Source organism: Bacillus sp. FSL R7-0166, from assembly GCF_038008935.1.
GTDB classification, from domain to species: domain Bacteria; phylum Bacillota; class Bacilli; order Bacillales; family Bacillaceae; genus Bacillus; species Bacillus altitudinis.
In genome coordinates this window covers 2,359,463-2,474,805 of the sequence record NZ_JBBPAC010000001.1, presented here as the reverse complement: position 1 = coordinate 2,474,805, position 115,343 = coordinate 2,359,463, and the positions used below count along the sequence as shown (strand labels likewise).

The following is a 115,343-nucleotide window of genomic DNA, read 5'->3' as shown; positions in this document are numbered from 1 at the left end:
ATTGCTAAGCAGCTTGAGCGCCTTGGGGTTAATATCATTGAAGCGGGTTTTCCCGCTTCATCCCGAGGGGATTTCTTAGGCGTACAAGAAATTGCAAGAACGATTAAGAACTGTTCAGTTGCAGGACTTGCACGATGTGTGAAAGGTGACATTGATGCTGCATGGGACGCATTAAAAGATGGAGCTCAACCAAGAATACACGTCTTTATTGCGACTTCTGACATTCACCTCAAGCATAAACTAAAGAAAACACGTGAAGAAGTGGTTGAACAAGCTGTTTCAATGGTGAAATACGCGAAAGAGCGCTTCCCAGTTGTTCAGTGGTCAGCAGAAGATGCATGCCGGACAGATCTTTCTTTCCTAGCAGAAATTGTAGAAAAAGTGATCGACGCAGGCGCAAGTGTCATTAACTTGCCTGACACTGTTGGATACCTAGCACCAAAAGAGTACGGAAATATCTTTAAATATATGAAGGAACACGTTCCAAATATCGATCAAGTCATCTTGTCAGCACACTGTCATGATGATTTAGGAATGGCTGTAGCGAACTCACTTGCTGCCATTGAAAACGGAGCAGATCAAATTGAAACAGCTGTCAACGGTATTGGAGAGCGCGCAGGAAATGCTGCTTTAGAAGAAATTGCAGTTGCCCTTCATATTCGCAAAGACTTTTACCAAGTCGAATCAACCATTCAGTTGAATGAAATTAAGCGCACAAGTGATGTAGTGAGCAAATACTCAGGTATGATTGTACCGCGTAATAAAGCAGTCGTTGGAAACAATGCATTTGCCCATGAATCAGGTATTCACCAAGATGGATTCCTCAAAGAAAAAACAACCTATGAAATTATCTCTCCAGAGCTTGTAGGCGTCACAACAGATGTGCTTGTCCTTGGTAAACACTCCGGAAGACACGCGTTTAAAGACCGCTTAAAAACACTCGGCTTTAAATTGACTGAAGAAGAAATCAATAAGTTCTTCGAGACATTTAAGAACTTAACAGAGAAGAAGAAAGAAATCACAGATGATGATTTGATCTCTATTATATTAGAAGAAAAAGTAGCAGACCGGAAAATCGGCTATGAATTTGAAAGTCTTCAAGTTCACTATGGGACAGAGCAAATGCCGACAGCAACAGTCTCTCTTAAAAATCAAGAAACGCAGGAAGTCATTCAAGAAGCAGCTACAGGTGCAGGCAGTGTAGAAGCTGTGTACAACACGCTTGAGCGCTGTATGGAGGAAAGAATTCATTTGCTAGATTATCGTATTCAATCCAATGGAAAAGGCAGAGACGCACTAGCGGAAGTATATGTCACTGTTTCAATAGAAGGAAAAGAAACAGCAGGACGCGGTGTAGCACAAGATGTGCTGGAAGCATCGGCTAAAGCTTACGTCAATGCAGTGAATAGACATTTAATCTTTAAATCAAACCTAATAGAAATTGAGAAACATCACGCCATCTCATAAGAAAGGAGGAAGGGACTCATGAAAAAGAAAATTGCACTTTTGCCCGGCGATGGAATCGGACCGGAAGTCGTCACATCAGCCGTCGCTGTTCTGAAAGAGACAGCGGATCAATTTCAACACGAATTTGAATTCGAAACAGCTCTCATTGGCGGTATAGCGATAGATGAAAAAAACAATCCGCTCCCTAAAGAAACAGTAGAAGTGTGCAAAAGCGCAGATGCGATTTTATTAGGAGCCGTTGGCGGACCAAAGTGGGATCAAAACCCGCCAGAACTTCGCCCAGAAAAAGGCTTGCTCTCCATTCGCAAGCAGCTGGACTTATTTGCGAACATCCGCCCTGTCAAAGTATTTGATAGCTTGAGTGAGGCTTCACCGTTAAAACAAGATCACATTAGCGGAGTAGATTTCGTCATCGTTCGTGAATTAACTGGAGGCCTCTACTTTGGCGAACCAAGTGAGCGCTACACGGATGATGAAGGAAAAGAAGCTGCGGTTGATACACTTCTTTATACAAAGGAAGAGATTGTTCGTGTATTAAAAGAAGCGTTCGACATGGCATTAACGAGACGGAAAAAAGTAACGTCTGTGGATAAAGCAAATGTTCTCGCTTCGAGTAAACTATGGCGGGATGCTGTAGAAGAAGTTGCATCACAATATCCAGATGTCGCATATGAGCACATGCTCGTCGATAATGCCGCGATGCAGCTGATTTATAAGCCCGCTCAATTTGATGTCATCGTGACAGAGAATATGTTTGGTGACATTTTAAGTGACGAAGCATCTATGATTACTGGCTCACTCGGCATGCTGCCATCTGCTAGTTTATCAAGCACCGGCCTTCATTTATATGAGCCGATTCATGGTTCAGCACCCGATATTGCGGGGCAAAATGTCGCAAACCCTCTGGCTACTATATTGTCAGCAGCCAGCTTGCTTAGAACATCCTTTGCTTTAGAAGAAGAAGCGGCTGCAATTGAAGCAGCTGTGGAAGCCGTTCTTGCCTCTGGCAAACGTACAAAGGACCTAGCATCAAAAGAGGGAACGTATGAAACGACTGATGATATCACGAAAGCCGTTGTAGATGCACTCAAACAACGTACGAAATCAATTGTATAAATAGAAATCTTGTTGAATTAGGTAGAGGGAGGAAAAAGGGTTATGCCTCGAACAATCATCGAAAAAATATGGGATCAGCATGTTGTCAAAAATGGCGAGGGAAAACCAGACCTTTTATATATTGATCTGCACTTGGTGCATGAGGTGACGTCACCTCAAGCATTTGAAGGATTAAGACAAAAAGGGCGCAAGGTGCGAAGACCACAAAACACATTTGCGACGATGGATCACAACATTCCGACAGTGAATCGATTTGTGATCAAAGATGAGATTGCGAAGAAGCAAGTCAGTGCTCTAGAGCGCAACTGTGCTGAATTCGGGGTCCGTCTAGCTGACCTTCACAGTGTAGACCAAGGAATCGTTCATGTCGTTGGACCAGAGCTTGGTTTAACACTTCCGGGGAAAACAATCGTGTGTGGAGATAGTCATACATCTACTCATGGCGCATTTGGTGCACTTGCCTTTGGGATTGGCACAAGTGAGGTTGAGCATGTACTTTCCACACAAACACTTTGGCAGCAGCGTCCGAAGACACTAGAAATTAGAGTAGACGGAACGCTTCAAAAAGGGGTAACAGCCAAAGATGTCATTTTGGCAGTCATTGGCGCACACGGCGTGAAGTTCGGTTCAGGTTATGTCATTGAATACACTGGGGAAGTATTCAGAAACATGTCAATGGATGAGCGGATGACCGTTTGTAATATGTCAATTGAAGCAGGCGCAAGAGCAGGATTGATCGCACCTGATGAAGTGACCTTTGAATATTGCCGCGGACGCAAATACGCACCGCAGGGTGAAGATTTTGAAGCAGCGATCAAAGAATGGAAAGAACTAAGAACAGATCCGGGTGCGACCTATGATAAAACTATTGTTTTAGATGGAAATCATATTTCACCAATGGTCACGTGGGGAATTAACCCAGGAATGGTGCTCCCTGTGGATGCAGCCATTCCAGGACCTGAAGATTTTGCACAAGAAGATGATCAAAAAGAAGCAAAACGTGCTTATGAATACATGGGGGTTCACCCGCATCAGCGTATTGAAGATATTACGATTGAGCATGTGTTTATTGGCTCATGTACGAACTCAAGAATGACTGATTTACGCCAAGCCGCTTCTATGATTGAAGGACAAAAAGTAGCTGATCATGTCAGAGCGATTGTGGTTCCTGGCTCACAAAGTGTCAAACTGCAAGCAGAAGAAGAAGGTCTTCATGAAATTTTCCTAGAAGCAGGATTTGAATGGAGAGAATCTGGCTGTAGTATGTGCCTCAGTATGAATAACGATGTGGTCCCAGAAGGTGAACGCTGTGCATCTACATCAAACCGTAACTTTGAGGGACGTCAAGGGAAGGGTGCAAGAACGCATCTAGTCAGCCCGGCAATGGCTGCAATGGCTGCCATACATGGCCGATTTGTCGATGTCAGGAAGTTTAATCAAGAGAAAACAGTCGTGTAAGGAGTTGTGTCATAGATGGAGCCTTTAGTCACTCATAAAGGAAAAGCCGCTGTGCTTAACCGTATTAATGTAGATACAGATCAAATCATTCCGAAACAGTTTTTGAAAAGAATCGAACGAACAGGATATGGCCGATTTGCCTTTTTTGACTGGCGATATTTAGCAGATGGCAGTCCGAATCCAGATTTTGAACTCAATCAGCCGATTTATGAAGGAGCCTCTATTTTGATCGCAGGCGAAAACTTTGGCTGCGGATCATCAAGGGAACATGCGCCTTGGGCACTTGATGATTATGGCTTCAAAATTGTCATTGCCCCATCTTTCGCCGATATTTTTCATCAAAACTGTTTTAAAAATGGGATGCTTCCAATCCGCCTTGATTATGATGTGTGGAAAACGTTTGCTGCATCATATGAAAACAAAGGATATGAAATGACAGTTGATCTGGAAAAACAACAGATTCAAGACCATGAAGGGAATGTTACTCCTTTCGATGTAGATCCACACTGGAGAGAAATGCTCCTGAATGGCTATGATGAGATTTCATTAACATTGTTACTAGAAGATGAGATTCAAGCATTTGAAGAGAAACGTAGCAGCTGGCTGCGTGCATAAACAACGAGAAGCCGTCCCCGTGGTGTGACGGCTTCTTTTTTGCATGAAAACCTCTCGTTACTTGTGTTTACTAACCTTCGTTGGTAAACTGATAAAAAATATGCGCCCGAAAGGAACGTAAGCATGAAACATGACAAGAAGAAAGATAATGTCATTTTGTTTCCTGGTCTGAAAGAAAGACTGATTGAAAAAGGAATGGCAGCATTAAAAGATAAACAGTATCAAGAGGCGCTTCACTTATTTTCAGAAGCGAAATCGTATGATGACGATGAAGAATCCGATATTCATCTCGGTATGGCGATTTGTTTTCTAGAGCTTGGTGAGCTGCAGGATGCAAAGCGAGTCTGTGAAAAGATGCTACATGAAGGATATGGACACTATTTCACTGTGCTTCAAGTATATATGACCATCTTAATTCAGCTGAAAGAGTACGAGGAAGTCAAACAAACAATTGAGGCTGTCCTTGAAGAAAATCACCTTCCAGCAGAAAGTGCGGAGCATTTTTATAAGCTGCTTGAATTTAGCAGAAAGATGATTGAATCACCAGAAGAGATTTTAGACGAAGAAGAGGAAGGCAGCGGAGAAATCAATATAGATGAAATGCTCGAGCGGCCAGAAGAGCAGGTGCAGTTCATCCATTCGCTGAAAGACCGAAACATCACGCCGCATATGGGTCTATTAAATACGATCCTACAAAAGCCTGATGGAAACCCTTTGGTCAAATCATTGATCCTGCAACTTCTGTCAGATCATGATGTGGCAAAGCCGGTTCATGTGACGAAGTTCGGTGATTCATTAACGCTTGTTCCTTCTGAGGCTGTCAAGCCAGAGCAAATGCCACTGCTTCAGCAAGTCCTTCGAAAGCTTGATGACACACTCGGCAATGAGAACCCAACCCTTTACCAAGGGGTTGAAGAGTTATGGCGCCGTCACTTATTTGTGCTATATCCATTTCTTCCTAAATATACGGATCCGAGTCTTTGGGCTGCGGCACTTCATAAAGTCGGCTATGAAATGCATGGAATCGAGATTGATCTCGAAGAATTGCATTTATTGTATGATTTTAACGAACGAGAGCTGAGAGAAGCTTGTACAATGCTGAAAGATATTGAAGAAATTTCTTATTTGTAATTTGTCGATTTAGTTGAAAGACGGACTTGTTATGTTATAATATAATGGTTGTATTTGTGCATATATCGTGCGGTTGTAAGATTCCAACGGTTGAAAGACGTTATGTATAATCAAGTCAAATGTTGTATACATAAGACCGCTTCTTTAGCGGAGTGCGTGGTTTTTGATTGGACGAAGTCTTTATGATGCTTTAGAATGTAACAACGCACAATCTGAATAGATTTTTGGAGGGAAACACACATGTCAGTAAAATGGGAAAAACAAGAAGGTAACGAAGGCGTCTTAACAGTAGAAGTTGACGCTGAAACATTTAACAAAGCACTTGATGATGCATTTAAGAAAGTAGTAAAGCAAGTATCAATCCCTGGATTCCGTAAAGGGAAAGTACCACGTGGTCTTTTTGAGCAGCGTTTTGGAGTAGAATCTCTTTATCAAGATGCACTAGATATTCTTCTTCCAGTTGAATATCCGAAAGCAATCGACGAAGCTGGTATCGAGCCGGTTGACCGCCCTGAAATCGATGTTGAGAAAATCGAAAAAGGCGAAAGCTTAATCTTCACTGCAAAAGTAACAGTGAAGCCAGAAGTAAAACTTGGTGACTACAAAGGTCTTAACGTAGAAAAAGACGACACATCTGTATCTGATGAAGATGTCCAAGAAGAGTTAAAAGCTATGCAAAACCGTCAAGCTGAGCTTGTTGTCAAAGAAGAAGGCGCAATCGAAAACGGCGATACAGTTGTTCTTGATTTCGAAGGATTCGTTGATGGAGAAGCATTCGAAGGCGGAAAAGCTGAGAACTACTCTCTTGAAGTAGGTTCTGGTTCATTCATCCCTGGTTTCGAAGAGCAATTGGTTGGTCTTGAAGCAGGTGCAGAAAAAGACGTTGAAGTGACATTCCCAGAAGAATATCATGCTGAAGACCTTGCAGGTAAACCAGCTGTATTCAAAGTGAAAATTCATGAAATCAAAGCAAAAGAACTTCCAGCACTTGACGATGAGTTCGCTAAAGATGTTGATGAAGAAGTAGAAACGATTGCTGAATTAACTGAAAAAACGAAGAAACGTCTTGAAGAAGCAAAAGAAAACGAAGCAGAAGGCAAACTTCGTGAAGAACTAGTAGCAAAAGCTTCTGAAAATGCGGAAGTTGACGTTCCTCAAGCGATGGTTGACACTGAGCTAGACCGCATGATGAAAGAATTCGAACAACGTCTTCAAATGCAAGGGATGAACCTTGAGCTTTACTTCCAGTTCTCTGGACAAGATGAAGATGCGCTAAAAGAGCAAATGAAAGAAGATGCTGCTAAACGCGTAAAATCTAATCTTACTCTTGAAGCAATTGCTGCTGCAGAAGACCTACAAGTGTCTGATGAAGAAGTGGAAGAAGAACTTTCAAAAATGGCTGAAGCATACAACATGCCAGTTGAAAATATCAAACAAGCGATCGGTTCTACTGAAGCAATGAAAGAAGATTTAAAAGTTCGTAAAGCAATTGATTTTCTTGTAGAAAACCGTTAATATGGTGCATAATAATAAAACAGGGCGCGAGTGACTCGTGCCTTGTTTTGTACAATTTTTGACTTATCATCGCTTCTTTTGGAAACGATAGTGTAAGTCGCATCTTTCTGTCATACATATCTCAATGTGCAGTGTTACAAACACATCATTACCGTCTTTTAGGAAAGTATGGTAAAATGCATACATACTGGACCCAGAAGGGTAGCTGACTGTTAGCTACAGGCAAGTGAAGAAGAATAAGGGGTGAAAGAATGTTTAAATTCAACGAGGAAAAAGGTCAATTAAAATGCTCGTTTTGCGGAAAAACGCAAGATCAAGTGCGTAAACTGGTCGCAGGACCTGGCGTATATATATGTGATGAATGTATCGAGCTTTGCACGGAAATAGTTGAAGAAGAGCTCGGTACTGAGGAAGAAGTTGAATTCAAGGATGTTCCGAAACCTCATGAAATCCGGGAAATTCTTGATGAATATGTCATCGGACAAGAGAATGCGAAGAAATCCTTAGCTGTAGCGGTTTATAACCATTACAAGCGGATTAATTCCAACAGTAAGATTGATGATGTTGAGCTTTCGAAAAGTAACATTTCTATGATTGGACCTACAGGAAGCGGTAAAACATTACTTGCTCAAACACTTGCACGTATTTTAAATGTTCCATTTGCGATTGCAGATGCGACGTCTTTAACAGAAGCAGGTTACGTTGGGGAAGACGTAGAGAATATTTTACTAAAGCTGATCCAAGCAGCAGATTATGATGTAGAAAAAGCTGAAAAAGGCATTATCTACATCGATGAGATCGATAAAGTAGCAAGAAAATCAGAAAACCCTTCTATCACTCGTGATGTATCTGGGGAAGGTGTACAGCAAGCCCTTTTGAAAATTCTTGAAGGAACAGTTGCTAGTGTACCGCCTCAAGGTGGACGTAAACATCCTCATCAAGAATTCATTCAAATTGATACAACAAATATCCTCTTCATTTGTGGTGGAGCCTTTGACGGCATTGAGCAAATCATCAAACGCCGCCTAGGTCAAAAAGTGATTGGATTCGGTGCGGAAAATAAAATTGAAGATCTTGAAAAAGAAGTCCTTCTATCAAAAGTTCTGCCAGAAGACTTACTTCGCTTCGGTTTAATCCCAGAATTCATCGGTCGTCTTCCGGTTATTGCAAGCCTAGAGCCGTTAGATGAAAAAGCACTTGTAGAAATCTTGACGAAGCCTAAAAATGCGCTCGTTAAGCAATATACAAAAATGCTTGAGCTTGATGATGTTGAGCTTGAGTTTGAAGAAGATGCTCTTAGCGAAATTGCGAAAAAAGCAATTGAGCGTAAAACAGGAGCTCGTGGTCTTCGCTCCATCATTGAAGGCATCATGCTTGATGTGATGTTTGATCTTCCATCTCGTGATGATATTGAGAAATGTGTCATTACTGGTGAAACGGTTGCTGATGGTGAGCCACCACGTCTTGTCTTAAAAGACGGTACAGTCGTGAATAAAGATACAAAAACATCAGCATAAGCCCATTTGAATGACTCCTGAATCGTTTGATTCAGGAGTTTTTTATTTATCGTGGAAGTTGTGTTTATTCCGTCCAGCTCTAGGAAATACTAGCAGACAGAAACCAATACATAACGATAGATGAAGGAGGGAGCACCGATTGAGCTGGACAGGAATCGTATTATTCATACAACTGTTCTTTGGTATCGTCATCGGGTTGTACTTTTGGAACTTACTGAAAAATCAGCGCACACAAAAGGTGACGATCGATAAAGAATCAAAAAAAGAAATGGAAGCACTCAGAAAGATGCGATCCATTAAACTGAGTGAACCTTTATCAGAGAGAGTCCGGCCAAAGGGGTTTCAAGATATTGTAGGGCAGGAAGACGGTATACGTGCACTTAAAGCAGCCCTGTGTGGACCGAACCCGCAACATGTCATCGTCTACGGGCCGCCTGGTGTTGGAAAAACAGCTGCTGCCCGTCTAGTGATGGAAGAGGCGAAGCGTCACGCTGATTCACCATTTAAAAAAGATGCAGTATTTGTTGAACTTGATGCTACAACGGCAAGATTTGATGAACGAGGCATCGCAGACCCCTTGATTGGTTCTGTACATGATCCCATTTATCAAGGAGCAGGGGCCATGGGACAGGCCGGCATTCCGCAGCCGAAACAAGGAGCCGTCACACATGCTCATGGGGGCGTTCTCTTTATCGATGAAATTGGAGAACTGCATCCGATTCAAATGAACAAAATGCTCAAAGTGCTAGAAGATCGAAAAGTGTTTTTAGATAGTGCTTATTACAGTGAAGAAAATACGCAAATCCCGAATCACATCCATGATATTTTTCAAAATGGGTTACCCGCTGATTTTCGACTGATTGGCGCCACGACAAGAACACCAGACGAAATTCCTCCGGCTATTCGATCAAGATGTTTGGAGATTTTCTTCAAGGATTTGGATCAGCATGAGCTGAAAATTGTTGCAGCTAAAGCAGTCGAGAAAATACAGAAGGAATTAAGTGACGAAGGACTGAACCTGTTAACATCCTATGTGAAAAATGGACGTGAAGCGGTCAACATGGTACAGATCGCCGCAGGTATGGCTGTCACTGAAAACCGAAAAGATATTACGATCGCCGATGTAGAATGGGTCATTCATTCAAGCCAGCTGACACCAAGATATGAACAAAAAGTACCGGAAAAGCCAAAGGTAGGAGTAGTAAATGGTCTTGCCGTGTATGGACCGAATAGCGGGGCTCTGCTTGAAATTGAAGTGAACATTTGTAAAGCGCTTGAAAAAGGCAGTATCAATATTACTGGTATTGCGGAAGAAGAAAGCATCGGCAATCAGTCGAAATCAATCAGACGTAAAAGTATGGCGAAGGGCTCAGTTGAAAATGTCTTAACCGTGCTTCGAAACTTAGGCATACGAACAAATGAATATGATATCCACATTAATTTTCCGGCTGGTGCCCCGATTGATGGGCCGTCTGCTGGAATTGCGATGGCCACAGCCATTTTCTCAGCCATTCATCAAATTCCGATTGATCATTTAACAGCGATGACCGGTGAGATTGGATTACAAGGTCAGGTGAAGCCGATCGGCGGTGTCATACCAAAAATCAAGGCAGCCAAACAAGCGGGTGTCAAAACAGTGATCATCCCTTATGACAATCAGCAGTCGATCTTAAAAGAGATTGAAGGGGTGACAATTGTGCCTGTGAAGCACTTCCAAGAAGTGCTAGATCAGTGCTTGGTCAATCCACCAGATGAGAAGAAAGATGGACTAGAAGAAGAAATGAAAAGGAAATCTGTTTAATCCCCATCTCATATGGGGATTTTTTAGTGAAATAGATCTTTTTTTCTTTTTCAAGATAAAAAGAAAGGGTATACTACGGTAAGATCATCATTTCTCAAGTCTTTTACATTGTACAAGACTGAAACAGGTATATTATAATGATTCATACTAGTGACGGAGGTGTCTATCAACATGGCAGATGAAATCAAAAAGAATGTTCCGCTCCTTCCACTGCGAGGCTTGCTTGTTTATCCAACAATGGTCTTGCATTTGGACGTTGGGCGCGAAAAGTCTGTTCAAGCATTAGAACAGGCCATGATGAACGATCATATGATTTTTCTAGCAACACAGCGGGAAATTTCAATAGATGAACCAGGTGAAGAGGAAATTTTCAAAGTCGGCACCTACACAAAAATTAAACAAATGCTGAAGCTGCCAAATGGAACGATCCGTGTGCTCGTCGAAGGCTTAAATCGAGCGCAGATCGAATCCTACATGGAGCTAGAAGACTATACGTCAGTCGATATTAAAGAGTTGACAGAAGAAGAATTAAAGGACGCAGAAGCAGAAGCACTCATGCGCACATTGTTAGATCACTTTGATCAATACATAAAAATTTCAAAAAAAATCTCAGCTGAAACATATGCAACGGTGACGGATATTGAAGAACCTGGACGAATGGCGGATATCGTCGCTTCCCACCTTCCTTTGAAATTAAAAGACAAGCAAGAAGTGCTGGAAACAGTCGATGTAAAAAAACGGTTGAACCGGGTCATCAGTCTCATTCACAATGAAAAAGAAGTGCTAGAGATTGAAAAGAAAATTGGTCAGCGTGTCAAACGTTCAATGGAGCGAACGCAAAAAGAATATTATTTGCGCGAACAAATGAAAGCTATTCAAAAAGAGCTTGGAGACAAAGAGGGGAAAACAGGCGAAGTCAGTACGCTTATGGCTAAAATTGAAGAGTCCGGCATGCCAGATTCCGTTCGTGAAACGGCTTTAAAAGAACTGAACCGTTATGAAAAAATCCCTTCAAGCTCTGCTGAGAGTTCTGTCATTCGCAATTATATTGATTGGCTGATCAATCTGCCGTGGGGCACTTATACAGAAGATCGTCTAGATTTAAAGCTTGCAAGCGAAATTTTAGATGACGAGCACCACGGGCTTGAAAAAGTAAAAGAGCGGGTACTCGAATATCTTGCTGTTCAGAAACTAACAAATTCATTAAAGGGACCGATTCTTTGCTTGGCAGGACCTCCTGGGGTAGGGAAGACGTCACTTGCAAAATCCATTGCTAAATCACTCGATCGAAAGTTTATCCGTATCTCTCTTGGCGGTGTACGTGATGAATCTGAGATCCGTGGTCATCGAAGAACCTATGTAGGTGCGATGCCGGGCCGTATCATTCGCGGGATGAGCAAGGCGGGCACGATGAATCCGGTCTTTCTTTTAGATGAAATTGATAAAATGTCTTCTGACTTTAGAGGAGATCCGTCTTCTGCGATGCTTGAAGTGTTAGATCCAGAGCAAAATCATAACTTTAGCGATCATTATATTGAAGAGACATTTGATTTGTCTCAAGTGTTATTTATCGCAACTGCCAACAATTTAGCAACCATTCCAGGTCCACTTCGTGATAGAATGGAGATTATCACGATTGCAGGGTATACGGAAGTTGAAAAAGCAGAAATTGTGAAAGATCACCTTCTGCCGAAGCAGCTAAAGGAGCACGGATTAAAGAAAGGGAACTTGCAGCTTCGTGAAGCAGCGATTTACGATATGATTCGCTATTACACAAGAGAAGCAGGAGTCCGCGGGTTAGAGCGTCAGCTTGCGGCGATTTGCCGAAAAGCGGCAAGAGCAATTGTGGCTGAAGACCGCAAACGCATCACAGTGACGGAAAAGAACTTATCTGAATTCCTCGGAAAAAGACTTTACCGTTATGGTCAGGCGGAAACGACAGATCAGGTCGGCGTTGTCACAGGCCTTGCATATACCACAGTTGGCGGAGACACCTTGTCCATCGAGGTCTCACTCTCGCCTGGTAAAGGCAAGCTTTTGCTAACAGGTAAGCTCGGTGATGTCATGAGAGAATCTGCGCAGGCGGCATTCAGTTATATTCGTTCAAAAGCAGATGAACTGAACATTGATCCTCAATTTAATGAAAAGCACGATATTCATATCCATGTTCCAGAGGGTGCGGTTCCAAAGGACGGGCCATCAGCTGGTATTACCATTGCGACGGCTCTTGTATCAGCACTCACAGGACGTCCTGTTTCAAAAGAGGTTGGTATGACAGGAGAAATTACGTTAAGAGGAAGAGTGCTTCCGATTGGCGGATTAAAAGAAAAAGCATTAGGCGCACATCGTGCAGGACTGAAAACGATTATTCTTCCAAAGGACAATGAGAAGGATATTGATGATATTCCTGAAAGTGTGAGAGAAGGATTAACTTTTATTCCGGTTTCACATTTAGATGAGGTGCTTGAGAAAGCGTTAGTAGGAGAGGGAAGATGAAAGTAACAAAATCAGATATCGTCATTAGTGCGGTGAAACCAGAGCAGTACCCGAGCGGGGGACTGCCTGAGATCGCACTTGCTGGACGATCAAATGTTGGGAAGTCCTCGTTCATTAACTCATTGATTAATCGGAAAAATTTAGCGCGTACGTCTTCTAAACCAGGAAAGACCCAGACGCTTAATTTTTACATTATTAATGATATGCTCCATTTTGTGGACGTCCCCGGTTATGGCTTTGCGAAAGTATCAAAAACAGAGCGCGAAGCATGGGGAAGAATGATCGAAACGTATATTACAATGCGTGAAGAGTTAAAAGCAGTCGTTCAAATTGTGGATCTGCGTCATAAGCCATCCGCAGATGATGTGAACATGTATGAATTCCTTAAATATTATGGAGTTCCTGTGATCATTATTGCGACAAAGGCCGATAAAATTCCAAAAGGCAAATGGGAAAAGCATGTGAAAGTCGTCAAACAGACACTCGACATTGACCCTTCAGATGAATTAATCCTTTTCTCTTCTGAAACAAAAAAGGGAAAAGATGAAGCTTGGAATGCGATCCTTGCGAAGATTAACAGCTAAGAAGATAATAAAAAGTTGTAAGAAAACATTTGTTTTCTTACAACTTTTTTTCATATGCTGAGAAAAACGTAGAACTTGAAGGAAAACGATTAAGTTTAAATTCGTTCTGTTTCTAGAAATTATTGAATGCCGAAAGTTTATTAAATAGATGCTAAATTATAATTAATTTCCATATTTACAAATAAAATCAATTACGGTAATATGATATTGAAAATATTTCAGATAGGAGTGGTAATAATGAAATTAAAAGCAAGAACTTGTTACAATTACTCACTAAATGAAATGAAGGAAAAACAATCAAAACTGAAAGCGAGAACATGCTATAATTACTCGCTAAATGAAATGAAAGAAATGCAAAAGGAATTAAAGAAAAAGTAAGAGAGTATGATGAGAAACAGAGGTTTTTTAGAATCTCTGTTTCTTAACACTTAAATAAGGAATAGTGTACATGAATATTAGTAGAGTGAGTACATTAGTTTATTTGGATACTATGATTGTTTTCATAGGGGCATTAGTTTGGACTGGATTGCCTCTTTATTTCTTTGAGATGACTGGTTCCTATTTTTATGCAGGCAGTATGTATCTGATTGGTGGCTTTTCGTTTATTTTAAGTAATATTGTGAGCAACTATTTATTTAAAGTTTTTTCTAGATACACAGCAAAATTTTTCGTCACCACATTGTCTATCCTAACCCTTGCTTCGTTTTTTGCTTTAAACAATCAATTATTTAATCTAATGTTTTTTTTAATGCTTGCTTTTCAATTTTTTATAAATGGCTTATCGTTTATTTTAGAATCGGGATTTAACATGTTTTTATCCAATCAACCCCATAAAGATATTGCATATCGTAATATGTTTTTACTCTCAGCTAAAACAATTGGTTTCTTTAGTGGACCAATTTTGTTTATATTCTTTGGATCAGAAATGTATCTTGTTTTTCTGCTCTTTTTTATTGGTTTGTTGGTTTATGAGTATTTGTATCCAATTGTTGCCCAGTTGAAAATCGAAAGTATATCTTTCGCGAATGTTGAAATATTTAAAAAAGTACCAAAGAGTTATTTGTGCATCATGTTTATTGATGGGATGTTTTTACCTGTAGTAATGAATTATTCGTTTATTATTCTGAAAGAAACGTTTTCGGCAAGTGATCTTACTGTATCATTATTTTGGCTAATTGGCGGAGTATCGGTTTTACTAGGAAATCTATTGATCCGAAGAATGGATATACAAAAAATACATTCGAAAGTCTATCTTATAACGATATATCTTATGTTTGGGTTAATTCTAATGATTTTAGCGCCCAATAGTTCACTGTTTTTAATTGGTTTTTTTATTTTGACACTCATTAACCCGTTGTTTATGAGCTTAATCAAAGCATCTTTTTTAGTTGTTTTTGATCCTCACTATAGAAGTATGGCACTTGCAGGTATGAATACATTGAATCAGCTAGGAACGATATTAATCATTACAGTGATTACATTTATGTTGGAAGGTTCTGAATTTTTCAATATTTCTTACATCATTCCGTTATGTCTTTGTATAGGAATCATTCGATTTTTGATTCTAAAAAATATTTTAAAAAGGGGAATTCAATGAATGGATAAAGTGAGTTATCCTGACTTTTCAGTGGACTTAGTAGAAGCATGTTTGAAGTTTGGTTACTATTTTGAAGGAATGGATAAAGAGAATGTCACTCGATTAGTAGATCAATACAAAAAATTTTGGTTCATGATCAAAAAATATCCCGATTGTTCTTTTGCCCCAAATACTGAAATTGATGAGGTTTGGCATTTACATATGCTGTTACCACAAAACTATTATTACGATTGTATGTCGTATTTCGGCGTTATTTTAGCTCATGATGCTGGATTTGGGAATCAAGCTGATGAAGTGGATATACTGAATGAAATGTTTGATAGCGGAAATGATTTATGGGAAAAAGAATTTGGATTTAGATTACCTGATGAAAACGAACTTGAGACGAAACCATAAAAATGATAATAATTGCTTGACAGTGACACTGATATCAATTTAATGATACTTGACATAAGGGGAGAAAAACAAAACCGCCTTACCTGCAAAATGTTGCTACACAAGCAACTGCAGATAAGGCGGTTATTGTCGTCTATATCAGTTAAACTGGATCTTCTTCTTCTCGTAAGATGTGTATTATAAAACATCCAATTGATGGCTTATCAAACAATTATATTGTATAAGTTATTTCCTTTTTAAAAATAATAAGAGGAGACTGACGGCAATCAATACATATGGCCAGTACAATTCAAAACCGGAAGTAGGGATCGAAAGTGTGCTAAGTTGCTTTGTAATTTGTTGAAAGAAATAAAGGAATAGACCGAGTGCAATGAGAACAACACTTTCTATTCGATATTCCTTTTTCTGTGATGATTTCATTAAAAGTGCGAGGCCGACGATGAACACAATCATCGTAAATGTATCTGGCCAGTGTTCTAATTTCGGCTGAAGGATAAAGTGTAGCGCAAGGCCTGTCATGAGCATACCGATAAACACATGAGAGGTTTCCTGTTCCTTCTTTCCTTGATATAAGAAAGCAAGGCCAAAAAGCAGTACAAGTGTATGCCATTTCTCCTGATCTTTCCAAATGTCAAATTGATCTCCTGAGAGAATGGCATATAGTGCTACAGCCAGCAAAGTGAGCGGCAGCAAAATAGATTTCTTCTTCAAAGATGTCACCTTCTTATAAGCAGATCATTTGTCCGCACGCGCCAAATCTGGTAAATTGCTTGAAGTGATGATATGGCATTCGATGTCGAACATTTTTCTACTATATCACAACATTTTTGAAATCTGTTCACAATTTTTATCCAGTTAAAAATGAATATATGTTATAATCATTATAAATAATAAATTCTATATTGTAATTATTATAAATTAGACAGGGCGTTGGGGGTGCAAGCTGAAGTTATGCATATTCTTGTTGTGGGTTTAGATTATAAAACAGCCCCTGTTGAGATACGGGAACAGCTGAGCTTTGAACCGAGCGAGCTCGGAACAGCGATGTCCAAGCTTAAAGAAGAAAAAAGCATTCTAGAGAATATCGTCATCTCAACATGTAATCGAACAGAGATCTACGCAGTTGTAGATCAGCTTCATACTGGTCGGTTTTATATAAAAAGATTTTTAGCAGATTGGTTCGGTTTAGAAAAAGAAGATGTCTCTCCATATTTGAAGTTTTATGAAAATGATGGAGCGGTTGAGCATTTATTCCGGGTTGCCTGTGGACTTGATTCTATGGTCATTGGTGAAACACAAATACTCGGTCAAGTGCGCTCAAGCTTTAAAGTCGCTCAAGAGGAGAAGACCATTGGTACCGTTTTCAATTATTTGTTTAAGCAGGCGGTAACAGTTGCGAAACGCTCTCATGCGGAAACAGATATTGCGTCTAATGCTGTATCTGTCAGCTATGCGGCAGTGGAACTTGCCAAAAAAATCTTTGGACGTCTTTCTGATAAACATGTCCTTATTCTTGGTGCGGGTAAAATGGGCGAGCTGGCGGCTCAAAACCTTCAAGGTCAAGGAATTGGCCAGGTAACAGTCATCAATCGAACGTTCGAAAAGGCCAAAGAACTGGCAGGCCGTTTTTCAGGAGAGCCTAAGAGCTTGAATCAATTAGAAAAAACTTTATCTGAAGCGGATATTTTAATTAGCTCTACTGGGGCTAAACAATTTGTGATCACAAAGGAAATGGTCGAAAAAGCGAACAAACAGAGAAAAGGCAGACCTCTATTCATGGTGGATATTGCAGTACCACGTGATTTAGATCCAGCTATTTCTGAAGTAGAAGGTGCTTTTTTGTATGACATTGATGATCTTGAGGGCATTGTTGCAGCTAACCTGAAAGAGCGACGTGCAGTAGCTGAAGAGGTGGAGCTTCTCATCGAAGCTGAAATTGTGGAATTTAAGCAATGGCTTAATACGCTCGGAGTGGTTCCTGTGATTTCTGCTTTAAGAGAAAAAGCACTTTCGATTCAAGCGGATACGATGCAAAGCATCGAACGAAAGCTTCCAAACCTCACAAATCGTGAAATGAAGCTGTTAAATAAACATACGAAAAGCATCATCAATCAAATGCTGAAAGATCCTATCTTAAAGGCCAAAGAAATTGCCGGGGAGCCGAATGCAGAGGAAAAACTTTTACTCTTTAAAGAAATCTTTGATTTACAGGTTGAAGATGAAGAGCAAAAGGCAGAGCCGATGCAGGTGGAGCAAGGGGCATTTCAGCTGTTTAAAACAAATATGGCACAAGGCCTTGCTACAGTTGCCAGTGAGTGATTAGGCGATGATGGAATCCATTGTAGCGAGACTAGGTGAAGCGACGATCTTGATCTATGCACTCAGTGTCTTGTTCTATTTCATAGATTTTCTTCAACACAACCGGAAGGCTGGAAAAATGGCTTTCTGGTTGCTTTCTATTGTCTGGCTGCTGCAAACAGTCTACATGTTTTATATTATGATGGAAACAGACCGATTCCCTGTGTTGAATGTAGCAGAGGGGTTATATTTTTATACGTGGGTGCTTGTGACATTGTCACTTGTTTTGACAAAAGTATTACGTGTTGAATTTATTGTCTTTTTTACAAATGTGATTGGTTTTTCCATGATGGCGATTCACACCTTTACACCATCCGATCTTCATTCTGCCGAACTGACGGGAAAGTTGACGAGTGAGTTGCTCATCATCCATATTACGATGGCCATTTTATCATATGGCGCTTTTTCACTTTCATTTGCTTTTTCACTCCTCTATCTATTTCAATATCGTTTGCTGAAAAAGAAAAAATGGGGAAAATGGCTTTTGAGAATTGAAGACTTATCAAAGCTTGATCACATGGCGTATGTCTTAAATATTATTGGCGTGCCGATGCTCTTGCTTAGTTTAATTCTTGGCATTATATGGGCATATATTTCGTATGATACGTTGTACTGGACAGATGCAAAGGTGCTCGGTTCGTTTATTATGCTGTTTTTATACGGCTTTTACTTATACATTAGACTGGTGAGAAATATGCAGGGCAAAATCGTGGCGCGATGGAATGTCGCTTCATTTCTTGTGCTGATGATCAATTATTTTCTGCTTGGTAGCTTATCAACCTTTCATTGGTTTCAATAATGATGAGTCTTAAGGGCATTGTCGGGAGGAAGACGTAATGCGTACAATTAAAGTAGGTTCTAGACGAAGCAAACTTGCGATTACACAAACAAAATGGGTCATTCAAAAGTTGTCTGAACTAAACCCTTCTTATTCTTTTGAAATTAAAGAGATTGTGACAAAGGGTGATCAAATTTTAGATGTGACCTTATCAAAGGTTGGCGGAAAAGGTCTGTTTGTTAAAGAGATTGAACAGGCAATGCTGAACCATGACATCGATATGGCGGTACACAGCATGAAAGATATGCCGGCTTCTCTTCCAGAAGGTTTAGTCATCGGCTGTATTCCTGAGCGTGAAGATGTGCGTGATGCATTGATTTCAAAGGATCATCTCCGTCTTCATGAACTACCAAAGGGAGCGGTTGTGGGAACGAGCAGCTTACGGCGCAGTGCTCAGCTTCTTCAGGAGAGACCAGATCTTGAGATTAAATGGATCCGTGGAAACATTGATACGAGACTCGAAAAACTGAAAAATGAAGAATATGATGCGATTATTCTAGCGGCTGCCGGATTGTCTAGAATGGGCTGGAGTCAAGAAGTCGTGTCGGAATTTTTATCTCCTGATACTTGCCTTCCTGCTGTGGGGCAGGGCGCATTGTCGATAGAATGCCGCGGAGATGACGAAGAGCTCTTGCAGCTGTTAGCTCAATTCACAAATGAGTATACAAAGAAAACGGTCCTTGCTGAAAGAGCCTTCCTTAAGCAAATGGATGGAAGCTGTCAAGTGCCGATCGCTGGTTACGCAACGATGAATGAGCGTGATGAAATTGAATTGACAGGTCTTGTGGCATCTGCGGATGGGCATACGATTATTCGAGAAACCGTAACAGGAACTGACCCTGAGGCAATTGGAACAGCATGTGCGAAGCAGATGGCTGATAAGGGAGCGAAGGATTTGATCGACAAGGTGAAAAAGGATCTGTCTTCCCAATGACGATAGCCAAATCGCTTTACGGACAGACGGTGCTTGTCACTCGAAATGAACGTCAAGCGGGTGCGTTTCAGCAGAAAATTGAAGCGCTGAACGGCCATGCTGTTTTAACCTCTCTTATCAGGTTTGAGCCAACGCTGACAAAAGAAAAAGCGAAGGCATTTTTAGAAGACTTAGAAGCAAGCCATTGGCTTGTGTTTACGAGTGTAAATGGTGCGTCTTTTTTTCTTAGTTATATAGAGAAGCATCAATTACATCAAAGCTTATCCCACTTGAAAGTGGCGGCTGTAGGTGAAAAAACATCTGCCTATCTGATGCAGCACGGCTTAAAAGTGGATGTGGTTCCAGAACGTTTTATAGCAGAAGAACTGGCAGATGCTTTAATTGAACATGTACATCCAGAAGAATGTGTCTTTGTAGCAAAAGGCCACCTGTCACGAGATGTTGTGAAGAATACCCTCGTTCCGCTTGGCATTGACGTAAAAGAGTGGATTATATATGAAACAGTGAAGGATGAGGACGGAATTATCGCACTCAAGTCGGCAATGATGGAGCAATCATTTGATTTTATTACATTTACAAGCTCCTCCACTGTTCATTCTTTTATGCACGCCATGGAGGCTGATATCGATAGATTAGCTGCATCAGATACATGTTTTGTGAGCATCGGTCCTCTTACACAAGAGGCGCTGCTTCAATACGGGATTTCTTCTGAAACCCCAGATACTTATACGATAGACGGGATGCTTGATTTGATGTGCCGTTTATCTGAAAGGAAGTTGAACCAATGATGAAATTTAACAGACACCGCAGATTGCGTACAAGCGCAGGAATGAGAGAATTGGTGAGAGAAACATTTTTAAGACCCTCTGATTTCATTTATCCCATCTTTTTTGTAGAGGGAGAGAATGTCCGGAAAGAAGTCCCTTCAATGCCGGGTGTCTATCACATTTCAGTTGATCTTGTGAAAGAAGAAGTCCAAGAGCTTGTTGACCTTGGGATTAAATCTATCATTGTTTTTGGGGTACCAGACCATAAAGACCATGTAGGCAGTGAAGCTTATCACGATCATGGGATTGTTCAAAGAGCAACGCTTGAAATCAAAAAGCATTTCCCTGAGCTTGTGGTCATTGCTGATACTTGCTTATGCCAATATACAGATCACGGACATTGTGGAATCGTTGAAGATGGAGAAATTTTAAATGATGAATCTCTTCAGCTCTTAGCGAAAACCGCTGTCAGTCAGGCTCGTGCAGGTGCAGATATCATTGCTCCATCAAACATGATGGATGGCTTTGTTATCGCAATTCGTGAGGCGCTTGATGAGGCCGGCTTTGTTCATGTGCCTGTCATGTCATATGCTGTGAAATATGCAAGTGCTTTTTACGGTCCGTTTCGTGATGCGGCGCATAGCACACCGCAGTTTGGAGATCGTAAAACGTATCAAATGGACCCTGCAAACCGCTTAGAAGCACTGAGAGAAGCGCAGTCTGATGTAGAAGAAGGCGCTGACTTCCTGATCGTGAAGCCGTCACTTTCATACTTAGATATCATGCGTGATGTGAAAAATGAATTTACACTTCCTGTTGTTGCGTACAATGTGAGCGGAGAGTATGCAATGGTGAAAGCAGCAGCTCAAAATGGGTGGATTTCTGAAAAAGAGCTTGTTCTTGAAATGCTGACTAGCATGAAACGTGCAGGCGCAGAATTAATCATTACGTATCATGCAAAAGATGCAGCAAAATGGCTCTCAGAATAAAGAACGGATAGACAGGAGGACGTTGAAATGGGACGTAGCTATGAAAAGTCAAAGCAAGCATTTAAAGAAGCGCAGCAGTTAATGCCGGGTGGTGTGAACAGCCCTGTGCGCGCATTTAAATCAGTCAATACAGACCCGATTTTTATGGAACGAGGAAAAGGCGCAAAAATATACGATATTGACGGAAATGAATATATTGATTATGTCTTATCGTGGGGACCGCTTATTTTAGGGCATACGAATGACCGTGTGGTTGAAAGCATTCAGCGAGTAGCTGAACATGGTACAAGCTTCGGTGCTTCTACTTTAGTTGAAAATGAATTAGCTAAGCTTGTATCAGAACGAGTTCCTTCTATTGAGGTCATTCGGATGGTCAGCTCTGGAACAGAGGCGACGATGAGTGCGCTTCGTCTAGCACGTGGTTTTACAGGCAGAAACAAAATTGTGAAATTTGAAGGCTGTTATCATGGCCACGGTGATTCTTTGCTCATTAAAGCTGGTTCGGGTGTGGCAACGCTTGGACTTCCGGATAGCCCTGGTGTCCCTGAAGGTACAGCAAGCAATACGATCACCGTTCCATACAATGATTTAGAAAGCATCAAAGTCGCTTTTGAAGAATTTGGAGACGACATTGCAGGTGTCATTGTAGAACCAGTTGCAGGAAATATGGGGGTTGTCCCTCCGCAAGAAGGTTTCTTGCAAGGATTGAGAGACATCACTGAGCAATATGGCTCTTTACTCATTTTTGATGAGGTCATGACAGGCTTCCGTGTGGATTATCATTGTGCCCAAGGCTATTTTGGCATTACGCCTGATCTGACATGTCTTGGTAAAGTCATCGGAGGCGGCCTGCCAGTTGGTGCTTATGGCGGTAGAGCGGACATTATGAGACAAATTGCGCCAAGCGGCCCGATTTATCAAGCAGGAACGTTATCCGGTAACCCGCTTGCGATGACAGCAGGTCTTGAAACATTAAAACAGCTGACACCTGAGTCTTATGAAGAGTTTAGACGCAAAGGAGATCGTTTGGAAGAAGGCATTTCAAAAGCGGCGAAAGCACATGGGATTCCATTAACATTTAACCGTGCAGGTTCCATGATTGGATTCTTCTTTACAAACGAACAAGTCGTCAATTACGATACAGCGAAAACAGCTGACCTTGCTTTATTCGCTGAATTCTACAAGGAAATGGCTGATCACGGCATCTTCCTTCCACCTTCACAATTCGAAGGGCTGTTCCTATCAACTGCTCATACGGATGAAGACATCGAGTATACAATTGAGACAGTTGAAAAGGTATTTCAAAAATTAGCTCAGTAACCAAAAGCCGATATGGAGACATATCGGCTTTTTGCTTTGCATAAAACCAATCATATTTTCACTGCCTCCTTCATACACCTGTATTGACATCTAATTTTATTTTGAAGGATTAGATGAAAGGAGGACACCGACTTGTCTCAAAACAATCGATTACAGTTTTCGGTAGAAGAGTCCATTTATTTCAAAAACGGACAGGAAGTCAGTGAGCTGCTGTCAATTTCTCTCGATCCTGACATTCTCGTTCAAGAAGTGAATGATTATGTTTCCATTAGAGGTTCACTCGAGCTAACAGGAGAATACAACATAAATCAAGAGGAGCTAATGGGTGAATCCAGTTCCTATGCATCATACAGGCAGGCTGATGAGGTGAAGGTAAGAGAGGACGGAACGGCTGAGCTGCTGCATCAATTTCCGGTGGATATCACGATCCCCAAGAACAAAATTAGTCATTTAAATGATGTATTTGTGTTTATTGATGCATTTGATTACCAGCTGACAGAAAGCCGTTTGCTCACGATTCAGGCTGATTTGGCCATTGAAGGTCTGTTAGATGAAGGAACGCCTGAACCGCTTGTAGAAGAGCCATATGAATTTGTCCATCGTGCTGAAGAGGAATATGGCGATGTCACTTATGAATATCAGGCGCAGTCTGAATATGAAGAGCAAGAAATGCTGCCACGTGAAGAGCATGAAGAAAATGCAGAACAGCAGGCCGTTTTGCAACATGAAGCGCGAACTGAACAAGAAGAGGATGAAATAGACATCGAGACGGTGATGGTGGAAGAAGCAGAAGAAGAGGAGGAATATGAGGAAGAAGAAGCCGTGGCGCTTGGGTATCGTTCCTTCCCAGAAGCTCAAGTACAAGAGCCGCCATTCTTTGACCCGCCTAAACTGTTAGAAGAAGAGGAGCGGGATGATACGTTCTTTGAGGTGGAAGTGAGGAAAGACCCTGAAGCAGAGAGCAAGGAAGAAGAAGAGCCGCCAGCTTATCCAGCCTTTGAATCACCTGCTTATCAGATGGAACAGACGCAGGAAGAGCGGGATGACAGCTATCAGTTCGAACGATTATATGAACGTGAAGCACCAAAGGTGTATGAATCAGCTCAAGAAGCTGAGGAGTTTGAACATGACCAGAGAGAAGCGTCTGGCAGTGAGAATTCTCTTTATTTAACGAAGCTGTTCGCTAAGCAGGAGGAGGAAGATTTTTCTCGCATGAAAATATGTATAGTTCAGCAAGAAGATACGGTCGATCGTATTTGTGAGCGATATCAGTTGAATGTGCAGCAGCTCCTTCGAACGAATTCATTGTCGGTGGATGCAGAGCTTGAAGAAGGGCAGATTCTTTATATTCCTGAATATCAAAAAAGCAATGCATAGTATGAGATGATGGACCGAGAAAATGTGGTGAGAGAACGTGGATGAAATCCAATCTGTCCTATACGAATATGGGCTTGAGGCTGAATATATCGAACCTGTCAGTCCAGCTGTCGTTAGAGTGTATACAAAGCAGGGCGTATTTGCACTAAAGCGAGTAAAACCCCATCGACAAATGCAATTTACAGAGCAAATGCTTGAACTAGAATCAAAAGGCTATCGCTCCTTTGTGCCGATTTATCGCACGAAGAGCGGTTCCTTTTTCTCAAATCAACGAGAAAGCCAGTACACGTATTACCTTATGCCATGGCTGACGAATGAAAAGAGAGAAGAGCAGGACGATAAACATGAATATTTATTTCAAGAGATTGCAAGACTTCATAAACGAACAGAAGTCATGATGGACATTACTGAGCAGGAAATAGAAGCTCACTACACCCAAATGAAAAGCAAATGGGAAACAGAGAAAGACATGTATGAACGATTTATCGAGCGGGCAGAACAAACATGGTATATGTCGCCATTTGAGCTGGCTGCTGCTATGTATTTTTCAGAAGCGATGTCTGCAAGTGAATTTGCACTTGAACGTTTAGAGGATTGGCATGAGGAAATGAAAGACCAAGAGACGACACGTATTGTGTTAAACCATGGACAATTGTCGATCCATCACTTTTTGTACAATGATGTAGGTACAGGACATTTCACCAATTTTGAGCGGTCCAAAAAGGCTGCCCCCATTTATGACCTTTTGACCTTTTACTATCGTACATTCAAAACCTACCCTACTCCTTGTCCTGAATGCACATCTTTGTTTTATACGTATCAAAAGGGAAATAAACTTCGTGAGGAAGAGATTCATTTGTTCTTGAGTTACCTCGCTTATCCGCAGGGTTTGTTTGATACGGTGAAAGCCTATGAAGCAGGCGGACAGGATGAGATGGAAAGTTGTCAGGAGCTGTTAAGGGCGTATTGGCAAATGAAAAATTCTGAGCCGACCGTCATGAAAATACACGAAATTGAGCAAGCTAGACGCCTTGAAGAAGAACAAAATGCCTCGTCATCAGAAGAGTGACGAGGTTGTTTGCTGTCAAATGTCTAATATGGGGTAATCGATACATAAGAGTGAGCCTGCAGCTTTCAGCTCTCTTAAAACCAATCAAGATGAAAGGCACAGGCGAGAAATATGAGAATTCCTAAGATGAGGACGTCAAATGTTGTGGGAAAAATGATCGTGCGAAAGCCTTGAAATATGGCAATCGGGAGAACGACTTGGGAGGCAACTGCCCGAATTTGTCTAAGCCATGGGGGGAGTGTGTAAGGATTGATCTTTTTCAAAATAAAACGCCCTCCTTCTTTATTTTGTTATTATCATATGGGCAAAGAGGCAAAGGGTGCCTGCCCAATTTGTATAAAGAAGAAGAAAAGCGGAAAAGATGATTGACGAAAACAAAAGGCATTTAGTAATATTAATAAAAGATGAGTATAAGCTGATGAACGTGATATATCGTAAGCGTGGATCAGGAAGAGTACGAGCAAGACCCTAAAGAGAGGGAAACCAATAGCTGAAAGGTTTTCTAGGATGCACTTGTTTGGAAGGTCGCCTGTGAGCTTAATTTCTTGAAACATGTAGTAGAGAAATTCGGGAGATCCCCGTTATCCTTTAGAGAGTACGGGACACGTCTAAGTGTTTCGTGAAAAAAGGTGGTACCGCGAAAAAGCTTTTTCGTCCTTTTATAAGGATGAGAAGGCTTTTTTTTATGTTTCATCAGCCGAAAAAATGTGGAGGTAACACAAATGGAAACAAATAATCAAGAAATGCCAACAAAGTACGATCCAAATGCGATTGAAAAAGACCGCTATACGTACTGGCTTGAAGGGAAATTCTTCGAAGCACAAAATGACAAAACGAAAGATCCATATACAGTCGTCATTCCTCCACCAAACGTGACAGGAAAATTACACTTAGGGCATGCTTGGGATTCAACCCTTCAAGACATCGTGACTCGTATGAAACGGATGCAGGGCTATGATGTTTTATGGCTGCCAGGAATGGACCATGCGGGTATTGCAACACAAGCAAAGGTAGAGGCAAAGCTTCGCGAAGAAGGCGTGAGCCGCTATGATCTCGGACGTGAAAAATTTGTAGAAGAAACGTGGAAGTGGAAAGAAGAGTATGCCGATTTTATTCGCAGCCAGTGGGCGAAAATGGGTCTAGGTCTAGACTATTCGCGTGAGCGTTTTACATTAGATGAAGGCTTGAATAAAGCAGTCCGCCAAGTGTTTGTTCAATTGTATGAAAAAGGATTGATCTATCGCGGAGAATACATCATTAACTGGGACCCAGCAACAAAAACGGCCCTTTCTGATATTGAAGTCATCTACAAGGATGTGCAAGGAGCGTTTTATCACTTGAGATATCCGCTTGCAGATGGATCCGGTTCGATTGAAATTGCGACAACAAGACCTGAAACGATGCTGGGAGATACGGCAGTCGCTGTACATCCTGAAGATGAACGCTATCAGCATTTGATTGGGAAAACAGTTGTTTTACCAATTACAGGCCGAGAGATTCCAATCGTCGGGGATGACTATGTCGATATGGAATTTGGATCAGGAGCTGTAAAAATTACGCCGGCTCATGACCCGAATGACTTCGAGCTTGGAAACCGTCATAACCTAGAGCGCATTCTTGTGATGAATGAAGATGGCACAATGAATGGAAACGCACTTCAATACAAAGGAATGGACCGCTTCGAATGTCGTAAACAGCTTGTGAAAGATCTTCAAGAAGAAGGCATTTTGTTCAAAATTGAGGACCACATGCATTCAGTTGGTCACAGTGAGCGCAGTGGCGCTGTAGTGGAGCCATATTTATCAACACAATGGTTTGTGAAAATGCAGCCGCTCGCAGATGAAGCCATCAATCTGCAAAAAGGTGATGAGCAAGTTCAATTTGTTCCAGACCGATTTGAAAAGACGTATTTACACTGGATGGAAAATATCCGTGACTGGTGTATTTCTCGTCAGCTATGGTGGGGACACCGCATTCCGGCTTGGTATCATAAAGAAACGAAGGAAGTATACGTGGGACTTGATGCGCCAGAAGATATTGAAAACTGGGAGCAAGATAACGATGTACTTGATACATGGTTTAGTTCAGCGCTTTGGCCTTTCTCTACAATGGGCTGGCCAGATGCAGAAAGTGAAGACTTCAAGCGCTACTACCCAACCAATCTGCTTGTAACAGGCTATGACATCATCTTCTTCTGGGTCTCTCGTATGATCTTCCAAGGTCTTGAATTCACAGGAGAAAAACCATTTAAAGATGTCCTCATTCATGGTCTTATTCGCGATGAACAAGGGCGTAAAATGAGTAAGTCACTTGGCAACGGAATTGATCCAATGGAGGTTATCCACAAGTACGGAGCGGATTCATTGAGATATTTCTTAGCGACTGGAAGCTCTCCAGGTCAAGATTTACGTTTTAGCTTTGAAAAGGTTGAATCCACTTGGAACTTTGCGAACAAAATTTGGAACGCATCCCGTTTTGCTCTCATGAATATGGATGGTTTAACGTACGATGAGCTTGATTTAACAGGAGAAAAATCAGTTGCTGATCAATGGATTTTAACACGCTTAAATGAAACAATTGAAAGTGTCACACAGCTTGCTGACAAGTATGAATTCGGTGAAGTGGGCAGACATTTATACAACTTCATTTGGGATGATTTCTGTGATTGGTATATTGAGATGGCGAAGCTTCCGCTTTATGGAGAAGATGAAGCAGCGAAGAAAACGACTCGTTCGATCCTTGCGTATGTATTAGATCAAACGATGAGACTTCTTCATCCATTTATGCCGTTCTTAACAGAAGAAATTTGGCAGCATCTGCCTCATGAAGGTGAGTCCATTACTGTAGCGGCATGGCCTGAAGTGAAGCCGGAGCTTTCCAACGAACAAGCTTCTGCTGATATGAAGCTGCTTGTTGAACTGATTCGTTCTGTTCGTAACATTCGCAGTGAAGTGAACACGCCAATGAGCAAACAAGTCGAGCTATATATCAAAGCATCCACACCTGATGTACAGGAACGTTTAGAGAAGAACCGTTCATATATTGAACGCTTTACGAATCCAAGTGTGCTTGAAATTGGCACGGATGTTCCTGCTAGTGATAAAGCGATGACGGCTGTTATTTCTGGAGCAGAACTCATTCTGCCGCTTGAAGGTTTAATCAATTTAGACGAAGAAATTGCCCGTCTGCAAAAAGAGCTTGATAAACTGACAAAAGAAGTGGAACGAGTTCAGAAAAAGCTTGGCAATGAAGGCTTTATGAAAAAAGCGCCTGAAAGTGTCGTAGAAGAAGAGCGTGCGAAAGAACGTGATTATGTCGCAAAACGCGAAGCTGTTCAAAAGCGTATTGAAGAGCTGAAAGCATAAGAGTGAAAAGACGGCTCCTAATGAATTGGAGTCGTCTTTTTTGAAAATTTCGTATGAAATGAGAGATGACATTGTTTACAACCTATCATGAAGCCATTGAATGGATTCATAGCAGACTCGCTTTCGGTGTCAAACCGGGACTTGAACGAATGAAATGGCTGATGGACAGACTAGACCATCCTGAACAAAAAATAAAAGCGGTGCATGTAGCTGGAACAAATGGAAAAGGATCAACGATTGCATTTACTCGATCCATTTTACAGTCAGCGGGCTATTCAGTTGGAACCTTCACCTCACCATTTATTTTAACGTTCAATGAACGAATTAGTGTTAATGGGGAGCCGATTTTGGACGAAGAGTGGCTGAGTTTGGTGAACGACATCAAGCCTTTAGTTGATGAATTAGATGATACAGAGCTTGGTGCAGCAACAGAGTTTGAGATCATTACAGCATGTGCGTTTGCTTATTTTGCCCATGTGCACCAAGTAGACTTTGTCCTCTTGGAAACAGGACTTGGCGGAAGACTTGATTCTACAAATGTGGCAGCGCCCATCTTAACAGCAATTACGTCGATTGGTCACGATCATATGGCCATTTTAGGCGACACACTTGATCAGATTGCCGCAGAAAAAGCTGGCATTATTAAAACTGGGATTCCGATGATCACGGCCGTTCATCAAGCGGAAGCTCTTACTGTGATACAACACAAAGCCGAAGAAAAGAATGCGCCGTTTATCTCGTTACATGATACTTGTACCTTTAAGGACCAGCAACCGACTGAAACAGGAGAACGTTTCACATTCACTACCCCAAAAAGGGAGTACTCGCAGCTGGAGACAGGGTTAATCGGAACGCATCAAATGCAGAACGCCTCCCTTGCCGTTCTACTGATCGAATGGCTGGAGCAAGAAGGATATATCCATGTGCTAAATGAGCAAGTGTATGAAGGAATTCGGCAGGCGGTGTGGGTTGGAAGATTTGAAAAGGTCCAAGATGAGCCTCTTGTTTATTTAGATGGTGCTCATAACGAAGAAGGAATGGACCGTTTAATTGAAACTGTACAAGCTCATTTTTCTAGTAAACAGGTTCATGTATGTTTTAGTGCGTTAAAAGATAAACCTTACAAACAAATGATCGAAAAGCTTGAAAGGATTAGTTCATCGATTCATTTTGTTTCCTTTGACTTTCCAAGAGCTGAATCAGCGGAAAAGCTTTATGCTTGCAGCCATTTAGAAGCAAAATCGTTTGATGAAGACCCTCGTGCAGTGCTTGACTTCATTCAGAAGAAAAGAGATGACCCTTCAGCAATGATTCTGGTGACAGGTTCCCTTTATTTTATCTCAGATGTACGAAGTCGTATTTTACAGTGAGGAAAAGACGCAAATTGCTTCTATGCAATGCGCGTCTTTTTTCTTTTGATATGTAGGAGAGGGGGGAAATCACTTTTTCGCAAGGTGATCAAAGGTGAATCGCTATGTTACAATCCGGTCTATTCTATTTCCGGAAGGAGTCACCTAATTTGATTGATTTTTTTATGTTTTTCACAGGCATGGTTATGGGGTCATTTTTTCATCTAGTTGGTGAGAGGCTTCCAATGAAGCGGTCCATTCTTTTTCCTCGTTCACACTGCGCAGCTTGTAAAGAGCCGCTTTCTTTTCACGACATGCTCCCGCTTGTTTCTTATATTGTATTGAAAGGGTCATGTAAGCATTGTGGAACCCGGCTCTCTTTGCTTTATCCACTGGTTGAGCTGTTGACAGGCGGCCTTTTTTTACTCGTTTATAGACATGCTGGTTTCTCTTTTGAGGGTCTTTTTCTTGTGAGTCTATGTAGTTTATTCGTGATTGCTGTCGTGAGCGATCTTTTTTATATGAGAGTACCCAACGAGCTCTTTCTCTTCTTTTTTCCTCTTTTCGTCATATACCGCATGCTAGAACCACTTTTTATTTGGTGGGAAGGAGCGGCATCCCTTCTTATTTGTCTTCTTTTGTTTTATAGTTTAGAACATTTTAAGCCAAATAGTATGGGGGGAGCGGATGTCAAACTATTTGGTGTGCTTGCATTTTGCTTCGGATTTAAGCCGTTTCTGATCATTCTTTTTCTTTCGTCTGTCACGGGAATGGTTTACGCTAAGGTGTTTTCTTACAAGGCAAATGAACCCTTTCCTTTTGTTCCTGCCATCGCTTGTTCTTTCTGGTTTTATCTTTTTTGTGGTGATCTGTTAAACCCAATTGGTGATTTTTTGGATGAGAAAATTGGCGAACACTTTTTGAACCTGCCGACAAAAGTCTTGTTCTTTTTTTTATTGGCTATGTTAAAGTGTGAAACAGAAAGAAGGACGGGTTACATTCGCGCTATTTCATTGGACAGAAAGGTCTTTCTTACAAACAATGTCAGAAAGCGGGGAATGACAGTGAAAAAAAGGCAGGCAAAAAAACAAGGGTTAAAGGTCAATATTAATGGCAAGGAAGAAATGCTGCATGGAGAAGAGCATCAACCTAAAAAACAGCAAGAGGATCAAGTGACGTTTTCGAACTGGGAGGAAAAGAGACAGTCGGAACAGGAGACAGCTGCTTCCGGGGAGGAACCGTCTAAACCGAAAGAAGAAGATTTTCAATGGGACGATGCGGCTGATCACATTTACCATTCGGATCCAAAGGTCGTCACACCTTATCAAAAGAAAAAAGGTTCTTTTGACCAGAAGTTCAGTAAAAACCGCGGTCCCTTCAAACGAGTGATGACAACGATTGTGTTTGCAGTCGTTCTAGGGACAGGCCTCGGTGTATTTGCATTAAGTTTAAGTAAAGATGGGTCTGCCAATCCATCAGGAGGCGATCATATCAGCGTCTCAGCATCTGGAAGCGGGCCTTCGGCGAAAGCTGGGGGAGATGCACCATCGGCTGATCTTGCAGATACGTCAAAGGACAATGAAGGTGAAAAAAGTGCATCAGGTCATTTTTCAACCTTTGTGGTGCAGGCTGGAAAGTTTTCTTCTGAAAAAGGAGCAGATGACTTAGTTGACAGTTTAAAAGAGGCAGGATATGCAGGTAAAAAGGTATCAATGGATGATGGATATTATGTGATTGCCGGACTTGCCACAGAACAAGGCATGACAAGTGCCGTTGGGAAAAAATTGATCGATCAGCATTTTGAAGCATGGGGAGGAAAAGAGCTCTCGTTTCAAGTGCCGGATGAGCTGACAGGTTTAATAGAGAAGGCATCTGTCTTATCCTCTAAGGTGATTGCAGGAGAAGATGTGGATCAAAAAGAAGTCACTCAGTTGATTTCTGAGCTTGAAAATGCCAAAACAACTGACGCACCAGCTAAAAGCAGTTTGCTGAAAGCTGTACAGCTTTTAAATGACCCATCTGCTGAAAATGGCTGGAAATCTCAGCAAGCGCTATTGGATCAACTAAATACGTAAAATCATGTTTTTAACAGCCAAACTAGTCAAAAAATGACTAGTTTTTTTCTTTTGCTTCCAACATAATGATGGAGGAACATGAAAATGGCATTTTCGTCAATTGTCGGTAAGATGTTCATTTGATAGGATGAATGGGTATCTTACTTCTTAGGCTAAACCCTGAAAGGATGAACAAACATGAACCAGTTAATACTCGCATCTCAATCACCTAGAAGAAAAGAATTGCTTGATTTAGCAGGGTTTTCTTATGACATTCAAGCAAGTGATTTAAAAGAAGAAATAAATCGAAACCTTTCTCCTGCTGAGAACGTCCAATGGTTGGCAGAACAAAAAGCAAATGATATTCAAAAAATACATCCCAAAGCTGTGATCATTGGTGCAGATACAATTGTTGCAATTGATGGCAAATGTCTTGGAAAGCCAAAAGACAAGGAAGATGCAGCCTCAATGCTTCAATTATTGTCAGGTAAGACACATCAAGTCTTGACTGGTGTCACGATTCAATCAGAGAATAGAAAAGAAACATTTTATGAACAGACAGACGTGACATTTTGGCCGCTTACACAAGATGAAATAGACCGCTATATTGAAACCGGTGAGCCTCTTGATAAAGCTGGAAGCTATGGCATTCAAGGAAAAGGTGCCCTGTTTGTACAAAAAATAGACGGTGATTATTTTTCCGTTGTAGGACTCCCTATTGCTAAAACAGTCAGAGTGCTTGAAACATTTGGTATCACCCCTTTTTGATGACGGGAAGGAATCAAAAAAGGAGTGTAGATCTTGAATCATTTCCCTATGCTGCTAAAGCATTTTCCTCATGATGAAAAGCCGCGCGAACGATTTGTCAAATATGGCCCAAGTAGCTTATCAAACCATGAACTTGTCGCGATTCTTTTGAGAACAGGCACAAAAAAGGAATCAGTTCTTCAAGTGTCCGCAAGACTTTTGCAAACATTTGGTGGTCTTCGTTCTGTGAAGGAAGCTTCGATTGAAGAATTGTCAAAGATTCGAGGAGTTGGAAAAGCGAAGGCGATCTCTCTTTTAGCTGCTTTAGAACTCGGCACTAGATTACACCATCAAACGACGGACAATCGTTATGTGATCCGCACGCCGGAAGATGGTGCGAATTTTGTGATGGAAGATATGAGATTTTTGACGCAGGAGAATTTCGTTTGTCTTTATCTCAATACCAAAAATCAAGTTCTTCATAAACATACTGTGTTTATCGGAAGTCTAAATTCGTCGATTGTTCACCCGCGCGAAATTTTTAAAGAGGCCTTTAAACGTTCGGCCGCTTCATTTATATGTGTGCACAACCATCCATCTGGAGATCCGACGCCCAGCAGGGAAGATATTGAAGTCACACAGCGACTTTTTGAATGTGGGAAGCTGATTGGAATACAGCTGCTTGATCATCTAGTGATCGGTGATCAAAAATTTGTGAGTTTGAAGGAAAAAGGGTATTTGTAACACTTTTTTTTTCAATGTTTTACGATATAATAGAGTTTATGAGTTTTTCCCTAAAGGGAATTTTGGTTTAAGAAAGGAAGATACATACATATGTTTGGAATTGGTACAAAAGACCTTGGAATAGATCTTGGAACAGCGAATACGCTTGTTTTTATTAAAGGAAAAGGCATTGTTGTGAGAGAACCTTCGGTCGTAGCTTTGGAAACTGATACGAAGTCTATAGTGGCGGTTGGAAATGACGCTAGAAACATGATCGGTCGTACACCTGGTAATGTTGTGGCACTGCGCCCAATGAAAGACGGAGTCATTGCGGACTACGAGACGACAGCAACAATGATGAAATATTACATTAATCAAGCATTAAAAGGTAAAGGGCTTTTTGCTCGTAAACCGTACGTGATGGTGTGTGTACCATCTGGTATTACAGCAGTAGAAGAGCGTGCAGTCATTGATGCAACAAGACAAGCTGGTGCTCGTGACGCATACCCTATTGAAGAGCCATTTGCTGCGGCAATCGGTGCTAACCTTCCTGTATGGGAGCCAACTGGAAGCATGGTTGTAGATATTGGCGGCGGTACAACAGAAGTAGCCATTATTTCACTTGGCGGTATTGTGACATCTCAATCGATCCGTGTTGCAGGAGACGAAATGGATGATGCGATCAGTAGCTACATTCGTAAAACGTATAATCTTATGATCGGTGATCGCACGTCAGAAGCGATTAAAATGGAAATCGGTTCTGCGCAGCCTGACGTACATGATGAGATGGACATTCGAGGCCGTGACCTTTTAACAGGTCTGCCAAAAACGATCTCTATTACGGCAGAAGAAATTGCAAAAGCGCTTCGCGATACAGTGGAAACAATTGTCGATGCGGTCAAAATGACACTTGAAAAAACGCCACCTGAGCTGGCAGCAGATATTATGGACCGTGGAATTGTGTTAACAGGCGGCGGTGCATTGCTGCGTAATCTTGACAAAGTCATTAGTGATGAAACAAAAATGCCGGTCATTATTGCTGAAGATCCGCTTGACTGTGTGGCGATCGGAACAGGGAAAGCACTAGAACATATTCACTTGTTCAAAGGAAAATCTAAAGATAATCGATAATTGGGCGTAAATAAAGAGGTGTAAGACATGCCGCAGTTTTTTATGAATAAAAGATTAATGTTGCTCCTTGTCTGTGTCATCGTACTGGTGGCCATGATTGGTTTTTCAGTGAAAAGCGGCAGAGGTGCTTCATGGCCGGAAAAATTAGTGGGGGATACGACAGGCTTTTTTCAAGGTGTCTTTCATAAACCATCACAATTTATTGCCGGTATTTATGGGAACGTACAAGATTTAAAGAACACATATGATGAAAACGAGCGTCTTCGAAAAAAACTTGATGGACAAACCCAATATGAGGCGAAACTTCAAGAACTAGAAGATGAGAACAAAAAGCTTCGCAAGCAGCTCGGATATGTGAACTCTATTCGCGACTACACGCCCATTCTTTCAACAGTCATTGCGAGAAACCCGTCCCTTTGGGATAGTTTTGTCATGATTGATAAAGGGAAAAAACAAGGCGTTGAAAAAGATATGGCGGTCACCAATGAGAGTGGTGCGTTAATCGGGAAAATTGAAAGTGATAAGCTCAACAATTTTACGTCGACTGTAAGGTTGCTAAGCTCTACAGATCAAAATAATAGAATTTCAACGAAAATTTTTGCGAAAAAGGGCAAAGAAGAACTCAATGGGATTATTAACGGTTATGACAGCAAGAAAAAAATGCTGACAATGAACATTTTAAAATCCGATGCTGATGGGGATGTCAAAAAAGGAGATCTTGTTGAAACATCTGGAGCAGGGGGCGTATTCCCGCAGGGCTTGACGATTGGAAAGGTAAGCGAAATTGAGCCGGACCATTACGGACTGACAAAAATTATTTATGTAGAACCAGCTGCTGAACTCAATAATTTAGACCGCGTGATTGTTGTGAATCGCAGCACAAGTACGGCAGATGCATCTCAATTAACGAAGGAGGAAGGCTCGTGAAACGTGTCCTTCTTGCTTTCGTCATGTTGTTTATTTTCGTATTTGACAGTATTTTTGTCGATTTAGTGAAGCTCCCATTTGTTTCAGATAATCAAATTTTAGCACCTCATTTCATCTTACTCGCACTTGTATTTATGACAGCTTTTGTGAATCAAAAATATGGTGTGATTTATGGATTTGTCTTTGGACTTTTATATGATATTTCGTATACAGGTATTCTTGGTGTTCATATGTTTGGCTTTGGTGCGCTCTGCTATTTGTTAGCAAAAGCCTTCAAAGTCCTCCAAACGAATATGTTAGTCGTTGTCTTTCTATCGATGATTGCTGTTGCAGTGATGGAGTTTTATGTGTACGGCGTTCAAGCGACGATTCAACCAGATATTATGCCTTTTAATACGTATGTCATCGAACGCTTTATTCCAACGATTCTTTTAAATACTGCTGCGTCTCTCATACTTGTTGTGCCGCTTAGGCTCTTTTTCATCAATGTGAAACAAGGACTGATCGACGAATAAAAGCAGGAGTTTGTCCAATTACGGCGAAATGAGTATGTTGTTGAGGTGAGCATCTTGAAAACTCAAAAACAGCAGTATGTGACAATAAAAGGTACAAAAAACGGATTAACATTACAGTTAAATGATGACTGTTCGTTTGAAGACCTTCTTTCTGGCTTGCGAGAGGTTCTATTACTTGAGCAATATACAGACGGAAGAGAAGGACATAAAGTCAATGTGCATATTAAACTTGGTTTTCGATATTTAACAGAGGATCAAGAGGCGCGTTTAACTGAAGCGGTGTCTGAAAATGAACATCTTGTCATTCACTCTATTGAAAGTGACGTCATGTCAACTGAAGAGGCGAGACGTTTAAAAGCAGAGGCTGAGATTACTTCTGTAGCAAAAATTGTACGCTCTGGACAGGTGCTTTATGTCGAAGGGGATCTCTTATTAATAGGAGATGTCAACCCTGGCGGAACCATTCGTGCAGGGGGGAATATTTTTGTGCTCGGTGCGTTAAAAGGTGTAGCGCATGCTGGATGTAATGGAAACAAGCAAGCTGTGATTGCAGCATCTCATATGATTCCAACCCAGCTTCGCATCGCACAGGTGTTTAACCGTGCACCGGATCAAAAAGAAGATGGAAATGAAATGGAATGTGCTTATTTAGATATAGATGGCAATATGATCATTGAACGCCTGCAGCAATTGGCTCATATAAGACCTAATCTGACAAGGCTTGAGGGAGGAATGTGAAATTGGGCGAGGCTATTGTGATTACCTCAGGAAAAGGCGGCGTTGGCAAAACAACAACATCTGCAAACTTAGGCACAGCACTAGCAATTCAAGGAAAAAAAGTGTGTCTAGTTGATACCGACATCGGCCTTCGGAATTTAGATGTCGTGATGGGGCTTGAGAACCGCATTATTTATGATCTAGTCGATGTAGTAGAAGGAAGATGCAAGATTCACCAAGCGCTTGTGAAGGATAAGCGGTTCGAGGATCTTTTGTATCTTTTACCTGCTGCTCAAACAAGCGATAAAACGGCGGTAGAGCCGGAGCAGATCAAAGAATTAATTCAATCATTGAAACAAGACTTTGATTATGTTGTCATTGATTGCCCTGCTGGAATTGAGCAAGGCTTTAAAAATGCTGTATCAGGTGCTGACAAAGCGATTGTGGTCACGACACCTGAAATCTCAGCTGTGAGAGATGCAGACCGAATTATCGGCTTGCTGGAACAAGAGGATATTGAACCGCCTCGTTTGATTGTGAACCGCATTCGTACACACATGGCGAAAAATGGCGATTCGATGGATGTGGATGAAGTTGTCCATCATTTATCAATTGATCTTCTCGGCATTGTAGCCGATGATGATGATGTCATTAAGGCTTCAAACAATGGTGAACCGATTGTCATGGATGCTAAAAATAAAGTTTCCATTGCGTATCGCAATATTGCTCGCCGCGTACTAGGTGAATCTGTTCCTCTTCAATCCTTTGAAGAAGAAAACAAAGGGATGTTTGCAAAGCTGAAAGCATTTTTCGGTGTAAGAGCATAATGATTTACTTGAGATGAGACCGATTCGATGAGAATCGGTCTTTTTGTTGCATATCATATGATGTCGCCACATAAAATGTACAAACTGTTTGTATGTAAAGGGTGATCTTATGAAAAGAGTGGACGAGTATCGAAAGAAAATAGCGCAGCGCCGTAAAATGAAGCAGCCAGCTGCTGCCCCTAAGAAGGCAGCTTTCAAGAAGAAAGATGATATTCCACCATGGGTCATGTTGACAGAAGAAGAAAAGCATTCTGGCTCGGCTTCCTACGAGTCAAATTCTCATCAGCCGAAAAAATTTCGCCATCCGTTATTTCATTCAAATACATTTGTGCTTAAATGTTTACTTTCTGCCTCTCTTGTACTGATTGCCGCTATTTCATTTAAAGGGCAGGCGGGGCCTTTTCAGCAGCTGAAGCCGATGATCAGTCAAACGTTTGAACAAGATTTCCAATTTGCCGCCGCCAACCGGTGGTTTGAGAAAACTGTCGGAAACCCACTTGCCTTTTTAACCGATAGAAAAGAAGGGCAAAAGGACGTACAAGCCAATCAAGAGCTGGCTGTCCCTGCCTCTGGAAAAGTGCAGGAATCCTTTACGCAAAATGGTGCCGGAGTGAAAGTTGAAACATCTGCTGAAGCCATCGATAGTATGAAAGAAGGCTATGTCGTAGAAGTGAAAAAGAAAAGTGATACAGGGCTCACCGTCGTGGTGCAGCATGCAGATAACAGCTACAGCTGGTACGGCCAACTAAAAGAAGCTGATGTGGCTTTATACGATTTTGTCGATAAAGGGGAAAAAATTGGTCAAATTGCGCTTGATGAACAAGGCAAGGGGACATATTACTTTGCCATTAAGCAAAATGAACAGTTTATTGATCCCATTCAGGTGATGACCTTTGAATAGATGGCTGCTCATGCTGACAAAGGTCCATGTTCACCCGCTCCTTTGGATAGTCATGGCATTTGCCATGCTATCAGGTCAAATTAAGCCGCTGCTTTGTCTGCTCATTATCGTCTGTGTCCATGAGCTTGGACATGCAGCGGCTGCTTGTTATTATCACTGGCGGATTCGGCGGATTTTTTTACTGCCATTTGGCGGGGCGGTAGAAGTAGAAGAGCACGGGAACCGTCCGCTAAAAGAAGAGCTGGCGGTCATTTTATGCGGACCGCTTCAGCATGTCCCGCTCCAGCTCGTCGCCTGGCTTCTCATGGAAGCCTCACTTATCTCATATGACGTCTTTACGATGTTTACTTTTTATAATGTAGCGATTTTTCTAGTGAACCTTTTGCCCATTTGGCCACTTGATGGCGGGAAATTATTCTTTTTGCTCTTATCTGTTTTTTACCCTTTTCAACAGGCACATGCCCTTGCAATAAAAGGCTCTCTCATTTTTTTCGGTCTTTTGACAGCAGGGTTGCTCTGTTTTGCTCCGCTGCAATTCAACGGCTGGATCCTGCTCACTTTTTTAGCCTACTCGCTTGTGATGGAACACCGGCAGCGGCATTATATCAGGGTACGTTTTTTACTAGAACGTTATTATGGTAAAAAAGAGCAAAAGGTAGAGAAACTCATTCCACTGAGAGCGGGTGCTGAGGAGAAAATATATGAAGTGATGGCGCGATTCCAAAGGGGCTGTAAGCATCCCATTATTATCGAACGGAATGGTGTGAAAATGAGCCAGCTCGATGAAAATGAATTGCTCCATGCTTATTTTTCAGATCGAAGAACCACCTCTTCCATGGAAGATCTTCTTTTACCGTACTAATGGTGAAAATACATTGACATTCAGCGTCTAATTTGATATATTTTTTAATGTTATGGATATGTAGCACCCGTGCTACAACCGCGCGGAGCAGGTGTAAAGTGCCTATTGGCCCCCTGTATTCGGCGAGTCTGAGTTTATTAGGAGGTGCAGAGATGTACGCAATTATCGAAACTGGTGGTAAACAAGTAAAAGTTGAAGAAGGTCAAACTGTTTATGTTGAAAAACTAGCTGCTGAAGCAGGTGAAACAGTTACTTTCGAAAACGTATTGTTTGTCGGCGGAGACACTGTCAAAGTGGGTAACCCTTCAGTTGCTGGAGCAACAGTAACGGCTAAAGTTGAAAAACAAGGTCGCGGTAAGAAAATTACTGTGTTCAAGTACAAACCGAAGAAAAACAACCACAAGAAACAAGGTCATCGTCAACCTTACACTAAAGTTGTTATCGAAAAAATCAACGCTTAAGGCGTGTGAGTGATATGATCAAAGCAACCATTACTCGGTCGCCAGCAGATGAAAGCATTACGTCTTTTCAAATGACTGGACATGCCGAGTTTGCTGAAAAAGGTCAGGATCTCGTTTGTGCAGGTGTATCTGCTGTTGTTTTCGGGTCAGTCAATTCAATTATTGCACTGACAGGAATGGATCCACTGCTTGATATTGGAGATGAAGGCGGGTATTTCTCTTTTGAACTGCCAGCTGATACAGATCCAGTCACCTTTGAAAAAGCCCAGTTGCTTTTAGAAGGCATGGTCGTTTCCTTAGAAACAATTGAACGAGATTATCACGATTATGTGAGAATATCTACAAAAAAATAGGAGGTGAACTTCATGCTTAGATTAGATCTTCAATTTTTCGCATCTAAAAAAGGGGTAGGTTCTACAAAGAACGGACGTGACTCTGAGTCTAAACGTTTAGGCGCTAAACGTGCTGATGGTCAATTCGTAACTGGTGGTTCTATCCTTTATCGTCAACGTGGAACGAAAATCTATCCAGGTGAAAACGTTGGACGCGGAGGCGACGACACTCTTTTCGCTAAAATCGACGGAACGGTTAAATTCGAACGTTTCGGTCGTGACCGTAAAAAAGTGAGCGTATATCCTGCGGCACAATAATTGCTAAAAACTCCGGTCATTGACTGGAGTTTTTTTCACTTTTACAAGCAGTACCGAAGATGATAAAAGAAGATGCACTCCATAAATATCAAAGAACGTTTGCTGACTTTGCCTCATTTTCTCCTATACGATCAGAAAAAACAACCTTTCCTCACATAACTAGTGTTTTTCTAAGCTGTCTTCTCTGTTATAATTCAGGGAGACATATTGATGATAAGACTCCTAAAAGAGAGACCAAACGATTGGGAGTGCGATAATGGAAGAGATACCAAGTAAACAAAACGAAAAATTAACTCACGTTGCATTAACGAATGAATTGATCCATCTGCTTAGTCGTTCAAGACACGACTGGATGAATAAATTGCAGTTAATCAAAGGCAACTTGACATTAGAAAAATATGACCGAGTGTTTGAAATAATAGAAGAAATGGTCATTGAAGCACAGCATGAATCCAAACTCTCAAATTTAAAAATTCCCCAATTGGCCTATTACTTTCTAACCTTTAATTGGGAGTCGCATTTTATCACCCTAGAATATGAAGTGCTTGGTGAAACCCGAGACTTATCAGCATATGAATCGCAGCTGCTAACGGTATCACGGGAGTTGTTTTCGATATTCGATCAATCAGTTTGCCAAAAAACTGAAAATCATTTAACGGTCACTTTCCAAACGGATCATGAAGAGAATGATGTGATCTTATATTTTGATTTCAAAGGAAAATTAACAAGTTTGGATGCGTTAAATGCGTTTCATGACGCAAACTATCCATGTATGAGTATAACGCAATTTCATGTGACGAATCATGAGTCCATGATTGAGCTTTGTTTGAGGCAAGAACGAGATATGTGATGCAGAGAAACGGAGGAAGTTATGTTTGTAGATCAGGTTAAAGTGTATGTTAAAGGCGGTGACGGCGGAAACGGTATGGTGGCGTTCCGTCGTGAAAAATATGTGCCAAAAGGCGGGCCAGCAGGCGGCGACGGCGGAAATGGTGCAGATGTAGTATTTGAAGTAGACGAAGGACTCAGAACGTTAATGGACTTTCGTTATAAGCGTCATTTCAAGGCGGACCGCGGTGAGCATGGAATGAGTAAAAACCAGCATGGTCGAAATGCGGAAGAAATGATTGTTAAAGTTCCGCCGGGTACAGTTGTGACAGATGCTGAGACGGAACAAGTACTAGCTGACTTGACAGAGCATGGACAGCGGGCTGTGATTGCCAAAGGTGGACGTGGAGGACGTGGAAATTCACGCTTCGCAACACCAGCAAACCCTGCACCACAGCTGTCTGAAAACGGTGAGCCAGGTAAAGAACGTGACGTCATCTTAGAATTAAAAGTACTTGCAGATGTTGGACTTGTTGGTTTCCCAAGTGTCGGGAAGTCAACGCTGCTTTCGATTGTCTCTTCTGCGAAACCAAAAATTGCGGATTATCATTTTACAACGCTTGTGCCAAACCTCGGAGTGGTTGAAACAGACGATAACCGAAGCTTTGTCATGGCGGATCTGCCAGGACTGATCGAAGGAGCGCACGAAGGTGTTGGCTTAGGTCATCAATTTTTACGCCACATTGAACGTACACGTGTCATTGTCCATGTCATTGATATGTCTGGACTTGAAGGGCGTGACCCATACGAAGATTACGTGACGATTAACGAAGAGCTTGAGCAATACAATATGAGATTGACAGAGCGTCCGCAAATCATTGTAGCGAACAAAATGGACATGCCGGATGCAGCTGACAATCTAGCAGCATTTAAAGAAAAATTAACAGATGACTATAAAGTGTTCCCAATTAGTGCGATCACAAGAGAAGGGCTTCGTGAGCTCTTATTTGAAATCGCCAATCAGCTTGAAACAACACCGGAATTCCCGCTCTACAATGAAGAAGAGCTCTCTGATAACCGTGTGATGTACAAGTTTGATGAAGGGGAAGCAGCATTTGAGATCTCAAGAGATCCTGATGGTACATTTGTCTTAACTGGTAAAGCACTTGAGCGACTGTTTAAGATGACAGATTTCTCAAGAGACGAGTCAGTGAAACGATTCTCTAGACAGCTGCGCGGAATGGGCGTTGATGATGCCCTGCGTGAACGTGGTGCAAAAGATGGAGACATCATTCGTCTGCTTGAATTTGAATTTGAATTTATCGATTGATCAAAAGGAGGGTCCAGTTCATGGGCTCTCCCGTTTTTAAAAGGGGAGAAAACAGGTGAAAGAAGAAACGTTCTATTTAGTAAGAGAGGATGTACTTCCGGATGCGATGCGAAAAACGCTTGAAGTCAAAAAGCTTCTCGATCGCAAAAAAGCGGATTCAGTTGCCGATGCTGTTCAAAAAGCGGATTTAAGCCGCAGTGCTTTTTATAAATATCGAGATGCTGTTTTTCCATTTTATACGATGGTCAAAGAGCAGATCATCACATTGTTTTTCCACCTGGAGGATCGGTCTGGGGCTCTGTCTAGGCTGCTGCAAATTGTGGCTGACTCTGGCTGTAATGTGTTATCCATTCACCAAACGATTCCGTTGCAAGGAAGAGCGAATGTTACCCTGTCGATCAGTACGGCCGGCATGGCAGATGATATTAATACAGTCATGAATCAATTAAGAAAACTTGAATTTGTCGAAAAAGTTGAAATTCTAGGTTCTGGGGCGTAAAAGGAGAGATCATAGCAGATGAAGCAATTAACGGTAGGTTACTTTGGACCAGAGGCCACATTTACTCATTTGGCTGTCTGTTCTTGTTTTCCAAAAGATGCAGAGCAGCGGGCTTATGCAACCATTCCGCAATGTATGGATGCCGTGTCAAAGGGAGAAGTAGATTTGGCGGTCGTTCCACTTGAAAATGCACTCGAAGGATCTGTGAACTTAACGATTGATTATTTAATTCATGAGGACGCTTTGTCCATTGTGGGCGAAATGACAGCACCGATTCGCCAGCACCTGCTCGTCCATCCATCGAGAGCGGAGAGCTGGGAGACATTAGATGTGATTCAGTCACATCCGCACGCCATTGCGCAGTGTCATCAATTTTTGAAGAGACAGTTCCCTGATATTCCGCATCGGCCAGTGGAATCAACAGGCTATGCAGCAAAATACATCAGTGAGCATCCAGATGAAGCTGTTGGTGCGATTGCGAATGAAATCGCCGCAAAAACGTACGGATTGACGATTGCGAAAAAAGACATTCATGATTATCCGCACAATCATACACGCTTTGTTATTTTACATAAAGAGGCGAAGGCATCATTCCCAATGAATTCTGGTTTTTCTTCAAAGCCAAAAACGACCATTGTTGTCAGCCTGCCAAAGGATGATCAGTCAGGTGCATTGCACCGCGTGTTATCAGCTTTTTCATGGCGGAATCTCAATTTGTCCAAAATTGAATCGCGTCCGACAAAAACAGGCCTTGGACACTATTTATTTATCATTGATATCGAAAAAGAGATGGATGATGTACTTGTCCCTGGCGCCATTCAAGAATTAGAAGCGATTGGCTGTGAAGTGAAACTACTCGGCAGCTATCAAACATATGAATTAACGAATGAAAAATAGTGTCCTCTTGGGGACACTATTTTTTTAGTCTTTAATGAGAAATCCAGCGTCATCAAGCGCTTGAATGGCTTGGTCAAGCTGCTTTTGGCTGTATGAAGTAAGGGTATGTAAGTGTACGCCGTCTGTCAGCTCTGATAAGTAGGAGGCGCCCGTATTAGAAATATGATGAACGAAGTCAGCCACTTGTTTGCGCGTACTCACTCGAATAGAGGCCGTCAGCTCCCCGTAGACAGGGTGCTCAATGATCACGTCTTTCACCGTTACACCGTAGTCTACAATCAGTGTCAGCTCCTCTTCTGTACGATGAGGATCGTGCTTGCAAGCGATAATCTGTTCAATTTCAGTTTCCGGTGTATGCTGCGCCATATACACATAGCCTTGGCTTGTGGCAATAATGGGTTCGTTTTTTGCTTTGAGTAATGAAATATCTTGTACAATGACTTGTCGTGAGACAGCGGCTTTTTTAGCTAAAAAACTTCCGGTGAGTGGTGTATCAGTCTCTTGTAGCCACTTTAAAATGGCGTTTCTTCTTTCTTCGCCAATGAGTTTTCTTTCTTGTTCCACGTTTTATGCTCCTTTCTTCTCCTTTTGCAAGCTCTCAAATGTATGCAAAAGCTGATCGATGTCATCCTTTGATGATCCTCGTCCAAATGATAGTCGAATAAATTGAAGGGCATCACGATCTGATACATGTAATGCCTTCACAGCAGGGGAAGGGTGGTGATAACCAGAAGCGCACGCACTTCCTGTGGATATACAAATCCCATGCCGGTTACAAGCTAACATTACATATTGTCCTTCAAACCCTTCAAAAAAACAACCAATAATATGAGGCAGCGTGCGGCGCTGGTCACTTTCTTGCAGCATACGGACAGACAGCTTCCGTTTTTTTAGCTGCTGAAGAAAATAATCACGAAGCTGAATATCTAGCTGCTGCTGATGCTCTATTTTCAGCATGATTTGCTCGCTCGCAGCTACAAAAGCACCGATGCATGGCACGTTCACTGTCCCTGGGCGTAGACCATTTTCCTGTACAGTATGTTGATATATAGGCTTCCAAGGGACATGTGCCCCCATATAGACAGCACCGGCGCCCTTAGGTGCATACACTTTATGACTCGAAATGGAGAGGGCATCAACTCCAAGTTCTTTAATCGACACACGCATTTTTCCGAATGTTTGCACTGCATCTGTATGAAAAAGAATGTCTCTTTCTTTTAAGAGCGTCGCTAACTCAGCTAATGGCTGAATAATCCCAGTTTCTGAGTTGGCATGCTGGATGGATACTAGTCCGGTTTCAGGCAATAGAGCCTGTTTGAGAATCTCCTTTGTGATAATTCCTTCTTGATTCGGTTCTATGACCGTCACCTTCACACCGAGACGCTGCAAGGCATTGACCGCATGATGAACGGAAGGGTGCTCTACTGATGTGGTAATGACATGCTGTTTATGTGGAGGTAGCCCATTTATGATCGATTGAATCGCAAGGATATTGGATTCAGTTCCGCCACTTGTAAAGTAAATACTATCAGGTTCGCCCCCTAGAACCGCTGCAAGTGATTGTCTGCTGTAAGCCAAGATTTCATTTGCTCTTCCTCCTGCATCATGCAGGCTGCTCGCATTTCCGTAACATTCTTTGCTCAACTGCTGAAATACATGCAGTGATTCCTCAGAAACAGGTGTAGAAGCTGCATAATCTAAATAAATCAAATCCATCCATCTCCTGTGTGAAAATTTTTTCTTGTATTTATTGTAGTGTTGTGTAATGATATGTGTCAAGACAGGTGTAAATGACAGGAGGGGCAATTGTGTCATCTATCAAAAAAGTCATTGTGGTGGGGTCGGGCATTGCGGCTCTTTCCTTTGTGAATACGATCTCAGAGAACTGCCAAGTCATCATGATGACAAAAAAACAATTTTCCTCTAGTAATTCCATGCTCGCACAAGGGGGAATCGCTGCAGCCTTTTCCGCACATGATTCTGTCGATCAGCATGTGCAAGACACTTTAGCTGCGGGGTGTGGTCACAATGATGACAAAACTGTACAGGAGATCGTCCGTCATGGAAAAGATCTTGTAAAGAAGCTCGTAGAAGAGGGCTGCCCATTTGATCGAGATGAAACGGGAATCCCGCAGTTAGGTAAAGAGGGAGCCCATACGACCCATCGTATTCTGCATGCAGGAGGAGATCAAACGGGAAAAACCCTCGTGCAGTTTTTGAAAGGGAAGCTCGGCTCACACATTCATGTATACGAAAATCATCATGTCATGGATCTGTTAGTTCATGATGGGGTATGTACAGGTGTTGTGTGGAAAGACGAAAAAGGTCATGTACATACAATGACCGCAGATGCAGTTATATTATCCACTGGCGGCTGTGGATCCTTATATGAAACAAACACAAATGATCCGTCTGTGACAGGAGATGGTCTGATGATGGCCTATCGCGCAGGGGCACAGCTAGTAGATCTCGAATTTGTGCAATTCCATCCGACCCTTTTGACCACTTCAGGTAAAGCGATCGGGCTCGTATCAGAGGCAGTCAGGGGAGAGGGCGCCTATTTAGAAGATGAATCAGGCAGGCGGATCATGAAAGGAATCCACCCACAGAGCGATTTAGCGCCTAGAGATGTGGTGGCAAGGACCATTTTCCATGAGCAGCAACTCGGTCATTCCATTTATCTGAACATCCGTGATATTCCGCATTTTTCTGCACGTTTTCCTGCGATTGCTTCGATGTGTCAGCGTGCGGGAGTTGATATGGCAAGCGGAAGGCTGCCAGTTTCACCCGGTATGCACTTTTTAATGGGTGGAATTAAGGTGAATGAACATGGAGAAACAACAGTTCCATCACTTTTTGCCATTGGTGAAGCAGCTTGTACAGGTTTACACGGCGCCAATCGACTGGCAAGTAATTCGCTCTTAGAAGGTCTCGTTTTAGGAAACAAGGCGGCACGGTATATTGAGCGGTTGCAAACCTGGCAAGATAAAAACCTTGCTCCTTCCATTCAAGAAGTATGGTCTGTCCCAACGGTGTCACTGGCTCAGCTCAGAAAATGGATGACGGCATATGCCGCAATTGTGAGAGATGAGAAAGGCTTACAGACTTTGCTCGATCATTTAGAACAAGTCTCTTTTCAGCAAATCAATGTGAAGAATATCACAAATGAACAGATCGAAATAACGAATCAATGGGCTTTAGCCATATGCCTTGTCAAATCTGCATTACTCCGAACAGAAAGCAGGGGCGGTCATTATCGCACAGATTATCCTAATCGGCATGATGCTTCGTGGCGAGCAAAACAGATTGTACATGAACAGGGCTATATTTATATCGTAAAAAATGAAAGGATTGGTGCCAAATGGAACGTTTACAGTTAAAGCAAATGCTCACTCATTTTTTAAAAGAAGATATTGGGTTTGGAGATGTATCCGCTGATGCCATCTTTGGAGACAAGAAAGGAACAGCTTACATCATGGCGAAACAATCAGGCGTATTGGCCGGGACGCAAGTCATTGATATGGGATACAAACTGCTGAATGAACAAGTTCAAACTGAGCTGTTTTTCCAGGAAGGTGATTGGATTCAGGAAGGGGCTGTACTGGCACAAATAACTGGCCCCGTCAACGACTTGCTGAAAGGGGAGCGGGTGGTGTTGAATATCCTGCAAAGAATGACAGGGATTGCTACACTAACGCATGAAGCAGTAGAGCGATTAGCTGATCCATCTATTACGATTTGTGATACGAGAAAGACGACACCCGGTTTGCGCATGCTGGAGAAGTACGCAGTAAAAGTCGGAGGTGGAAAGAATCATCGTTTCGGCTTATCCGATGGGGTGATGATTAAAGATAATCATATTGCGGCTTGTGGTTCTATCAGGGAAGCTGTGGAGAAAGCAAGAGCATACGCCGGTCATATGGTGAAAATTGAAGTGGAAATTGAATCAGAAGCACAGCTGATGGAAGCCATTGATGCCAAAGCAGATGTCATCATGTTTGACAACTGCTCTCCAGACGAAGTGAAGCGCTTTAAACAAATGACCCCTGAAACCATATTGACAGAGGCATCAGGCGGTATCACGTTGGAGAATGTGGCTAACTACCGGGGGACAGGTGTAGACCTTATTTCACTTGGATTCCTCACACATTCTGCTCCATCATTCGATTTTAGTATGAATATGGAATTCAGCCATAAAGGGGGAACGACTCATGTCCATGCTTGATGTGTTAGCAGCGCAGCATACAGCCATGATGCCAGATGAATATAAACAGCGCTCTTATGATGAAATGAAAGAGAGAGTATTAGAGATTAAACGCGCTTTTGGATCAAAGCTTTTTATACCGGGTCATCATTATCAAAAAGATGAAGTCATCCAATTTGCTGATGTGACAGGTGATTCATTGCAGCTTGCACAAATTGCTGCTGACAATCACGAAGCAGAATACATTGTATTTTGCGGGGTTCATTTTATGGCAGAAACGGCCGATATGTTATCAAAAAAGAATCAGCACGTCTTTTTGCCAGATATGAGAGCAGGTTGTTCAATGGCAGATATGGCGAATATGAAACAAACAGACAGGGCGTGGGATCAGCTCACTGAGCTGTTTGGAGATACGATCCTTCCGCTGACTTATGTAAACTCAACGGCTGATATTAAAGCATTTGTCGGCAAACATGGCGGATCGACTGTCACATCTTCAAACGCTAAAAAAGTATTGGAGTGGGCGCTGACCCAAAAAGAGCGAATTCTTTTTCTTCCTGATCAGCATTTAGGGCGTAACACGGCCTATGATTTAGGGATTCCGCTAGAGGAAATGGCTGTCTGGGATCAAATAGAAGAAAAGCTCATCACCGACCAACCGCTTCATCGAATCAAAATGATTTTATGGAAAGGTCATTGCTCTGTTCATGAGAAATTTACCATTGAGAATATTGAACAAACGAGAAAACGAGACCGTGACATACAGATTCTTGTTCATCCAGAGTGTACACATGAAGTTGTAAAGGCTTCTGATCTAGCTGGTTCAACGAAATTTATTATTGATACGATCAAGCAGGCACCAGCAGGAAGCAAGTGGGCCATTGGAACAGAAATGAATTTAGTGAAACGAATCATTGACCAGCACCCTGACAAACAAATCGAATCCCTCAATCCAGATATGTGTCCATGTTTGACAATGAACCGTATTGATCTGCCTCATCTACTATGGTCACTTGAAAGCATTGAAAAAGGGGAGCCAGTCGGTTTGATTCAAGTGAATGAAGAGACGACAAAAGAGGCATTGCTCGCTTTAAATAAGATGCTCACCATTAAATAATGAAGTGTCCCCTCCTATCAGAAAACAAGTTTTTATCATATCGGCTTGTAAATAGGCATAAATTTATGTTGAAACATATTGTACTTCTGACATAACCGCTACGTTCACGTTTTGCATAGGAGGGGAAAACGTTGAAAATTCATATTGTGCAAAAAGGAGACTCCCTTTGGAAAATTTCAAAGAAGTACGGAGTCGACTTTCAAGAATTGAAAAAATTAAATTCGCAGCTCAGTAATCCAGATTTGATCATGCCAGGAATGAAAATCAAAATTCCATCTAGTGGTGTTCCTGTCAAAACCGATCATCACAAAGCAAAAGAAATGCCAAAAGCAAAAGAACACCCGTATGTAAAAGAAAAGCCAAAGGATGTCGTGCAAGTTCAAGATACGAAGCCGAAGGAAAAACCGAATGAACCGGTACCTTATGTGCCACCAGTACCAAAGATTGAACAGCCAGTTTTTCCACAAGTTGATGTAAACTATTATCAGACGAATCTCTACCAGCCATTCACGCCTCCTCCCAAAAAAGAACATCATGAGAAAAAAGATCACGTTCATGAAAAGAAAGATCATGTTCATGAGAAAAAGGATCATAAAGATCACAAGGACCATTTTCATCATGAAAATAAGGATCATTTCAAAGATGAAGTGGCAAAGGGATATGATCCATTCATTCATATCCCACATCAAAAAGAGGAGGGAAAAGAAATGGAGCATAGTAATTACCCAAACCTTCCTAATTTCCCGCAAATGCCGAATGTTGGAGGGGCAGCAGTAGGGGGCATGGCTGAAAATAAAGAGCATCACCACCATCATCAAGAATCATATGATCCTTATTATGGTTATGGTCATTACATGCCAGCAATGTATCCATATCCGCAGCAAATGGTACCCGCTTCTCCTATTTTACCGGGATCAGGCCTTTGTTATCCGGTACAGCCGTATTATCACCATCACATGATGCCGTATCCTTACCCAGCGGCTCAGCCATATTATCCTGCGTATCAAGCACCGGCTTATTATGGTGAAAATCATGAGCATCATGCAAACGACGGGCATCACTGGCACCACCATATGCATCCAAATGCAGGCGCGAATGTAAATGCCAATGTCAATCAAGGCTTTTATCCAAACGCTCCAAATGAAGCATATGGCAAGGAAGACTGCGGATGCGATGATGGCATGAAGCATCATCAACCATGGCCTGGACATTATCCAAACCCTGTTCCATATGGTCAAATGGGTGCTTATCCAGCACAGCCTTATATGCAGCAGCCTTATCAAAACCCATCTGTCTTTGCAAGACCAGAAGAAGACGAAGAAGATTAATGACACAAGGGACGATCTCAATCGTTCCTTTTTTTGTTTATAACTGACAGCTTGTTTTTGTCCTCAACTGTACATGCTAAAACAGAGCCTGTTTTGCGCTCATGAGATTCAATTTGTACAGGGGGTTTTTCGTTTGAGACAAAAATGGCAAAAAACAATCGCCTTAGTGCTTCTACCTATTGGATTAACGGCATGTGGTACAAATAACAATGCGGGTGTAGATACACGTCATAATCAATCAGGTCAGCCAGTTGGATACCACTCCAATCAACAGGCAACAGACAACAATCAAGATCATCAAGGACCAGTTTCTGAGCTTATGGAGGGAATGAACGGAAGAAATACAACGAATGTTGATTATCGTTCACGCCCTACACAGGATCAAGTGAGGATGCCACTTACTGGGGGAGATGGACGCTACAGTCATGGAGATATGAACTATCATAACCAAATGTCGTTCTCTGGCTACGATAAACAAGAGAACATCCAGCGTTCAAGAAAAATCGCCAACCGAGTGAACAAAATGAACCATGTGACAGACTCACAAGTTATGGTGACGGATGAAAATGTGTATATTGCTCTTAAAACAGATGGGCGCTTGACATCAGAGGGTGTATCCCAAGTAGAAGAAGCAGCGACTCGTTATGCAGATGGTAGAGCTGTCCAAGTCATTAAAGACGAAGGCGCATTTACACGCTTCAGAGATATGAGAAAAACGCAATTTGAAACAGGTCAGACAGGCATGACCCGATAAGCTGGAATAAAAAAGGCTAAAGTTCATGACGAACTTTAGCCTTTCTTTAAAAATAAACTTTGATCCCGATATAAAATTCATAAAAGAAATAACAGCCAAATCCAAGTAATAAAATACCGGCAATAATGGATGTCCACTTAATCATGGTTCGGTTCATCACTTTTCTTGTTAGGGAAACAATCGTGAGAAGACCGATGTCATGAAGAAGAATCCCTGCCAAAATACCCGCAGCAGCCAATATAAATTCAGATGAATTTGTATTTTTATAAGCATCTGCCAGTACAGCACCAAACACAGATACCCAGAACACAAGGTTTCCAGGGGATACCGCGACGAGCAGCCCATTTCGGTATGTTTTAGCGAATGATTTATTCACTTTTTCTCCTGCTAAATGGATGTCTTGATCCGCATTTTTAATCGAATCGTAGGCAAGAATCATTAAAAAGATGGCACCGATCAGCCAGAGCGGAATTTGGATAAAGGGCAAAGATAAAAATTGAGCAAATCCAGCATATAAAGCCAAGATGAGCAATATATCGATGGTCATACCACCAGCGCCTACAGTTAATCCATGAAAGAATCCGTTTTTTAATCCCTGCTTTGTCATTTCAACCGTGATCGCTCCAACAGGTAGAGCAATTGAGAATCCAACGACGATAAATGTAAGAAATGTTTGCAATCGACTAGAACTTCCTTTGAATCATGTTTGTATAAAAATTCTCCGTTTAGATTAATTATACATATTAGGAGAAAAGGATCAATGATTATTTCTGATTTAATCGAAATGAGAGAGATAAATCGTGTATAGAAAGATGTATATCGTGAAGATCGTGTATTCATTGTAGGGGAAAGGAACTATTTTCCTGAAACTTCTTTTTTTCATTTCTCAGCTATGCTACACTGTTGTGGAAATCAATATAAGTGACTAGGGGTGCCCGGAAATGCGGGCTGAGAGAGAAGACAAGCTTCTTAACCCTTTGGACCTGATCTGGCTCGTACCAGCGTGGGGAAGTTGAAGATGATACATGTGCCATATGAATGGCATACATGTTTTTTTCTGACGACGAAACCAGGTTCTTTACATAGAATCTGGTTTTTTGCTGGTGCTGATTCCATCCTGTCCGGTGACACGAAAAGAAGGAGAGAACAGCAAATGAATGAAAAGACAAATGTTCCATCAACGCAATCTTTATTATCAAACTTTGAAGGCAGTCGAAAGGTATATGAACAAGGCTCAAGACCTGACATTTTGGTGCCAAAAAGAGAAATTGCGCTCACAAATACAGTGACACAAGCAGGTGATATCCAAAATGAACCGATTCGTGTGTACGATACAAGTGGACCGTATACAGATGAGGAGGCTCATATTGATGTCACAAAGGGATTAAAGCGCCTGAGATCAGCATGGATTAAAGAAAGAGAAGATACTGAAAGCTATGAAGGGCGTCAAGTAAAGCCAGAAAATAATGGATATCGCTTGAATGGGAAAGAATCCTTTCAAGCTGCCCATACAGATTTTCATCATGTGCCGCTCCGCGGGAAACAAGGTGCTTGTGTGACGCAAATGCATTATGCAAAAAAGGACATCATTACGCCTGAAATGGAGTTTATCGCTTTGAGAGAACAGCTAAGTCCTGAGTTTGTTAGAGAGGAAGTGGCTAGTGGGAGAGCGGTCATTCCAGCGAATATCAACCATTCAGAAAGTGAGCCGATGATCATCGGAAAGAATTTTCACGTGAAAATTAATGCGAATATTGGCAATTCAGCTGTGACGTCGTCCATTGAAGAAGAGGTGGAGAAGATGACATGGGCAATTAGATGGGGGGCAGATACGATGATGGACCTGTCTACAGGAAAGGACATTCATACAACGAGAGAATGGATTATCCGCAATTGCCCAGTCCCAGTAGGAACTGTCCCAATTTATCAGGCACTTGAAAAAGTGAATGGAATCGCAGAAAATTTGACGTGGGAAGTATACCGAGACACATTAATTGAACAGGCAGAGCAAGGGGTTGACTACTTCACCATTCATGCGGGCGTCCTGTTAAGGTATATTCCGCTCACAGTCGACCGTGTCACAGGAATTGTTTCAAGAGGCGGAGCCATTATGGCAAGATGGTGTCTCGCTCATCATCAAGAGAACTTTCTGTATACCCATTTTGAAGAAATTTGTGAAATCATGAAAACATATGACATTGCCTTTTCGCTTGGGGACGGGCTCAGACCTGGATCCATTGCGGACGCAAATGACGAAGCGCAGTTTGCAGAGCTGGAAACGTTAGGGGAATTGACAGAGATCGCTTGGAAACATGATGTACAGGTCATGATTGAAGGACCTGGTCATGTTCCAATGGATAAAATCAAAGAGAATGTCGATAAGCAGATGGAGATATGCAAAGAGGCACCTTTTTATACGTTAGGTCCTCTAACAACAGATATTGCACCGGGATATGATCATATTACATCCGCGATCGGTGCGGCGATGATTGGCTGGTACGGAACCGCCATGCTGTGCTATGTGACACCAAAAGAGCATTTAGGTCTGCCGAACAAAGAAGATGTAAGAGAAGGCGTCATCGCCTATAAAATTGCCGCACATGCAGCTGATGTAGCAAAAGGACATCCTGCTGCTCAAAAGCGTGATGATGCCTTATCGAAAGCGAGATTTGAATTCAGATGGCGGGATCAATTTCACCTGTCACTTGATCCAGAACGAGCGCTGGCATTCCATGATGAAACATTGCCTGCTGAAGGTGCTAAAACCGCTCATTTCTGTTCCATGTGTGGACCAAAGTTTTGCAGTATGAAAATATCCCATGACATCCGCAACCAATCAGAAGAAGTGAAAAGAGAGATGGAGAAGAAGGCAAAAGAGTTTATCAATCAAGGCAGCCAAATCTATCAATCCTAAAAAAAACCTCGCACTCCTCTAGTGCGGGGTTTTATAAAACGGCTGAAATGGCTTTTCTCACGAGGTGGAAAAATGCTTTTACTGCAATCGCCATCGTTTCAATACTTGGGATGAGGGCATCTGTTAAATGAAATAGAACTGTTTGTCTCTCTGGAGATGTTCGTTTTTTCTTTTGTTTCATAAAGACAGCCTCCTTTTCATTCAATATACTTCTTTTGAAGAGTATATAGATAGATATGTTGTGCGAATTTAAACAAAATTTAAACTTCTTGTGTTTAGAAGGAAAGAAGCAGGGGAAACGGATTGAATAGAGAATGAATGAAAAGAGCTGACCGATTCGGTTAGTGAACAAGACAGAGTGGAAGGTGATCTTATGATGAAAGTATTTAAGGTAACATTTCATATGAACAATGGGGAAGTGCTCGATTTCGAGCTGAAACGTCCAGCTACCTATGATGTGTATAAAAAAATTGAGGAAGCCAATCATTGGTTTAAGCTGAATAATGAAATCATTAACCTATTAAATGTGAATAGTATCCATGTAGAAACAGAATAAAACAGAAAGCCGCTCAAAGAGAGCGGCTTTCATTATGCAGTAAAATCATTTCGATTGTTCAGCTGACTTCGAGACAGCCAGTTTTTCTTATACAAATAGGCAATCACTTCAAGCCATAGACGCGGCGCTTTTTTAGGGAAAAAAGGTTTTTGATAATAGGTGTATGCAGCTTTTAAATCATCCCATTGATGACATGTTTTCGTTTGCGTGAAGCGGGCGACGTCAATGACCCTGACGCGGCCATCCTTTGTTAAAATTAAATTTCTCAGATGAATATCAGAAGGATTTAAACCTTTCGCGCGTGCTTCTTCCAATGCATCATCTACTTGTTCAATCATTTGTTTTTTGATCGGAATTCCTTTTGTCAGGCATTCATAGAAAGTATAACCTTTAATATATTCCATTAAAATATATTGATCCCCAGACTCGTAAATCTCAGGATAATAGGAGGAGCCGGAAAGTTTTTCATAAATTTCAGCCTCTTTGCGGGCGATATTTCGATAAGAAGGAAAAAAGACTTTTAACGCCATTTTCTTGCCGTCTTTTCTGTATGAAAATACATAGGCACTTCTTCCTTTGCCGCACAGCTCAAGCTCAGCCGGTTTAAAGACGAGCTTATTAAAACGCTTTTCTTCTTGATACTGAATCGATTCGGCTAATCTTTTGACATCTGACATTGACTTCACCTTCTTTGGTTTCAGTTTATGCGGCTGAAAAACGAATGATGAAAAAACCATGTGATTCGGTAGAGCAATGGATTGTATAAAACATAACATTTACGCACGGAGGATACAACGAAAGACGCTCAATATGTGTCAAGACACCGATTTGGTTAATGTTTAGGAAAATGGGTCAAACTACATATGTCATGCATCGATCTTATGTTCTAAAGAGGTGTAAATAGTGAAATTGAAAATAAAGTATTTCGTTACAGGGCTTATCATGACAAGTGTACTCTTTTTCGCTGTTGATATGGAAGCAGCAGAACACTTGCAAAAAGAGTCAAAAACCATCAACGTTCAGCTTGAAAAGGTCTATCTAGACGGCGATGTAAGTATTGAAAGACAGCGGGCATCATTAGAAGACAAAGACACATTTTGGGCCCAGTATAAGGGCTGGACATTGGTAGAACAGCGAGAGGATTTTGCCCTTTTTAGAAAGCAAATTGACGATATATCGCCTTTGAGTAAAGCAAATGGATATATCGGATTATCAGAAGTCGGCGTGATTTCTACGTTTCATGGAAGGCCTGACGGGTGGGCGGAGCCTATTCATCTCTTTTTTCAAATTGATACGTCCCGCTTGGAAAGTCATGTAGAGCAGCAGCTTGCACAAGGCATTCCGTTTCGAACAAAAGATGAATTTGAGCATGTGCTTGAAGTCATGAAACCTTACCGAAATGAACAATCATTTTAATCGTATGACAGCTTGCTGGTGTGAAGACCGCAAGCTCTTTTTCATGGGTTGACGATGAAAAAAGGCTGAGCGAACGTATGTTAACTTTTATTACGGTTTTCTCTTCGATTTATGTTACAATGGAGAACAGTCAAAGAGGTGAAAACGGTGATAGAGTTTGTAAAAGGGACCATTGATTATGTGTGCCCGCAATATGTTGTCATTGAAAACGGCGGAGTGGGATATCAAGTCTATACCCCAAATCCGTTTATCTATCGAGTAACAAAACAAGAAACGATTTATACGTATCATTACATAAAGGAAGACGCTTTTTCGTTATATGGATTTCAAACACGAGAAGAAAAAGCGTTGTTCACAAAACTGTTAAATGTCACAGGCATTGGACCGAAGGGTGCGCTTGCGATTCTTGCTTCCGGTGACCCTGGCGCTGTCATTTCAGCGATCGAACGAGAGGATGAAGCTTTCCTCATTAAATTCCCGGGTGTTGGCAAAAAAACAGCACGACAGATCATTCTAGATCTGAAAGGGAAGCTCGCAGATGTGGTGCCTGAAATGATAGGAAACTTATTTAACCACGAGGATCATATCCAGATTGAAACGCAGCAAAGCGCTTTAGATGAAGCGGTTGAAGCCTTAAGTGTCCTTGGGTATGGTGATCGTGAAATCAAAAAGGTTCTTCCTTTATTAAAAGAAGAGAAGAATCTTACAACCGATCAATATGTGAAAAAAGCTTTACAAAAAATGTTGAAATAGGGTGATGTCTCATGGATGAACGGCTCGTCTCAACTGAAGCAGACAACCATGAATCAGCCATTGAGCAAAGTCTGCGTCCACAAACGCTTAGTCAATATATTGGCCAGCAGAAAGTAAAGGATAATCTCAGCGTATTTATTGAAGCTGCCCGAATGAGGCAGGAAACACTGGATCACGTCCTTTTATATGGACCGCCGGGACTTGGGAAAACAACGCTTGCGTCGATCATTGCCAATGAAATGAATGTTCAGCTGCGTACAACGTCTGGACCAGCGATTGAACGCCCTGGTGACTTGGCGGCGATCTTAACATCTCTTGAACCTGGCGATGTTCTGTTTATTGATGAAATTCATCGCTTGCAGCGTTCTATAGAGGAAGTGCTATATCCAGCGATGGAGGACTTTTGTCTAGATATCGTGATTGGAAAAGGAGATACAGCACGCTCTGTGCGGCTTGATTTACCGCCATTTACGCTTGTAGGTGCTACAACCCGTGTTGGGCTTTTAACAGCGCCGCTTCGTGATAGGTTTGGGGTTCATGCAAGATTGGAATACTATGAGCAAAGAGATTTGGCTCACATTGTAGCAAGAACAGCCGAGCTGTTTGAGATTGGGATCGACATTCGTTCAGCTGAAGAGATTGCAAGAAGATCTAGAGGCACACCGAGGGTCGCCAATCGTCTGCTCAGAAGAGTGAGAGATTTTGCGCAGGTGCTTGGAAATCATTCGATCACACAAGACATTGCAGAAGATGCTCTTGAGCGTCTGCAAGTTGACAGACTCGGACTTGATCATATCGATCATAAGCTGCTTTTAAGTATGATTGAAAAATTTAGAGGCGGTCCTGTTGGACTTGATACGATCTCAGCGACAATTGGAGAAGAATCACATACGATTGAAGATGTGTACGAACCGTATTTACTGCAAATTGGTTTTCTGCAAAGAACACCAAGAGGGCGGGTCGTCACAAGAGAAGCGTATGAACATTTTCATATGGAGGTTCCGATTCGTGACTGAATTCCCTAAAATGTTGATGATTTTAGGTGGTGTCCTTTTTGCCGCAGGTTTAGTGTTTCAATTGGTTGGGAAACTTCCAGGCGATATTTTCGTGAAAAAAGGGAACGTAACGTTCTTTTTTCCTGTGATTACATGCATTGTCATTAGCATCGTCCTAACCATTTTACTCAATGTCTTCGGACGGATGAAATAACGTTAACTAGTTAACTACAGAATAGGTGAAGGAAATGAAGTTAGAACTATTTGATTTTGATTTACCAGAAAGATTGATTGCACAAGTGCCGCTTGAAAAACGAGATGCATCAAGACTGATGGTCTTAAATAAACAAACAGGTGACATCACACATGACACATTCTCGCAAATCACAGATTACTTTCAAAAGGGTGATTGTCTCGTTTTAAACAATACACGTGTATTACCTGCACGTCTGTTTGGAACGAAAGAGGATACGGGTGCTAAAGTGGAGCTGCTTCTTTTAAAACAAGAAGAAGGAGACAAATGGGAAACGCTTGTGAAACCAGCAAAACGTGTGAAAAACGGAACAGTCATTACATTTGGTGATGGACGATTAAAAGCGGTATGTACAGAAGAACTGGAACATGGCGGAAGAAAAGTTGAGTTTCAGTATACAGGCATTTTTTATGAAGTACTTGAATCCTTAGGTGAAATGCCGCTGCCTCCGTACATTAAGGAGCAGCTTGACGATCGTGAGCGTTATCAAACCGTCTATTCCAAAGAAGTTGGTTCTGCTGCTGCGCCTACTGCCGGTCTTCACTTTACAAATGAACTGCTGGATGCACTGAAAGCAAAAGGAGTGCATATTGCGTTTATTACGCTCCATGTAGGGCTTGGCACATTTCGACCGGTCAGTGCTGAACGCATTGAAGAACATGAAATGCACGCAGAGTTTTACGAAATGAATGAAGAAACGGCAGAAGAGCTTAATCGCGTGCGCAAAGAAGGCGGGCGGATTATTTCAGTCGGAACAACTTCGACAAGAACGCTTGAAACCATTGCAAGTGCTTATGATGGTGAATTCAAAGCGTCAAGCGGCTGGACGTCGATTTTTATTTATCCAGGCTATACATTTAAGGCAATTGATGGCATGATCACGAATTTCCACCTGCCAAAATCGTCTTTAATTATGCTTGTCAGTGCATTAGCTGGACGAGAACACGTCCTAAAAGCGTACAATGAGGCTGTAAAAGAGGAATACCGATTCTTCAGTTTTGGCGATGCCATGCTGATTCAATAACATCATACAACAAAGACAGGAGGGCTCATTTTTGTCGCAATTACCGATACGTTATGAGTTCATTAAATCATGCAAACAAACAGGTGCACGTCTTGGACGCGTTCATACACCGCACGGCTCCTTTGAAACACCTGTATTTATGCCAGTTGGTACACTGGCTACAGTGAAAACAATGGCGCCTGAAGAGTTAAAAGCAATGGAAGCAGGCATCATTTTAAGCAATACGTATCATTTATGGCTGCGCCCGGGGCATGACATTGTCAAAGAAGCAGGCGGCCTGCACAAATTTATGAACTGGGATCGAGCGATTCTAACAGATTCAGGCGGTTTCCAAGTGTTTTCTTTGAGTGAATTTAGAAAAATTGAAGAGGAAGGCGTTCACTTCCGTAATCACTTAAATGGAGATAAGTTGTTCCTTTCTCCTGAAAAAGCGATGGAGATTCAAAATGCGCTCGGCTCAGATATTATGATGGCATTTGACGAATGCCCTCCGTATCCAGCAGAGTACGATTATATGAAACGTTCTGTAGAGCGGACAAGCAGATGGGCAGAGCGCTGCTTAACAGCGCACCAGCGTCCAGAGGATCAAGGACTGTTTGGCATTGTACAGGGCGGAGAATACGAAGAGCTTCGTAAACAAAGTGCAAAAGATCTTGTTTCACTTGATTTCCCAGGCTATGCCATTGGAGGTTTATCTGTTGGTGAACCTAAAGATGTGATGAACCGTGTGCTGGAGTTCACAACGCCATTTTTACCGGATGACAAGCCAAGATACTTAATGGGTGTTGGCTCACCAGATTCATTAATTGACGGTGCGATCCGCGGTGTCGATATGTTTGACTGTGTACTGCCAACGCGAATTGCAAGAAATGGTACGCTCATGACAAGTGAAGGACGCCTTGTTGTGAAAAATGCTAAATATGAGCGTGATTTCAGACCAATCGATGAAAACTGTGACTGCTACACATGTAAAAATTACACACGCGCTTATATTAGACATTTGATCCGTACAAATGAGACGTTCGGAATTCGATTAACAACTTATCATAATCTTCATTTTCTGTTAAAATTAATGGAGCAAGTGAGAGAAGCTATCCGTGAGGATCGTTTAGGTGATTTTAGAGAAGAGTTTTTTGAGCGTTATGGCTTTAACAAACCGAATGCGAAAAACTTTTAACGCATAAACGAAAAGCTTTACAATGCTTTAGAAAGGGGTGAGATAGAATGGATGGTGGTATGGGTTCAATCATTATGATTGTTGTCATGTTTGCTGTGCTTTACTTCTTGTTAATCCGTCCACAGCAAAAGCAACAAAAAGCTGTGCGTCAGATGCAGCAATCTTTATCAAAAGGCGATAAAATCGTCACAATCGGTGGTTTACACGGTGAAATCGACTATATTGATGAATCAAAAGTGGTCATCAAAACAAGCGAAAACAACCGTTTAACTTTCGACCGACGTGCTATTAGAGAATTAGCTGACAAAGGTTAATCCTCCAATACATAGCGATAAAAAAAGAGCGATATCATTCGCTCTTTTTTTATTTGCCCCGAAGATTAACCCCAATCATTCCCCCTAGCATACAAATTCCCAAAAAGGCTGCATGATAGATGAATTGTTCTGGTGAAAAGGTTTCTCCAAACCCTAAATATTGAAATAAAAAAACAGTGAGTGAAAAGATAAAAGAGGTCATGGCGCCAATGAGCCAGCCCCGTTCCTTTGCTTTTCCTCCAGAAATCATTCCTCCTAGAAAAAGTGCCGCAAAGGACAAGATCATGATCATCCATTTAAACGATGATTCCTGCATACTTGTGAAGGTAAGCATCAGTGATACAAGTAAGCTTGTGACAATCATCACGACAAAAATAGCAATTAAGCCAGATAAAATGCCTTTTCCTATTTGTTTCGTTTCCTGCATGTAATTCGTCTCCTCTCCAATTGACCGAAGCTTGTCTTTTACTAAAATGTATTCACGGAGAAGAAAAAATAGACATGTTTCTCGTGATAAAAACCGAGGCTTTCTTTTCTACATAAATAAAGTGTTTTGACACAAGCTATGGTGGAGAAGGAGGGTTTACATCATATGCAGGACATCTTAATTATCTCCATGAGAACGATCATTTTATATTTTCTCATTTGGTTTATCTTTCGTTTAATGGGCAAAAGGGAGATTGGGGAACTGAGTATTTTAGATCTTGTTATTTTTATGATGATCGCTGAAATTGCGGTGCTCGCCATAGAAGAAGTAGAGGATCACATGTTACATACAGTATGGCCGATCCTGCTGTTAACCTTCATTCAAATCACCCTTGCCTATTTGTCATTAAAATTTCAAGGTGTCCGGCGTTTTCTCGACGGTAAGCCAGCCCTGCTCATCATCAACGGAAAAATAGATGAGGGTGCGATGAGAAAACAGCGATACAATTTTGATGATTTGCTGATTCAATTAAGAGAAAATAACATCGATAGTATCCAGGATGTCTCATATGCCATCTTAGAGCCTTCAGGAAAGCTCGCCGTTGTTGAAAAAGAAAACAAGCGCAAACATGCAGCGCTTGAGCTCCCTCTTATTGCAGACGGTGTGGTTCAGCATGATCATCTCAAGCAGATCAACCATGATGAACAGTGGCTGATAAAGGAGCTTGTCAAAAGAGGCTATCATGACATCGAGCAAATCTCCTACTGCAGCTTTAATCAGAAGGATTTTTATATTGATTTGAAAGATGAAGTGATCAAGAAAGAATGAGCTAAAGCAGCTTCCCAATAAACGGGATGCGGCGTAGCTCTTCTCGTTTCACTAGCCCAAGACAGATTAATAGAATGACATACAGCATGCACGTCAAAAAGATCATCATTACAAGCTCTAAAGGTGCGGAAAAGAGTCCGCTCGCTTGATGTTTCATCCATAAGCTGACCGCCCCAGTACCGATGATCACAAGGACGCAAAGTCCATATTCTTTTAATGGTAAATGAATAGGCAGCACTTTACCGACAGTTGCCGCATGGAGCAACGTGACAAGAACGATGCCTATGAGTATCGCAAGCGCTGCGCCCATAATGCCAAAGCTTGGCTGTGAAGCAAGAACAAAGATCATACCTGTTTTCACAACAGCACCTATCAAACTGTTGGTCATCGCTGCCCCCGCTAAATTTAATGCTTGAAGGACAGCCTGCAACGGCCCTTGAAAGTAATAGAGCAAAAAGAAGGGGGCCATGAATTTTACATAGACAGCGGCATGAGATGAACCATACATGAAGAGGGTTAAATTTTCTGCATACACGAAAAGGATAATACATGAAATACCCCCGCTTAATAAACAAAGGCGCATCGCCTGCTTGAGCCGGTATTCAACCGTTTTGCGTTTGTTCTGTTCCATCCCCTCACTAATCGCTGGAACTAGTGCGGTGGAGAGAGAATACGTGATAAAACTAGGAAGTGTCAAAAGGGTGAGCGCAAGTCCTGTCAATTCTCCGTACTGCCTTGTTGCTTCTACAGCTGCATAACCGGCAATCGCAAGGCTTTGCGCGACGACAATCGGTTCTAAAAACCAAGAGATATTGCCGATGAAACGGCTGCCTGTCGTTGGCAGGGCAATACTCATGAGCTGCTTAAACGTATCCTTCCCATCATGAATTGCCTTGAAAAAACGTTTTCGGATACGGATAGTCTTTTTATAACGAAAGGCAATCAGTAAGTAAGCAAGTGAAATCATTTCGCCAATGACAGATGAAATCATGGCGCCTGCTGCTGCGTATTCAATTCCATAAGGCAGGAACGCTGTTGTACATACTGCTACGAGTGAAATTCTTGCGACCTGTTCTAGTACTTGCGACATCGCAAGCGGGCTCATTTGCTGTCTTCCTTGGAAATAGCCCCTTAACACACTTGAGATCGCAATAACGGGTACGACTGGTGTAATGGCAAGCAGAGGATAGACCGTTCTAGGATCTGTCAGCATATTTTCCGCCATAATAGGGGCAAACCATAAAAAAAGCGGCGTGAAAATCAGGCTGAGTGTTCCTGTTATCGCAAGGGACATCACTAGAATGCGTTTTGTTTTCTGTTTGTCACCACGGGCTTCTGCTTCTGCGACTAGCTTACTAATCGCAACAGGAAGTCCGAATTGTGTCAGCGTCACGGCGAGAAAAAAGGTAGGCGCTGCCATCATATAAAGCCCTACGCCTTCTTCACCAATGAACCTTGCAATCACAATTCGATTGACAAAACCCAATATTCTTGTAATAAAACCTGCTAAAATTAAAATAATCGTCCCTTTTAAAAACGTTTGCTTCGTCAAATCACAGATCACCTGCCTTCTCAAACGACATAGAATCATATACAATAAGATATGCGTGTATATCGTCCAAGCATGACAAGTCTCTCGATAAAAAACTGAAAAGGGGGAGCCTCACATTGACACAACATCCGGCTGCTATATACAAAGACCATTTAAAGCCTTTTCTGTTCAGTAAGCTTGAAGAATTCATCGTTTTGGGCTATAAAGATGTAGATTTAGAGGAATTATGGTCATACTTAGAGAATAAGAAGTGGAAGAAAAAACAAGAGTATCCGATTCATGAAATGGTTGCAGATATTTTATCTGTGAAAATTGGCGAATTTATGAACTATGCAACCGTTCAGTCGTTTAAAACGTCTGCTTTTTTGGACAGTGAAGATGGCAAGAATATGCTGGACGAACTGTTGAAATAAGCCATCTAAATGGATTCAGGTGTTTAAGGAGGAAATACATAATGAAAAAAGGGCGCATACTTGCGTTTTTCTTAGTGGTTCTGTTAATCGGAACTGGTGTGGGCTTATTAACGAAGCCCGTTGCGAAAGATATGACGCTAGGGCTGGACTTACAGGGTGGATTTGAAGTTCTGTATGATGTACACCCAGTGAAAAAAGAAGACAAGATCACAAATGGTGTTCTCGTCAGTACAGTAGAGGCTTTAAACCGAAGAGCCAACGTGCTTGGGGTCAGTGAGCCGAACATTTCGATTGAAGGAAACAACCGTATCCGCGTACAGCTTGCGGGCGTAAAAGATCAAAACAGAGCACGGGAGATTCTATCGACTGAAGCACAGCTTTCCTTCAGAGATACGAATGACAAAGAGCTTCTAAACGGATCTGATCTTGTTGAAAATGGTGCAAAACAAACATTCAATCAAACGAATGAGCCGATCGTGACAGTCAAACTAAAGGATGCGAAAAAGTTTGGTGACGTGACAAAAAAAGTAGCGGCGATGGCACCAAACAATCAGCTTGTCATTTGGCTTGATTATCATAAGGGAGATTCCTTCAAAAAAGAAGTCTCTAAATCAAATCATAAGTATGTATCTGCGCCGAATGTAAACCAAGAAATTAACAGCAGTGACGTACAAATCGAAGGAAACTTTACGGTTCAAGAGGCAAAAGACCTTGCGAGCATTTTAAATGCCGGTGCATTGCCAGTAAAATTAACCGAAAAATATTCAACATCTGTGAGTGCACAGTTTGGTGAGCAAGCACTAAACGAAACAGTCTTCGCAGGAATTGTAGGAATCGCATTTATCTTCTTATTCATGCTGTTTTATTACCGATTACCAGGTCTTGTTGCTGTCATTACACTGTCAGCTTATATCTATATCACACTGCAAGTCTTTGACTGGATGGGTGCGGTCATGACACTGCCTGGAATCGCTGCATTGATTCTTGGGGTAGGGATGGCTGTAGATGCCAACATTATTACGTATGAGCGGATTAAAGAAGAGCTCAAGCTCGGTAAATCTGTCCGTTCTGCTTTCAGATCGGGTAACCGCAGATCATTTGCCACGATCTTTGATGCAAACTTAACAAGTATTATTGCCGGCGGGGTTCTATTCTTCTTTGGAACAAGCTCTGTCAAAGGGTTTGCAACCATGCTTATCCTATCGATTTTGACAAGCTTTATCACGGCTGTCTTCCTATCAAGATTCCTTCTTGGATTACTTGTAGAAAGCCGTTATCTCGACCGCAGAAAAGGCTGGTTTGGGGTTCGTCAGAAAGACATTATTGATATTCATGAAACAACTGAAAATACTGAACCGAAAACACCATTTGATAAATGGGATTTCGTCAGCAAACGTAAAGGCTTTATGATTTTCTCGGCAGCCATTACCATTGCTGGAATCATTGTGCTGTCGATCTTCAAGCTCAATGCAGGTATTGACTTTGCAAGTGGTACTAGAGTTGATATTCAAAGTGACCATAAACTGTCAACAGAACAGGTGGAGCAAGATTTTAAAAAGCTAGACCTTGAGACAGACAGTGTTGTGTTATCGGGTCAAAAAGAAAATCAAGCAGCAGCTCGATTTGTCGGTGTTCCGAATAAAGAAAAAATCGCTGAAGTGAAAGATTACTTCAAAGATAAATATGGAACGGAGCCTAACGTAAGTACAGTGTCTCCGACGGTTGGAAAAGAGCTGGCACGTAACGCATTATACGCTGTCATCATTGCTTCGATCGGGATTATCTTATATGTATCTATCCGATTTGAGTATAAAATGGCGATTGCAGCGATTGTCTCTCTGCTATACGACGCATTCTTTATCGTTGCCTTCTTTAGCATTACGCGTTTAGAGGTGGATGTCACCTTCATTGCAGCGATACTCACGGTCATTGGGTACTCAATCAATGACACGATTGTCACCTTCGACAGGGTGCGTGAGCAAATGAAGAAACGCAAACCGAAAACGATCGAAGATTTATCGTACATTGTGAATTTAAGTTTACAGCAAACCTTTACGCGTTCTGTGAACACCGTGCTCACCGTACTTGTTGTGGTGATTGCACTTCTCATTTTCGGTTCAGCATCTATTACAAACTTCTCCATCGCCTTACTTGTCGGACTATTAACAGGGGTGTATTCATCCCTTTACATTGCGGCACAAATTTGGCTGATATGGAAAGGTCGTGAGCTGAAAAAGCCGGCTAAAATCGACACAGAACAAGATATTTAAACAAGAAAGACTGCCAGCTTGGCAGTCTTTTTTTCATGCATCATACTTGTCATCGTCACAACAATAAGATGATATGTAAAAACATTTCGGGTTTCATTGATCTTGAAATGGTCTTTTGCTATAATGACATACGTTTAGATCAGTATAGAAAGCAAGTGTCCGTTTGGGGCATTTGGCTTTTATTCATTGGAGGGGCTGTTATGAAGGTTCGGGAAACTGAACTGCCAGGTATCGGTCACAAAGCCGAAATGATCACAAGAAATAATGAGAAACTTGCCATTATCACACATGATGACGGCAGAAGAGAGATGTATCATTTTCAAGAAGATGATCACGAAGAATGTATTTCTGGTATCTTGCTTAGCGATGAAGAAGCAAGACAAATCTCGGCTATTTTAGGCGGCATGGTCTATAAACCAAAAGCGCTTGAGACAGTGGAGGTGGCCATTGATGAACTCATCATTGAATGGTTTAAGATTGAAAAGAACGCACCGGCTGTTAACCAGACGATCGGAGACCTGAGTGTTCGCCAAAACTATCAAGTGACAGTCATCGCCATTGTGAGAAAATCACATGAGAAAATTTTAAACCCAGGACCAGATACGGTGATTGAAGAAGGAGACACCCTTGTCATCTCTGGAGAAAGAAAAGAATTAAAGAGCCTCATTAAAGAAAAACTCAGCAGCTAAGCGCCCATGCTGATAGAAAACCTTCCGCAATTTTCTTTCTGTGTTTAAAAAGGACAAGAAAGAGGGAAGAATAAAAGAAAAAGCTTGGGGGATTTGTAGATGAATAAACAACAATGGACCATCATACTCGCATTTATTTTCGTATTAATTGTCTCAGTATTTGCTGTCATTAACGTGCGGCCTGTACAGGTAGACTACTTATTTGGAACGGCTGAATGGCCGCTGATTCTTGTCATTATCGGTTCTGTTCTTATGGGCGGACTCATTGTGGCTTTTGCAGGGATTTTCCAAATTGTGAAACTAAAACGTGAATTAAAAGTATTAAAAGCTGAACGTGCAGCCGCTGGAGTAAGCCCTGCTTCTTCCCATAAAAAGGTGGACAAAGACGTTCAAAAGAAAACGAATGTCACGCCTTTAAAAGAACAGCCAGCGTCTTTTGACCGGAAGGAAAAATAATCTTCCAGTATCATTTCATAAAATAAAAATTGAAACCCCTCAGTCCACTCTAGTATAATAGTGTGGTTGAGGGGTGAATTTATGTTATTATCCAAAATGCGTTGGGAATATGAACATCCTAGCGAAGAAAAAGTGAAATCACTCTCTGAAAATCTGAATATTTCAGCGCTGACTGCATCACTTCTTGTACAAAGAGGGCTCGAAGAAGTAGAAGAAGCGAGGTCTTTTTTATTTGATCAAAAAGCCGAATTTCATGATCCATTCTTATTAAAAGGAATGAAAGAAGCAGTAGAGCGCATCAACAAAGCGATCGAAGAGCAGGAATCGATTGTGATCTTCGGAGATTATGATGCAGATGGTGTGACAAGTACGTCTGTACTTTTACATACACTTAAAGAACGATCTGCGAAGGTAGACTTTTATATTCCAGATCGATTTAAAGAAGGATATGGGCCAAACGAACAGGCTTTCCGATATATCAAAGAGCAAGGAGCATCGCTTGTTATCACCGTGGATACAGGGATCGCTGCTGTAAATGAAGCACGTATTGCAAAAGAAATAGGATTAGACCTGATCATCACAGATCACCATGAACCAAGCGAGGAACTGCCTGAGGCACTTGCGATTGTACATCCTAAGCAGCCTGGATGTGAGTATCCGTTTAAAGAGCTTGCGGGTGTCGGTGTTGCGTTTAAAGTGGCACATGCACTCCTTGGTAAACTCCCAGTAGAATTATTAGATCTTGCTGCAATCGGTACAATTGCGGATCTTGTCCCGCTGCATGATGAAAATAGATGGATTGCCAAAAAAGGTCTTATGCAGCTTCGACAGTCTAGACGGCCTGGGTTAAAAGCGTTATTAAAAGAAGCAGGCGCCACTCTTGAAGAAGCAAATGAGGAAACAGTCGGCTTTCAAATTGCGCCAAGGCTGAATGCTGTTGGACGAATTGAGCAGGCAGATCCGGCTGTTCATCTTCTCATGACTGAGGATATGGATGAAGCAGAAGAACTCGCTCGTTTTGTACAAGAATTGAACAAAGAACGGCAGAAAATTGTGAGTACGATCACGGAAGAAGCCATTCAAATGGTCGAAGAGACAGGTGCTGACCAGTCTGCTATCGTCGTAGCAAAAGCTGGCTGGAATCCAGGCGTTGTCGGCATTGTTGCCTCAAAATTGACGGATACATTTTCTCGTCCGGCGATTGTGCTTGGAATAGATGAAGAAACGCAGATGGCGAAAGGGTCAGCTCGAAGTATTCCTGGCTTTGATTTATTTTTCCATTTGAGCAAGTGCCGTGACATCCTGCCGCATTTCGGTGGACACCCGATGGCAGCAGGAATGACACTTCAAGCGGATGATGTTCCTTTACTTAGGGAAAGATTGAATCAATATGCAAATGAAACGTTGACAGAAGAAGATTTTATTCCAATTCAACGGGTCGATGCAGTATGTAAAGTGGACGAAATGACGGTGCAAGCCATTGAAGAAGTGGGGCTGCTGTCCCCGTTTGGCATGCAGAATCCTAAGCCGTTCATTATGATTGAAGACGCCCAGCTTGAAGACATCCGAACGATCGGGGCCAATCAAAATCACATTAAAATGTCACTAAAAGACGAAGACAAGCTGCTCGACTGTGTCGGTTTTCATCAAGGCAAACTAAAAGAAGAACTTGTCCCAGGGAGTCAAATCTCTGTCGTTGGCGAGGTCTCGATTAATGAATGGAATAACCGAAAGAAACCTCAGCTCATGCTAAAAGACGCTAGAGTCGATGAATGGCAGCTGTTTGATTTACGCGGGAAAAAAGATTGGGAAAAGAAAGTATCAACACTTGATCCAGCAAAAACGATGGTCTTCTGTTTTGACGAAGAAACAAAAAGGCAATCGGAGCTGGTGGATATTCCGATTCATCTTATTGATGCAGAAAATGTATCCACGTTTGATGTGCAGGAAAAGTATGTGATCTTTGCCGATGTTCCTGCCGATGAACACTTGCTCAAGCTGCTTTTAGAAAATCAACAACCAGCAAGAATTTATACGGTGTTTCAGCGGAAAGAAGATCACTTTATGTCCTCATTCCCGAGCCGTGATCAATTCAAATGGTTTTATGGGTTCTTGTTCAAACGGGGAAGTTTTCCTATTAAAGAACAAGGCATGGAGCTTGCCAAACATAGAGGTTGGACAAAAGATACAATCATTTTTATGACAAAGGTGTTTTTTGAACTCGGTTTTGTTAAAATAGAGAATGGTGTGCTGTCAATAGTGCGTGATGCCCCTAAAAAAGATTTAACCGCATCATCGTCTTATACAGCAAAACAACGATTGATGGAACTCGATCAAACACTAACATATTCCTCAGCCAAAGAGCTGAAGGAATGGCTGAATAGCATGATGAGCGAAGTCTCACCTGTGCTTTGACGTACGAGGAGGAAAAGGAAAAGATGGATTTAAAACAATATGTGACAGTTGTACCTGACTACCCAAAGGAAGGTGTACAATTTAAAGATATTACAACGTTAATGGATAAAGGCGAAGTGTACCGTTATGCAACGGATCAAATCGTTGAATACGCGAAGGAAAGAGACATTGATCTCATTGTTGGACCTGAAGCGCGTGGATTCATTATTGGCTGCCCTGTAGCATACGCACTTGGTGTAGGTTTTGCCCCGGTTCGTAAAGAAGGAAAGCTTCCTCGTGAAGTCATCAAAGTCGATTACGGTTTGGAATACGGTAAAGATGTATTAACGATTCATAAAGATGCAATTCGTCCTGGTCAGCGTGTACTGATCACAGATGATTTGCTTGCGACAGGTGGAACGATTGAAGCATCCATCAAGCTGGTTGAGGAATTAGGCGGCGTTGTGGCAGGGATTGCATTTTTAATTGAGCTGACGTATCTTGATGGCAGAAAGAAGCTTGACGGTTACGACATCTTGACGTTAATGCAATACTAATGGAGTTTTACGCAAAAAGCACTCAGTAAGAAGGGTGCTTTTTTCCTATCAAAAATCTTTTAGCGGACTTCTTCTCTTTACATCTATCGAATTTTTCTTGATAATAAACTACAATACAGTTTTCATTTAAAAAGGTGATTCCATGGCGAACGAACAAGTTTTAACGGCGCAGCAGGTCATTGATAAGGCAAGAGAATACCTGTCCGCTGAACATATTCAATTTATAGAGCGTGCATACGAATATGCTGAAAATGCTCACAAGGAGCAATACCGGAAATCCGGAGAGCCCTATATTATCCATCCTATTCAAGTGGCGGGAATTCTTGTTGATCTTGAAATGGACCCTTCGACCATTGCTGGCGGCTTCTTGCATGATGTTGTCGAAGACACGGATGTGACATTAGAAGATTTAAAAGAGCATTTTAACGAAGAAGTAGCCATGCTTGTTGATGGTGTGACAAAGCTCGGAAAGATTAAATATAAATCACAAGAAGAACAACAGGCTGAAAACCATCGTAAAATGTTTGTTGCAATGGCGCAGGATATTCGCGTCATCTTAATTAAGCTGGCAGACCGTCTTCACAATATGAGAACACTCAAACATCTTCCGCAGGAAAAGCAGCGAAGAATCTCAAATGAAACCCTTGAGATCTTTGCACCGCTTGCGCACAGATTAGGGATTTCAAAGATTAAGTGGGAGCTTGAAGATACAGCCCTCCGCTATTTAAATCCGCAGCAATACTACCGGATTGTGAATCTCATGAAGCGCAAACGAGCGGAACGTGAGGAATACTTGGACGAGGTTGTTAATGAAGTAAAAGACCGCGTGTCTGAGGTGAACATTAAGGCTGAATTCTCCGGCAGACCGAAACATATTTATAGTATTTATCGAAAAATGGTCATGCAAAATAAGCAATTTAATGAAATATATGATTTGCTGGCTGTACGTATTTTGGTTGACAGCATAAAAGACTGCTATGCGGTACTTGGTATTATTCATACATGCTGGAAGCCGATGCCAGGCAGATTTAAGGATTATATTGCGATGCCAAAGCCGAACATGTATCAGTCTCTTCATACAACGGTGATTGGTCCAAAAGGGGACCCGCTTGAAGTTCAGATTCGTACAGTGGAAATGCACGAAATTGCGGAATACGGAATTGCCGCACACTGGGCGTATAAAGAAGGCAAAGAGTCAGCAGAATCGACGGAAGAAGCCGTTTTCCAGAAGAAGCTGTCTTGGTTTAGAGAAATCCTTGAATTCCAAAATGAATCCACAGATGCGGAAGAATTTATGGAATCGTTAAAAATTGATCTCTTCTCTGATATGGTGTTTGTATTTACACCAAAAGGAGACGTCATTGAGCTACCGTCTGGTTCAGTTCCAATTGATTTCTCATACCGGATTCATTCGGAAATTGGAAATAAAACAATCGGAGCCAAAGTCAACGGTAAAATGGTCACACTTGATCATAAGTTAAAAACAGGTGACATTATTGAAATTCTGACATCTAAGCATAGCTATGGACCAAGCCAGGATTGGGTCAAACTTGCCCAAACCTCCCAAGCGAAGCACAAGATCAGACAGTTTTTCAAGAAACAGCGCCGTGAAGAAAATGTCGAAAAAGGCCGAGAACTTGTGGAGAAAGAAATCAAAAACCTTGAGTTCGATGTCAAAGACATTTTGACCGCTGAAAATCTGCAAAAAGTGGCTGATAAATTTAATTTCTCAAATGAAGAGGACATGTATGCAGCTGTTGGTTATAACGGAATTACGGCACTCCAAGTGGCGAATCGTTTAACGGAAAAAGAAAGAAAACAAAGAGATCAGGAAGAACAAGAGAAAACCGTTCAAGAAGTGTCTGTAGAGTCAAAACCATATCACGGGAAAAAACGGGAAGCTGGCGTGCGAGTGAAAGGCATTGATAACTTGCTTGTCCGTTTATCTAAGTGTTGTAATCCTGTTCCTGGTGATAGCATTGTTGGCTTTATTACAAAAGGACGTGGCGTATCTGTTCACCGTGATGACTGTCCGAACGTGAAGACAGGAGAAGCGCAGGAACGGTTAATCCCGGTTGAGTGGGAGCATGAACAGCCTGCTCGAAACCGTAAAGAATACAATGTGGAAATTGAAATATTAGGATATGACAGACGCGGCTTACTTAATGAGGTGCTTCAAGCAGTCAACGAAACCAAAACGAACATCTCGTCGGTTTCTGGTAAGTCTGATCGTAACAAAGTGGCGACGATCCATATGGCGATCTTTATCCAAAATATTAACCATTTGCACAAAGTGGTAGAACGCATTAAACAAATCAAAGACATTTACTCTGTTCGCCGATTCATGAATTAGAAAGGAAGTATATCGTCTATGAGGCTTGTTGTTCAGCGTGTGACGAGTGCATCTGTGAAAGTAGAAGAAGAGATCACAGGTGCCATCAATGAAGGCTATATGGTGCTCGTTGGGGTTACACATGAAGACACAGAAGAAGATGTGCATTACTTAGCTGAAAAGCTCGCACACTTGCGTATTTTTGAAGATGAAAACGGGAAAATGAATCATTCTTTGTTAGATGTAAAAGGAAGTGTACTGTCTGTGTCTCAATTTACCCTTTATGGTGATACGATAAAAGGCAGACGGCCGAACTTTATGAAAGCTGCCAAACCGGATGTGGCGAATTCACTTTACGAATGCTTCAATGAAACGCTTAGAGAAAAAGGCATCCATGTTGAAACAGGACGTTTTGGGGCGATGATGGACGTCTCATTGACCAATTCGGGGCCTGTCACCATGTTGATGGACAGCAAAGAATAGAAAGACATTAGACTGTAGATAAACTCTTGCTGAGAGTTTGTTTAGAGTCTTTTTCTTTTGCGATCAAACAAAAAAGAGGCGCAGCGGCCTCTTTTTTCTATCGGAAATATTGTTTTAATCCTTCTGTCATTCCTTCTGTCACTCGTTCTTGGTAAGAAGCGCTATAAATGATCGCTTCTTCTTGAGGATTGCTTAAATAGCCGAGTTCATATAAAAGGGAAGGGCGCTTGTTTTCTCTTAAAACAAAATAATCTCCAAATTTGACTCCTTTATCAGGGATCTGTGATCGTTTTGCGACTTCAGTATGAACGCTTGTCGCCAGACGTTGATCTTTGGATGCCTGATAATAATATGCGGTGCTCCCTCTGATACTTGGGTCCATAAAGCTATCATAATGAAGACTAATAAATGCATCTGCATTTCGGTAATGTGAAGTGGCAACCCTCGATTGAAGGCTGATGAATGTATCATCACTTCTTGTTAAATAGACATTTGCTCCAGAAGCTCTTAACTTACCCGCCAGCAAATGAGCGGTTTTGATCGTGATATTCTTTTCAAATGCACCGTCTGCGCCGATCGTGCCGCTGTCTTTTCCGCCATGGCCAGGATCAAGAACAATTGTTTTGCCTTTTAAAGATCCAGTGCCAGACGATGAATCCTGCTGAGGTCTTGGTGCTTCGCTGCTATTTTTCTTTGTTTGAACGACCCAGCTCGCCACGTAGCCTGTTCCGCCGTTTGATAATGTCACCTCGTACCAGTCACCTTGCGTACGAACAATTTGATAAGCAGCTCCTTTTGTTGCTCTTTCTGCAATTCCAGCAGAGGTAGAAGCGCTTTTTCTAATATTCGTTCCATCATAAACGATGTACGCTTTCTGATGAGATGACGAAGAGGAAGAATTCTTTTCAGGTGCTGCACTTGTTCCTTGGTTTGAGACAATATAATAACTTGCAACCCAGCCTTTAACGCCTTTTGCTTCGATTTCATACCAGCCATTTTGCTCCCTTAAAATGGTGACTTGAGTGTTGCGGGAAAGTGAAGCGGCCACTTGTGCGTTTGGTGCCGCCGATTTTCGAACATTCAAGCTTGATACGCCAACTGTGCCGGACTGTTTAGAACGAGCGGGCTCAGCTGATCTGGATGAAGAAGCGTTTTGTCCGCCAGAAATATAATCAGAGTGGACCCAGCCTTCCGCTTGTTTGTACGATATTTTTGTCCATTCGCCGCTTGTGTCCAGCTTTTTAGCGGAAGCGCCCTGCGGAAAAGTGCCAATGACTTGATAGGAAGTCCCTGGGCCTGTCCGAATGCGAAGGTCGGAGGCTGTTGACGTAATCGAACTGCTTCCTTGCGTACTTTGACCTTGCGTCTTTTGCTTAGCAGGCTTTTGTGCATCAGATGACTTGGTAATCAGCCATGAGACGACCCAGCCTTTTTGTCCGTTCGATAGCCCGATCTGTACCCATTCTCCTTGTTCAGTGAGAATCGGGTAGCTTTCTCCTCGTTTCACAACTGCTGCGATCCCGTAGCTTAAACCAGGTCCGGTTCGCACATTGATTTCATCTGTTGCAACGACAGCTTGATCTGTTTGAGCCGTCGCATGTGTCATTGGCCAAGTGCTGGCAATGAGGACAAAACAGGTGAGCAGCAACATCATGTGATGGTGTGTTTTCAGATTCAAAACGGTGTTTTCCCCTCCCTTGTAAAACCGATGAATGTTAATTCGTTATGTAATGGATGAATTCCTTGCAGTTTCCCTAATAAAATTGAATCAATCTGTTTATACTAGATAAAAATGTGATAAAAGGATGTACAAACATGAGATTAAGCAGAAAATTAGGACGAGTGCAATATAATGGACATCGTGATATCGACCGCTGGCAGCACGACGAAATGGATCAACCAGGCTTCCTTGAAGAAACGGCATCTGAATACGGATGCACGTCAAAAGAAGAGCTGGAAAAGAAAAAGAGACACGGCAAGGGTTGACAGAGTGGCAGCACCGACCTTATTATAATATAAATCAACACACTTGAAAATTTAAAATGTGGAACTGATGATAGAGAATAGTAGGGTAAATTGCGTGAGCAGAGAGGAATCGCCTTAGGCTGAAAGCGAATCCGCATGGCATTTATCACGAAAGAACACTCTGTAGGTTTCCTGCTGAACACTCAAAAAATGAGTCATTAGGCGGAGAACGTGAATCTGCGTTAAGGATTTGAGCGGGAACATGGCTAGATCATGTTCCAACTAGGGTGGCACCACGGGTATAACTCTCGTCCCTACTATACACATAGTAGAGGCGGGGGTTTTTTATATGTCCACATAAAAAATGAATGATGGTCGTAGGAGGACGAAAAATGAGTTTTAATATTCCAAGAGGCACACAGGATATTTTACCGGGAGAATCAGAACGCTGGCAGTATGTTGAACAAATTGCGAGAGATACATGTGCAGCCTTTCAATACAAAGAAATCCGCACACCGATTTTTGAGCATACGGAACTGTTTGCACGAGGAGTAGGCGAGTCAACAGATATCGTTCAAAAAGAGATGTACACATTTGAAGACAAAAAAGGACGTAGCATCACACTTCGCCCAGAAGGAACAGCTTCAACTGTCCGTTCTTATGTTGAAAATAAACTGTTTGCACAGCCTGCACAGCCTACAAAGCTGTACTACATTGGACCAATGTTCCGCTATGAGCGTCCGCAAACGGGAAGATATCGTCAATTTTATCAATTCGGAATTGAAGCGATCGGTTCAAAAGATCCTGCCATTGATGCAGAGGTCATTTCATTAGCGATGAGTGTGTATGAGAAAGCGGGTCTTTCCAACTTAAAACTCGTCATTAACAGCCTTGGTGACAAAGAAAGCCGTGCAGATTACCGTCAAGCACTTGTCGAGCACTTTGAACCAAGAATTGATGAATTCTGTCACGACTGCCAAATTCGTTTACATCAAAATCCATTGCGTATTCTTGATTGTAAAAAGGACCGCGATCACGAACTGATGGCAACGGCACCATCCATTCAAGATTACTTAAATGAAGAATCACGGACTTATTTTGAAAAAGTAAAACAATACTTAACCGATCTAGGCATTGAATATGTCGTCGATCCGAACTTAGTGCGCGGTCTTGATTATTACAATCACACTGCCTTTGAGATCATGAGTAATGCAGAAGGCTTTGGCGCGATCACAACATTAGCCGGCGGCGGCCGTTATGATGGACTTGTTGAAGGAATTGGCGGTCCTGAATCACCAGGTATCGGCTTTGCGATGAGTATTGAACGTTTCCTATCAGCGATTGATGCAGAGAAGATCGAGCTTCCTGTTCAAGACGGCATTGATTTATATATTGCGGCATTAGGAGATCAAGCAAAAGATTATGCTGTTGGCTTATTGAATCGCCTAAGAAAAGAAGGCATTTCAAGTGAAATGGACTATACAGGGAAAAAGCTAAAAGCACAATTTAAAGCGGCAGACCGCTTGAAAGCCAAGTTTATTGCAGTTCTTGGTGAAGATGAGCTAGCGCAGCAAATTGTAAACGTAAAAGATACGACAACGGGTGAACAAATTGAAGTGAAGCTTGATGAGCTGATTCAAATGATGAAAGCCCACCAGAAAGCGTAAAGAAGGAGTGGAATGTTTGTGTTTGGTAGAACTTTTTATTGTGGAGAAGTAACAGAAGACCAAATCGGTAAAACCGTTGTATTAAAAGGATGGGTACAAAAACGTCGTGACCTTGGCGGATTAATCTTTATTGACCTGCGTGATCGTACAGGCATTGTGCAAGTTGTCTTTCATCCAGACCAATCAAAAGAGGCTCTTGAGACAGCAGAATCGATTCGGAATGAATATGTCCTTGATATTAAAGGGACAGTGGTCGCAAGAGAAGAAGCCACGATCAACCCAAATTTAAAAACAGGCAAAATTGAAATTCAAGTCGACACAGTCACTGTTTTAAATGAAGCCAAGACGCCTCCATTTGTGATTTCTGATCAAGCAGATGAGGTATCAGAAGATGTGCGCTTAAAATACCGCTACCTAGATCTTCGCCGTCCTGCGATGTTTGAAACGATGAAAATGCGACATGAAGTCACAAAAGCATTCCGCCATTTCTTAGATGATCACGGCTTTCTAGACATTGAAACGCCAATTTTAACAAAAAGTACGCCAGAAGGTGCGCGTGACTATCTTGTGCCAAGCCGTGTACACGAAGGAGAATTCTATGCGCTGCCGCAGTCTCCGCAATTATTTAAGCAATTGCTCATGGTGTCTGGGATGGACCGCTACTATCAAATCGCTCGCTGCTTTAGAGATGAAGACTTGCGTGCTGACCGTCAGCCGGAATTTACACAAGTCGATATTGAAATGTCCTTTATGAGCCAAGAAGACATCATGACGCTTGCTGAAGAGATGATGGCAAAGGTGATGAAAGATGTCAAAGGTGTTAACCTGACATTGCCATTACCTCGTATGACGTACGATGAAGCGATGAATTCCTATGGTTCTGACAAGCCGGATACCCGATTTGACATGAAGCTTGTCAACATTTCAGATACGGTAAAAGACTCAGATTTCAAAGTCTTCAGCGGTGCTGTAAACAATGGCGGAGCTGTCAAAGCGATTAATGTCAAAGGGGCTGCAGCAAACTACTCAAGAAAAGACATCGATGCACTCGGTGCATTTGCAGCGAACTATGGTGCAAAAGGTCTTGCTTGGCTAAAAGCTGAAGGGACAGAGTTAAAAGGACCAATCGCTAAATTCTTTGATGAGTCAAAACAAGCAGAATTAAAAGAACAGCTTCAAGTTGAAGAAGGCGACCTTTTACTCTTTGTTGCAGATAAGACGTCTGTTGTCCATGATGCGCTTGGCGCACTTCGCTTAAAACTTGGCAAAGAGCTTAAACTCATCGATGAGTCTGTCTTTAATTTCTTATGGGTTGTCGATTGGCCGCTGCTTGAAAAAGATGAAGAAGAAGGCCGCTTCTATGCTGCCCACCATCCTTTCACAATGCCAGTTCGGGATGATCTTGAATTAATTGAAACAAGTCCAGAAGATATGAAAGCTCAAGCGTATGATCTTGTGCTGAACGGCTATGAGCTTGGCGGAGGTTCTATTCGTATTTTTGAAAAGGACATTCAAGAGAAAATGTTTGGTTTACTTGGCTTTTCTAAAGAAGAAGCGTACGATCAGTTCGGCTTCCTTCTTGATGCATTTGAGCATGGTGTGCCTCCGCACGGCGGAATTGCGCTTGGACTTGACCGCCTAGTGATGCTGCTTGCCGGCCGATCTAACCTAAGAGATACCATTGCGTTCCCGAAAACGGCAAGTGCAAGCTGTGTTCTCACAGATGCTCCTGGCACTGTAAGCACAGCGCAGCTAGATGAACTGAGTTTGGCTATTAAAACAAAAGTAAAACAGTAAAATAGGCGCATGTTTATAGGCATGTAAACGCTTGTAAAAGGGACATGCCTATGATATGCTTTCATCAACTAATAAATAAAGTCCTGATACGTACGGTGGTTACCTAGTTTTGACCGAACATTTTTTTCTACGGGAGCTTGCCTTTCCTTTCTGCATAAATGCCTCTTCTGAGGACTTATAAAGTGAGGAAGAAAGCACCCACCTGCATGGTGCGGGGTTCAAAACGAAGGAAAAGCTGGCGGCGTGATCGGGACTTTTTTGTGTTTTTTTCTATTTGAGAAGGATGACGGAGAATGCTGAATATGATATGATTCTTTCGATTCATTTTAAATAAAGGTGGAGTGAGGCACTTGTTACATCAGTTTTCAAGAAACGAGCTTGCCATTGGCAAGGAAGGCTTAAATATATTAAAAAACAGTACAGTTGCAGTGCTTGGAGTAGGCGGCGTAGGTTCTTTTGCAGTAGAAGCCCTTGCTCGTTCAGGTGTTGGCCGTATTGTTCTTGTTGATAAAGATGATATTGATATTACAAATGTAAATAGGCAGCTGCCAGCTTTGCTATCAACGGTTGGTCAGCCTAAAGTTGACTTAATGCAGGCAAGAATTGCTGACATTAACCCAGAATGTGAAGTTGTTGCGCTCAAAATGTTCTATACAGAAGAAACATATGAACAATTCTTTGAGTATCCACTTGATTATGTCATTGATGCATCAGATACAATTCATTATAAAATTCATTTAATGAAAGAGTGCCTGAAACGCGATGTGAACATTATTTCGAGTATGGGTGCTGCAAATAAAACAGATCCGACACGTTTTAAAATTGATGACATCTCGAAAACACATACAGACCCAATTGCGAAAGTCGTCAGAACACGCCTGCGGAAGGAAGGCATTCGTAAGGGAATTGAAGTTATTTTCTCTGATGAAAGTCCGATTGTCATTCGTGAAGATGTGAGAAAAGAAGTGGGAAATGATGAAGCGAAAATTCGTAAGGCACAAATGCCGCCGTCATCCAATGCTTTTGTTCCATCTGTGGCTGGACTGATCATGGGTGGTCATGTCATTATGAAACTGTTAAAAGACATTCCGATTACACGTGTGAAAGATAAATAAACAGCCCGCCTGCTTAGAGCAGGGGGCTTTTTTTATTTTTGCCGTCTTAAATTTTCGTACACTTGCTTTAGTGCACCTTCAAATTTTCCAGTTTGCTTTGGTTCATAATATTGCTTGTTTTTCAGCGGGTCAGGTAAATATTGCTGCTTCACCCAGCCATTTTCATAATCGTGCGGATATAAGTAATCGGCGCCTCTTCCAAGTGCTGCTGCCCCTTTATAGTGGGCATCTTTTAAATGAACGGGAACTTCACCAATTTTCCCCGTGCGAATATCATGCAATGCCGCATCAATCGCTTGGTAAGCGGAGTTTGACTTTGGAGAAAGACACAGTTCAATCACGGCATTAGCGAGTGGAATTCGTGCTTCTGGGAAACCAACTCTCTCAGCTGTTTGAACAGCGCTTAACACACGTGGCCCTGCCTGCGGACTGGCTAAGCCAATATCTTCATAAGCCATCACAAGTAATCGTCTCGAAATGCTTTCAAGGTCTCCCGCTTCAATGAGTCTTGCAAGGTAATGTAGCGCAGCATCTGCGTCAGATCCTCTGATGGATTTTTGAAAAGCCGAGAGGACATCATAATGGGCATCACCGTTTTTATCATGCGAGAAGCTCTTTTTTTGTAAACATTCTTCTGCTGCAGCTAGAGTGATCGTGATCTGTCCAGATTCATCCGCTTTTGTCGATAAGACGGCTAGTTCAAGCGCATTTAAAGCGGAACGCACATCTCCTCCGCATCCATTTGCAAAATGATTCATTGCCTCCTCATCAACTTTGACCGAATAACCGCCAAGCCCGCGATGTTCATCCTGTAAAGCTCGAGATAATGCAGCTTTGATTTGCTCTGTTTCCAGCGGCTTCAGCTCAAATATTTGTGTCCGGCTACGGATGGCTGGGTTGATCGCATGATACGGATTAGCTGTTGTCGCGCCAATTAAAATGATCATGCCATTTTCTAAATACGGAAGAAGGAAATCCTGCTTCCCTTTATCGAGTCTGTGGACTTCGTCTAAAATCAAGATGACTTGACCACTCATTTTCGCTTCAGCGGCGACAGCTTCCATATCTTTTTTGTTATGAATCACCGCATTCAATGTACGGAAGGCAATGCTTGTACTGCCAGCGATTGCAGTGGCAATGGATGTTTTGCCGATTCCCGGCGGTCCGTATAAAATCATCGAGGACAAATGTTTTGCCTCGACCATTCGTCTAATAATTTGACCTTCTCCAACGAGATGCTCCTGCCCAATAATGTCTCCAATATGACTTGGGCGCATCCGATACGCTAAAGGTTTCATGATTATCTCTCCTAAAGCAATGTCTTGTTTGTATAGAGTACCGAAATTTCTTCAAATAGAAAAGGGATGCGTCCTCGTTTTGAGCTCAGAACCCGCAAATGAAAGTTGGCTAAAAGTATGATATAATTGCTTTTGGTCTATATAAGCGTATATGAAATCAGAAAAAAATTGATGACATAGAAATAGAAAACGCAGAGGTGTTTAACTTGAAAATTTCTACTAAAGGCAGATATGGTCTGACGATCATGATCGAATTAGCCAAAAAACATGGCGAAGGCCCTACATCATTAAAATCAATCGCTCAAAACAATGATTTGTCTGAGCATTATTTAGAGCAGCTTGTATCACCACTTCGCAATGCTCGTCTTGTGAAAAGTATCCGCGGAGCGTATGGTGGCTATGTGCTTGCCCATGAGCCAAACGAGATTACAGCCGGTGATATTATTCGAGTATTAGAAGGACCTATTAGTCCTGTTGAAGTGATCGAAAACGAAGAGCCAGCAAAGCGTGCACTTTGGATTCGTATTCGTGATGCAGTAAAAGACGTACTAGACAATACAACTCTTGAAGACTTGGCAAGCTATAAAGATGACGAGGATCAAGAGGCGTATATGTTCTATATTTAGATCAGAGGTGTACCGGAAATGGAACGTATCTATTTAGATCATGCAGCCACAACGCCGATGGATCAGCGAATTGTGGACAAGATGATGCCTTACTTTACAGAGATATTTGGCAATCCCTCTAGTATTCATTCATATGGACGCGAGGCAAGAAAGTGGCTCGATGAAGCAAGGGAAGTCATTGCAGGAGAATTACACTGTAAGCAGCAGGAGATCATCCTCACAAGCGGGGGAACAGAGGCAGACAACTTGGCCATTACAGGTGTGGCAATGGCAAGGCAGCATGAAGGAAAACATATCATCACAACAAAAACTGAGCATCATGCAGTGCTGCATACATGCGAACGCTTAGAGAAGCTTGGTTTTGATGTGACGTATTTAGATGTGGATCACACTGGATTGATTCATCTTGATCAATTAAAACAAGCATTAAGAGACGATACAATTCTGGTGACCATCATGTACGGCAATAATGAAACAGGTGTGATCCAGCCAATCAAAGAAATTGGTCAACTTTTGCATGATCACGCTGCTCATTTTCATACAGACGCTGTACAGGCATTTGGGACAATATCAATTGATGTCACAGAACTTCATATCGACCTCTTATCTGCGTCCGGTCATAAACTAAATGGCCCGATGGGAACTGGTTTTTTATACGTGAATGAGCGTGTGAAACTTTCTCCGCAGCTATTTGGAGGAGAACAAGAAAGAAAACGCCGTGCTGGCACTGAAAATGTGGCGGGCATCATTGGGCTTGCAGAAGCAGTTCAATTAACAAAGCAAAATAGAAGAGAAAAAGCAGTGCATTATGGTAAGCTCAAAGAAGCGATGCTGCAAGTATTCGAAGAGGAATCACTCAATTTCTCTATCAATGGACATCCGAAAGAGACATTGCCGCATATTTTAAATGTCCACTTCCCGGGCGTTTCCATTGAATCGTTACTTGTGAACTTAGATATGGAAGGGATTGCTGTTTCAAGCGGGTCAGCATGTACGGCTGGATCTGTCCTTCCTTCGCACGTATTAAGCGCCATGTATGGTGAAGAAGCAAAAGAGCTGACATCCTCAGTCAGAATAAGCTTCGGTCTTGGAAATGAAGAGGAACATGTGAAGCAGGCGGCTCGTAAGATAGCGGCTGTCGTGAAACGCCTAGCCAAATAAATGCTCCCTTTTGTTCGTGTGTGAAAAATGAAACAGCTAGGCACCTGAAGAACGAAACGCGCACGTTGTTTCATTGAAATTGGAGTTGATGAAGATGACAAAAAGACCTGAAGACACAAGAGTTGTGGTCGGTATGTCCGGAGGCGTCGATTCATCAGTTGCTGCGCTCATGCTAAAGGAGCAAGGCTATGATGTGATCGGCATATTTATGAAAAACTGGGATGACACAGATGAAAATGGTGTATGTACAGCAACGGAGGACTATGAGGATGTCATTCGTGTTTGTAACCAGATTGGAATCCCATATTATGCAGTGAATTTCGAGAAACAGTATTGGGACAAAGTGTTTCAATATTTTCTTGATGAATATAAAGCAGGCAGAACGCCGAACCCAGATGTCATGTGTAATAAAGAAATTAAGTTCAAAGCATTTCTTGAGCATGCATTGTCGCTTGGAGCGGATTATTTGGCAACAGGCCACTATGCCCGTGTCGACAGAACCGGCGATGAAGTCAAAATGCTAAGAGGTCTTGATATAAACAAAGACCAAACTTATTTCTTGAATCAGCTGACTCAAGAACAACTTGATAAAGTGTTGTTCCCAATCGGCGATTTAGAGAAAAAAAGAGTGCGTGAATTAGCGAAAGAAGCAGAGCTCGCAACAGCAACGAAAAAAGATTCTACGGGCATCTGCTTTATTGGGGAAAGAAACTTTAAAACGTTCCTTAGCCAATATTTGCCTGCACAGCCCGGTGTGATGCAGACAATGGACGGAGAAGTAAAAGGTGAACATGATGGACTGATGTATTACACGATCGGTCAACGCCAAGGACTTGGCATTGGCGGAAGCGGTGATCCGTGGTTCGTTGTTGGGAAGGACTTAGAGAAAAATATCTTATTTGTTGAACAAGGCTTCCACAATCCGCTTTTATACTCTGAAAGTATTTCAGCTGTTAACATCAGCTGGACTCGTCCTCATATTGTCGGCGAAAACGGTGAACTCACATGCACAGCAAAATTCCGATACCGTCAAGAAGACCATCATGTAAAAGTCAAAATGACAGGTGAGCAGGAAGCAATGGTGATCTTTGATGAACCCGTTCGTGCTGTCACTCCAGGACAAGCTGTTGTTTTTTATGATGGCGAAGAATGTCTTGGCGGCGGGACCATTGACGATGTCTTTAAAGATGGCCAAAAGCTGTCGTATGTGTAACATGTGTTAAAAACCTCAACGTCGCTGTTGAGGTTTTTTAATGAAAGGATGAAGAGAGCGAATGAATCATAACGAAATCGGTATTGAAGCTTTAAATCAAGGGAACATCGAACAGGCAGCTGAAGCTTTTACGAAAGCCATTGAAGAAAGCCCAAAGGACCCGGTTCCATATATTAACTTTGCGAATTTACTTTCAAGTGTTCATGAATTTGAACGTGCATTGAACTTCTTTCAAAAAGCCATTGAACTTGATCATACAGCAGCTGCAGCTTATTATGGGGCAGGAAATGTCTACACGATGAAAGAAGACTTTATGAAAGCGAAAGACTATTTTGAGCAAGCGCTACAAGCTGGAATGGAAAACAGTGATTTGTTTTATATGTTAGGGCAGACACTGATGAAATTAGAGCAGCCAAAGCTTGCGATGCCTTATCTTCAGCGTGCAGTTGAGCTAAACGAAGAAGATAACGAAGCAAGATTTCAATTTGGCATGTGCTTAGCGAATGAACATCTGCTGGAGGAAGCGGTCGCAGTCTTTACTGAAGTGATTACGCGAGATCCGCAGCATGCAGACGCCTTTTATAATGCAGGCGTTGCGTATGCGTATTTAGAAAAAAAAGATGAAGCGCTTGAAATGCTAGGAAAAGCCATTGACGTGCAACCTGATCATATGCTTGCATTGCATGCGCAAAAGCTGATTCAAGAGGCAGAATAACCGGAAGGAGGGAAGACCTGTGCAGGAACATCCAGATCAAATGAAGCTTGAAGATGAACCATTTTTAAAAGGGACGGTTCAAGCCGTTATTTTCCATAACGAAAGTAATTTATACTCGGTGTTAAAAGTAAAAGTCATTGAAACATCAGAGAATTTAGAGGAAAAAACAGCATCTGTCACAGGGTACTTCCCAGCGCTTCATGAGGAGGAAACCTACACCTTCTATGGCAAGGTCACAAGTCATCCGAAGTTTGGCGAGCAGTTTCAAGCCACTCATTTTCAAAAGGAAGTCCCTACAACAAAGCAAGGCATCATTCATTATCTCTCTAGTGACTTGTTTGAAGGGATTGGAAAAAAGACAGCGGAAGAAATCGTCGGCAAGCTAGGCAATCAGACGCTTCATCAAATTATGCGTGATCCGTCTGTTTTGTATGACGTCCCTCGCCTGTCAAAAAAGAAGGCTGATAAGCTGGCTGCCGCACTTCAGGAGCATCAAGGGCTTGAGCAAATTATGATCAGCCTGAATCAATATGGCTTTGGTCCTCAGCTTAGTATGAAGATTTACCAAGCGTACGAGAGTGAAACGTTGCAGAAAATTGAAGAAAACCCTTATCAGCTCGTCAAAGACGTCGAGGGGATTGGATTTATTAAAGCAGATGAACTCGGCGCTAGAACAGGGATATCTGGAAATGATCCAGAACGCATTCGTGCAGCCCTTTTGTATACCGTTGAGACAGCAAGCCTGCAAGACGGTCATACGTACATACAAACGAAAGATCTGATCATCGAAACCCGTAAATTGCTGAATCAAACAGGCAATGACTACAAAGTGACTGAAATGGACGTTGCCAATCAGATCATTGCACTTGGTGAAGGGAAAGACATGATCATTGAAGATGATCGCTGTTATCATCCGTCGCTCTTTTATGCGGAGCAAAGTGTGGCAAAACGTATTCAAAAAATTGTCTCTCAAACAGAATATGCAGATCAATTTCCTGAATCAGAATTTCTGCTTGCACTCGGTGAACTGGAGGAACGGCTTGGTGTCCAGTATGCACCAACCCAAAAAGAAGCCATTCAAAAGGCACTCATGTCTCCAATGCTGCTTCTAACAGGCGGACCGGGTACAGGGAAAACGACGGTCATTAAAGGGATTGTCGAGCTTTACAGCGATCTTCACGGCGTATCTCTTGACCCGGGTGATTATAAAAAAGATGAAGCATTTCCGTTCGTGCTTGCCGCACCAACTGGACGTGCTGCGAAACGAATGACAGAATCCACTGGACTTCCTGCTGTGACCATTCACCGGTTGCTAGGCTGGAATGGATCAGAAGGCTTCTCACATGATGAAGACCAGCCGATTGAAGGAAAGCTTGTTATCATTGATGAATCGAGTATGCTGGATATTTGGCTGGCGAACCATTTGTTTAAGGCGATCCCAGATCATATTCAAGTCATTATGGTTGGAGACGAACATCAACTTCCATCTGTCGGGCCTGGTCAAGTGTTAAGAGACCTGCTTGCGTCACAAGCTATACCGGCAGTTACATTAACTGATATTTACCGGCAGGCAGACGGTTCAACAATTGTTGAGCTTGCGCATGATATGAAAAATGGTGTTTTGCCAAAGGATATTACTGCACGCTCGAAGGATCGATCCTTTATTCAATGCTCTAGTGACCAAATGAAAGAAGTCATCGAGAAAGTGGTCAGCAATGCTGCTCAAAAGGGTTATTCAGCAAAGGACATTCAAGTGCTTGCCCCGATGTATAAAGGAAAAGCAGGCATTAATGAACTGAATAAAATGCTCCAGCAAATTTTGAATCCTAAAAAGCCAAAAGGAAGAGAAATTCCATTTGGTGATGTCGTCTACCGGACAGGTGATAAGGTACTTCAGCTTGTCAATCAGCCCGAGAATAACATTTTTAATGGAGATATTGGCGAAATTGTCTCGATCTTTTATGCGAAAGAAAACACGGAAAAAGAAGATATGGCGGTCATCTCCTTTGATGGAAACGAAATCACGTTTACGAAAAAAGATTTTCATCAATTTACACACGCTTATTGTTGCTCGATTCATAAATCCCAGGGCAGTGAATTCCCAATCGTGGTGCTGCCAGTCGTGAGAAGTTATTATCGAATGCTTCGAAGAAATTTGCTTTACACTGCCATTACACGAAGTAAAAAGTTTTTAATTTTGTGCGGTGAGGAATCAGCATTAGAGTGGGGCGTAAAAAATAATGAAGACTCCCTCAGACAAACGTCTTTAACCATGCGTCTTACTGAAACGGAAGAAGTCATGGATGCTGAGCTAGCAGCCCTCCAAAAAGAACTTCCTTTCAGCGTACACGATGCCAATATTGGCATGGAGGGAATCACTCCGTTTGATTTTATGCAAGAGTAAATGGCTTCCATGGAAGCCATCATATTGTTAAACAAAGGGCTAAAATGAACTTGATTTTAGCCCTTTGTTTTTTTCAGCGTGAAAGAAAACCTTTGCAGCCCTAAGAAGGACGAGTACTGGCGCGGAGCGAATTTGACATTCGTGAGCACCAGCACGCAGGACTGACAAAGAATGCGAGGGTTTGTCTACACGCTGATGGCTTCCTTCATGGAAGCCATTTCTTCGTATGAGTCATAGAGGAAACGCACACGATAAGACTGTTCCGAAAAGGTGGTTGATCACATTTTGAGAACATGTCGAGAGCTTGAAGGACTGACGATCTATACAGACGAGCTGTCTTATTCACTTGGGGCGATCAAAGATATTTGCTTTTTAGCCGGCGGCAGCTGCGGGGGATATGTTTTAGATGGGAAAAAGAAAGACTGTGCTTTCATTCCATTCTCAGCTGGCGACAAACTGACAGACAAAGGTCTATATGTGAGCTGCCAGAAGGGCATCGAGATAGATACCACCGCCCCATCCTTTTTCTTTTCGAAATTAAAAAAGAAAATGATCCGTACGCCAGATGGTGAAACATTAGGTGTTTTGGAAGATGTATACTTTTGCATGAATTCGGGCACAATCGTAGCATATGAACTCTCGGACGGCTTCTTTACAGAGCTATCAGGGATTCGAAAGCAGCTGCATGCTGCCGGAACCTTGATGGATGTTCAAAAGGAAGCACTTGTTCTAAACCGAACGTAAAGAGGTGCTGAATATGCTCATTTGCCCAAATTGCAAATGTAAAGACATCGGAAAAATTGGGGTCAATCAATATTATTGCTGGGGCTGTTTTATTGAATTGACACTGTCAAAAGGCAAAATATCTACTCACCAAGTGGAGGAAGACGGTACACTAAGCAGTTTAGACGACCTGTTTAGTGACGATGAACGTTCAATTCAACTATAAGTGTTAAGGGGGAATTTCGAATGGGCAAAATGACTTCTTCACTATTAACGCTTGGTGCAGGTGCACTCGCATATCACTTTGCAAGTCGATATGATATGCCATCTAAGCGGGATATGAAAAAGATGAGAAAACGAGTTATGCGAATGCTTTAAACAAAAAGGGACATCCACCATGAGCGGATGTCCTGTTTTTATGCCTGCCTGTACTCTAATCTCCGTGCAAGTAAGGACAAGCTGAAGTTAACAACAAAATACATCATGGCCGCCAAGAGGAAAATAGGAAGTAAATAAGATTGGCTTTGACCATTTAAAATCTGCGCGTGATGCAATAACTCTGGAAGGGCAATCACAACGGCAAGCGATGTATCTTTTAAAAGAGAAATAAATTGACTGACAATCGGCGGTACCATTCGGCGTAACGCCTGTGGCATGATAATCATTTTTAATGTTTGAATATACGTTAAACCAGAGGATCTGGCCGCTTCGATTTGTCCCTTATCAATTGATTTTAACCCACTGCGAATGATTTCTGACAGCATGGCGGATTCAAACACGGTTAAAGCCGCAATGGCAGAGGCCGTGATGCTCAGCTTAATACCAATTTCAGGCAGGGCGAAATACGTAAAAAAGATGATCAGCAAAAGCGGTAGGTTCCGAACAGTTTCAACAATGACCGCAAGCACCTTTGATAAAATAGGGATTTGTGCGAACCTCAATGTGCCAACGACTAATCCGATGATAAAGCTTAAAATGATGGAGATAAAAGCCACTTTTAAGGTGACAGCAAATCCTTCAAGTAAAAAGGCGAGATGATCGGGCTGGTAGGCACCTATAAAATCCATTGTGTTTCCTCCTTTCTAGTGGCTTCGGGCTAATCTTTTTTCTAAATAACCAACGCCTAGACTAAGCGGAATGGTCAATAGAAGATAGAACATGGCAACAAAAATGTATACATCAAATGTCACAAACGTTCTCGAAGCGATAAGGTCTCCTTGGTACATCAGATCAAACCCTGCAATGACACCTAAAATAGACGAGTTTTTCACAAGGTTGATAAATTGATTCCCAAGTGGTGGAATGACAATTTTGATGGCCTGCGGCAGAATAATATATCGCATCGTTCCGCCATAGGACAGACCAGAAGCTCTAGCTGCCTCCATTTGTCCAAGCGGTACAGCTTGTATACCTGCACGAATGGCTTCAGCGATAAAAGCAGACGTATAAATGGAGAGGGCAATGGTTCCTGCTGTAAAGCCATCTGCCACAATGCCAAGTACCGGTAAACCAAAAAAGAACACAAAGGTGATCAATAATAACGGAATATTCCGAATAAATTCCACGTAAGCCGTCCCTAACCAGTTGAGCGGCCTTAGTGGCGCAATTCTCATAATGGCAATGAGTGTACCGATGAAAAAGCTTCCAATCAACGCAATGACACTTGCACCAATCGTATATTTAAACCCTTCTAAATAAAGATGGAAGTTCTCAGTTAAAATGGAAAACCGCAGCAATCAGTTCACTTCCTTCCTAATCAACAGAGGAGCCGGCAAGCGGCTCTCCTGAGGGTGTTGAGGTTGATCGAGTCAATTGATTATTCTTTGATCCATTTTTTATGAATCTTGTCATACTCTCCATTGTCTTTTAATGCCTTTAACGCTTTATTAATGGCTTCTGTCAATTCTTCATCGCCTTTTTTCACAGCGATGCCATAAGGCTCATCGGTAAATGTTCCACCAACGACTTCATAATTTGAATCTTCGTCTGCCATGCCAAATAAAATTGCATTATCAGTTGTCAGAACTTGCCCTTGATTTGATTTTAAGGCTGTAAAGGCTTCTTGGTAATTTTCAAATTCTAAAACGGATGCTTCTGGTGCCTTTTCGCGAATGTTTTGAGAAGAAGTGGACCCTTTCACTGCAAGCACCTTCGTACCTTTTTTAAGATCATCAATCGATTGAATGTCGCTGCCTTTTTTCACAAGCAGTGATTGTCCTGCTTCAAAGTATACGTCTGAGAAATTGACCTCTTTTTTACGCTCTTCTGTGATCGTCATTGTGGCAACAATGGCATGAATATCTCCTTTTTGCAGTAAAGGAATTCTTGTTTTAGATGTCACTTCTTTAAATTCTGCTTTTCCTTCATCACCGAGCATTTCTTTAGTGATCGCTTTTGCGATATCGATATCAAACCCTTCAATATCCCCGCTACTAGGATTTTTTAGACCAAATAAACGAGTATCGTTTTTCACACCGAAAACGATTTTTTTGTCTTTCTTAATGGCTTCTAATGAGCTGCCTTGTTTTGCATCGGTTGAGCCTTTCTCGGCAGAGCCGCAGGCAGCGAGAGCGATCATACAGCAAGTCATCAACAGTAATAGGCCAAAGCGTTTCATTTTTTTCATCAAATTCATTCCCCCTAGTGATTTAAAATACGGCTTAAAAAGAGCTGAGCGCGTTTCTCGCGCGGTTTTTCATAAAAGGCAGCTGGTGTAGATTCTTCAAGAATTCTTCCTTCATCAATAAACACAATACGGTCTGCGACTTCACGGGCAAAACCCATCTCGTGCGTGACAACGACCATTGTCATCCCTTCCCTAGCCAGCTGTTTCATCACATCTAGCACCTCACCGATCATCTCTGGATCAAGAGCTGATGTTGGTTCATCGAAAAGCATGACCTCAGGCTTCATTGCAAGTCCCCTTGCGATTGCCACACGCTGCTGTTGTCCTCCTGAGAGTCTAGAAGGGTAGGTGTCTGCTTTTTCAGGAATGCCAACTTTATTTAAATAAAATTCAGCTGTTTCCTTTGCTTCTTCTTTGCTCACTTTTTTAACCTTCATCGGCGCAAGCATAATGTTTTCAAGCACCGTCTTATGCGGATAAAGATGGAAGTGCTGAAACACCATCCCGATATTTTGCCTGATGAGATTGATGTTGGTTTTCGGATGCTGAACAGACACTTGATTGACAAGGACTTTTCCTTCATCAATGCTTTCAAGACGATTGATACACCTGAGCATCGTGCTTTTTCCAGATCCTGAAGGACCGATGATCACAACAACCTCACCTTTTTGAATATGTAGGTTAATGTCCTTAAGTACATGGAACTGGCCGTAATGCTTGTTGACTTCTTCGAATGTGATCATGAAGAACCTCCTCTTCTAATGATTGAGCTAAAGCGGATTCTAGCATAAATGAGGCGAAAATAAGAAAATAATGGAATATTTTCTAACGAGATTTTTACAGCAAACAGTGACTTTGGATGGAGCCGTATGTTTCATGTGTATTCATTTTTAACAAAGTTAGGACAAATTTTATTTACATGGATAATTGCAGAAGTTGGTTAAACAATAAGAAGAGAGGTGAAAAAGGTGAAGAAACGTCCGATCGAGTTTCTAATATATGCTGCAGGTGTACTGCTTGTCCTTGCGTCTTTACTCATTTTGGTTCAGCTCGACGAGTTATGGATGCCTATTTTTTTATTGCTCAAAGCGATTTTGATCCCGCTTCTTATCGCTATTTTTATTTCTTATCTTCTTTATCCAATTGTTGAAAGACTACATAAGCGAGGTTTGCCAAGGACGGTCAGTCTCTTATTGATATATGTGCTGTTTTTTGGCGGCATTGGTTTGGCTGTGTATAAAGGGGCACCGGTTTTAATCGCTCAGTTAAATGAATTGTCGGAGCAAATTCCCATGCTTGCCGAAACGTATAATGGTGCTTTATCACATGTTCATCGTCATACAAGCCACTGGCCTGATGGACTGCATGAACGGCTGGATCGTTTTATTGTCCAATCTGAGACGTATGCCGCAAATGGGGCAGAGCGGATGATTCTTAGCTGTAAAGTATTGCTTGATTACGCCTTAGTTGCTGCACTTATTCCTTTTCTTGTCTTTTATATGGTGAAAGATATGAACACGATGAAGCGGGCAGCATGGTATTTAACCCCGCCAAGCTTTCGAAAAAGGGGACATGCCTTTGTGAAAGCAGTGGATGACTCACTTGGGGATTATATTAGAGGGCAATTGCTTGTCTGTTCTTTAATTGGAGGTGCTGCTGCCATTGTTCTTTGGCTGTTTCATATTCCATATCCGCTTGTACTAGGTATGTTAATCGGTGCAACGAATGTCATTCCGTATTTTGGCCCGATTATTGGAGCGATCCCAGCTGTCTTTATCGCTTTTACCATCTCAGTGAAGTCAGTGATCATTGTGCTAATTACAGTAGCCGTGCTTCAATTTTTAGAAAGCAATGTACTGAGTCCGATCATTGTCGGGAGAAGCCTGCATATGCATCCTGTCGTGATCATGCTGGTGTTACTCGCTGGAGGGGAGCTGTTTGGCTTGATTGGAATGATTTTAGCCGTACCGTCCGCAGCCATTATGAGGGTCATTATTGTGCAATATATTCACATGAGACGAAGCGTTCATTGACAAGACGAGCCGAGTTGTCTATAATAATTTCGATTCATACATATTGAATTCAATGACGGACCCGAGTACGTTAAAAAGCTGTTGCAGAGAGAGGCTTTGTTTGCTGAGAAAAGCCTTATCAGACCTTTAACGGAAGCTAGTCCCGAGTGCAGATAAACACTGCCGCTCTCTTCCGGCGTTATCGGATGTGAAGGTGATAGACGCATATGTCTATAATCAGGGTGGTACCGCGAGAGCATCTCGTCCCTGTGTAAGTAGTTTTTTGCTTGCATAGGGCGGGATGTTTTTTCGTTTGTGTGAAGATTGAGAATAAAAAGGGAGGATTTATGATGAAAACTTTAACTTCAGCTCAAGTACGTCAAATGTTTTTAGATTTTTTTAAAGAAAAAGGACATGCTGTCGAACCGAGTGCGTCCCTCGTACCGCATGACGATCCAACACTTTTATGGATTAACAGCGGGGTGGCAACATTAAAGAAATACTTCGATGGCCGCGTCGTGCCTGAGAATCCACGTATTTGCAACGCACAAAAATCAATTCGTACAAATGACATTGAAAATGTAGGGAAAACAGCACGCCATCATACGTTTTTTGAAATGCTGGGCAACTTCTCTATTGGAGACTATTTCAAAGAAGAGGCAATCGAATGGGCTTGGGAATTCCTCACAAGTGACGAGTGGATTGGCTTTGATCCGAATCTGTTATCTGTAACGGTACATCCAGAGGATGAAGAAGCATATGTTCTTTGGAGAGATAAAATGGGTGTCCCTGAGGAACGAATTATTCGTCTAGAGGGCAACTTCTGGGATATTGGCGAGGGGCCAAGTGGTCCGAATACAGAAATTTTCTATGATCGCGGCGAAGCATATGGCAACGACATGAACGACCCTGAATTATATCCAGGCGGAGAAAATGAACGTTATCTAGAAGTATGGAATCTTGTTTTTTCTGAATTTAACCATAATCCAGATGGTACATATACACCGCTTCCGAAGAAAAACATTGATACAGGAATGGGTCTTGAGCGTATGGTCTCTGTGATTCAAAACGTACCGACGAACTTTGATACAGACCTGTTCATGCCGATTATTCGTGCAGTAGAAACGATTTCTGGAGAAAGCTATGGGGAGTCAAAAGAAAAAGACACAGCATTTAAAGTCATTGCTGACCATATTCGTACTGTTGCCTTTGCCGTCAGTGACGGAGCGCTTCCTTCTAATGAAGGCCGAGGTTATGTGTTAAGACGTTTGCTGCGCCGTGCTGTGCGTTATGCAAAAACGATCCATATCCACCGTCCATTCATGTATGATCTAGTTCCAGTTGTTGCGGAGATCATGAAGGATTTCTATCCAGATGTTCAAGCAAAAGAAGAATTTATTGCAAAAGTGATCAAAAATGAAGAAGAGCGTTTCCATGAGACACTGAATGAAGGGTTAGCCATTTTATCAGAAGTGATCAAAAAAGAACGAGACAATGGCAGCTCACAAATTTCCGGTAAAGATGTGTTTAAGCTTTATGACACATATGGATTCCCGGTCGAACTCACAGAAGAATATGCTGAAGATGAGAACATGACAGTCGATCGTGAAGGCTTCCAGCTAGAAATGGAGAAGCAGCGTGAACGTGCAAGAAATGCCAGACAAGATGTGGGCAGTATGCAGGTTCAAGGCGGGGCTTTAGGCGATATAAAAGCAGAAAGTACGTTTGTTGGCTACGAAAATTTAACTGCAGATGCTCGTATTATCGAATTGCTTCAAAACGGTGAAATTGTCACAGAAGCACACGAAGGGGAAACGGTGCAAATTTTATTAGATGAAACACCTTTCTATGCGGAAAGCGGCGGACAAGTGGCGGATAAAGGAACGTTAAAAAGTGCCGAAGCGATCATTGATATCAAAGATGTGAAAAAGGCGCCAAACGGCCAGCATGTCCACGAAGGAGTCGTCGTAAGTGGTACGGTTCAAAAAGGCATTGAAGTCACTGCAGAAGTCGAATCAGCGCTTCGAAAAGGCATTGTGAAAAATCACACAGCGACACATCTTTTGCACCAAGCGCTAAAAGATGTATTGGGCAGCCACGTTAACCAAGCGGGTTCACTTGTGAATGAAAACAGACTTCGCTTTGACTTTTCTCACTTTGGACAAGTAACAAAAGAAGAATTGTCACAAATTGAAAAAATCGTCAACGAAAAGATTTGGGAAGGCATTTCGGTTGCCATTGACCTGAAACCAATTGCTGAAGCAAAAGAAATGGGCGCAATGGCGCTGTTTGGCGAGAAGTATGGCGATATTGTCCGTGTTGTGCAAGTGGGTGATTACAGCATCGAGTTATGCGGAGGCTGTCACGTTCAAAACACTGCGGAGATCGGATTGTTTAAAATTGCATCTGAATCGGGTATTGGTGCTGGAACACGCCGTATTGAGGCTGTAACAGGTAAAGGTGCTTATGAAGAATTAAATGATCAGCTTGCGATTTTAGAAAAGGCAGCTAATGAACTGAAATCAAATACAAAAGATGTACCAAAACGCATCGCTTCCTTGCAGGCTGATTTAAAAGAAGTTCAAAGAGAAAACGAATCACTTCTTGCGAAATTAAGTCAAGCAGAAGCTGGCTCTATTTTGGAAAAAGTTATCGAAGTTGGCGGAGTGAACGTGTTAACTGAAAAAGTAAACGCCAAAGACATGAACCATTTAAGAACGATGGTTGATGAATTAAAAGCGAAATTAGGTTCAGCTGTCATCGTACTTGGTGCCGTTCAAAATGGAAAAGTCAACATTTCAGCCGGTGTGACAAAAGATGTCATTGAAAAAGGTCTTCATGCAGGAAAACTTGTGAAGCAGGCAGCTGAAATTTGCGGCGGAGGCGGAGGCGGACGCCCAGATATGGCACAAGCAGGCGGGAAACAGCCAGAAAAGCTTGAAGAAGCACTGGCAACTGTCGAAGAATCTGTCAAATCCGTTTTATAATCAGTCAATGTAGTGTAGAATAATGGTATTAGATGAGCGGTTAGAAAAAAGCTTGCTAGTAGAATGTTGGAAGAGAGGTGCAAGAAGCAGTGAGTTCATTTGATAAGACAATGAAGTTTAACTTCTCTGATGATTCAGCTGAAACCAATGTGAATGAAGTGCTCATAACAGTTTATGACGCACTCCAAGAAAAAGGATACAACCCGATCAATCAAATTGTCGGATACTTGCTGTCAGGCGACCCTGCTTATATTCCAAGACATCAGGATGCACGCAACCTAATTCGTAAACTAGAACGAGACGAATTAATTGAGGAATTGGTTAAATCGTACTTAGAGACACATAAAGAGGCGTAAAACATGAGAATTTTAGGCTTAGATTTAGGCACGAAAACCCTTGGTGTGGCAATCAGTGATGAAATGGGATGGACAGCTCAAGGGATTGAAACCATTAAAATTGATGAAGCAGGCGGAGACTTTGGTCTCAGCCGCCTGTCTGAGATCGTCTCGCAATATGGAACGGATAAAATTGTCCTTGGTTTTCCAAAAAATATGAACGGTACGGTCGGTCCAAGAGGCGAGGCCAGCCAATCATTTGCGAAAGTGTTAGAAAACACGTACAATGTTCCTGTTGTGCTTTGGGACGAGCGTCTGTCAACGATGGCAGCAGAAAAAATGCTCATCTCTGCAGATGTGAGCAGACAAAAGCGTAAAAAAGTCATTGATAAAATGGCGGCTGTTATGATCCTTCAAGGGTATTTAGACAGCTTAAATTAAAATGAGGTGAATCAAATGGAACACGGAGAAAAGCAAATTACAATCGTTGATGATAATGGAAATGAGCAACTTTGCGAAGTACTATTTACTTTTGAAAGCGACCATTTTAACAAATCATATGTTCTTTACTACCCAATTTCTGAACAAGATAACGAAGAAATTGAAATTCATGCATCAAGCTTCACACCAAATGAAGACGGTGAAGATGGCGAATTAGAGCCAATTGAAACGGATGAAGAGTGGGACATGATTGAAGAAACGTTAAATACGTTCTTAGATCAAGAAGACGAAGAAGAATAGAACGAATAAAAGGCCTGTGAACATGATCTCTGTGATCTTTCTTCACAGGTCTTTTTTTACATTCTATATGTAAACTATTATTTAAATTTAGTTGACATATATCGCTCGACCTTTTACGCTATTTTTATCAAAAACATCGAGTGAGGGGTATGAAAATTGAAAATTCACGATATGATGCAAATGGCATTCATGACAGCAGTTATTGGGATGTTAGGATTGATTCCGCCTATTTTTCTTGCGTTTACACCTGTACCAATCACAATGCAAACCGCAGGTCTTTTGCTTGCTGGAGGGCTGTTAAAACCAAAGCAAGCGCTGATTAGTTTACTTCTATTTCTTCTAATAGTGGCAGCAGGCGCACCTCTTTTATCTGGAGGGAGAGGCGGAATAGGGGTCTTTTTTGGGCCAAGCGGTGGTTTTTTACTTGCTTATCCAGTGGCTGCCTTTATGATCAGCCTGTGGCTGAACCGGCTGAAGAAAGTGACGGCCTTACGACTATTTTTGATCTATGCGGTATGCAGTATCGGGATATTATATATAGGCGGAATACCCTTTCAAGCCATGATGATGCATATAAAGATCACGCAAGCAGCTCTGTTCAGCGTCATTTATTTACCGGGTGATCTGATCAAAGCAGGGATATGTGCTGTCTTCACGGTGAAAATCATTCAAGCGATGTCATATCGAAAAAGGGACTTACATAGAGGGAGGCGAGCAGTTTGATGAGAATAACGGAAAGCTATGCAGCTCATGCAAAAGTGAACCCAGGTCAGATGGCGATCATAGATGAAAAAGAGAAGATCACTTATGAAGAATGGCATGAGCGTGTGCAGTCATCTGCACAATGGTTAAAAGAAACGCCTCATCAGCAAAAAAGAGTCGCTTTTTTAGTATCAAATGGTGTTCCGTTTCTCCAACTATTTGCTGGCGCAGCTTCTGCAGGATGGACAGCGGTGCCTCTTGATCCGCGGTGGAGTGACAAGGAATGCGCGGAAAAGCTCTTATTAAGCGACGCGGACCTTGTCATTGTGGAAGATCGATATATCAAAAGGATTGAAAAGTACAAGCTGGATATGCCAGTGCTCTCTTTATCTGAATGGAAAGAAAGAATCAGCCTCAGCATAAACGTTCAATCGAACAAAGGTGAACCGGAGGAAGATCCTGCTTTTTATATGGGATTTACTTCAGGATCAACGGGATCGCCCAAAGCCTTCATAAGACGCCAGCAGTCATGGATCGAGAGCTTTCAAATGACAGCTTCCGTCTTTGGGATCACACATAAAGATCATGTACTGATTTTGGGCACACTTTTATCCTCTCATTTTTTATACGGGGCGATCAGCACACTTTATTTCGGGGGCACCGTGACATTGTTAGAAAAATTTGTGCCAGATAAAGCAAAGAACATCTTAGAAAGAGGAGACATCACGGCTATTTATACGGTTCCGACCATGACAGAATCGTTACTGCAAATGGATGCCTTCGGAAAACATCCGCTTCTTGTCCTGTCTTCTGGTGCAGATTGGGGAAACTCTTCAAAAAAACAGCTCGTCAACCGCAATCCCCACATCACATTTTTTGATTTTTATGGAACATCAGAATTGAGCTTTGTCTCCTATTTATCTTCAGATGATTTTTTGCAAAAGCCTACTTCTGTCGGAAAGCCTTTTCTTTCTATTCAGGTTGAAATCAGGAGGGCAGATCAAACCGTTTGCAAGCCAAATGAAATCGGGAGAATTTATGTGAAAAGCCCAATGTCTTTTTCAGGCTATTTACAAGATGAAAAGCCGCCAGAAGAGTGGCTGACCGTATATGACATGGGGTGGCTCGACGAGGATGGTTACTTGTATATGAGCGGCCGCGAGAATGGCATGATTGTCTATGGGGGACTGAATATTTTTCCAGAGGAAATTGAGCGTGTGCTGAATGAACAGCCAGAGGTGAATCGGTCAATCGTGATTGGACTTCCTGATCCATATTGGGGCGAAATCCCTGTTGCCATTATTGAGAATGTACAGCAAACAAAAACCATTCGGCAAGCTGTAAAAGAAACATTAGCGGCATACAAAGTACCAAAAAAATGGCTCGTCACGGACAAAATGATCGAAACATCAGGAGGGAAAATCGCTCGTGCCAGTATGAAAAAGTGGGCGGAGGAACAACTATTATGCAAGCCGTGATCGTACAAGCGAAACGGACGCCCTTCGGTGAGAAAAATGGAATGTTGAAGGATTACCGGCCAGAGCATCTAGCTGCGCCCTTGATCCAGCATTTTTCAAACGTGACCAAGCCAGATGACATCATTTTAGGCAATGTCGTCGGGGGTGGTGGCAACATTGCCCGTCTGTCCTCGTTAGAAGCAGGGCTTTCATTACATATTCCGGGTATGACCATTGATAGGCAGTGTGCTTCCGGTCTTGAAGCCATTAGAACAGCGTGCATCATGATTCAGTCGGGGGAGGGATCAATATATATCGCTGGTGGAACGGAAAGCATTTCTCGGTCACCAATGAAAGAAAGGGCCCGCTTTTCTCCAGAGTGGATAGGGGACCCTCATATGGGGGAAGCGGCAGAGCTGACGGCGTCGAGATTTTCAGTTGCGAGACAAGAGCAAGATGACTATGCACTTTTAAGCTGGGAACGAAGTATAACCGCATTCAAGCAAGGAACGTATTCAGAAGAAATTGTTCCGATTAGCGGGATGAGTACAGATGAAGCGGCAGCTAAAATAAGACCGATTGCAAGCTTGATAAAGCGGGCAAAACCTGTCTTTTTACCAGGCAAAGGTACTGTGACTGTGACCAATAGCTGTAAAGAAGCAGATGGTGCAGCTGCCGTCGTTGTGATGGAAAGAGCGGAAGCGGAGGCAAAAGGCTTCAGCCCTATGCTGCGGTATATCGGGAGTGCCGTGACCGCTATAGACCCGCATTATCCTGCTGCTTCACCAATTGATGCAATCAAGAAACTTTTACATAAAGAACAGGTGAAGATAGAAGATGTTGCACTTTTTGAAATCAATGAAGCGTTTGCGCTCAAAGTAGTGCTCATTGCCCGGACACTAGGTATTCCTTATGACCGTATCAATAAAAGAGGCGGTGCGCTTTGTCTTGGGCATCCATATAGCGCCTCGGGAGCTGCTATGATGGTGAGACTGTTTTACGAAGCCCGCGCCCTACCGAATGGAAGCTATGTCATGGCTGCAATTGGAAGTGGAGGCGGTGTCGGTTTAGCCACACTATGGCAAGTTCTGTCATGACATGCATGAGCAAGTAATTGCCGAACTCCGTCGAATCATGTACTATAAAAGCTAGATGTGAGGAGGGCCATGCATGTTTTCAGAACAAAAGAAACGACCATTTTTTAAACGAAAAATGGGGATCGTCCTGTTATCTGTACTTGCTGTGATCATCATTGCAGCATTATCAGGTTTTTTATATGTAAAATCAGCACTCGGGCCGGTCGATCAAAAAAGCAAACAAACCATTAATATTCATATTCCAAATGGGACATCTGTCAGTGGAATTGCGAGCATTTTAAAAGAAAATGAGCTGATTTCAAATGACACGATTTTCACTTACTATGCAAAGTACAAAAAAGCATCAGGCTTTAAAGCGGGCTATTTTCATCTCAAACAAACAATGGATGCGGATCAGCTGATTCAAAAGCTGACATCTGGCGGGACAGATTACGCATTTCAGCTTGTGATACCTGAAGGGAAACAGTTGTCTGATATTGCAGCTATTATCGCAAACCAGACGAATTTTTCAGCGAAGGAAGTTGAAGCGAAGCTGGATGATCCAGCCTTTATTAAAAAATTGATGAAAAAATACCCGAAAACGGTGACATCACAAGTGAACGGGAAACAGGTCAAGCATCCGTTAGAGGGATATTTATTCCCGGCGACGTATCCGTTTTATCGTGAGGATGAATCACTTGAAACCATCATTGACACAATGATTAAACAAACAGATCAATATGTAAAAACGTATGAAAAGGACATGAAAAAGAGAAAGATGTCCATCCATGATGTCCTAACGATGGCATCCCTGATAGAAATGGAAGCAACTGAAAAAACAGACCGGTCAAAAATATCAAGTGTGTTTTATAACCGGTTGAAAAAGGATATGCCGCTTCAAACAGATCCAACCGTTCTTTATGCGCTTGGCGAGCATAAATCCCGTGTTTATTACAAAGATTTAAAAGTAAAATCACCATATAATACGTATACAAACAAAGGGCTGCCGCCTGGACCTATTGCCAATGCTGGAGAATCTTCTTGGAAAGCAGCACTCCATCCAGAGAAAACAGATTTTGTTTACTTCCTAGCAAAGAAAAATGGCGAAGTCGTCTTTACGAAAACGTTAAATGAGCACAACAAAGCGAAAGCGAAATACATCACAGGCAGCAACTAACGCCCATGTGAGAGGAAAAAGACTGTAGACAATGGTGAAATTGCCTGCAGTTTTTTTTCGTTGTTATATCCATTTTATAGGTTCGCAATTACCACATCTTTGTGGTAAAATATATCGGGTTGTTTTTACTTAGATGAACGAAAGATTGACGAGAAAGAGAGCTGCAGCAGGCAGGACTCTTCTTTTTCAGGTCATGAAGGAGCTAGACATATAATGACAATCGAAGATGATCAAATAAATGATTATATTGAAGATTTAATTGAGCCGAGTCCTGATGCCATCGCTCAATTAGAGGAGTATGCGAAAGAGCATCATGTGCCAATCATGGAAAAGGTGAGCATTGAACTGTTATTGCAGCTGCTTTCTTTGAAAAAACCGAAGAAGATTCTTGAGGTTGGGACAGCGATTGGCTATTCAGCGATTCGAATGGCAGAAGCTCTGCCAGATGCTGAAATCTATACGATTGAGCGAAATGCAAAACGTTATGAGGAAGCGACACGGAATATTGAAGAATTACATTTCAAAGATAGAATTCACGTGTTTTTTGGCGATGCGATCGAATCAGCTAAAACGGTTCAGACGATGGCGCCCTATGATGTGATCTTCATTGATGCGGCAAAAGGCCAGTATCAACGCTTTTTTGAGCTGTTTGAACCGATGCTGTCCGATGACGGAATGATTATTACAGACAACGTATTATTTAAAGGCTTAGTTGCGACAAATTATGAAGAAGAAATTGAAGATAAACGAAAAAAACAATTAATAGGCAAAATTGATCGATACAATCAATGGCTGATGTCAAATCCTGACTACCAAACGTGTATCATTCCGGTTGGAGATGGGATCGCTATTAGTACAAAAAGAGGTGACCAATCATGAAAAAACCAGAATTGCTTGTGACGCCAAGCAAGGTGTCGGATGTACTGCCGCTCATTGAAGCGGGTGCTGACGCATTTTTAATAGGTGAACAAACATATGGAATCCGTCTTGCAGGTGAGTTTTCAAGAGAAGATGTGAAACAAACGGTTCAACTCGCACATGCACATCACAAAAAAGTATATGTCGCCATGAATGCGATTTTTCATAATGACCGTGTGGCACTGCTTGGAGATTATTTAACCTTTCTCGATGGGTTAAACGTGGATGGTGTCGTTTTTGGAGATCCGGCAGTGATCATGGCCGCAAAAGAAACAGGTGTCAACCTGAATCTGCACTGGAGTACAGAAACAACTGGGACAAACTATTACACTTGTAACTACTGGGGCAGAAAAGGCGCAACACGTGCTGTTCTTGCCAAAGAACTCAATATGGATAGCGTGATTGATATCAAAGAAAACGCTGAAGTGGAGATTGAAATTCAAGTCCACGGCATGACCTGTATGTTCCAATCGAAACGGACACTTGTTGGCAACTATTTTGAATATCAAGGCAAACAAATGGACGTGGAAGGAAGAAATATGGAAGAAGGTCTATTCCTTCACGACCAGGAGCGTCAAAACAAATATCCTATTTTTGAGGATGAAAATGGCACTCACATTATGAGTCCAAATGATGTATGTATGATTGATGAATTAGAAGAATTTGTCGACGCAGGCATTGACTCATTTAAAATTGACGGAATTTTAAAGTCACTTTCTTATATGACAGAGGTGACATCCCTCTATCGAAAAGCCATTGATTTACTAGTGACTGATAAGGAAGCCTATGAAGATCAGAAAGATGAATGGCTGGAGCGTATTGAACAGATCCAGCCTGTCAACCGCTCAATCGATACAGGATTCTTCTTTAAAGAAACGGTTTATTAAGATAAAAGGAGGCAGAGGAAATGGCACTTTTAAAAGATGGAATTTCTGAAGTGATCGATGGAAAACGTGTCATTACAAAAAAACCAGAACTGCTAGCGCCAGCAGGTAACTTAGAAAAACTAAAAATTGCTGTGCATTATGGAGCGGACGCTGTTTTTATTGGCGGGAAAGAATTTGGACTTCGTTCAAATGCAGATAACTTTTCAATCGAAGAAATGGCAGAAGGTGTCGCATTTGCGAACAAATACGGTGCTCGCATTTATGTGACAACGAATATTTTCGCCCACAACGAAAACATGGACGGGCTGGAAGAATATCTTCAAGGGATTGAAGGAGCGGGTGTAGCGGGAATTATTGTCGCTGATCCACTCATCATCGAAACATGCAAACGAGTAGCTCCAAAACTTGAAGTTCACTTGAGCACACAGCAATCTCTTTCAAATTGGAAAGCTGTGCAGTTTTGGAAGGAAGAAGGGCTTGAGCGTGTGGTCCTTGCACGTGAAACAAGCGCCCTAGAGATTAAAGAAATGAAAGAAAAAGTGGATATTGAAATCGAAACGTTCATTCACGGGGCGATGTGTATTGCTTATTCTGGCCGCTGCGTGCTCAGTAACCATATGACAGCGAGAGATTCAAACCGCGGAGGCTGCTGCCAATCTTGCCGCTGGGATTATGATCTTTATAAACTAGAAGGCTCTGAGGAAGCGCCTTTATTCGGTGAAGAAGATGCACCATTTGCGATGAGTCCAAAAGATTTAAAACTCATCGAATCCATACCGCAAATGATCGAAATGGGAATTGACAGCTTAAAGATTGAAGGACGAATGAAGTCCATTCATTATGTAGCAACAGTTGTCAGTGTCTATCGTAAAGTCATTGATGCTTACTGTGCGGATCCAGACAATTTCGTCATTCAACAAGAATGGCTCGATGAATTAGACAAATGTGCCAACCGTGACACGGCTCCTGCCTTTTTTGAAGGTGTACCAGGAACGGATGAACAAATGTTTGGCATTCACGGAAAGAAAACGACCTTTGATTTCGTCGGACTTGTACTTCATTATGATGAACAAGAACAAATTGTCACATTACAGCAGCGTAATTTCTTTAAAGCTGGCGACGAAGTTGAATTTTTCGGTCCAGAAATCGAAAATTTCACATGCAAGATTGAGACGATTTGGGACGAAAAAGGGAACGAACTCGATGCCGCTCGTCATCCACTGCAAATTGTGAAATTTAAGCTTGATCAAAAAGTATACCCTAGCAACATGATGAGAAAGGGGAAATAACCGGCACATGGGGAAAAAACCAGTGGTGATTGGAATCGCTGGCGGCTCGGGTTCAGGTAAAACGAGCGTCACCAATTCCATTTACGAAAAATTTAAAGGACATTCAATCCTCATGCTTCAGCAAGATTTATATTATAAAAATCAAAGTCATATGCCATTTGAAGAGCGCCTGCTGACCAATTATGATCATCCGCTTGCATTTGACAATGACCTGATGATTGAGCATGTAGAAGCGCTGCTAAAGTACGAGTCCATTGAAAAACCAATTTATGATTTTAAACTAAACACACGTTCAGAAGAGACGGTACATGTTGAACCAAAGGATGTCATCATCGTTGAAGGGATCTTTGCCCTTGAAAATGAACGTCTAAGAAACTTAATGGATATTAAACTGTATGTGGATACAGATGCAGATCTTCGGATCATTCGCCGTATTTTACGTGATACGAAAGAAAGAGGCAGATCGATTGATTCCGTGATTGAACAATATGTATCTGTCGTCAGACCGATGCACAATCAATTCATTGAACCGTCAAAACGATACGCCGATATCATCATCCCAGAAGGCGGTCAAAATCATGTGGCCATTGACCTCATGGTGACAAAAATTCAAACGATTCTTCAAAACCGCGGAGAGTAAATGGTGGAGAAGAACAAAGACCTTTACGACGTAAAGGTCTTTTCAACATCCTGCTCTTGTAGTTAATACTTTAGTAATGGCTAGTCCGAAATCATCGGTGAGCATTGTAAGAAGCAGTCCCTGAGTAAAAGATTTGATATGATAGGAAAACAATGCTGCGAAATGGAGACAGGAAAATCACGATGGGATGCTGAAAGTTTCAGTTATTCCTGCTTTGTAAAAGTATATTAAAAAAATGACAAACAAATCATCACAAATTTTCAAACAATTCTTGATCAAAATGCAATTTTGTAATAATATAGCATAGACATATCGTACACTGACCATATTATGTATTGGAAGATGGAGAATGGATAAGCTATTCTTCTACATATGATCGAAATGGCCGAACGAGGTACAGGAGCTTCCTGTGCCTTTCCACAGTTTGTGCGATGAAGATAATACATCATCATGAGACCGCTGCTGTTCCTGCCTAATAAAAAGGCATAATAGTTGCATCTAAAAGGGACGCCATGTAAGATGGACTTTTACGAATATGGGACAGAAGGAATGAGGGCCGGAATATGTCCTCATTCTTGTATATTTCAGTCGTCACTCACATGCAGAAAGCTTGTATGATGAGGATTAATAGAAGGAGTGAATGATTCATGGCACAAGAGAAAGTATTTCCAATGACAGAAGAAGGAAAGCGCAAATTAGAAGAAGAGCTTGAATATTTGAAAACGGTTAAACGTAAAGAGGTTGTAGAGCGTATTAAAATCGCTAGAAGTTTTGGAGACCTCTCTGAAAACTCGGAATATGATTCTGCTAAAGAAGAGCAAGCGTTTGTAGAAGGTCGTATTACAACGCTTGATAATATGATTCGTAATGCCAAAATTATTGAAGATGAAGGTAACTCAAATATTGTTTCACTCGGTAAAACGGTGACATTCGTTGAATTACCGGACGGTGAAGAAGAGTCTTATACGATTGTAGGAAGTGCAGAAGCTGATCCGTTTGAAGGCAAAATTTCAAACGATTCACCAATTGCAAAAAGCCTTTTAGGCAAACAAGTAGACGACAAAGTCACAGTTCAAACACCTGGCGGAGAAATGTTCGTCCAAATTGTAAAAATTTCATAATTACGTTTATACGATAAACACCTCGTCCACAATAGGGACGAGGTGTTTTTATGCTGAAAACAAGAAGAATCCAATGGACAGGTGTCATTATTTTTATCTTATTGCTCGGCCTCCTATTTAGACTAGCGGAAATTCAGTTGTTTTTCACAGAATCTTTTTCAAAGCTTGATATTAATTTGATCCATGAAAGTGTCAGGCAGCGGACAGAAGAAGTAGTCATTTCAGACGGACGCGGTGAATTTTTAGATCGAAACGGCGAGGCACTTCTCACAAAAGAAGAGCCTGCGGTCATCATATTTCCTTTCCTGCAATATGACCTCCCTCACTTAAAACAAACCGCTTCTATACTTGAGATGGAAGAAGATGAATTGAAGAGCCAGCTGACAGAAACGAAGAAACCACTCATTTTAAAAGATGATATCACGAAAAAAAAGCTGAAAGACATCAATGATATGAAATATTCAGGTGTTTACGGCGTATATATGAAAGAGAAGGACAAAAAAAGACTTGCCCTCCACACATTAGGTTTCACAAGCGAGAATCCAGAACTCTTGAGAAAGCGTTATCCGGACAAAAAAGAGCTTTCGATTCGCACTGAGATCGGTACATTTGGTTTGGAAAGTACATTTGACGAATTTCTATTACCAGAGCAAGACACAAAATTGTTATATCATGTGGACGGAAGGGGAAACCCTTTGTTTGGGATGGACGTCAAATATACAGCAGAAGCTCATTCGTTTTATCCGCTGCAAGTGCAGACAACTATGGACGAAAACATGCAGAGGGAAATGGAGAATGTTCTCAAAGCGCAAGGTGTTGAAAAAGGCGGAGCGGTTCTGCTCGACATTCAAAATAGCAGTGTGCTGGCGATGGCGAGTGTTCCAAATGTGACCAGCAAAAACCGGCATGAGGCAAGAAATTACATGCTGACCGCAATGGCTCCCGGTTCTGTATTTAAAACGGTCGTACTTGCCGCAGCGATTGAAAAAAACTTGAACCAGCCACAAACGATGTATGATTGTCGAAAGAATTTATATGGAGAGCCAGAAGGAAAGCAGGAAGTACTGAATCTGTCTGAAAGCTTTGCGCAAAGCTGTAATTATACATTTGCGACACTCGCTGAGCAGCTCATCCAAACAGATGATCAAATCATTGAAAAGACAGCTTCAAAGCTTGGGCTTGTGGATCGAGCAGGCTGGGAAGGGGATGTATACCATAAGCAACAATTCAAACAGTTTGATCGTGAAGAAACAGGCAGTGTGTGGGGAGATAAAAGAGACAAGCATGTCAAAAAAGCCATTGCGCAAACGGCGATTGGTCAAAAAAATGTCAAAACAACCCCCTTACAAATTGCCAATATGATGGCAACGATTGCAAGGGGCGGAGAACGAAAAGAAGTGAGGATTGCAGATAAAGTGATGTATCAAAACGGAACAACGATGCTATCCTTTCAAAACAAACGACCTGATGGTGACAGTATTGACCGCTATACAGCTCAAACCTTGCAAAAGTACTTAAGGCAGGTGGTGACCTCTGACAAAGGAACAGGAAGAAGATTTCAAGACCTGCCGTTCCATATAGCAGGGAAATCAGGCACTGCCCAAACCGGCAGCAAAGATAAACAGGGGAATCCACTTTATCACAAGTGGTTTGCCGGATACTTTCCGGCAGAAAAACCAAAATACGCTCTCGTCGTTGTTCACCTTGATGAGGCAAGTGGCCGGGCTAAGACAAATGAAGCGTTTTATGATATTGTAAAAAAGGTCAATGAAATTGAAAAGAAACAGACATAGAACATCCCTTCATGTCATGTTAGAATAGTAACGACTTAGGGAACAGAGGCAAAGGAGTGCAGAGATTTTGAGTAGAAATTCTCGATTTGAACATCGTGATAAGCGCAGAAAGGCGAATATGGTGCTTAACATATTAATTGGTATCGTTGTGGTGCTTATTTTGGTTGTCGCATCGAGTTTGTTAATTTTTAATAAACCGAAAGATACAAATGTAGCAGACGAACCATCCAAAACAGCACCTGCATCGAGTGAAAATAAACAAAACTCAGAAGAAGATGTGAAAGATCAAAAGAAAGATACATCCGATGATGCGGATGCAAAAAAAGACGATTCATCTGACAAAAAAGACGATACAAAGAAAACAGATGATGAAGAAGAGCCAAACAAAGATGCGTTAAAAGATGCCACAGAAACAGATGGCGGTAAAACAAGTGACGTAGACAAAACATATGAAAACGATAACTGGGAGCCTGTAGGAACAGAGCAATCGGGATCACATACAGCAACCTATGATGCTAACTCAAAAGACTGGAAAGAAATGATCAAAGCTATGTCCTATGCGACAGGAATCTCAGAAGACCAAATGACTGTTATTTGGTTAGGAAATAACGGAGGACCTCAAGATGCAAAAGGAACCATCCGTGATAAATCAACAGGTGAACGCTACCGCGTAGAAATTACGTGGGTGGATGAAAAAGGCTGGAAACCTGTGAAGGTTGAAAAATTAAAATAAAAAAGATGCATGCAAAAAGGCTAAAATGAACTTCATTTTAGCCTTTTTCTTCTTTTCAGCGTGATAGAAAACCTTTGCAGTCTAGGAAGGACTAGCACCGGGCGCACAGACCTGACTGCCTACACGCTGATCTTTTTTATGAGACATTCGCTTTAAAATGAACAACTGCTGTATACAAAATCTTATCATCAATGACAGTCGTTTGATGACTCACAGAATGAACAGTCAGCAAGATCGCCTGATTATGTTCAATTTGTTTTTGGATCTTTTGTTCAAGTTCTTTTAAAGACGCTGCTTCAAAAAATTCAATTTTGTCCTTTAAAAAATCCAGTTGAAAATCCATTTCATTCATCCCTCCATGCTCTAGATTCATCATAATCTCTCCCATTCAAAAGGGCAAATATTTTTCTACCCCGCCCAGTATTTTTTAGTAGGAAAGAATCAGAAGATGTGGTAGGATAGGAACTGTTCGACGGAATAAAACATACTATACGGATAGGAATAAATAGATAAAGTGGAGGGAAAGAAAAATGGGACGTGAGTTTCTTTCTTTATTTGATCATTGGGCTGAATCTTATGATGACACTGTAAGTGGTCATGACGAGCAGTATAAAGAAGTATTTCGCCGGTATCCGGCCATTCTAAAAGAGATTACTCGCCGTGCAGGTCAACATGTCATTGAGTTTGGAAGCGGCACAGGAAACCTAACGGCGGCACTGCTTCAAGCAGATAAGAAAGTGTTTGGCGTTGAACCTTCAGAGGCCATGAAGAAAGCGGCTCTTCAAAAAGGAATACCAAATGTATTTCATGACGGAGATTTTTTATCGTTTCCAGCTCCACCTTTTGAGCCTGATACGATCGTCAGTTCATATGCTTTCCATCATTTAACGGACGAAGAAAAAAAACAAGCCATCCACACCTATGGCAACATCCTTCCCTCAGGTGGTAAAATAGTCTTTGCTGATACAATGTTTCAAAATCAAGCAGCACATCAAGCTGCAACGAACAAAGCGAAAGCCGCTGGATTCGATCAGCTTGCAGAGGATTTAGAAACGGAATACTATCCATCCATAGGTGTGTTAAAGCAAATCTTTGAAGAAGAAGGTTTTAGCACATCTTTTCATCAAATGAATGATTTTGTGTGGATCGTAGAAGCGAAGAAAAGGGAATGAAAGGATGTTTTTGATTTGAAAATCGCAGTGATAGGTGCAATGGAAGAAGAAGTGACGATTTTAAGAGACCAACTAAAGAATGCCACACAAGAAAACATCGCTGGGTGTGAATTTACAACAGGTGTTTATGAAGATAAAGAAGTGATTTTATTAAAATCAGGGATTGGAAAAGTGAATGCAGCGGTCAGCACAACACTTCTGCTTGACCGCTTTCAGCCAGATTATGTAATCAATACAGGATCAGCTGGCGGTTTCCATCACTCATTAAATGTAGGTGATATTGTCATCTCTACTGATGTTAGACATCATGATGTGGACGTGACGATCTTTAATTACGAATATGGACAAGTGCCAGGATTACCAGCTGCTTTCATCGCAGATGATCAGCTTGTGAAGCTGGCAGAGGAATCTGCTTCAGAAATCGATCATATTCAAGTGGCAAAAGGAACGATTGCAACAGGAGATTCATTTATGGATGATCCTGGTCGTGTTGCGTTTGTGAGAGAGAAATTCCCAGAGCTGTATGCAGTGGAAATGGAGGCAGCAGCAGTTGCGCAAGTTTGCCATCTATTTGAAACGCCATTTGTGGTCGTTCGAGCGTTGTCAGATATTGCTGGGAAAGAATCCAATATCTCTTTTGATCAATTTCTAGAGCAAGCAGCGATTCACTCAACAGACCTTGTCCTGCGTATGATAAAGCAAACACAATAAAAGAAGGGGTTTCCCCCTTCTTTTCCATACAAAGGAAGGGATTTATATGGCTGTCATACATGATATTACGGAATTAATTGGCCACACACCGCTTTTAAAACTGTCAGGGATGGGTGTGCCGCCAGGTGTTGATGTTTATGCAAAACTTGAAATGATGAACCCAGGCGGAAGTATTAAGGATCGCTTAGGTGATATGCTGATTAAAGAAGCGCTGGCATCGGGCAAACTGCGCCCAGGCGGAACCATTATTGAAGCAACTGCAGGAAACACAGGCATCGGGCTTGCGCTAAGTGCAAGAAAACATCAATTGCATCCGATCTTCTGTGTACCAGAACATTTTAGTCAAGAGAAACAACAGCTCATGAAGGCGCTTGGTGCAGAAATTATTCATACACCAAGAAAAGATGGGATGAAGGGTGCGATTGATCGAGCCCTTGAACTAGAGGCAAGCCTTGACAATGCTTATTGCGTCTTACAATTTAAAAACCAAGTAAATCCATTGACTTACTATAAAACGCTCGGGCCAGAAATATGGTCTGACCTCCAGGGGAACATAGACGTGTTTGTAGCAGGAGCGGGCTCTGGCGGAACGTTTCAAGGCTGTGCTGCCTATTTAAAAGAGCAAAAAGAAGCGATAAAAACAGTGATCGTGGAACCAGAAGGATCTATTTTAAATGGCGGAAAGCCGGGACCACATAGAACGGAAGGAATTGGCCTTGAATTTATTCCAGATTATATGGAATCGACTTTATTTGACGAAATTTATACCGTCAGTGACGATGATGCTTTCCGAATGGTGAAAGAAGCAGCTGAAAAGGAAGGTGTTCTGATCGGAAGCTCGTCTGGAGCCGCTCTATTTGCCGCTTTAGAGGAAGCGAAAAAGGCATCACCTGGGACGGTGATCGTCACTATTTTTCCTGATAGCAGTGAGCGTTATCTAAGTAAAGGTATTTATGAGGGAGGAAAATAAAATGAAGCCAAAAACAATGATGATTCATAGTGGAATCACTGGTGATGAAAAAACAGGAGCCGTGTCTGTTCCTATTTACCAAGTCAGCACCTATAAGCAGCCTAAAGCAGGCGAGCACACTGGATATGAATATTCCAGAACTGCGAATCCAACAAGAACAGCACTGGAAACAGTCATTCGTGATCTTGAAGGCGGGGCAAACGGCTATGCATTCGGTTCAGGGATGGCTGCAATTACAGCTGTGATGATGCTGTTTAACAGCGGAGATCATATCGTACTGACTGACGACGTGTACGGCGGAACCTATCGTGTGATGACAAAGGTGCTCAACCGGATTGGCATTAAATCCACATTTGTAGACACAAGTGATCCTGAAGCGGTGAAAAAAGCAATTTTACCAGAAACAAAAGCCGTCTATATTGAATCACCAACCAATCCATTGCTGAAAATGACCGATCTACAAGCCATAAGCCGGATCACAAAAGAAGCTGGCATCTTGATGATTGTCGATAATACGTTTTTTACCCCATATTTTCAAAAGCCGATTTCATATGGGGCTGACATTGTCTTGCACAGTGCCACAAAATATTTAGGCGGCCATAGTGATGTGGTGGGCGGACTTGTCGTGACAGCTACTGAAGAGCTTGGTGAAGAACTGCACTTTGTTCAAAACTCTACAGGCGGTATTCTTGGACCGCAAGATGCGTGGCTTCTAATGCGAGGGATGAAAACGCTCGGACTAAGAATGGAAGCACATCAACAAAACGCGCAGAAAATCGCTGAGTTTTTAGAACAACATCCTGCGATTACACGTGTCTATTACCCAGGTTTAAGCGCTCACCCAGGTCATGAGCTTGCAAAAACTCAAGCAACAGGCTTTGGCGGTATGATTTCTTTTGATATTGGAAAAGAAGAAAACGTCGACGTGTTTTTAAGCCAATTAAAATTGTTTACAATCGCAGAAAGCCTTGGGGCGGTTGAAAGTTTAATCTCTGTTCCTGCTCGCATGACCCATGCATCTATTCCAAAAGAGCGTAGAGAAGAGCTTGGCATCACAGATGGTTTAATCCGTATTTCTGTCGGTATTGAGGATATTGATGACTTATTACATGATATTGAACAAGGGCTCGACGCAGTAACGAATGGATAGATTTACATGTCCCTCGCTTTCTCTCACTATGGTAAGCTATCAATAGACATTGATAACGGGAAGGTGAATCAAGTGAAGAAAAAGTGGGATGGTTTAGTGACAGATTACAAGCAATACGCTTTTATTTTGCTTGCTGTCAGCACCTTTTTATATATTGGTACGATTTTACCGAATCAGCACATAGAAGCATCACCAAAAATGCTGATGCTGGCAGTTGATTGTGTTTTCCTATTGGCTGCTTTTCTTTGCGTGAAACGTGCGATCTTTTTTCAAAAAAAGCTACAAGAACTAGATGAAGATTAAGTCGAAAAGTCTCCTCATGTGATGAGGAGACTTTTTTAAATTGCACTGGATAATCGGACAAGAATCACTATGGAAATTTAGTCAAACACACAAAAATCATCTAATTTACTAAAAACAGGTTTACAAAATGGTGCTTGCTGGATATACTTACAAAGTAATTAAAAACGTAAAGGAGGCTGAAGAATATGTTATTCGTATCTACTTGTGATCAATTCAACAACCAATTTCATCATGTCATCAGCCTGTGGAAGAGCTCGTGTCCTTCCTTTACCTTTTACGGTTCACGCTACAAAACTGTTTAAGTAAACGAGGATTTCACGTATCATCCATCGCAGGTTAGAAGACACTGTCTTTTGATCTGCATTTTTGTGTGCCCGCAGGTCAACTGATAAAGAAGATCTGCGGGCTATTTCGCGTGCTGCGAACTGAAGGGAGGTGAGCGTATATGACAATCCATTTATTTTTTATTACTTTGACGATCCAACGTAAATACAAAGACATTGAAACCGTTCTTTATGAACAACAAGTCGAAACGTTTTATGAAGAAATGAAGCAGAAACAACTAAAGTACATGAACTAAAAAGGACAATAAAAACATGAAAAGGAGGAGATTGACATGTTTATGATGCTTGCAATGCTTGATTGTTATACAAGGGAGAAGGACCAGGTTTAGACACGCTCCACATTGATCACCTGCACATATGATAACCGTAAAAGGAGATTGTGAGGTGATCAATGAATGTCAATGTCACCATATATGAGGTTTCCGTCAGTGGGGCACGGGTATGCGTCTATTCCGCATTCTTTAAAGCACGGGTACGGCAATCCATACAGAATGCAAAGAGAGCAAGAAGAAATGCTCAGACGCTATATGTACAATTATCCAACCTATTGGTATTAAAGAAAAGGAGCAGGAAACGTTATCGTTTCCTGCTCCTTTTACATTAGCAAATCCAGCTTGCACCGATGATGATTAACAAAATGAACAGTACAACAAGCAATGCGAATCCGCCTGCAAAACCGCCACCGTAGCCACCGCAGTAGCCTCCAGAATAACCGCCAAAGCCCATAATCTAGCACCACCTTTATCTAATCAAGATACATTCATAAAATATGCAGCTCATGCGGAAAACGAAATCAATCTGAGCACAATTAATGAAAATGCCTATTTGTTTAAATATTTTTCATGACGTGCGAAACATTTTCAGAAAAGGTGCCGTCTAATAAAAGACAAAGAAATTAGGACTAGGTCTTAACTTTTGTTAGGCGAGAGCCGATATGAAAAGTAAGAAAATTCGTAAATAGTTTTATTTACTGGTGCAAAGCAGGTGTTGACATTGATTCAAAGCTGGATTGGAAAACAAATGAGGGAACCAAAGGGCTTGTTCTCAAAATGGGTTGCCCGCTATATGGAAAAAAATCATCATAATATCAATCAATGGACGATTCAACTCTTAAATATACAAGAAAACGACCGGATCTTAGAAATTGGTACTGGAAGAGGTATGACATTATCTAAAGTAGCGGAAAAACTTGATCGAGGGAAAGTATATGGAATCGATGCTTCGCGTCATATGGTAAAATACGCGAAAAGAAAACATAAGAGGCTTGTCGAGCAGGAAAAAGCCGTTATCACACTTGGAAAAGCTGAGCAATTACCTTTTGAAGACAGATCATTCAATAAATTGTTCACAGTGCAGACCATCTATTACTTGCCAGATATCGAACAAGTTATGAAAGAGGTATATCGTGTTCTTCAAGTGGATGGAGAAGTATTCTTATCTTTTCAAAAGCAGGAACTAATGAAGGAACAAAAACGCTCACAGTCTCTTTCAACGTACAGTGAAGAAGACATCAGCTGTCTTTTTTCAGCGTATCACTTTAGAGACGTCTCTGTTTACCATTATGATACATACATCTGTATCAAAGCCTTAAAATGATGATGAAAATATTTCCCAGGTAATGAACAAGCAATTAAAAAAGGCTCTTCGTCAGAGGAGCCTTTTTGCATGCGATGAAATGGACCATTCGTCAATAAAAAAGACTCTTCACAAGAAGAGTCTTTTGCATTCATTTCATATGTAGGGGCCAGCCAGGTGTGTAAGGAATGATAGTATATATAAGGAATTTGTTTGTCGATTAAGGATACCTGTCTGGCTTATTCCTTATATCGACAATGTTCTGCAAATGTTTAGCTTTTTTTTCAATATTTTCTTTTTTATTTGACTGGAAAGTACATTTTTCTCTCCTAGATAGACATTTGTCACTTACTTTTTGAGTCAATGTGCGGTTAAAAGAAGGAAAAAGCCCGAGAAAGAGAGAATTTTGGAGAGACTTCATTTTTAAACAAAAAGGGAGGAATGAAAACATGTCGGGAAACAAAGGTGTCGTTTACAAAGGAGCAGGAAATGTAGCAGTTGAGGATATTGGATACCCTGATTTGGTTTTAAGAGATGGCCCTGGTGTACCTAAAGCCAATGTTGGACGTAAGTGTGAGCATGGCGTCATTTTAAAAGTGGTGACAA

General features: G+C 41.8%; 116 protein-coding genes, 1 other RNA gene, 2 pseudogenes, 1 riboswitch and 4 other annotated features (2 of these 124 running past the window's edge). Of the genes and pseudogenes, 102 read left to right on the top strand and 17 right to left on the bottom strand.

The genetic code is table 11. The annotated features are described in order from the left end of the window. From NST01_RS12760 to NST01_RS12700, 13 genes are all read left to right on the top strand, one after another. Positions 1-1,467: the 3' portion of a 2-isopropylmalate synthase gene (locus NST01_RS12760; RefSeq protein WP_008342850.1), read on the top strand. The gene continues 87 nt to the left of window position 1, outside the view; 1,467 of the gene's 1,554 nt are visible here — the last part of the coding sequence; its start codon lies off the left edge, out of view; the stop codon is at positions 1,465-1,467. An 18-nt stretch (positions 1,468-1,485) separates the two neighbouring features. After that, positions 1,486-2,583, top strand: coding sequence for a 3-isopropylmalate dehydrogenase (leuB, locus tag NST01_RS12755; RefSeq protein ID WP_019744119.1), 1,098 nt, complete (start codon positions 1,486-1,488; stop codon positions 2,581-2,583). Between the two features lie 42 nt (positions 2,584-2,625). Further along, on the top strand, positions 2,626-4,041 hold the full coding sequence (leuC, locus tag NST01_RS12750; protein ID WP_007501575.1) for a 3-isopropylmalate dehydratase large subunit: 1,416 nt from the start codon (positions 2,626-2,628) through the stop codon (positions 4,039-4,041). A gap of 15 nt (positions 4,042-4,056) precedes the next feature. Continuing rightward, positions 4,057-4,656: a 3-isopropylmalate dehydratase small subunit gene (gene leuD / locus NST01_RS12745; RefSeq protein ID WP_008342843.1), complete on the top strand. Its 600-nt coding sequence runs from the start codon at positions 4,057-4,059 to the stop codon at positions 4,654-4,656. A 123-nt stretch (positions 4,657-4,779) separates the two neighbouring features. Then, entirely contained in the window at positions 4,780-5,787 is a 1,008-nt protein-coding gene (ddcA, locus tag NST01_RS12740; protein ID WP_136944759.1) for a DNA damage checkpoint antagonist DdcA, read from the top strand. Positions 5,788-6,027: 240 nt separating this feature from the next. Further along, positions 6,028-7,302 (top strand): trigger factor, encoded by a 1,275-nt coding sequence (gene tig / locus NST01_RS12735; RefSeq protein ID WP_017358146.1) that lies wholly within the window; start codon positions 6,028-6,030, stop codon positions 7,300-7,302. Positions 7,303-7,553: 251 nt separating this feature from the next. After that, a complete protein-coding gene (gene clpX / locus NST01_RS12730; RefSeq protein WP_017358145.1) occupies positions 7,554-8,819 on the top strand; it encodes an ATP-dependent protease ATP-binding subunit ClpX in 1,266 nt (421 codons plus the stop codon). A gap of 139 nt (positions 8,820-8,958) precedes the next feature. Then, positions 8,959-10,620, top strand: a complete 1,662-nt coding sequence (gene lonB, locus NST01_RS12725) for an ATP-dependent protease LonB (protein ID WP_007501566.1) — start codon at positions 8,959-8,961, stop codon at positions 10,618-10,620. Between the two features lie 171 nt (positions 10,621-10,791). Then, positions 10,792-13,116 (top strand): endopeptidase La, encoded by a 2,325-nt coding sequence (lon, locus tag NST01_RS12720; protein WP_007501564.1) that lies wholly within the window; start codon positions 10,792-10,794, stop codon positions 13,114-13,116. Next, a complete protein-coding gene (gene yihA / locus NST01_RS12715; RefSeq protein ID WP_035701772.1) occupies positions 13,113-13,700 on the top strand; it encodes a ribosome biogenesis GTP-binding protein YihA/YsxC in 588 nt (195 codons plus the stop codon). The genes lon and yihA overlap by 4 nt, the downstream gene beginning before the upstream one ends. A gap of 237 nt (positions 13,701-13,937) precedes the next feature. Next, positions 13,938-14,078 (top strand): hypothetical protein, encoded by a 141-nt coding sequence (locus NST01_RS12710; RefSeq protein ID WP_017367733.1) that lies wholly within the window; start codon positions 13,938-13,940, stop codon positions 14,076-14,078. Between the two features lie 70 nt (positions 14,079-14,148). Continuing rightward, positions 14,149-15,297, top strand: coding sequence for an MFS transporter (locus NST01_RS12705; RefSeq protein ID WP_017367732.1), 1,149 nt, complete (start codon positions 14,149-14,151; stop codon positions 15,295-15,297). Further along, positions 15,298-15,693, top strand: a complete 396-nt coding sequence (locus tag NST01_RS12700) for a hypothetical protein (RefSeq protein ID WP_017367731.1) — start codon at positions 15,298-15,300, stop codon at positions 15,691-15,693. Between the two features lie 225 nt (positions 15,694-15,918). On the opposite strand, the gene NST01_RS12695 is transcribed toward NST01_RS12700, so the two are convergent. Then, on the bottom strand, positions 15,919-16,404 hold the full coding sequence (locus NST01_RS12695; RefSeq protein WP_326115889.1) for a hypothetical protein: 486 nt from the start codon (positions 16,402-16,404) through the stop codon (positions 15,919-15,921). Positions 16,405-16,644: 240 nt separating this feature from the next. On the opposite strand from NST01_RS12695, the gene hemA reads away from it, so the two are divergent. The 8 genes and pseudogenes from hemA (at position 16,645) to ysxE (ending at position 25,345) form a co-directional block, all read left to right on the top strand. Continuing rightward, positions 16,645-18,012, top strand: coding sequence for a glutamyl-tRNA reductase (hemA, locus tag NST01_RS12690; protein WP_024718410.1), 1,368 nt, complete (start codon positions 16,645-16,647; stop codon positions 18,010-18,012). Positions 18,013-18,019: 7 nt separating this feature from the next. After that, positions 18,020-18,850 carry a cytochrome c biogenesis protein gene (locus tag NST01_RS12685; protein WP_113747121.1) on the top strand — a complete coding sequence of 277 codons (831 nt, stop codon included), beginning with the start codon at positions 18,020-18,022 and terminating at the stop codon, positions 18,848-18,850. Between the two features lie 37 nt (positions 18,851-18,887). Next, positions 18,888-19,823, top strand: coding sequence for a hydroxymethylbilane synthase (hemC, locus tag NST01_RS12680; RefSeq protein ID WP_061419821.1), 936 nt, complete (start codon positions 18,888-18,890; stop codon positions 19,821-19,823). Continuing rightward, a complete protein-coding gene (locus tag NST01_RS12675) occupies positions 19,820-20,611 on the top strand; it encodes a uroporphyrinogen-III synthase (RefSeq protein WP_008342826.1) in 792 nt (263 codons plus the stop codon). The genes hemC and NST01_RS12675 overlap by 4 nt, the downstream gene beginning before the upstream one ends. Continuing rightward, on the top strand, positions 20,608-21,579 hold the full coding sequence (gene hemB, locus NST01_RS12670) for a porphobilinogen synthase (protein WP_007501555.1): 972 nt from the start codon (positions 20,608-20,610) through the stop codon (positions 21,577-21,579). Before NST01_RS12675 ends, hemB begins: the two co-directional genes overlap by 4 nt. 27 nt (positions 21,580-21,606) lie before the next feature. Continuing rightward, positions 21,607-22,899 (top strand): glutamate-1-semialdehyde 2,1-aminomutase, encoded by a 1,293-nt coding sequence (gene hemL, locus NST01_RS12665; RefSeq protein ID WP_008342821.1) that lies wholly within the window; start codon positions 21,607-21,609, stop codon positions 22,897-22,899. Positions 22,900-23,031: 132 nt separating this feature from the next. Next, positions 23,032-23,511: pseudogene (locus NST01_RS19375) on the top strand (LysM peptidoglycan-binding domain-containing protein); the annotation flags it as partial. 802 nt (positions 23,512-24,313) lie between these two features. After that, entirely contained in the window at positions 24,314-25,345 is a 1,032-nt protein-coding gene (gene ysxE, locus NST01_RS12655; RefSeq protein WP_056705873.1) for a spore coat protein YsxE, read from the top strand. A gap of 74 nt (positions 25,346-25,419) precedes the next feature. Here ysxE and NST01_RS12650 read toward each other — a convergent pair whose 3' ends face one another. After that, positions 25,420-25,608, bottom strand: coding sequence for a hypothetical protein (locus tag NST01_RS12650; RefSeq protein ID WP_003216497.1), 189 nt, complete (start codon positions 25,606-25,608; stop codon positions 25,420-25,422). A gap of 169 nt (positions 25,609-25,777) precedes the next feature. Next, positions 25,778-26,007: a binding site (T-box leader), on the top strand. A gap of 60 nt (positions 26,008-26,067) precedes the next feature. On the opposite strand from NST01_RS12650, the gene NST01_RS12645 reads away from it, so the two are divergent. The 20 genes and pseudogenes from NST01_RS12645 to pheA all read left to right on the top strand — a co-directional run bounded on the left by NST01_RS12645 (position 26,068) and on the right by pheA (position 44,128). Beyond that, positions 26,068-28,710, top strand: a complete 2,643-nt coding sequence (locus NST01_RS12645; RefSeq protein WP_341041964.1) for a valine--tRNA ligase — start codon at positions 26,068-26,070, stop codon at positions 28,708-28,710. A gap of 65 nt (positions 28,711-28,775) precedes the next feature. Next, a complete protein-coding gene (locus NST01_RS12640; protein ID WP_144684092.1) occupies positions 28,776-30,080 on the top strand; it encodes a bifunctional folylpolyglutamate synthase/dihydrofolate synthase in 1,305 nt (434 codons plus the stop codon). Positions 30,081-30,229: 149 nt separating this feature from the next. Continuing rightward, a pseudogene (locus NST01_RS12635) lies at positions 30,230-30,925 on the top strand (prepilin peptidase); the annotation flags it as partial. Between the two features lie 192 nt (positions 30,926-31,117). Then, positions 31,118-32,134 carry an SPOR domain-containing protein gene (locus tag NST01_RS12630; protein WP_445662201.1) on the top strand — a complete coding sequence of 339 codons (1,017 nt, stop codon included), beginning with the start codon at positions 31,118-31,120 and terminating at the stop codon, positions 32,132-32,134. A 177-nt stretch (positions 32,135-32,311) separates the two neighbouring features. Then, positions 32,312-32,881, top strand: coding sequence for a Maf family protein (locus tag NST01_RS12625; protein ID WP_007501543.1), 570 nt, complete (start codon positions 32,312-32,314; stop codon positions 32,879-32,881). A gap of 48 nt (positions 32,882-32,929) precedes the next feature. Next, positions 32,930-33,604 carry a RadC family protein gene (gene radC, locus NST01_RS12620; RefSeq protein ID WP_026050121.1) on the top strand — a complete coding sequence of 225 codons (675 nt, stop codon included), beginning with the start codon at positions 32,930-32,932 and terminating at the stop codon, positions 33,602-33,604. A 90-nt stretch (positions 33,605-33,694) separates the two neighbouring features. After that, entirely contained in the window at positions 33,695-34,714 is a 1,020-nt protein-coding gene (locus tag NST01_RS12615) for a rod shape-determining protein (RefSeq protein ID WP_007501538.1), read from the top strand. 27 nt (positions 34,715-34,741) lie between these two features. Further along, entirely contained in the window at positions 34,742-35,641 is a 900-nt protein-coding gene (mreC, locus tag NST01_RS12610; protein ID WP_007501536.1) for a rod shape-determining protein MreC, read from the top strand. Then, the gene (gene mreD / locus NST01_RS12605; RefSeq protein WP_035390984.1) at positions 35,638-36,156 is read left to right on the top strand and encodes a rod shape-determining protein MreD; all 519 of its coding nucleotides are present in this window, start codon (positions 35,638-35,640) and stop codon (positions 36,154-36,156) included. The genes mreC and mreD overlap by 4 nt, the downstream gene beginning before the upstream one ends. A gap of 54 nt (positions 36,157-36,210) precedes the next feature. Further along, positions 36,211-36,894, top strand: coding sequence for a septum site-determining protein MinC (gene minC, locus NST01_RS12600; RefSeq protein WP_007501533.1), 684 nt, complete (start codon positions 36,211-36,213; stop codon positions 36,892-36,894). 2 nt (positions 36,895-36,896) lie between these two features. Continuing rightward, positions 36,897-37,700, top strand: a complete 804-nt coding sequence (minD, locus tag NST01_RS12595; RefSeq protein WP_017358134.1) for a septum site-determining protein MinD — start codon at positions 36,897-36,899, stop codon at positions 37,698-37,700. Between the two features lie 109 nt (positions 37,701-37,809). After that, positions 37,810-38,601, top strand: coding sequence for a M23 family metallopeptidase (locus tag NST01_RS12590; RefSeq protein WP_048002776.1), 792 nt, complete (start codon positions 37,810-37,812; stop codon positions 38,599-38,601). Next, entirely contained in the window at positions 38,594-39,463 is an 870-nt protein-coding gene (locus NST01_RS12585; protein ID WP_041506793.1) for a M50 family metallopeptidase, read from the top strand. The genes NST01_RS12590 and NST01_RS12585 overlap by 8 nt, the downstream gene beginning before the upstream one ends. Positions 39,464-39,529: 66 nt before the next feature. Further along, positions 39,530-39,603 (top strand) — a sequence feature (ribosomal protein L21 leader region). A gap of 12 nt (positions 39,604-39,615) precedes the next feature. Further along, complete coding sequence (gene rplU / locus NST01_RS12580; protein ID WP_003216781.1) at positions 39,616-39,924, top strand: 50S ribosomal protein L21; 309 nt, start codon at positions 39,616-39,618, stop codon at positions 39,922-39,924. Positions 39,925-39,938: 14 nt separating this feature from the next. Next, positions 39,939-40,277, top strand: coding sequence for a ribosomal-processing cysteine protease Prp (locus tag NST01_RS12575; protein ID WP_007501524.1), 339 nt, complete (start codon positions 39,939-39,941; stop codon positions 40,275-40,277). 12 nt (positions 40,278-40,289) lie between these two features. Further along, positions 40,290-40,574, top strand: a complete 285-nt coding sequence (rpmA, locus tag NST01_RS12570) for a 50S ribosomal protein L27 (protein WP_003216586.1) — start codon at positions 40,290-40,292, stop codon at positions 40,572-40,574. 256 nt (positions 40,575-40,830) lie between these two features. Next, a complete protein-coding gene (locus NST01_RS12565; protein ID WP_007501522.1) occupies positions 40,831-41,424 on the top strand; it encodes a sporulation initiation phosphotransferase B in 594 nt (197 codons plus the stop codon). A gap of 21 nt (positions 41,425-41,445) precedes the next feature. Then, complete coding sequence (gene obgE, locus NST01_RS12560) at positions 41,446-42,732, top strand: GTPase ObgE (protein WP_007501521.1); 1,287 nt, start codon at positions 41,446-41,448, stop codon at positions 42,730-42,732. A gap of 55 nt (positions 42,733-42,787) precedes the next feature. Continuing rightward, complete coding sequence (locus NST01_RS12555; protein WP_008342790.1) at positions 42,788-43,231, top strand: ACT domain-containing protein; 444 nt, start codon at positions 42,788-42,790, stop codon at positions 43,229-43,231. Positions 43,232-43,249: 18 nt separating this feature from the next. Then, on the top strand, positions 43,250-44,128 hold the full coding sequence (gene pheA / locus NST01_RS12550) for a prephenate dehydratase (protein WP_007501516.1): 879 nt from the start codon (positions 43,250-43,252) through the stop codon (positions 44,126-44,128). Positions 44,129-44,152: 24 nt separating this feature from the next. Here pheA and NST01_RS12545 read toward each other — a convergent pair whose 3' ends face one another. Both NST01_RS12545 and NST01_RS12540 read right to left on the bottom strand, forming a co-directional pair. Further along, on the bottom strand, positions 44,153-44,692 hold the full coding sequence (locus NST01_RS12545; RefSeq protein ID WP_017358132.1) for a transcription repressor NadR: 540 nt from the start codon (positions 44,690-44,692) through the stop codon (positions 44,153-44,155). A 3-nt stretch (positions 44,693-44,695) separates the two neighbouring features. Beyond that, positions 44,696-45,844, bottom strand: coding sequence for an IscS subfamily cysteine desulfurase (locus NST01_RS12540; RefSeq protein WP_326115871.1), 1,149 nt, complete (start codon positions 45,842-45,844; stop codon positions 44,696-44,698). A gap of 92 nt (positions 45,845-45,936) precedes the next feature. Here NST01_RS12540 and nadB point away from each other — a divergent pair, with 92 nt between their 5' ends. From nadB to NST01_RS12515, 5 genes are all read left to right on the top strand, one after another. Then, positions 45,937-47,508: an L-aspartate oxidase gene (nadB, locus tag NST01_RS12535; RefSeq protein WP_098680671.1), complete on the top strand. Its 1,572-nt coding sequence runs from the start codon at positions 45,937-45,939 to the stop codon at positions 47,506-47,508. Then, positions 47,490-48,353, top strand: coding sequence for a carboxylating nicotinate-nucleotide diphosphorylase (gene nadC / locus NST01_RS12530; RefSeq protein WP_024718392.1), 864 nt, complete (start codon positions 47,490-47,492; stop codon positions 48,351-48,353). The genes nadB and nadC overlap by 19 nt, the downstream gene beginning before the upstream one ends. Further along, positions 48,340-49,449: a quinolinate synthase NadA gene (gene nadA / locus NST01_RS12525; protein WP_007501511.1), complete on the top strand. Its 1,110-nt coding sequence runs from the start codon at positions 48,340-48,342 to the stop codon at positions 49,447-49,449. Before nadC ends, nadA begins: the two co-directional genes overlap by 14 nt. 131 nt (positions 49,450-49,580) lie before the next feature. Further along, positions 49,581-50,777, top strand: a complete 1,197-nt coding sequence (safA, locus tag NST01_RS12520; protein WP_017358127.1) for a SafA/ExsA family spore coat assembly protein — start codon at positions 49,581-49,583, stop codon at positions 50,775-50,777. Between the two features lie 133 nt (positions 50,778-50,910). Then, positions 50,911-51,531, top strand: a complete 621-nt coding sequence (locus NST01_RS12515; RefSeq protein ID WP_017367717.1) for a YhcN/YlaJ family sporulation lipoprotein — start codon at positions 50,911-50,913, stop codon at positions 51,529-51,531. Positions 51,532-51,577: 46 nt separating this feature from the next. On the opposite strand, the gene NST01_RS12510 is transcribed toward NST01_RS12515, so the two are convergent. After that, complete coding sequence (locus tag NST01_RS12510; protein WP_024718389.1) at positions 51,578-52,210, bottom strand: LysE family transporter; 633 nt, start codon at positions 52,208-52,210, stop codon at positions 51,578-51,580. Between the two features lie 238 nt (positions 52,211-52,448). After that, positions 52,449-52,558: riboswitch (TPP riboswitch) on the top strand. A gap of 126 nt (positions 52,559-52,684) precedes the next feature. Here NST01_RS12510 and thiC point away from each other — a divergent pair. Next, the gene (thiC, locus tag NST01_RS12505; protein WP_341041962.1) at positions 52,685-54,445 is read left to right on the top strand and encodes a phosphomethylpyrimidine synthase ThiC; all 1,761 of its coding nucleotides are present in this window, start codon (positions 52,685-52,687) and stop codon (positions 54,443-54,445) included. 31 nt (positions 54,446-54,476) lie between these two features. Here the strand turns inward: thiC and NST01_RS12500 are convergent, their stop codons facing one another. Then, positions 54,477-54,626, bottom strand: coding sequence for a hypothetical protein (locus tag NST01_RS12500; protein ID WP_164071257.1), 150 nt, complete (start codon positions 54,624-54,626; stop codon positions 54,477-54,479). 192 nt (positions 54,627-54,818) lie between these two features. Here NST01_RS12500 and NST01_RS12495 point away from each other — a divergent pair, with 192 nt between their 5' ends. After that, entirely contained in the window at positions 54,819-55,001 is a 183-nt protein-coding gene (locus NST01_RS12495) for a hypothetical protein (RefSeq protein WP_008342761.1), read from the top strand. Between the two features lie 32 nt (positions 55,002-55,033). Here NST01_RS12495 and NST01_RS12490 read toward each other — a convergent pair whose 3' ends face one another. Continuing rightward, on the bottom strand, positions 55,034-55,678 hold the full coding sequence (locus NST01_RS12490) for a protein kinase family protein (RefSeq protein ID WP_326115864.1): 645 nt from the start codon (positions 55,676-55,678) through the stop codon (positions 55,034-55,036). 226 nt (positions 55,679-55,904) lie between these two features. Here NST01_RS12490 and NST01_RS12485 point away from each other — a divergent pair, with 226 nt between their 5' ends. The 7 genes from NST01_RS12485 to yajC all read left to right on the top strand — a co-directional run bounded on the left by NST01_RS12485 (position 55,905) and on the right by yajC (position 60,933). Continuing rightward, positions 55,905-56,417 (top strand): intercompartmental signaling factor BofC, encoded by a 513-nt coding sequence (locus NST01_RS12485; protein WP_341041961.1) that lies wholly within the window; start codon positions 55,905-55,907, stop codon positions 56,415-56,417. A gap of 147 nt (positions 56,418-56,564) precedes the next feature. Continuing rightward, a complete protein-coding gene (gene ruvA / locus NST01_RS12480) occupies positions 56,565-57,170 on the top strand; it encodes a Holliday junction branch migration protein RuvA (protein WP_017358123.1) in 606 nt (201 codons plus the stop codon). 11 nt (positions 57,171-57,181) lie between these two features. Next, positions 57,182-58,186 carry a Holliday junction branch migration DNA helicase RuvB gene (gene ruvB / locus NST01_RS12475; protein ID WP_326115860.1) on the top strand — a complete coding sequence of 335 codons (1,005 nt, stop codon included), beginning with the start codon at positions 57,182-57,184 and terminating at the stop codon, positions 58,184-58,186. Then, positions 58,179-58,379: a DUF2905 domain-containing protein gene (locus tag NST01_RS12470; protein WP_008342752.1), complete on the top strand. Its 201-nt coding sequence runs from the start codon at positions 58,179-58,181 to the stop codon at positions 58,377-58,379. Before ruvB ends, NST01_RS12470 begins: the two co-directional genes overlap by 8 nt. Before the next feature lie 34 nt (positions 58,380-58,413). Then, positions 58,414-59,442 carry a tRNA preQ1(34) S-adenosylmethionine ribosyltransferase-isomerase QueA gene (gene queA / locus NST01_RS12465; RefSeq protein WP_007501498.1) on the top strand — a complete coding sequence of 343 codons (1,029 nt, stop codon included), beginning with the start codon at positions 58,414-58,416 and terminating at the stop codon, positions 59,440-59,442. Between the two features lie 31 nt (positions 59,443-59,473). Next, a complete protein-coding gene (gene tgt, locus NST01_RS12460) occupies positions 59,474-60,619 on the top strand; it encodes a tRNA guanosine(34) transglycosylase Tgt (RefSeq protein ID WP_008342748.1) in 1,146 nt (381 codons plus the stop codon). Positions 60,620-60,666: 47 nt separating this feature from the next. Then, a complete protein-coding gene (gene yajC / locus NST01_RS12455; protein WP_003216659.1) occupies positions 60,667-60,933 on the top strand; it encodes a preprotein translocase subunit YajC in 267 nt (88 codons plus the stop codon). Positions 60,934-60,982: 49 nt separating this feature from the next. Here the strand turns inward: yajC and NST01_RS12450 are convergent, their stop codons facing one another. Then, the gene (locus NST01_RS12450) at positions 60,983-61,360 is read right to left on the bottom strand and encodes a TIGR04086 family membrane protein (RefSeq protein WP_007501492.1); all 378 of its coding nucleotides are present in this window, start codon (positions 61,358-61,360) and stop codon (positions 60,983-60,985) included. 165 nt (positions 61,361-61,525) lie between these two features. On the opposite strand from NST01_RS12450, the gene NST01_RS12445 reads away from it, so the two are divergent. Further along, entirely contained in the window at positions 61,526-62,188 is a 663-nt protein-coding gene (locus NST01_RS12445; RefSeq protein ID WP_056705838.1) for a DUF421 domain-containing protein, read from the top strand. A 1-nt stretch (position 62,189) separates the two neighbouring features. Here the strand turns inward: NST01_RS12445 and spoVB are convergent, their stop codons facing one another. Then, positions 62,190-63,740 carry a stage V sporulation protein B gene (spoVB, locus tag NST01_RS12440; RefSeq protein ID WP_056705836.1) on the bottom strand — a complete coding sequence of 517 codons (1,551 nt, stop codon included), beginning with the start codon at positions 63,738-63,740 and terminating at the stop codon, positions 62,190-62,192. Positions 63,741-63,856: 116 nt separating this feature from the next. Here spoVB and NST01_RS12435 point away from each other — a divergent pair, with 116 nt between their 5' ends. The 8 genes from NST01_RS12435 (at position 63,857) to dtd (ending at position 73,334) form a co-directional block, all read left to right on the top strand. Next, positions 63,857-64,153 (top strand): post-transcriptional regulator, encoded by a 297-nt coding sequence (locus NST01_RS12435; protein ID WP_003216788.1) that lies wholly within the window; start codon positions 63,857-63,859, stop codon positions 64,151-64,153. A 41-nt stretch (positions 64,154-64,194) separates the two neighbouring features. Beyond that, positions 64,195-66,423: a protein translocase subunit SecDF gene (gene secDF / locus NST01_RS12430; protein ID WP_081114279.1), complete on the top strand. Its 2,229-nt coding sequence runs from the start codon at positions 64,195-64,197 to the stop codon at positions 66,421-66,423. A gap of 200 nt (positions 66,424-66,623) precedes the next feature. Further along, the gene (locus NST01_RS12425) at positions 66,624-67,112 is read left to right on the top strand and encodes a cation:proton antiporter regulatory subunit (RefSeq protein ID WP_008342734.1); all 489 of its coding nucleotides are present in this window, start codon (positions 66,624-66,626) and stop codon (positions 67,110-67,112) included. A 99-nt stretch (positions 67,113-67,211) separates the two neighbouring features. Continuing rightward, positions 67,212-67,568: a LapA family protein gene (locus NST01_RS12420; protein ID WP_129547744.1), complete on the top strand. Its 357-nt coding sequence runs from the start codon at positions 67,212-67,214 to the stop codon at positions 67,566-67,568. Between the two features lie 81 nt (positions 67,569-67,649). Further along, positions 67,650-69,983: a single-stranded-DNA-specific exonuclease RecJ gene (recJ, locus tag NST01_RS12415; RefSeq protein ID WP_046344112.1), complete on the top strand. Its 2,334-nt coding sequence runs from the start codon at positions 67,650-67,652 to the stop codon at positions 69,981-69,983. 23 nt (positions 69,984-70,006) lie between these two features. Continuing rightward, positions 70,007-70,519 carry an adenine phosphoribosyltransferase gene (locus NST01_RS12410; protein WP_008342729.1) on the top strand — a complete coding sequence of 171 codons (513 nt, stop codon included), beginning with the start codon at positions 70,007-70,009 and terminating at the stop codon, positions 70,517-70,519. A 142-nt stretch (positions 70,520-70,661) separates the two neighbouring features. Continuing rightward, positions 70,662-72,872, top strand: a complete 2,211-nt coding sequence (locus NST01_RS12405; protein WP_008342726.1) for a RelA/SpoT family protein — start codon at positions 70,662-70,664, stop codon at positions 72,870-72,872. Positions 72,873-72,890: 18 nt separating this feature from the next. Then, positions 72,891-73,334, top strand: a complete 444-nt coding sequence (gene dtd / locus NST01_RS12400; RefSeq protein WP_341041957.1) for a D-aminoacyl-tRNA deacylase — start codon at positions 72,891-72,893, stop codon at positions 73,332-73,334. 97 nt (positions 73,335-73,431) lie between these two features. On the opposite strand, the gene NST01_RS12395 is transcribed toward dtd, so the two are convergent. Then, positions 73,432-75,012, bottom strand: a complete 1,581-nt coding sequence (locus NST01_RS12395; protein ID WP_056705828.1) for an SH3 domain-containing protein — start codon at positions 75,010-75,012, stop codon at positions 73,432-73,434. Positions 75,013-75,149: 137 nt separating this feature from the next. Here NST01_RS12395 and NST01_RS12390 point away from each other — a divergent pair, with 137 nt between their 5' ends. From NST01_RS12390 to NST01_RS12370, 5 genes are all read left to right on the top strand, one after another. After that, positions 75,150-75,320: a YrzK family protein gene (locus NST01_RS12390; protein WP_003216250.1), complete on the top strand. Its 171-nt coding sequence runs from the start codon at positions 75,150-75,152 to the stop codon at positions 75,318-75,320. A 58-nt stretch (positions 75,321-75,378) separates the two neighbouring features. Beyond that, positions 75,379-75,618, top strand: a binding site (T-box leader). 73 nt (positions 75,619-75,691) lie between these two features. Next, complete coding sequence (gene hisS / locus NST01_RS12385) at positions 75,692-76,966, top strand: histidine--tRNA ligase (RefSeq protein ID WP_008342721.1); 1,275 nt, start codon at positions 75,692-75,694, stop codon at positions 76,964-76,966. A gap of 18 nt (positions 76,967-76,984) precedes the next feature. Beyond that, positions 76,985-78,763: an aspartate--tRNA ligase gene (gene aspS / locus NST01_RS12380; protein WP_326115852.1), complete on the top strand. Its 1,779-nt coding sequence runs from the start codon at positions 76,985-76,987 to the stop codon at positions 78,761-78,763. Between the two features lie 77 nt (positions 78,764-78,840). Then, positions 78,841-79,021, top strand: a non-coding RNA gene (gene ssrS / locus NST01_RS12375) — 6S RNA. Positions 79,022-79,113: 92 nt separating this feature from the next. Then, the gene (locus NST01_RS12370; protein WP_008342718.1) at positions 79,114-79,878 is read left to right on the top strand and encodes a tRNA threonylcarbamoyladenosine dehydratase; all 765 of its coding nucleotides are present in this window, start codon (positions 79,114-79,116) and stop codon (positions 79,876-79,878) included. 32 nt (positions 79,879-79,910) lie between these two features. Here NST01_RS12370 and NST01_RS12365 read toward each other — a convergent pair whose 3' ends face one another. After that, positions 79,911-81,176: a replication-associated recombination protein A gene (locus NST01_RS12365; protein ID WP_008342715.1), complete on the bottom strand. Its 1,266-nt coding sequence runs from the start codon at positions 81,174-81,176 to the stop codon at positions 79,911-79,913. Positions 81,177-81,382: 206 nt separating this feature from the next. Here NST01_RS12365 and cymR point away from each other — a divergent pair, with 206 nt between their 5' ends. The 8 genes from cymR to NST01_RS12325 all read left to right on the top strand — a co-directional run bounded on the left by cymR (position 81,383) and on the right by NST01_RS12325 (position 88,396). Further along, positions 81,383-81,802 (top strand): cysteine metabolism transcriptional regulator CymR, encoded by a 420-nt coding sequence (gene cymR / locus NST01_RS12360; RefSeq protein ID WP_008342713.1) that lies wholly within the window; start codon positions 81,383-81,385, stop codon positions 81,800-81,802. A gap of 18 nt (positions 81,803-81,820) precedes the next feature. Beyond that, entirely contained in the window at positions 81,821-82,963 is a 1,143-nt protein-coding gene (locus NST01_RS12355) for a cysteine desulfurase family protein (protein WP_035390962.1), read from the top strand. Positions 82,964-83,057: 94 nt separating this feature from the next. Continuing rightward, positions 83,058-84,176 carry a tRNA 2-thiouridine(34) synthase MnmA gene (gene mnmA / locus NST01_RS12350; RefSeq protein WP_017358109.1) on the top strand — a complete coding sequence of 373 codons (1,119 nt, stop codon included), beginning with the start codon at positions 83,058-83,060 and terminating at the stop codon, positions 84,174-84,176. Positions 84,177-84,237: 61 nt separating this feature from the next. Next, on the top strand, positions 84,238-84,891 hold the full coding sequence (locus NST01_RS12345; RefSeq protein WP_008342707.1) for a tetratricopeptide repeat protein: 654 nt from the start codon (positions 84,238-84,240) through the stop codon (positions 84,889-84,891). A 19-nt stretch (positions 84,892-84,910) separates the two neighbouring features. Then, positions 84,911-87,295: an SF1B family DNA helicase RecD2 gene (gene recD2 / locus NST01_RS12340; RefSeq protein ID WP_035390959.1), complete on the top strand. Its 2,385-nt coding sequence runs from the start codon at positions 84,911-84,913 to the stop codon at positions 87,293-87,295. 285 nt (positions 87,296-87,580) lie between these two features. Further along, positions 87,581-88,039 (top strand): PRC-barrel domain-containing protein, encoded by a 459-nt coding sequence (locus NST01_RS12335; protein WP_008342703.1) that lies wholly within the window; start codon positions 87,581-87,583, stop codon positions 88,037-88,039. 13 nt (positions 88,040-88,052) lie between these two features. Then, the gene (locus NST01_RS12330) at positions 88,053-88,244 is read left to right on the top strand and encodes a hypothetical protein (RefSeq protein WP_003216308.1); all 192 of its coding nucleotides are present in this window, start codon (positions 88,053-88,055) and stop codon (positions 88,242-88,244) included. Positions 88,245-88,264: 20 nt separating this feature from the next. Further along, positions 88,265-88,396 (top strand): YrzQ family protein, encoded by a 132-nt coding sequence (locus NST01_RS12325; RefSeq protein WP_008342695.1) that lies wholly within the window; start codon positions 88,265-88,267, stop codon positions 88,394-88,396. Between the two features lie 38 nt (positions 88,397-88,434). Here the strand turns inward: NST01_RS12325 and NST01_RS12320 are convergent, their stop codons facing one another. From NST01_RS12320 to NST01_RS12305, 4 genes are all read right to left on the bottom strand, one after another. Beyond that, entirely contained in the window at positions 88,435-89,085 is a 651-nt protein-coding gene (locus tag NST01_RS12320) for an amino acid ABC transporter permease (protein WP_017367699.1), read from the bottom strand. 15 nt (positions 89,086-89,100) lie between these two features. Further along, positions 89,101-89,754: an amino acid ABC transporter permease gene (locus NST01_RS12315; RefSeq protein WP_007501460.1), complete on the bottom strand. Its 654-nt coding sequence runs from the start codon at positions 89,752-89,754 to the stop codon at positions 89,101-89,103. A gap of 80 nt (positions 89,755-89,834) precedes the next feature. Next, a complete protein-coding gene (locus tag NST01_RS12310) occupies positions 89,835-90,644 on the bottom strand; it encodes a transporter substrate-binding domain-containing protein (RefSeq protein ID WP_008342689.1) in 810 nt (269 codons plus the stop codon). Between the two features lie 14 nt (positions 90,645-90,658). Next, on the bottom strand, positions 90,659-91,387 hold the full coding sequence (locus NST01_RS12305) for an amino acid ABC transporter ATP-binding protein (protein WP_007501456.1): 729 nt from the start codon (positions 91,385-91,387) through the stop codon (positions 90,659-90,661). Between the two features lie 225 nt (positions 91,388-91,612). Here NST01_RS12305 and NST01_RS12300 point away from each other — a divergent pair, with 225 nt between their 5' ends. From NST01_RS12300 to NST01_RS12225, 16 genes are all read left to right on the top strand, one after another. Next, complete coding sequence (locus NST01_RS12300; RefSeq protein ID WP_048003312.1) at positions 91,613-92,677, top strand: AI-2E family transporter; 1,065 nt, start codon at positions 91,613-91,615, stop codon at positions 92,675-92,677. A gap of 43 nt (positions 92,678-92,720) precedes the next feature. After that, positions 92,721-92,928, top strand: a binding site (T-box leader). Between the two features lie 78 nt (positions 92,929-93,006). Beyond that, entirely contained in the window at positions 93,007-95,643 is a 2,637-nt protein-coding gene (gene alaS, locus NST01_RS12295; RefSeq protein ID WP_017367696.1) for an alanine--tRNA ligase, read from the top strand. Between the two features lie 89 nt (positions 95,644-95,732). Further along, positions 95,733-95,999: an IreB family regulatory phosphoprotein gene (locus NST01_RS12290; RefSeq protein WP_024718370.1), complete on the top strand. Its 267-nt coding sequence runs from the start codon at positions 95,733-95,735 to the stop codon at positions 95,997-95,999. A 3-nt stretch (positions 96,000-96,002) separates the two neighbouring features. Then, on the top strand, positions 96,003-96,419 hold the full coding sequence (ruvX, locus tag NST01_RS12285; protein WP_003216519.1) for a Holliday junction resolvase RuvX: 417 nt from the start codon (positions 96,003-96,005) through the stop codon (positions 96,417-96,419). Between the two features lie 15 nt (positions 96,420-96,434). Then, complete coding sequence (locus tag NST01_RS12280; RefSeq protein ID WP_017358102.1) at positions 96,435-96,719, top strand: DUF1292 domain-containing protein; 285 nt, start codon at positions 96,435-96,437, stop codon at positions 96,717-96,719. A gap of 156 nt (positions 96,720-96,875) precedes the next feature. Further along, on the top strand, positions 96,876-97,442 hold the full coding sequence (locus NST01_RS12275; protein WP_052320975.1) for a biotin transporter BioY: 567 nt from the start codon (positions 96,876-96,878) through the stop codon (positions 97,440-97,442). Next, on the top strand, positions 97,442-98,899 hold the full coding sequence (locus tag NST01_RS12270; RefSeq protein WP_017358100.1) for an acyl-CoA synthetase: 1,458 nt from the start codon (positions 97,442-97,444) through the stop codon (positions 98,897-98,899). Before NST01_RS12275 ends, NST01_RS12270 begins: the two co-directional genes overlap by 1 nt. After that, positions 98,887-99,975, top strand: coding sequence for an acetyl-CoA C-acyltransferase (locus NST01_RS12265; protein WP_058214183.1), 1,089 nt, complete (start codon positions 98,887-98,889; stop codon positions 99,973-99,975). The genes NST01_RS12270 and NST01_RS12265 overlap by 13 nt, the downstream gene beginning before the upstream one ends. A 73-nt stretch (positions 99,976-100,048) precedes the next feature. Further along, complete coding sequence (gene mltG, locus NST01_RS12260; RefSeq protein WP_025207696.1) at positions 100,049-101,131, top strand: endolytic transglycosylase MltG; 1,083 nt, start codon at positions 100,049-100,051, stop codon at positions 101,129-101,131. 213 nt (positions 101,132-101,344) lie between these two features. Beyond that, positions 101,345-102,010 carry an O-methyltransferase gene (locus NST01_RS12255; protein WP_008342672.1) on the top strand — a complete coding sequence of 222 codons (666 nt, stop codon included), beginning with the start codon at positions 101,345-101,347 and terminating at the stop codon, positions 102,008-102,010. Further along, the gene (locus NST01_RS12250; protein ID WP_135226661.1) at positions 102,007-102,936 is read left to right on the top strand and encodes a peptidase U32 family protein; all 930 of its coding nucleotides are present in this window, start codon (positions 102,007-102,009) and stop codon (positions 102,934-102,936) included. Before NST01_RS12255 ends, NST01_RS12250 begins: the two co-directional genes overlap by 4 nt. Positions 102,937-102,956: 20 nt before the next feature. Next, the gene (locus tag NST01_RS12245; RefSeq protein ID WP_017358097.1) at positions 102,957-104,225 is read left to right on the top strand and encodes a peptidase U32 family protein; all 1,269 of its coding nucleotides are present in this window, start codon (positions 102,957-102,959) and stop codon (positions 104,223-104,225) included. Positions 104,226-104,232: 7 nt separating this feature from the next. Next, positions 104,233-104,865 carry a uridine kinase gene (gene udk / locus NST01_RS12240; RefSeq protein ID WP_007501435.1) on the top strand — a complete coding sequence of 211 codons (633 nt, stop codon included), beginning with the start codon at positions 104,233-104,235 and terminating at the stop codon, positions 104,863-104,865. 647 nt (positions 104,866-105,512) lie between these two features. Then, complete coding sequence (gene greA, locus NST01_RS12235) at positions 105,513-105,986, top strand: transcription elongation factor GreA (protein ID WP_007501433.1); 474 nt, start codon at positions 105,513-105,515, stop codon at positions 105,984-105,986. A gap of 50 nt (positions 105,987-106,036) precedes the next feature. Continuing rightward, complete coding sequence (locus tag NST01_RS12230; protein ID WP_341041953.1) at positions 106,037-107,779, top strand: peptidoglycan D,D-transpeptidase FtsI family protein; 1,743 nt, start codon at positions 106,037-106,039, stop codon at positions 107,777-107,779. 67 nt (positions 107,780-107,846) lie between these two features. Further along, positions 107,847-108,512 carry a YrrS family protein gene (locus NST01_RS12225; RefSeq protein WP_017367687.1) on the top strand — a complete coding sequence of 222 codons (666 nt, stop codon included), beginning with the start codon at positions 107,847-107,849 and terminating at the stop codon, positions 108,510-108,512. A gap of 136 nt (positions 108,513-108,648) precedes the next feature. Here the strand turns inward: NST01_RS12225 and NST01_RS12220 are convergent, their stop codons facing one another. Beyond that, a complete protein-coding gene (locus NST01_RS12220) occupies positions 108,649-108,855 on the bottom strand; it encodes a YrzA family protein (RefSeq protein ID WP_171465643.1) in 207 nt (68 codons plus the stop codon). Positions 108,856-109,042: 187 nt separating this feature from the next. Here NST01_RS12220 and NST01_RS12215 point away from each other — a divergent pair, with 187 nt between their 5' ends. The 7 genes from NST01_RS12215 (at position 109,043) to NST01_RS12185 (ending at position 113,719) form a co-directional block, all read left to right on the top strand. After that, entirely contained in the window at positions 109,043-109,684 is a 642-nt protein-coding gene (locus NST01_RS12215) for a class I SAM-dependent DNA methyltransferase (protein WP_041506826.1), read from the top strand. A gap of 15 nt (positions 109,685-109,699) precedes the next feature. Beyond that, complete coding sequence (gene mtnN / locus NST01_RS12210; protein ID WP_019743016.1) at positions 109,700-110,395, top strand: 5'-methylthioadenosine/S-adenosylhomocysteine nucleosidase; 696 nt, start codon at positions 109,700-109,702, stop codon at positions 110,393-110,395. A gap of 46 nt (positions 110,396-110,441) precedes the next feature. Then, complete coding sequence (locus NST01_RS12205; RefSeq protein WP_099496634.1) at positions 110,442-111,365, top strand: PLP-dependent cysteine synthase family protein; 924 nt, start codon at positions 110,442-110,444, stop codon at positions 111,363-111,365. A 1-nt stretch (position 111,366) separates the two neighbouring features. Continuing rightward, positions 111,367-112,515 carry a bifunctional cystathionine gamma-lyase/homocysteine desulfhydrase gene (locus NST01_RS12200; RefSeq protein ID WP_060781229.1) on the top strand — a complete coding sequence of 383 codons (1,149 nt, stop codon included), beginning with the start codon at positions 111,367-111,369 and terminating at the stop codon, positions 112,513-112,515. Between the two features lie 72 nt (positions 112,516-112,587). Continuing rightward, entirely contained in the window at positions 112,588-112,818 is a 231-nt protein-coding gene (locus tag NST01_RS12195; RefSeq protein ID WP_017358091.1) for a YrhC family protein, read from the top strand. A 445-nt stretch (positions 112,819-113,263) separates the two neighbouring features. Then, positions 113,264-113,398 carry a YrzI family small protein gene (locus tag NST01_RS12190; RefSeq protein WP_008342648.1) on the top strand — a complete coding sequence of 45 codons (135 nt, stop codon included), beginning with the start codon at positions 113,264-113,266 and terminating at the stop codon, positions 113,396-113,398. Between the two features lie 159 nt (positions 113,399-113,557). Beyond that, positions 113,558-113,719, top strand: a complete 162-nt coding sequence (locus tag NST01_RS12185) for a hypothetical protein (RefSeq protein ID WP_154666048.1) — start codon at positions 113,558-113,560, stop codon at positions 113,717-113,719. Between the two features lie 43 nt (positions 113,720-113,762). Here the strand turns inward: NST01_RS12185 and NST01_RS19370 are convergent, their stop codons facing one another. Further along, on the bottom strand, positions 113,763-113,888 hold the full coding sequence (locus NST01_RS19370) for a YjcZ family sporulation protein (protein ID WP_008342643.1): 126 nt from the start codon (positions 113,886-113,888) through the stop codon (positions 113,763-113,765). A gap of 267 nt (positions 113,889-114,155) precedes the next feature. On the opposite strand from NST01_RS19370, the gene NST01_RS12175 reads away from it, so the two are divergent. Then, positions 114,156-114,758 carry a class I SAM-dependent methyltransferase gene (locus tag NST01_RS12175; RefSeq protein WP_017367683.1) on the top strand — a complete coding sequence of 201 codons (603 nt, stop codon included), beginning with the start codon at positions 114,156-114,158 and terminating at the stop codon, positions 114,756-114,758. A 428-nt stretch (positions 114,759-115,186) separates the two neighbouring features. Continuing rightward, positions 115,187-115,343: the start of a formaldehyde dehydrogenase, glutathione-independent gene (gene fdhA / locus NST01_RS12170; RefSeq protein ID WP_046526825.1), read on the top strand. The gene runs 1,058 nt beyond the window's last position; only the first 157 of its 1,215 coding nucleotides appear in the window; the start codon lies at positions 115,187-115,189; its stop codon lies off the right edge, out of view.

Excerpts from the sequence above, each read along its gene's own strand:
- leuB (WP_019744119.1), top strand. The coding sequence starts at position 1,486 with ATGAAAAAGAAAATTGCACTTTTGCCCGGCGATGGAATCGGACCGGAA.
- leuC (WP_007501575.1), top strand. The coding sequence starts at position 2,626 with ATGCCTCGAACAATCATCGAAAAAATATGGGATCAGCATGTTGTCAAA.
- leuD (WP_008342843.1), top strand. The coding sequence starts at position 4,057 with ATGGAGCCTTTAGTCACTCATAAAGGAAAAGCCGCTGTGCTTAACCGT.
- ddcA (WP_136944759.1), top strand. The coding sequence starts at position 4,780 with ATGAAACATGACAAGAAGAAAGATAATGTCATTTTGTTTCCTGGTCTG.
- tig (WP_017358146.1), top strand. The coding sequence starts at position 6,028 with ATGTCAGTAAAATGGGAAAAACAAGAAGGTAACGAAGGCGTCTTAACA.
- clpX (WP_017358145.1), top strand. The coding sequence starts at position 7,554 with ATGTTTAAATTCAACGAGGAAAAAGGTCAATTAAAATGCTCGTTTTGC.
- lon (WP_007501564.1), top strand. The coding sequence starts at position 10,792 with ATGGCAGATGAAATCAAAAAGAATGTTCCGCTCCTTCCACTGCGAGGC.
- yihA (WP_035701772.1), top strand. The coding sequence starts at position 13,113 with ATGAAAGTAACAAAATCAGATATCGTCATTAGTGCGGTGAAACCAGAG.
- NST01_RS12710 (WP_017367733.1), top strand. The coding sequence starts at position 13,938 with ATGAAATTAAAAGCAAGAACTTGTTACAATTACTCACTAAATGAAATG.
- NST01_RS12705 (WP_017367732.1), top strand. The coding sequence starts at position 14,149 with ATGAATATTAGTAGAGTGAGTACATTAGTTTATTTGGATACTATGATT.
- NST01_RS12700 (WP_017367731.1), top strand. The coding sequence starts at position 15,298 with ATGGATAAAGTGAGTTATCCTGACTTTTCAGTGGACTTAGTAGAAGCA.
- hemA (WP_024718410.1), top strand. The coding sequence starts at position 16,645 with ATGCATATTCTTGTTGTGGGTTTAGATTATAAAACAGCCCCTGTTGAG.
- NST01_RS12685 (WP_113747121.1), top strand. The coding sequence starts at position 18,020 with ATGATGGAATCCATTGTAGCGAGACTAGGTGAAGCGACGATCTTGATC.
- hemC (WP_061419821.1), top strand. The coding sequence starts at position 18,888 with ATGCGTACAATTAAAGTAGGTTCTAGACGAAGCAAACTTGCGATTACA.
- NST01_RS12675 (WP_008342826.1), top strand. The coding sequence starts at position 19,820 with ATGACGATAGCCAAATCGCTTTACGGACAGACGGTGCTTGTCACTCGA.
- hemB (WP_007501555.1), top strand. The coding sequence starts at position 20,608 with ATGATGAAATTTAACAGACACCGCAGATTGCGTACAAGCGCAGGAATG.
- hemL (WP_008342821.1), top strand. The coding sequence starts at position 21,607 with ATGGGACGTAGCTATGAAAAGTCAAAGCAAGCATTTAAAGAAGCGCAG.
- NST01_RS12645 (WP_341041964.1), top strand. The coding sequence starts at position 26,068 with ATGGAAACAAATAATCAAGAAATGCCAACAAAGTACGATCCAAATGCG.
- NST01_RS12640 (WP_144684092.1), top strand. The coding sequence starts at position 28,776 with ATGACATTGTTTACAACCTATCATGAAGCCATTGAATGGATTCATAGC.
- NST01_RS12630 (WP_445662201.1), top strand. The coding sequence starts at position 31,118 with ATGACAGTGAAAAAAAGGCAGGCAAAAAAACAAGGGTTAAAGGTCAAT.
- NST01_RS12625 (WP_007501543.1), top strand. The coding sequence starts at position 32,312 with ATGAACCAGTTAATACTCGCATCTCAATCACCTAGAAGAAAAGAATTG.
- radC (WP_026050121.1), top strand. The coding sequence starts at position 32,930 with ATGCTGCTAAAGCATTTTCCTCATGATGAAAAGCCGCGCGAACGATTT.
- NST01_RS12615 (WP_007501538.1), top strand. The coding sequence starts at position 33,695 with ATGTTTGGAATTGGTACAAAAGACCTTGGAATAGATCTTGGAACAGCG.
- mreC (WP_007501536.1), top strand. The coding sequence starts at position 34,742 with ATGCCGCAGTTTTTTATGAATAAAAGATTAATGTTGCTCCTTGTCTGT.
- NST01_RS12590 (WP_048002776.1), top strand. The coding sequence starts at position 37,810 with ATGAAAAGAGTGGACGAGTATCGAAAGAAAATAGCGCAGCGCCGTAAA.
- rplU (WP_003216781.1), top strand. The coding sequence starts at position 39,616 with ATGTACGCAATTATCGAAACTGGTGGTAAACAAGTAAAAGTTGAAGAA.
- NST01_RS12575 (WP_007501524.1), top strand. The coding sequence starts at position 39,939 with ATGATCAAAGCAACCATTACTCGGTCGCCAGCAGATGAAAGCATTACG.
- rpmA (WP_003216586.1), top strand. The coding sequence starts at position 40,290 with ATGCTTAGATTAGATCTTCAATTTTTCGCATCTAAAAAAGGGGTAGGT.
- NST01_RS12565 (WP_007501522.1), top strand. The coding sequence starts at position 40,831 with ATGGAAGAGATACCAAGTAAACAAAACGAAAAATTAACTCACGTTGCA.
- obgE (WP_007501521.1), top strand. The coding sequence starts at position 41,446 with ATGTTTGTAGATCAGGTTAAAGTGTATGTTAAAGGCGGTGACGGCGGA.
- pheA (WP_007501516.1), top strand. The coding sequence starts at position 43,250 with ATGAAGCAATTAACGGTAGGTTACTTTGGACCAGAGGCCACATTTACT.
- NST01_RS12540 (WP_326115871.1), bottom strand. The coding sequence starts at position 45,844 with ATGGATTTGATTTATTTAGATTATGCAGCTTCTACACCTGTTTCTGAG.
- nadC (WP_024718392.1), top strand. The coding sequence starts at position 47,490 with ATGGAACGTTTACAGTTAAAGCAAATGCTCACTCATTTTTTAAAAGAA.
- nadA (WP_007501511.1), top strand. The coding sequence starts at position 48,340 with ATGTCCATGCTTGATGTGTTAGCAGCGCAGCATACAGCCATGATGCCA.
- thiC (WP_341041962.1), top strand. The coding sequence starts at position 52,685 with ATGAATGAAAAGACAAATGTTCCATCAACGCAATCTTTATTATCAAAC.
- NST01_RS12500 (WP_164071257.1), bottom strand. The coding sequence starts at position 54,626 with ATGAAACAAAAGAAAAAACGAACATCTCCAGAGAGACAAACAGTTCTA.
- NST01_RS12495 (WP_008342761.1), top strand. The coding sequence starts at position 54,819 with ATGATGAAAGTATTTAAGGTAACATTTCATATGAACAATGGGGAAGTG.
- NST01_RS12490 (WP_326115864.1), bottom strand. The coding sequence starts at position 55,678 with ATGTCAGATGTCAAAAGATTAGCCGAATCGATTCAGTATCAAGAAGAA.
- ruvB (WP_326115860.1), top strand. The coding sequence starts at position 57,182 with ATGGATGAACGGCTCGTCTCAACTGAAGCAGACAACCATGAATCAGCC.
- queA (WP_007501498.1), top strand. The coding sequence starts at position 58,414 with ATGAAGTTAGAACTATTTGATTTTGATTTACCAGAAAGATTGATTGCA.
- yajC (WP_003216659.1), top strand. The coding sequence starts at position 60,667 with ATGGATGGTGGTATGGGTTCAATCATTATGATTGTTGTCATGTTTGCT.
- NST01_RS12450 (WP_007501492.1), bottom strand. The coding sequence starts at position 61,360 with ATGCAGGAAACGAAACAAATAGGAAAAGGCATTTTATCTGGCTTAATT.
- NST01_RS12445 (WP_056705838.1), top strand. The coding sequence starts at position 61,526 with ATGCAGGACATCTTAATTATCTCCATGAGAACGATCATTTTATATTTT.
- secDF (WP_081114279.1), top strand. The coding sequence starts at position 64,195 with ATGAAAAAAGGGCGCATACTTGCGTTTTTCTTAGTGGTTCTGTTAATC.
- NST01_RS12425 (WP_008342734.1), top strand. The coding sequence starts at position 66,624 with ATGAAGGTTCGGGAAACTGAACTGCCAGGTATCGGTCACAAAGCCGAA.
- NST01_RS12420 (WP_129547744.1), top strand. The coding sequence starts at position 67,212 with ATGAATAAACAACAATGGACCATCATACTCGCATTTATTTTCGTATTA.
- recJ (WP_046344112.1), top strand. The coding sequence starts at position 67,650 with ATGTTATTATCCAAAATGCGTTGGGAATATGAACATCCTAGCGAAGAA.
- NST01_RS12410 (WP_008342729.1), top strand. The coding sequence starts at position 70,007 with ATGGATTTAAAACAATATGTGACAGTTGTACCTGACTACCCAAAGGAA.
- NST01_RS12405 (WP_008342726.1), top strand. The coding sequence starts at position 70,662 with ATGGCGAACGAACAAGTTTTAACGGCGCAGCAGGTCATTGATAAGGCA.
- dtd (WP_341041957.1), top strand. The coding sequence starts at position 72,891 with ATGAGGCTTGTTGTTCAGCGTGTGACGAGTGCATCTGTGAAAGTAGAA.
- NST01_RS12390 (WP_003216250.1), top strand. The coding sequence starts at position 75,150 with ATGAGATTAAGCAGAAAATTAGGACGAGTGCAATATAATGGACATCGT.
- hisS (WP_008342721.1), top strand. The coding sequence starts at position 75,692 with ATGAGTTTTAATATTCCAAGAGGCACACAGGATATTTTACCGGGAGAA.
- NST01_RS12365 (WP_008342715.1), bottom strand. The coding sequence starts at position 81,176 with ATGAAACCTTTAGCGTATCGGATGCGCCCAAGTCATATTGGAGACATT.
- NST01_RS12355 (WP_035390962.1), top strand. The coding sequence starts at position 81,821 with ATGGAACGTATCTATTTAGATCATGCAGCCACAACGCCGATGGATCAG.
- mnmA (WP_017358109.1), top strand. The coding sequence starts at position 83,058 with ATGACAAAAAGACCTGAAGACACAAGAGTTGTGGTCGGTATGTCCGGA.
- NST01_RS12345 (WP_008342707.1), top strand. The coding sequence starts at position 84,238 with ATGAATCATAACGAAATCGGTATTGAAGCTTTAAATCAAGGGAACATC.
- NST01_RS12330 (WP_003216308.1), top strand. The coding sequence starts at position 88,053 with ATGCTCATTTGCCCAAATTGCAAATGTAAAGACATCGGAAAAATTGGG.
- NST01_RS12325 (WP_008342695.1), top strand. The coding sequence starts at position 88,265 with ATGGGCAAAATGACTTCTTCACTATTAACGCTTGGTGCAGGTGCACTC.
- NST01_RS12320 (WP_017367699.1), bottom strand. The coding sequence starts at position 89,085 with ATGGATTTTATAGGTGCCTACCAGCCCGATCATCTCGCCTTTTTACTT.
- NST01_RS12310 (WP_008342689.1), bottom strand. The coding sequence starts at position 90,644 with ATGAAAAAAATGAAACGCTTTGGCCTATTACTGTTGATGACTTGCTGT.
- NST01_RS12305 (WP_007501456.1), bottom strand. The coding sequence starts at position 91,387 with ATGATCACATTCGAAGAAGTCAACAAGCATTACGGCCAGTTCCATGTA.
- alaS (WP_017367696.1), top strand. The coding sequence starts at position 93,007 with ATGAAAACTTTAACTTCAGCTCAAGTACGTCAAATGTTTTTAGATTTT.
- ruvX (WP_003216519.1), top strand. The coding sequence starts at position 96,003 with ATGAGAATTTTAGGCTTAGATTTAGGCACGAAAACCCTTGGTGTGGCA.
- NST01_RS12280 (WP_017358102.1), top strand. The coding sequence starts at position 96,435 with ATGGAACACGGAGAAAAGCAAATTACAATCGTTGATGATAATGGAAAT.
- NST01_RS12270 (WP_017358100.1), top strand. The coding sequence starts at position 97,442 with ATGAGAATAACGGAAAGCTATGCAGCTCATGCAAAAGTGAACCCAGGT.
- NST01_RS12265 (WP_058214183.1), top strand. The coding sequence starts at position 98,887 with ATGCAAGCCGTGATCGTACAAGCGAAACGGACGCCCTTCGGTGAGAAA.
- mltG (WP_025207696.1), top strand. The coding sequence starts at position 100,049 with ATGTTTTCAGAACAAAAGAAACGACCATTTTTTAAACGAAAAATGGGG.
- NST01_RS12255 (WP_008342672.1), top strand. The coding sequence starts at position 101,345 with ATGACAATCGAAGATGATCAAATAAATGATTATATTGAAGATTTAATT.
- NST01_RS12250 (WP_135226661.1), top strand. The coding sequence starts at position 102,007 with ATGAAAAAACCAGAATTGCTTGTGACGCCAAGCAAGGTGTCGGATGTA.
- NST01_RS12245 (WP_017358097.1), top strand. The coding sequence starts at position 102,957 with ATGGCACTTTTAAAAGATGGAATTTCTGAAGTGATCGATGGAAAACGT.
- udk (WP_007501435.1), top strand. The coding sequence starts at position 104,233 with ATGGGGAAAAAACCAGTGGTGATTGGAATCGCTGGCGGCTCGGGTTCA.
- greA (WP_007501433.1), top strand. The coding sequence starts at position 105,513 with ATGGCACAAGAGAAAGTATTTCCAATGACAGAAGAAGGAAAGCGCAAA.
- NST01_RS12230 (WP_341041953.1), top strand. The coding sequence starts at position 106,037 with ATGCTGAAAACAAGAAGAATCCAATGGACAGGTGTCATTATTTTTATC.
- NST01_RS12220 (WP_171465643.1), bottom strand. The coding sequence starts at position 108,855 with ATGGATTTTCAACTGGATTTTTTAAAGGACAAAATTGAATTTTTTGAA.
- NST01_RS12215 (WP_041506826.1), top strand. The coding sequence starts at position 109,043 with ATGGGACGTGAGTTTCTTTCTTTATTTGATCATTGGGCTGAATCTTAT.
- NST01_RS12205 (WP_099496634.1), top strand. The coding sequence starts at position 110,442 with ATGGCTGTCATACATGATATTACGGAATTAATTGGCCACACACCGCTT.
- NST01_RS12200 (WP_060781229.1), top strand. The coding sequence starts at position 111,367 with ATGAAGCCAAAAACAATGATGATTCATAGTGGAATCACTGGTGATGAA.
- NST01_RS12190 (WP_008342648.1), top strand. The coding sequence starts at position 113,264 with ATGACAATCCATTTATTTTTTATTACTTTGACGATCCAACGTAAATAC.
- NST01_RS12185 (WP_154666048.1), top strand. The coding sequence starts at position 113,558 with ATGTCAATGTCACCATATATGAGGTTTCCGTCAGTGGGGCACGGGTAT.
- NST01_RS19370 (WP_008342643.1), bottom strand. The coding sequence starts at position 113,888 with ATGGGCTTTGGCGGTTATTCTGGAGGCTACTGCGGTGGCTACGGTGGC.